The 95,343-nt window shown below is 72.9% G+C and carries 89 protein-coding genes, 1 pseudogene and 1 riboswitch; of the genes and pseudogenes, 54 read left to right on the forward strand and 36 right to left on the reverse strand.

What is annotated here, in order from left to right; genetic code table 11:
- Positions 1-273 precede the first annotated feature (273 nt).
- From FXF60_RS13350 to FXF60_RS13360, 3 genes and pseudogenes are all read right to left on the reverse strand, one after another.
- Positions 274-351, reverse strand: a pseudogene (locus FXF60_RS13350) (antibiotic biosynthesis monooxygenase); the annotation flags it as partial.
- Positions 352-433: 82 nt separating this feature from the next.
- Entirely contained in the window at positions 434-820 is a 387-nt protein-coding gene (locus FXF60_RS13355) for a GlcG/HbpS family heme-binding protein (protein ID WP_229117445.1), read from the reverse strand.
- A 154-nt stretch (positions 821-974) separates the two neighbouring features.
- A complete protein-coding gene (locus FXF60_RS13360) occupies positions 975-1,286 on the reverse strand; it encodes a putative quinol monooxygenase (RefSeq protein WP_151526473.1) in 312 nt (103 codons plus the stop codon).
- Positions 1,287-1,394: 108 nt separating this feature from the next.
- Here FXF60_RS13360 and FXF60_RS13365 point away from each other — a divergent pair, with 108 nt between their 5' ends.
- The 3 genes from FXF60_RS13365 to FXF60_RS13375 all read left to right on the forward strand — a co-directional run bounded on the left by FXF60_RS13365 (position 1,395) and on the right by FXF60_RS13375 (position 4,920).
- A complete protein-coding gene (locus FXF60_RS13365) occupies positions 1,395-2,336 on the forward strand; it encodes a GlxA family transcriptional regulator (protein WP_151526474.1) in 942 nt (313 codons plus the stop codon).
- Between the two features lie 1,047 nt (positions 2,337-3,383).
- A complete protein-coding gene (locus FXF60_RS13370) occupies positions 3,384-3,746 on the forward strand; it encodes a VOC family protein (RefSeq protein ID WP_151526475.1) in 363 nt (120 codons plus the stop codon).
- 4 nt (positions 3,747-3,750) lie between these two features.
- On the forward strand, positions 3,751-4,920 hold the full coding sequence (locus FXF60_RS13375; RefSeq protein WP_151526476.1) for a winged helix DNA-binding domain-containing protein: 1,170 nt from the start codon (positions 3,751-3,753) through the stop codon (positions 4,918-4,920).
- A 39-nt stretch (positions 4,921-4,959) separates the two neighbouring features.
- Here the strand turns inward: FXF60_RS13375 and FXF60_RS13380 are convergent, their stop codons facing one another.
- Complete coding sequence (locus FXF60_RS13380) at positions 4,960-5,334, reverse strand: hypothetical protein (protein ID WP_151526477.1); 375 nt, start codon at positions 5,332-5,334, stop codon at positions 4,960-4,962.
- Positions 5,335-5,399: 65 nt separating this feature from the next.
- Between FXF60_RS13380 and FXF60_RS13385 the strand changes: the two genes are divergently transcribed.
- The 14 genes from FXF60_RS13385 (at position 5,400) to FXF60_RS13445 (ending at position 18,191) form a co-directional block, all read left to right on the forward strand.
- Entirely contained in the window at positions 5,400-6,332 is a 933-nt protein-coding gene (locus FXF60_RS13385; RefSeq protein WP_151526478.1) for an alpha/beta hydrolase, read from the forward strand.
- On the forward strand, positions 6,329-6,718 hold the full coding sequence (locus FXF60_RS13390) for a hypothetical protein (RefSeq protein ID WP_151526479.1): 390 nt from the start codon (positions 6,329-6,331) through the stop codon (positions 6,716-6,718). Before FXF60_RS13385 ends, FXF60_RS13390 begins: the two co-directional genes overlap by 4 nt.
- A gap of 44 nt (positions 6,719-6,762) precedes the next feature.
- Positions 6,763-6,978, forward strand: coding sequence for a hypervirulence associated TUDOR domain-containing protein (locus FXF60_RS13395; RefSeq protein WP_151526480.1), 216 nt, complete (start codon positions 6,763-6,765; stop codon positions 6,976-6,978).
- A gap of 37 nt (positions 6,979-7,015) precedes the next feature.
- Positions 7,016-7,450, forward strand: coding sequence for a hypothetical protein (locus FXF60_RS13400; protein ID WP_151526481.1), 435 nt, complete (start codon positions 7,016-7,018; stop codon positions 7,448-7,450).
- A gap of 156 nt (positions 7,451-7,606) precedes the next feature.
- On the forward strand, positions 7,607-8,770 hold the full coding sequence (locus FXF60_RS13405) for a PIG-L deacetylase family protein (protein ID WP_151526482.1): 1,164 nt from the start codon (positions 7,607-7,609) through the stop codon (positions 8,768-8,770).
- Positions 8,767-9,777 (forward strand): ATP-grasp domain-containing protein, encoded by a 1,011-nt coding sequence (locus tag FXF60_RS13410; RefSeq protein ID WP_151526483.1) that lies wholly within the window; start codon positions 8,767-8,769, stop codon positions 9,775-9,777. The genes FXF60_RS13405 and FXF60_RS13410 overlap by 4 nt, the downstream gene beginning before the upstream one ends.
- Positions 9,774-10,478: a PHP domain-containing protein gene (locus tag FXF60_RS13415; RefSeq protein ID WP_151526484.1), complete on the forward strand. Its 705-nt coding sequence runs from the start codon at positions 9,774-9,776 to the stop codon at positions 10,476-10,478. The genes FXF60_RS13410 and FXF60_RS13415 overlap by 4 nt, the downstream gene beginning before the upstream one ends.
- The gene (locus tag FXF60_RS13420; RefSeq protein ID WP_238335860.1) at positions 10,475-11,950 is read left to right on the forward strand and encodes a glycosyltransferase family 2 protein; all 1,476 of its coding nucleotides are present in this window, start codon (positions 10,475-10,477) and stop codon (positions 11,948-11,950) included. Before FXF60_RS13415 ends, FXF60_RS13420 begins: the two co-directional genes overlap by 4 nt.
- Positions 11,947-12,081, forward strand: a complete 135-nt coding sequence (locus FXF60_RS16950; RefSeq protein ID WP_302849032.1) for a hypothetical protein — start codon at positions 11,947-11,949, stop codon at positions 12,079-12,081. Before FXF60_RS13420 ends, FXF60_RS16950 begins: the two co-directional genes overlap by 4 nt.
- Positions 12,078-13,898: a hypothetical protein gene (locus tag FXF60_RS13425; protein WP_202879639.1), complete on the forward strand. Its 1,821-nt coding sequence runs from the start codon at positions 12,078-12,080 to the stop codon at positions 13,896-13,898. The genes FXF60_RS16950 and FXF60_RS13425 overlap by 4 nt, the downstream gene beginning before the upstream one ends.
- Positions 13,898-14,638: a hypothetical protein gene (locus FXF60_RS13430; protein WP_151526486.1), complete on the forward strand. Its 741-nt coding sequence runs from the start codon at positions 13,898-13,900 to the stop codon at positions 14,636-14,638. Before FXF60_RS13425 ends, FXF60_RS13430 begins: the two co-directional genes overlap by 1 nt.
- A gap of 55 nt (positions 14,639-14,693) precedes the next feature.
- Positions 14,694-16,043 (forward strand): amidohydrolase, encoded by a 1,350-nt coding sequence (locus FXF60_RS13435; protein WP_151526487.1) that lies wholly within the window; start codon positions 14,694-14,696, stop codon positions 16,041-16,043.
- 38 nt (positions 16,044-16,081) lie between these two features.
- Positions 16,082-17,743, forward strand: a complete 1,662-nt coding sequence (locus FXF60_RS13440) for an AbgT family transporter (protein ID WP_151526488.1) — start codon at positions 16,082-16,084, stop codon at positions 17,741-17,743.
- Between the two features lie 28 nt (positions 17,744-17,771).
- Positions 17,772-18,191: a DoxX family protein gene (locus FXF60_RS13445; RefSeq protein WP_151526489.1), complete on the forward strand. Its 420-nt coding sequence runs from the start codon at positions 17,772-17,774 to the stop codon at positions 18,189-18,191.
- 3 nt (positions 18,192-18,194) lie between these two features.
- Here the strand turns inward: FXF60_RS13445 and FXF60_RS13450 are convergent, their stop codons facing one another.
- A complete protein-coding gene (locus tag FXF60_RS13450) occupies positions 18,195-18,884 on the reverse strand; it encodes an RraA family protein (RefSeq protein ID WP_151526490.1) in 690 nt (229 codons plus the stop codon).
- Positions 18,881-20,365 carry an FAD-dependent oxidoreductase gene (locus FXF60_RS13455; RefSeq protein WP_151526491.1) on the reverse strand — a complete coding sequence of 495 codons (1,485 nt, stop codon included), beginning with the start codon at positions 20,363-20,365 and terminating at the stop codon, positions 18,881-18,883. The genes FXF60_RS13450 and FXF60_RS13455 overlap by 4 nt, the downstream gene beginning before the upstream one ends.
- Positions 20,366-20,592: 227 nt before the next feature.
- On the opposite strand from FXF60_RS13455, the gene FXF60_RS13460 reads away from it, so the two are divergent.
- The 20 genes from FXF60_RS13460 (at position 20,593) to FXF60_RS13555 (ending at position 40,939) form a co-directional block, all read left to right on the forward strand.
- Positions 20,593-21,528, forward strand: a complete 936-nt coding sequence (locus FXF60_RS13460; protein WP_151526492.1) for a dihydrodipicolinate synthase family protein — start codon at positions 20,593-20,595, stop codon at positions 21,526-21,528.
- 2 nt (positions 21,529-21,530) lie between these two features.
- Positions 21,531-22,703 (forward strand): enolase C-terminal domain-like protein, encoded by a 1,173-nt coding sequence (locus FXF60_RS13465; RefSeq protein ID WP_151526493.1) that lies wholly within the window; start codon positions 21,531-21,533, stop codon positions 22,701-22,703.
- A 20-nt stretch (positions 22,704-22,723) separates the two neighbouring features.
- Positions 22,724-24,010 (forward strand): hypothetical protein, encoded by a 1,287-nt coding sequence (locus tag FXF60_RS13470; RefSeq protein ID WP_151526494.1) that lies wholly within the window; start codon positions 22,724-22,726, stop codon positions 24,008-24,010.
- 31 nt (positions 24,011-24,041) lie between these two features.
- On the forward strand, positions 24,042-25,061 hold the full coding sequence (locus FXF60_RS13475; protein WP_151526495.1) for a LacI family DNA-binding transcriptional regulator: 1,020 nt from the start codon (positions 24,042-24,044) through the stop codon (positions 25,059-25,061).
- Between the two features lie 247 nt (positions 25,062-25,308).
- Positions 25,309-25,785, forward strand: coding sequence for a hypothetical protein (locus FXF60_RS13480; RefSeq protein WP_202879640.1), 477 nt, complete (start codon positions 25,309-25,311; stop codon positions 25,783-25,785).
- Positions 25,782-26,684: an FAS1-like dehydratase domain-containing protein gene (locus tag FXF60_RS13485; RefSeq protein WP_151526497.1), complete on the forward strand. Its 903-nt coding sequence runs from the start codon at positions 25,782-25,784 to the stop codon at positions 26,682-26,684. Before FXF60_RS13480 ends, FXF60_RS13485 begins: the two co-directional genes overlap by 4 nt.
- Positions 26,681-27,097 (forward strand): MaoC/PaaZ C-terminal domain-containing protein, encoded by a 417-nt coding sequence (locus tag FXF60_RS13490; protein WP_151526498.1) that lies wholly within the window; start codon positions 26,681-26,683, stop codon positions 27,095-27,097. The genes FXF60_RS13485 and FXF60_RS13490 overlap by 4 nt, the downstream gene beginning before the upstream one ends.
- Positions 27,094-28,167 (forward strand): tartrate dehydrogenase, encoded by a 1,074-nt coding sequence (locus tag FXF60_RS13495; protein WP_151526499.1) that lies wholly within the window; start codon positions 27,094-27,096, stop codon positions 28,165-28,167. The genes FXF60_RS13490 and FXF60_RS13495 overlap by 4 nt, the downstream gene beginning before the upstream one ends.
- Positions 28,164-28,946 (forward strand): SDR family NAD(P)-dependent oxidoreductase, encoded by a 783-nt coding sequence (locus FXF60_RS13500; protein WP_151526500.1) that lies wholly within the window; start codon positions 28,164-28,166, stop codon positions 28,944-28,946. Before FXF60_RS13495 ends, FXF60_RS13500 begins: the two co-directional genes overlap by 4 nt.
- 4 nt (positions 28,947-28,950) lie before the next feature.
- Positions 28,951-29,856, forward strand: a complete 906-nt coding sequence (locus FXF60_RS13505; protein ID WP_151526501.1) for an ABC transporter permease — start codon at positions 28,951-28,953, stop codon at positions 29,854-29,856.
- 1 nt (position 29,857) lies between these two features.
- Positions 29,858-31,363, forward strand: coding sequence for an aldehyde dehydrogenase family protein (locus FXF60_RS13510; RefSeq protein WP_151526502.1), 1,506 nt, complete (start codon positions 29,858-29,860; stop codon positions 31,361-31,363).
- Positions 31,360-32,556, forward strand: a complete 1,197-nt coding sequence (locus FXF60_RS13515) for a CaiB/BaiF CoA transferase family protein (RefSeq protein ID WP_151526503.1) — start codon at positions 31,360-31,362, stop codon at positions 32,554-32,556. The genes FXF60_RS13510 and FXF60_RS13515 overlap by 4 nt, the downstream gene beginning before the upstream one ends.
- Positions 32,553-33,587 (forward strand): ABC transporter ATP-binding protein, encoded by a 1,035-nt coding sequence (locus FXF60_RS13520; protein WP_151526504.1) that lies wholly within the window; start codon positions 32,553-32,555, stop codon positions 33,585-33,587. The genes FXF60_RS13515 and FXF60_RS13520 overlap by 4 nt, the downstream gene beginning before the upstream one ends.
- The gene (locus FXF60_RS13525) at positions 33,584-34,423 is read left to right on the forward strand and encodes an ATP-binding cassette domain-containing protein (protein ID WP_151526505.1); all 840 of its coding nucleotides are present in this window, start codon (positions 33,584-33,586) and stop codon (positions 34,421-34,423) included. Before FXF60_RS13520 ends, FXF60_RS13525 begins: the two co-directional genes overlap by 4 nt.
- On the forward strand, positions 34,420-35,241 hold the full coding sequence (locus FXF60_RS13530) for an enoyl-CoA hydratase/isomerase family protein (protein ID WP_151526506.1): 822 nt from the start codon (positions 34,420-34,422) through the stop codon (positions 35,239-35,241). Before FXF60_RS13525 ends, FXF60_RS13530 begins: the two co-directional genes overlap by 4 nt.
- A gap of 25 nt (positions 35,242-35,266) precedes the next feature.
- Complete coding sequence (locus tag FXF60_RS13535) at positions 35,267-36,856, forward strand: ABC transporter substrate-binding protein (protein WP_192796747.1); 1,590 nt, start codon at positions 35,267-35,269, stop codon at positions 36,854-36,856.
- Positions 36,857-36,932: 76 nt separating this feature from the next.
- Positions 36,933-37,730, forward strand: a complete 798-nt coding sequence (locus FXF60_RS13540; protein WP_151526508.1) for an HpcH/HpaI aldolase family protein — start codon at positions 36,933-36,935, stop codon at positions 37,728-37,730.
- Positions 37,731-37,757: 27 nt separating this feature from the next.
- Entirely contained in the window at positions 37,758-38,819 is a 1,062-nt protein-coding gene (locus FXF60_RS13545; RefSeq protein WP_151526509.1) for an ABC transporter permease, read from the forward strand.
- Complete coding sequence (locus tag FXF60_RS13550) at positions 38,816-40,042, forward strand: CaiB/BaiF CoA transferase family protein (protein WP_151526510.1); 1,227 nt, start codon at positions 38,816-38,818, stop codon at positions 40,040-40,042. Before FXF60_RS13545 ends, FXF60_RS13550 begins: the two co-directional genes overlap by 4 nt.
- A gap of 12 nt (positions 40,043-40,054) precedes the next feature.
- Entirely contained in the window at positions 40,055-40,939 is an 885-nt protein-coding gene (locus tag FXF60_RS13555) for an NAD(P)-dependent oxidoreductase (RefSeq protein ID WP_151526511.1), read from the forward strand.
- Between the two features lie 21 nt (positions 40,940-40,960).
- Here the strand turns inward: FXF60_RS13555 and FXF60_RS13560 are convergent, their stop codons facing one another.
- The 8 genes from FXF60_RS13560 to FXF60_RS13595 all read right to left on the reverse strand — a co-directional run bounded on the left by FXF60_RS13560 (position 40,961) and on the right by FXF60_RS13595 (position 47,888).
- Positions 40,961-41,734 carry an SDR family NAD(P)-dependent oxidoreductase gene (locus tag FXF60_RS13560; RefSeq protein ID WP_151526512.1) on the reverse strand — a complete coding sequence of 258 codons (774 nt, stop codon included), beginning with the start codon at positions 41,732-41,734 and terminating at the stop codon, positions 40,961-40,963.
- A gap of 11 nt (positions 41,735-41,745) precedes the next feature.
- Positions 41,746-42,891 carry an acyl-CoA dehydrogenase family protein gene (locus FXF60_RS13565; RefSeq protein WP_151526513.1) on the reverse strand — a complete coding sequence of 382 codons (1,146 nt, stop codon included), beginning with the start codon at positions 42,889-42,891 and terminating at the stop codon, positions 41,746-41,748.
- Positions 42,892-43,063: 172 nt separating this feature from the next.
- Positions 43,064-44,227: an ABC transporter ATP-binding protein gene (locus tag FXF60_RS13570; RefSeq protein WP_238335861.1), complete on the reverse strand. Its 1,164-nt coding sequence runs from the start codon at positions 44,225-44,227 to the stop codon at positions 43,064-43,066.
- Positions 44,224-45,000 (reverse strand): ABC transporter permease, encoded by a 777-nt coding sequence (locus FXF60_RS13575; protein ID WP_192796748.1) that lies wholly within the window; start codon positions 44,998-45,000, stop codon positions 44,224-44,226. Before FXF60_RS13575 ends, FXF60_RS13570 begins: the two co-directional genes overlap by 4 nt.
- A 53-nt stretch (positions 45,001-45,053) precedes the next feature.
- Positions 45,054-45,827 (reverse strand): molybdate ABC transporter substrate-binding protein, encoded by a 774-nt coding sequence (gene modA, locus FXF60_RS13580; protein WP_151526515.1) that lies wholly within the window; start codon positions 45,825-45,827, stop codon positions 45,054-45,056.
- Complete coding sequence (locus FXF60_RS13585) at positions 45,824-46,219, reverse strand: TOBE domain-containing protein (RefSeq protein WP_151526516.1); 396 nt, start codon at positions 46,217-46,219, stop codon at positions 45,824-45,826. Before FXF60_RS13585 ends, modA begins: the two co-directional genes overlap by 4 nt.
- Before the next feature lie 119 nt (positions 46,220-46,338).
- Positions 46,339-47,214 carry an SGNH/GDSL hydrolase family protein gene (locus FXF60_RS13590; RefSeq protein WP_437440872.1) on the reverse strand — a complete coding sequence of 292 codons (876 nt, stop codon included), beginning with the start codon at positions 47,212-47,214 and terminating at the stop codon, positions 46,339-46,341.
- On the reverse strand, positions 47,211-47,888 hold the full coding sequence (locus tag FXF60_RS13595; protein ID WP_151526517.1) for a uracil-DNA glycosylase: 678 nt from the start codon (positions 47,886-47,888) through the stop codon (positions 47,211-47,213). Before FXF60_RS13595 ends, FXF60_RS13590 begins: the two co-directional genes overlap by 4 nt.
- 313 nt (positions 47,889-48,201) lie before the next feature.
- Between FXF60_RS13595 and FXF60_RS13600 the strand changes: the two genes are divergently transcribed.
- Both FXF60_RS13600 and FXF60_RS13605 read left to right on the forward strand, forming a co-directional pair.
- Positions 48,202-48,492 (forward strand): DUF3263 domain-containing protein, encoded by a 291-nt coding sequence (locus FXF60_RS13600; protein ID WP_151526518.1) that lies wholly within the window; start codon positions 48,202-48,204, stop codon positions 48,490-48,492.
- 90 nt (positions 48,493-48,582) lie between these two features.
- Positions 48,583-50,250 (forward strand): formate--tetrahydrofolate ligase, encoded by a 1,668-nt coding sequence (locus FXF60_RS13605; protein ID WP_151526519.1) that lies wholly within the window; start codon positions 48,583-48,585, stop codon positions 50,248-50,250.
- Here FXF60_RS13605 and FXF60_RS13610 read toward each other — a convergent pair.
- Entirely contained in the window at positions 50,247-51,923 is a 1,677-nt protein-coding gene (locus tag FXF60_RS13610) for a sodium:solute symporter family transporter (protein WP_151526520.1), read from the reverse strand. The two genes, FXF60_RS13605 and FXF60_RS13610, sit on opposite strands and share 4 nt — an antisense overlap.
- On the reverse strand, positions 51,920-52,366 hold the full coding sequence (locus tag FXF60_RS13615; protein ID WP_151526521.1) for a universal stress protein: 447 nt from the start codon (positions 52,364-52,366) through the stop codon (positions 51,920-51,922). Before FXF60_RS13615 ends, FXF60_RS13610 begins: the two co-directional genes overlap by 4 nt.
- 137 nt (positions 52,367-52,503) lie before the next feature.
- On the opposite strand from FXF60_RS13615, the gene FXF60_RS13620 reads away from it, so the two are divergent.
- Both FXF60_RS13620 and groL read left to right on the forward strand, forming a co-directional pair.
- Positions 52,504-53,340: an MBL fold metallo-hydrolase gene (locus FXF60_RS13620; protein WP_151526522.1), complete on the forward strand. Its 837-nt coding sequence runs from the start codon at positions 52,504-52,506 to the stop codon at positions 53,338-53,340.
- A gap of 207 nt (positions 53,341-53,547) precedes the next feature.
- The gene (gene groL / locus FXF60_RS13625) at positions 53,548-55,170 is read left to right on the forward strand and encodes a chaperonin GroEL (protein ID WP_151526523.1); all 1,623 of its coding nucleotides are present in this window, start codon (positions 53,548-53,550) and stop codon (positions 55,168-55,170) included.
- Between the two features lie 224 nt (positions 55,171-55,394).
- Here groL and FXF60_RS13630 read toward each other — a convergent pair whose 3' ends face one another.
- Entirely contained in the window at positions 55,395-55,691 is a 297-nt protein-coding gene (locus FXF60_RS13630; RefSeq protein WP_151526524.1) for a WXG100 family type VII secretion target, read from the reverse strand.
- A gap of 105 nt (positions 55,692-55,796) precedes the next feature.
- Between FXF60_RS13630 and FXF60_RS13635 the strand changes: the two genes are divergently transcribed.
- On the forward strand, positions 55,797-56,579 hold the full coding sequence (locus tag FXF60_RS13635; protein WP_151526525.1) for a DUF4031 domain-containing protein: 783 nt from the start codon (positions 55,797-55,799) through the stop codon (positions 56,577-56,579).
- A 17-nt stretch (positions 56,580-56,596) separates the two neighbouring features.
- Here the strand turns inward: FXF60_RS13635 and FXF60_RS13640 are convergent, their stop codons facing one another.
- The 4 genes from FXF60_RS13640 to FXF60_RS16690 all read right to left on the reverse strand — a co-directional run bounded on the left by FXF60_RS13640 (position 56,597) and on the right by FXF60_RS16690 (position 59,148).
- Complete coding sequence (locus FXF60_RS13640) at positions 56,597-57,298, reverse strand: DNA alkylation repair protein (protein ID WP_238335862.1); 702 nt, start codon at positions 57,296-57,298, stop codon at positions 56,597-56,599.
- Positions 57,288-57,962 (reverse strand): HD domain-containing protein, encoded by a 675-nt coding sequence (locus FXF60_RS16870; RefSeq protein WP_238335863.1) that lies wholly within the window; start codon positions 57,960-57,962, stop codon positions 57,288-57,290. The genes FXF60_RS13640 and FXF60_RS16870 overlap by 11 nt, the downstream gene beginning before the upstream one ends.
- Complete coding sequence (locus FXF60_RS13645) at positions 57,959-58,399, reverse strand: hypothetical protein (protein ID WP_151526527.1); 441 nt, start codon at positions 58,397-58,399, stop codon at positions 57,959-57,961. The genes FXF60_RS16870 and FXF60_RS13645 overlap by 4 nt, the downstream gene beginning before the upstream one ends.
- An 80-nt stretch (positions 58,400-58,479) precedes the next feature.
- Positions 58,480-59,148 carry a hypothetical protein gene (locus FXF60_RS16690; RefSeq protein WP_202879641.1) on the reverse strand — a complete coding sequence of 223 codons (669 nt, stop codon included), beginning with the start codon at positions 59,146-59,148 and terminating at the stop codon, positions 58,480-58,482.
- A gap of 129 nt (positions 59,149-59,277) precedes the next feature.
- On the opposite strand from FXF60_RS16690, the gene FXF60_RS13655 reads away from it, so the two are divergent.
- Entirely contained in the window at positions 59,278-60,246 is a 969-nt protein-coding gene (locus FXF60_RS13655) for a glycosyltransferase family 2 protein (RefSeq protein ID WP_151526528.1), read from the forward strand.
- Between the two features lie 122 nt (positions 60,247-60,368).
- On the opposite strand, the gene FXF60_RS13660 is transcribed toward FXF60_RS13655, so the two are convergent.
- The 3 genes from FXF60_RS13660 to FXF60_RS13670 all read right to left on the reverse strand — a co-directional run bounded on the left by FXF60_RS13660 (position 60,369) and on the right by FXF60_RS13670 (position 65,537).
- On the reverse strand, positions 60,369-62,447 hold the full coding sequence (locus FXF60_RS13660; protein WP_151526529.1) for a HelD family protein: 2,079 nt from the start codon (positions 62,445-62,447) through the stop codon (positions 60,369-60,371).
- Positions 62,448-62,523: 76 nt separating this feature from the next.
- Entirely contained in the window at positions 62,524-63,126 is a 603-nt protein-coding gene (locus FXF60_RS13665; RefSeq protein ID WP_151526530.1) for a TetR/AcrR family transcriptional regulator, read from the reverse strand.
- Positions 63,123-65,537: a PEP/pyruvate-binding domain-containing protein gene (locus FXF60_RS13670; RefSeq protein ID WP_202879642.1), complete on the reverse strand. Its 2,415-nt coding sequence runs from the start codon at positions 65,535-65,537 to the stop codon at positions 63,123-63,125. The genes FXF60_RS13665 and FXF60_RS13670 overlap by 4 nt, the downstream gene beginning before the upstream one ends.
- 85 nt (positions 65,538-65,622) lie before the next feature.
- Between FXF60_RS13670 and FXF60_RS13675 the strand changes: the two genes are divergently transcribed.
- On the forward strand, positions 65,623-65,925 hold the full coding sequence (locus FXF60_RS13675) for an MTH1187 family thiamine-binding protein (protein ID WP_151526531.1): 303 nt from the start codon (positions 65,623-65,625) through the stop codon (positions 65,923-65,925).
- Between the two features lie 24 nt (positions 65,926-65,949).
- Here the strand turns inward: FXF60_RS13675 and FXF60_RS13680 are convergent, their stop codons facing one another.
- The 3 genes from FXF60_RS13680 to FXF60_RS13690 form a co-directional block, all read right to left on the reverse strand.
- Positions 65,950-67,221 (reverse strand): NRAMP family divalent metal transporter, encoded by a 1,272-nt coding sequence (locus tag FXF60_RS13680; protein ID WP_151526532.1) that lies wholly within the window; start codon positions 67,219-67,221, stop codon positions 65,950-65,952.
- A 145-nt stretch (positions 67,222-67,366) separates the two neighbouring features.
- Positions 67,367-68,560 (reverse strand): glycosyltransferase family 4 protein, encoded by a 1,194-nt coding sequence (locus FXF60_RS13685; protein WP_151526533.1) that lies wholly within the window; start codon positions 68,558-68,560, stop codon positions 67,367-67,369.
- A gap of 20 nt (positions 68,561-68,580) precedes the next feature.
- Complete coding sequence (locus FXF60_RS13690) at positions 68,581-69,831, reverse strand: NAD-dependent epimerase/dehydratase family protein (RefSeq protein WP_151526534.1); 1,251 nt, start codon at positions 69,829-69,831, stop codon at positions 68,581-68,583.
- Positions 69,832-69,975: 144 nt separating this feature from the next.
- Here FXF60_RS13690 and FXF60_RS13695 point away from each other — a divergent pair, with 144 nt between their 5' ends.
- Positions 69,976-71,679 carry an ABC-F family ATP-binding cassette domain-containing protein gene (locus tag FXF60_RS13695; protein ID WP_151526535.1) on the forward strand — a complete coding sequence of 568 codons (1,704 nt, stop codon included), beginning with the start codon at positions 69,976-69,978 and terminating at the stop codon, positions 71,677-71,679.
- 187 nt (positions 71,680-71,866) lie between these two features.
- On the opposite strand, the gene FXF60_RS13700 is transcribed toward FXF60_RS13695, so the two are convergent.
- Genes FXF60_RS13700 through FXF60_RS13715 form a run of 4 tightly spaced genes read right to left on the reverse strand, consistent with a single transcriptional unit; the run spans position 71,867 to position 77,178 of the window.
- Positions 71,867-73,189 (reverse strand): S1C family serine protease, encoded by a 1,323-nt coding sequence (locus FXF60_RS13700; protein WP_151526536.1) that lies wholly within the window; start codon positions 73,187-73,189, stop codon positions 71,867-71,869.
- 44 nt (positions 73,190-73,233) lie between these two features.
- Positions 73,234-74,724 (reverse strand): sensor histidine kinase, encoded by a 1,491-nt coding sequence (locus tag FXF60_RS13705; protein ID WP_151526537.1) that lies wholly within the window; start codon positions 74,722-74,724, stop codon positions 73,234-73,236.
- Between the two features lie 13 nt (positions 74,725-74,737).
- Entirely contained in the window at positions 74,738-75,445 is a 708-nt protein-coding gene (locus tag FXF60_RS13710) for a response regulator transcription factor (protein ID WP_151526538.1), read from the reverse strand.
- Between the two features lie 53 nt (positions 75,446-75,498).
- Positions 75,499-77,178: a DNA repair helicase XPB gene (locus FXF60_RS13715; protein WP_151526539.1), complete on the reverse strand. Its 1,680-nt coding sequence runs from the start codon at positions 77,176-77,178 to the stop codon at positions 75,499-75,501.
- 129 nt (positions 77,179-77,307) lie between these two features.
- Positions 77,308-77,438, forward strand: a riboswitch (FMN riboswitch).
- A gap of 117 nt (positions 77,439-77,555) precedes the next feature.
- Here FXF60_RS13715 and ribD point away from each other — a divergent pair.
- The 6 genes from ribD (at position 77,556) to FXF60_RS13745 (ending at position 82,924) form a co-directional block, all read left to right on the forward strand.
- Positions 77,556-78,617 carry a bifunctional diaminohydroxyphosphoribosylaminopyrimidine deaminase/5-amino-6-(5-phosphoribosylamino)uracil reductase RibD gene (gene ribD, locus FXF60_RS13720; protein WP_151526540.1) on the forward strand — a complete coding sequence of 354 codons (1,062 nt, stop codon included), beginning with the start codon at positions 77,556-77,558 and terminating at the stop codon, positions 78,615-78,617.
- Entirely contained in the window at positions 78,617-79,216 is a 600-nt protein-coding gene (locus tag FXF60_RS13725; protein ID WP_151526541.1) for a riboflavin synthase, read from the forward strand. Before ribD ends, FXF60_RS13725 begins: the two co-directional genes overlap by 1 nt.
- On the forward strand, positions 79,213-80,532 hold the full coding sequence (gene ribB, locus FXF60_RS13730) for a 3,4-dihydroxy-2-butanone-4-phosphate synthase (protein ID WP_151526542.1): 1,320 nt from the start codon (positions 79,213-79,215) through the stop codon (positions 80,530-80,532). The genes FXF60_RS13725 and ribB overlap by 4 nt, the downstream gene beginning before the upstream one ends.
- Entirely contained in the window at positions 80,529-80,993 is a 465-nt protein-coding gene (gene ribH / locus FXF60_RS13735) for a 6,7-dimethyl-8-ribityllumazine synthase (RefSeq protein ID WP_151526543.1), read from the forward strand. Before ribB ends, ribH begins: the two co-directional genes overlap by 4 nt.
- A 202-nt stretch (positions 80,994-81,195) precedes the next feature.
- Complete coding sequence (locus FXF60_RS13740; protein WP_151526544.1) at positions 81,196-82,134, forward strand: hydroxymethylglutaryl-CoA lyase; 939 nt, start codon at positions 81,196-81,198, stop codon at positions 82,132-82,134.
- Between the two features lie 55 nt (positions 82,135-82,189).
- The gene (locus FXF60_RS13745) at positions 82,190-82,924 is read left to right on the forward strand and encodes a GOLPH3/VPS74 family protein (RefSeq protein ID WP_151526545.1); all 735 of its coding nucleotides are present in this window, start codon (positions 82,190-82,192) and stop codon (positions 82,922-82,924) included.
- Between the two features lie 90 nt (positions 82,925-83,014).
- Here FXF60_RS13745 and FXF60_RS13750 read toward each other — a convergent pair whose 3' ends face one another.
- The gene (locus tag FXF60_RS13750; protein ID WP_151526546.1) at positions 83,015-84,517 is read right to left on the reverse strand and encodes an ABC transporter permease; all 1,503 of its coding nucleotides are present in this window, start codon (positions 84,515-84,517) and stop codon (positions 83,015-83,017) included.
- Positions 84,514-85,401 (reverse strand): ABC transporter ATP-binding protein, encoded by an 888-nt coding sequence (locus FXF60_RS13755; RefSeq protein ID WP_151526547.1) that lies wholly within the window; start codon positions 85,399-85,401, stop codon positions 84,514-84,516. Before FXF60_RS13755 ends, FXF60_RS13750 begins: the two co-directional genes overlap by 4 nt.
- 103 nt (positions 85,402-85,504) lie before the next feature.
- Here FXF60_RS13755 and FXF60_RS13760 point away from each other — a divergent pair, with 103 nt between their 5' ends.
- Positions 85,505-85,969, forward strand: a complete 465-nt coding sequence (locus tag FXF60_RS13760; RefSeq protein WP_202879643.1) for an NUDIX domain-containing protein — start codon at positions 85,505-85,507, stop codon at positions 85,967-85,969.
- 211 nt (positions 85,970-86,180) lie between these two features.
- On the forward strand, positions 86,181-88,163 hold the full coding sequence (locus FXF60_RS13765; RefSeq protein ID WP_151526549.1) for a M13 family metallopeptidase: 1,983 nt from the start codon (positions 86,181-86,183) through the stop codon (positions 88,161-88,163).
- Between the two features lie 193 nt (positions 88,164-88,356).
- On the opposite strand, the gene FXF60_RS16955 is transcribed toward FXF60_RS13765, so the two are convergent.
- The gene (locus tag FXF60_RS16955) at positions 88,357-90,588 is read right to left on the reverse strand and encodes a helicase-associated domain-containing protein (RefSeq protein ID WP_151526550.1); all 2,232 of its coding nucleotides are present in this window, start codon (positions 90,586-90,588) and stop codon (positions 88,357-88,359) included.
- Positions 90,581-92,080, reverse strand: coding sequence for a gluconokinase (locus tag FXF60_RS13775; protein WP_151526551.1), 1,500 nt, complete (start codon positions 92,078-92,080; stop codon positions 90,581-90,583). Before FXF60_RS13775 ends, FXF60_RS16955 begins: the two co-directional genes overlap by 8 nt.
- 77 nt (positions 92,081-92,157) lie before the next feature.
- On the opposite strand from FXF60_RS13775, the gene menD reads away from it, so the two are divergent.
- Complete coding sequence (menD, locus tag FXF60_RS13780) at positions 92,158-93,906, forward strand: 2-succinyl-5-enolpyruvyl-6-hydroxy-3-cyclohexene-1-carboxylic-acid synthase (RefSeq protein WP_151526552.1); 1,749 nt, start codon at positions 92,158-92,160, stop codon at positions 93,904-93,906.
- Between the two features lie 25 nt (positions 93,907-93,931).
- Here menD and FXF60_RS13785 read toward each other — a convergent pair whose 3' ends face one another.
- Positions 93,932-95,248 carry a GNAT family N-acetyltransferase gene (locus FXF60_RS13785; RefSeq protein ID WP_192796749.1) on the reverse strand — a complete coding sequence of 439 codons (1,317 nt, stop codon included), beginning with the start codon at positions 95,246-95,248 and terminating at the stop codon, positions 93,932-93,934.
- Positions 95,249-95,343: the final 95 nt, after the last annotated feature.

Raw genomic sequence — 95,343 nt, forward strand, 5'->3', positions numbered from 1 at the left:
GCAGGTCAGCGGCTCGTTCGCCCAGTGGGCGCATCAAGCGATAGACGCAAAGCCGACGTGATGAGGTCGTCGGTTCGGTTCTGGTGGTCGCACGATGCGCTGGCCTCACGGCTCTGCCCGACACCGACGTCGCTCTCCTCTGCGACGGACCCCTCGCGGCCGGCATCCTGTCCGTGTGTCGATAGGCCTCGCACCGCTCGGCAACGCAGCGTGGCGTTGCGTCGCGACCTGGCTACGGCTCGGAGGGGCGCGATCGTCTCGTGCGTTGGCGGACTACGGGAGCTTGGACGCGAGGACGTCGGCCGCCATGATCTCGGGTGCTGCGCCGAGGAGGTGCTGGTTGGCCGTCAGGTCCGAGCCGTGACCGTCTACGTCGACGACGCACGCATCCAGCCCCGTGCCGGCCGGGGGCCGGGTTCGGTGCGGGTCGGTCTCAGAAGGCGCTGGCGGCGGCTTCGGCGACGGCCTGGTCTTGGACGCCGGTTCCTCCGCTGACGCCGACGGCGCCGACGACCTGGCCGTCGCGCTCGAGCGGGATGCCACCGGCGAAGATCATCACCCGACCGTCGTTGGAGGCGTTGATGCCGTAGAACTGCTCACCGGGTTGGGCGAGGTCGCCGAGGTCTTTGGTGGCTGTGTCGAACGCTCGGGCCGTGAAAGCTTTGTTGATCGAGATGTCGATGCTGCCCAGCCACGCTCCGTCCATCCGTACGTGAGCGACGAGATTGCCGCCGGCATCGACGACGGCGATGTTACTGGGCTGACCCTGCGTGCTGGATTCAGCTTCTGCTGCCGCGATGACACGTTTGGCGTCATCCAACGACAATGTAGGAATAGATGGCATCAATTGCTCCTTCGAATGTGGCGTGCGCTTTGTGGCTCGAGCCGCTCCAGAGCCGCCCGTTGGTTTGCCTGTAGAGTTTGTGACCGACAGCGCTCGTGTTGTGTTCGCGTTGCGGACGTGCGTTGGCGGACTACGGGAGCTTGGACGCGAGGACGTCGGCCGCCATGATCTCGGGTGCTGCGCCGAGGAGGTGCTGGTTGGCCATCAGGGCTGCGACGATGGCGCCGTTGGCGTGGGCGTCGCGAGCGGCCTCGTCGGGGAATGCATCGAAGATCCAGAAGGTGTCGGCGTGGGTCCTGACTGCGAACCAGACAATCGTTCCTACTTCTTCGTTGGCGAGCGCGACAGCGCCGGCGAGCAGATCGGCGAGCGCGTCGTGCTGTCCATCGGCCGCGACGATCTTGGCGACGAAGGCATACGGAAGTGATGCGGGTGTGGACATGAGGGGTTCTCCTAGGTGTCGAGGTTTCTCGGTGAAGCGAGTTCAGCGTATGACGAGCAAGGGCATGTGAGAAGTGGCGTATACGGCAGTATTGCTATTGTTCGCGCCATGCGTATCGGACTGATCGCGATCGACGGCTGCTTCGGTTCGGCTGTCGCGTCGGTCATCGACATCGTGCGGGTGGCCGACGGAGTCCGCGGCGATGTCGACCCGCGGATCGACCCGATCGAACTCGCCATCCTCGGACCGAAACGGAGAGTGACCACGACGGCATCGATGACCCTGTCGGTGGGCCACCCGCTGTCGGAGTCCGCAGAGTTCGACGTGGTCGTCGTCCCTGCGCTTGGAACCCTCACGGCCGCCGCTACCAACGACGCCCTCCAGAGCCGAGATGCTCGTTCGGTCATCGCCTCGCTCGGGCGCCTCGACGACGCGACCACCCGGATCGCCGCGGCGTGCACCGGCGTGTTCGCTGTCGCCGAGACCGGACGGATGCATCATCGGCGGGCGACGACCAGCTGGTTCCTGGGGCCGGAGTTCCTGAAGCGCTATCCGACCGTCGCCCTCGATCTCGACACCATGGTCGTGGTCGACGGGAACCTCGTCACCGCCGGCGCCGCGTTCGCCCACATCGACCTCGCGCTCTCACTCGTGCGATCGATCAGCCCCGACCTGGCCCAACATGTCGCCAAGCTCCTCATCATCGACGAGCGTCCGTCGCAGGCGGCCTTCGTCGCCTACGAACATCTCCGGCACGAGGACCCGATCGTCGTCGAGTTCGAACGCTTCGTGCGCGCCCGCCTGGACGAACCGTTCAACGTCGCCTTCGTCGCGCAGTCGCTCGGCACCAGCCGGCGCACCCTCGAACGACGAGTCCGTGCGGCGCTCAACCTCACTCCGCTCGGCTTCGTCCAACGGCTTCGCATCGAACGAGCTCGGCACCTCTCAGCAACCACGGACCTCACCTCCGCCGACATCGCGCTACGGGTCGGCTACGCGAACGCCGAGACTCTGCGCTCCCTCCTGCGTAGGGAGCGACGCCGTTCCTGACCTATCGCCATGCCTGTAGCCGGTGTCCTAGTGCTCGACTGGAACCACCTCTCAGCACGTCGCGTCGACGCTCCTGCGTCGCCCCTGGACGACCCACTCGACACGCCCGCAGCACAGGCCATGTGACGTGTCCCGGCTTCCCGGACGGTCGGGGTTGGGTGGCTGTGATGTCGCTGCGTTCTCGTCGAGGGGGTCAGCAGACTCGATCAGGGTCGATTGGGATGAGACGCGAAGGCGGTCAGGTCAGGGCGGCCGAAGCCGGCCGGCGGGGTAGCGTCGGACACGTCGAGGTCTTTCGGATGGATGGCGTAGGAACCTCCGTCGTCGGGAGACCTCGACGTCTATCTGCGGACCGACGCGCCCGGCCGACCTACACCCTCATCTGGGAAGAGCCCCATTCCCGCGAATCTCTGGCAAGCCCTGAGTGGTGTCCGTCAGTCCAGGACGGACCCCGTGCTCTGGGTTCACGCGACCGCACCAATGAGCCCATCCTTCGCTTGGTCGGCAGCATTTCACGCCATCTGTTCCATGTCGAAGACGCCGGCATTCAGTGGTTGCTCGTGGTCGATCAGATTTGGCCTGGGAAGTTGTGGGTGGCGGATAAGGGTGTCCACGTCGAAGGAGCATCACATCACCCACGGCGCGGTGCGAGTGGGAACAGGATATGCAGGCGGGCGCGTCGGCTTCGACGTACGAGGTCCCCGGCTCCATGTCGCCCCGAGGAGTCCAAGGAGTTGGTCTGGCTTAGGAGGCTCAACCACCGTTTCACTCACCGCGGTAGGAGGACTGGAGCAGTTGCTGGCGGCCCGTAGCAAGGCAGACCCAGTGGGACGGGCGGTCCAAGTGGGGGAGCACATCCCCGTCGGGGACGTGAGGATGCACGGTCTACGTGGCGGCCGAGCAGCTCGCAGAGGTCTTCGTGTGGCATCCCATGCGTGCTCGTCGCGTTAGGCAGCCGAAGACGTCGTCGAAATCGACGGCCCGCGGCAGGGCCTGTGCTCGGGTGTCAAGGTGCACGACCCGTGCGGTCGGCCGCAGACTGACCTCATGGACATCAACGCGCGCATCGTGGTCTTCGACGCGGCGGACCCGGAGCCCGAAGCCACCTTCTGGGCGGGGCTGCTGGGCGGCACCGTCCACCACGAGGACGACGACTGGTGGTCGGTGAGGGTCGGCGAGGAGGAGCCGGTCTGCGTGCAGCTCGCCCCGGACCACCAGCCGCCGCAGTGGCCGGACGGCATACCGCAGCAGATCCACCTCGACCTGGTCGTGCCCGAGATCGGCGCCGCGCATGCCGAGGCGGTCGGTCTGGGCGCCACGCTCCTGAAGGAGGCGGAGGACCCCACCGCCGACCACGGTTTCCAGGTGTATGCCGACCCCGCCGGGCACCCGTTCTGCCTCTGCTGGTGAGCCGGTGACCCACCTCGGCGGCGAGGAGCGGCGTCGCCGGCTGGCGGTCCGGCACGGCCTCCACCCCCGGCACCGGCACGCGGACCCGCTCGCGAGCGCCCGGACCTTGGCGGCGCTGCACGCGACCGACGCGTCGACCGTCTACCTGACGCTCGCCGCCCGGGTCGACGGGCTGAGCCTGGACGACGTCGACGAGGCGCTCTACGCCGACCGCAGCCTCGTCCGGCAGCTGGCGATGCGCCGCACCCTCTGGGTGATCCCGCGTGACGACCTGCCCGCGGTGCGGGGGAGCGCCGCGGCGCGGGTGGCGGGCCAGGAGGAGAGGCGGCTCGCCGGCGACGTCGAGCGCTCGGGGATCACGAGGGACGGGCAGGCCTGGCTCGAGGAGGTCGCCGGGCGGGTGCGCGAGGTGCTGGCCGGCCAGGACCCGCTCACCTCCACCGAGCTGCGCGACCACGTCCCCGAGCTGGACGCGCGGGTGAGCCAGGGCAGCGGGGCCTGGGTGAGCCAGGCCCCCGCGGCGACCCGGGTGCTCACCTGGCTCGGCGCCCGGGGCGACGTGATGCGGGCGCAGACCCCGTTCACCGGGCGCCCGCGCTGGACCACCCCCGACCGGTGGCTTGGGACGGTGCCGCCGCCCCTGCGTGTCGACGAGGGCTATGCCGTGCTGGTCCGGCACTACCTGCGGGCCTTCGGGCCGGCCACCGAGGACGACGTCGTGTGGTGGCTCGGCGCCACCAAGACCGCCGTCCGTCGTGCCCTGGCCGAGCTCGGGGCGGTGCAGGTCCGCCTCGACGAGGGGGCCGGGTGGGTCCTCCCGGACGACACCGAGCCGACACCGGACCCGGGCCCGTGGGCCGCGCTGCTGCCCACCCTCGACCCCACGATGATGGGGTGGAAAGGACGAGACTTCTACCTCGACCCCTCCATCCGCCCCTACGTCATCGACAGCGCGGGCAACGCCACGACGACGGCCTGGTGGTGCGGGCGGGTCGTCGGCTCCTGGGTGCAGGACGACGACGCCACGGTCCTGGTCCTGCCTCGTGCCGACCTGACCTCCCAGGCGCTCGCGGCCCTGCAGGAGCAGGCGGAGCGCCTGACCGCCTGGCTGGCCGGGGTGGTCGTGCCCAACGTGTATGCCGCGAAGCAGGCGGCGGGACGCGAGCTGGGCTGAGCCAGCAGGTCGCCGCGAGCCCGCCGCCCGCCCGACGGGTCAGGCGCGCCGCACCCGCCCCGCGGAGCCCCGGAGGTCCAGGGCCAGAGCCGCGGTGTTGAGCACGCCCCAGGCGAGGGGGACGCCGACGACCTTGGCCCGGACGGAGGGCGGCACGGTCGACCCGAGGATGGCCGCGTCGCCGAGGTCACCGGTGATGCGCAGCAGGGCCGCGACCGGGGCCCCGCCAGGCACGAAGGCGAGCGCCGAGGTGCTCAGGTCACGCACCGCGTAGGTCCGTGCCAGACGGTCGGTCGCCCGGGCCGCAGGGCCGTGCTCGTCGAGGGCGCTCGCGAGATGACGGGGGCGGGCGGCGGCGAACACCGCGTATCCCGCGGTCGCGGCGGCCATGATCTTCGTCAGCGGAAAGCTCATCGGTTCACGGTAGGCGCGCCGCCGCCGCGGCGCCCGTCCAACCGCGAGCGGCATACCCTGTGGCCATGGACATCCGCGACCTCGGCCCGGAGGACGGGGACGGGTACACCCCGCCGCCGACGCACCTGCCTCCGCTCACCGGCCAGCAGGTCGCGGGCGCCCGGAGCTGGACCGGGCTGAGCTATGCCGTCCTCCACGGCTACCGCTACCTCACCCTCGACCTGCACGTCCCGGAGGGCGTCGACCGACCGCCCTTGGTGGTCTGGATCCACGGAGGTGGGTGGGCCGAGGGGGACCGCCGCTACCTCCCGCTGTGGTGGCCGCAGCAGTCGCTCTTCGAGAAGGTCGTCGCCGCCGGGATGGCCGTGGCGACGATCGACTACCGGCACCTGCGCGAGGCGCCCTTCCCCGCCTGCGTCCACGACGTGCACGCGGCGCTGCGCTACCTCGTCCGGTATGCCGACACCCTCGGCGTCGACGCCTCCCGCCTCGGCGTCTGGGGCGAGTCGGCAGGTGGTCACCTCGCCTGCCTGTCCTCCTTCGCCCCCGCCCGGGCGGCCCGCGGCGAGGTCGTCGACGGCGTCGACCTCCTCGGGTCGGTGGGCGTGGACGGGCCGCAGTCGGTGGGCGTGGACGGGCCGCAGCCGCAGCCGACCTGCCTCGTGTCCTGGTATGCCCCCAACGACCAGTTCCACGACTTCCTCGCCGGCTGGGACGGGCACGGCGCCGACCCCGCGATCGTGCCCGCGCTGCTGCCCGTCTCCCAGGTCAGCACGTGGGCACCACCGACCCTGGTCGTGCACGGCACCCTCGACCAGGTGGTGCCCGTCCGGGACGCGCACCAGATCCACGAGGCCCTGGTCGCCGCCGGCGTCGAGACTGCGCTGACCGTCGTCGACGACGCCGACCACTGCTTCGTGGGTCGCCCGATCGAGCCGATCCTGGACGAGTCAATCGCCTTCCTGGCCCACCACCTCGAGGCCGGAGCGGCCGCATGACCTGGACCCGGCACCGCCCCAAGGCCCTCTCCTGGGCGTTCCTGCTGGCCTTCGTCCTCGTCGTCGGGTTCACCGTGTCCCGCTACCTCGGCGACGTCGCGATCGGCGAGGACGTGCTCGGGCTGACCGTGCGGCTGGCGGTGCTGGCGCTCATCGTGCTCGCCTACCTGCGCACCGGTGGCAGCACCACCGCCTCCCGCGACGGTCTCGTGGTGCACAACGGCATCCGCGCCACCGAGGTGCCCGCCGCGCTGATCAAGAGCGTGGACGAGGACCCGCGCCGCGGCGGGGCGACCGCCATGCTGACCACCGGACAGGGTCTGGAGCTGCCCGGGGTGCCGCGCGCCGACGTGCGTCAGGTGCGACGCGCGCTCAAGGGGCGCTGAGGTCGGGGGAGGAGCAGACTGGTGGTCCGAGGAGAGGAGCTGGCATGGCGATCCGCACGGGGACGACGGTGCGTTGGGCGTGGGGGGACTCCCGCGCGGAGGGCACGGTCACCGAGGTGCACCACGAGCGGGTGACCCGCACCACGCAGGGCCAGCAGATCACCCGCAACGGCAGCGACGACGACCCCGCCTACGTCATCGAGCAGGAGGACGGCACCACCGTCCTCAAGCTGCGGAGCGAGGTGGAGCGCGCCGAGTGAGCGCGGGCACCACGGCACGACGCCGGCGTCGCAGGGCATGAGCCCCGACGTCCCTCCCCGGGAGTGGCTGATGCAGCCGCGGTGGCTCCCGATCCTCCGCGCGGGGATCGGTGTCGCCGTCGTCCTCAGTGCGGTGGTCGCCCTGGTCCTCGCCTGGCCGTGGCGGGTCATCGAGGTGTTCCTGGGGCTGGTCTGGCTCGGCTACGGCGCGTTCCTCGTCTGGGCCAGCCGGCGCGAGCGCAGCGGCACCCGGCTGGAGGACGACGCGGTCGTCATCACCTCCGGCCGGGACGTGCAGCGGCTCACCCGGGCGGACATCCTGGACCTGCGCACCGACCAGCCCGGTGGGCGGGCCTGGCGGGTGCAGGCGGTGCGTCGGGACGGGCGGGTCGTCACGCTGCTCGCCGTCCCGCCGGAGGAACTGGAGCGGCTCCGGCGCTGGCACGTCGGTGCCCGGCCCGACCCCGGCTGAGCCGAGCGCGAGCGACCTCGAGGCACGTGCGGAGCGCTCAGCGGGCCGCCGTCGGTCAAGGCTGAGTAAAGAAATCGCCGAACCGTGCGGTTCGACGACCTGAGGACTTTACGCTGGTCAGGAACCAGATCGAGGCCGCCGAGAGGAAGCCGCAGCGTGGAGCCCTCCACGGATGACCCGTCCGTCCTCCTTCCCCTGGGTGCCTCCACCTGGCACCCCGGCGGCGCCGATCTCCCCGGAGTGGTCCACGCCACCCCCTCGCCCCCCTCGACGGTGCTCCTCATCGGCGACGTGGACCCGGACCAGGTGGGAGGGGCGTTGCGCCGGGCCGGCTGCACCACCGAGTCGGTGGAGCCGTGGGCGGCGGTCGCGACGGCGGCGACGGCGGGAGCCGTGCGGCTGGCGCTGATCGCCGCCGAGGTCATGGCGCACGGTGAGGGGGAGCGGCTCGTCGGCGACCTCCGCTCCGTGGTGCCGGGGTTGAGCGTGATCCTGCTCGCCCCGACCGACCAGCTCGACCCCGCGCTGCTGGTCCGCGCCCTCCGTGTCGGGGTCGCCGACGTGGTGGACCCGGCCGACGTCATCACCCTGTCCTCCTGCGTCGAGCGCTTCCTCCTGGAGTCCCAGAGCGCCGCGGAGCGGGTGCTGGCCGTGGGTGCCCACCCCGACGATGTCGAGATCGGGTGCGCCGGGGCGCTGCTCGACCATCGACGCCGCGGGGACGACATCGTCATCCTCACCCTCAGCCGCGGGGCGGTCGGCGGCAACCAGCAGGCCCGCATGGTCGAGGCGGAGGCCGCAGCGGCCCGGATCGGCGCCCGGCTGCTGCTCGGCGACCTCCCGGACACCCGGATCGATCCGGGGATCGACACCATCAGGCTCATCGAGGCGGTGGTCCGGACGGTGGACCCGACCGTGGTCTACGTCCACTCGCGGCACGACAACCACCAGGACCACCGGGCGGTCAACACCGCCGTCCTCAGCGCCGTGCGCCAGGTGCCGAGGGTGTATGCCTACCAGTCGCCGTCGTCGTCCAACGACTTCTTCCCGACCCGCTACGTCCCGGTCGACGCCGTCATCGCGCAGAAGGTGGAGGTGCTGGCTCTCTTCGAGTCGCAGGGCGAGCGCGCCTACATGGAGCCCGAGGCGGTCGTCGCCTCCGCCCGCTACTGGGCGCGCGGGCTCGCGCCGCGGGCGCGGTATGCCGAGCCGTTCGAGGTGATCCGCAGCTTCACCCCGGCCCGCTCCGAGGGCTCGGGCCACGGCAGCGCCGGAGCCGCCGCCTCCGTGTCGCCGCTGCCCGCCGGGGTGCTCCGATGACGGGCGGTGGAGCGGAACGCCCCGTCGTCCTGGTCACCGGCGCCGGTGGGGCGGCCGCGGTGACGCTGCTGGAGGCGCTGGCCGAGGACTACACCGTCGCGGCGGCGGACCTGGACCCGCTGGCGGTCGGCCTCTACCTCGTCCCGGAGGAGCGGCGGGGTCTGCTCCCCCGCGGGGAGGACGAGTCCTTCGTCGACGAGCTGCTGGACCTGGCCCGCAGGGTCGGTGCCGGGCTGGTGATCCCGACGGTCGACGTGGAGCTGCTGGCCGTGGCGGCTGCCCGTGGCCGGTTCGCCGACCACGGCATCGAGGTGCTGGTCGAGCGGACCGAGACGCTGATGACCTGCCTGGACAAGCACGTGCTCATGCAGCACTGCGCCGACCACGTCCGGGTGCCACGCACCGTGCTGTGGGGCGAGCAGGCCACCGCGGAGCAGGTCCGGGACCTCGGGGAGCCGCTGATCGTCAAGCCCCGGCGTGGCGCCGGCGGCCGCGGCTTCGAGGTGCTGCCGGACGCGCAGGCACTTCGTCGCCTGCCCAGGGACGGGACCGTCATCGCGCAGGAGCTGCTGCCGGGCGAGGAGTTCTCCATCGACGTGCTGGGGCGTCCGGAGGGCGGGGAGCCGGTGGCCGCGGTGCCGCGCCGCCGGGACAAGGTGGACTCGGGCATCGCGGTCGCCGGCCGGACGGTCGCCGACCCCGAGCTCGTCGAGATCGGGCGGGCCGTGGCGCGGGCGATCGGCGTCGTCGGTGTGGTCAACGTGCAGGTGCGACGGGCGGTCGACGGCACCCCGGCCCTGCTCGAGGTCAACCCACGCTTCCCCGGGACCATGTCCCTCACCCGGGCCGCCGGGGTCGACATGCCTCGGCTCGCGGTGGGTGCCGTCCTCGGGCGGACGTTGCCGGAGCGGCTGGACTTCACCGAGGTCGCGGTCGTCCGGCACTGGGCGGACGTCGTCGTCCCCGTGGCCGACTACCCCTTCGCCCCGGAGGCCCGGACCTCGTGATCGATCCCGGTGCCGACTGGCACACCCACTCCTCCACCACCGACGGCCAGGACCCGTTGATCGCCATGGTCATCGCCGGCGCCGCCGCCGGCCTGCACACGCTCGGGCTGTCCGACCACGTCCGTGCCAGCACCACCTGGCTGCCCGACTACGTGCGCGAGGTCCGGACGCTCGCGGGGCGCACGCCGCTGACGCTCCGGTGCGGGGTGGAGGCCAAGATCCTGGACCGGGCCGGCCGCCTGGACCTGCCCGACGACCTGCCCGAGCTGGACTACGTGCTGGTGGCCGACCACCAGTTCCCGGGTGAGGACGGGCCGGTGCACCCCGACCGGGTGCGGGCGCTCCTCGAGGACGGCACCTGGGACGCGGCCGACTGCCTGGACCAGCTGGTCACCGCCACCGCCCTCGCGCTGGCCGCCAGCCCGGTGCCACCGGTGCTGGCGCACCTCTTCAGCCTGCTGCCGAAGTGCGGTCTGGACGAGGAGCAGCTCGACGACCAGCACCTGGACGCCCTGGCGGACGCCTGCCTGGCCACCGGCGGCTGGGTCGAGGTCAACGAGAAGTGGCGCTGCCCCGGCGCCCGCACGCTGCGGCACCTGCACCGCCGGGGCGTCACCCTCAGCGCCGGCAGCGACGCGCACCGCGCCGCCGACGTGGGTCGCTGGGCATACCTCCCGCTCGTCTCCGCGGAGCTCACGTGATCGTGCTGCTGACCGCCCTGGTCCTCCTCGGTGCCCTCCCGATCATCGTCTCGACCATCGGGTTCCTCATGGTCGCGGGTCACCGGTGGCGGACCCACTACGACGCCGTCGACCCCGAGCTGGCGCCCCGCGTCGCGGTGCTGGTGCCGGCGTGGAACGAGGCGCCCGTCCTCGAGCACTCGGTGGACCGGATGATGCAGCTGGACTACCCGGCCGACCGGTTGCGGCTCGTCGTGGTCGACGACGCCAGCACCGACGGCACGCCGCAGCTGCTGGCCGAGGCGGCGCAGCGCCACCCCGGTCGCGTGGTGCCGCTGCGCCGCGAGCAGGGCGGCCAGGGCAAGGCGCACACCCTGAACCACGGCCTGGAGGTGCTCCTGGCCGAGGACTGGGCGGAGGCGGTGCTCATCACCGACGCGGACGTCATCTTCCGCCCCGACGCGATCTCCCGGATGACGCGGCACCTCGCGGACCCCCAGGTCGGTGCGGTCACGGCGTTCATCAGGGAGGCGAGCGAGCCCGCGACCTGGCTCAACCGCTACATCGGCTACGAGTATGCCGGTGCCCAGCTCGCGGCCCGCCGGGCCCAGAACGTCGTCGGTGCCCAGGCCTGCCTCGCCGGCGGCGCCCAGCTGCTGAGCCGCGAGAACCTGCAGGCGCTGGGCGGTCGGATCGACGTCACCACCCTCGCCGAGGACACGGTGACCACGCTCAACACCCAGGTGGCGGGGCGGCGGGTGATCTTCGACCCGCACGCGGAGTGCCTGGCGGAGGAGCCGGCCAGCGTCACCGGGCTGTGGAAGCAGCGGCTGCGGTGGTCCCGCGGCAACCTGCAGGTGACCAGGCGGTTCCACGACGTCTTCTTCCGGCCCCACCGCGAGCACCACCTGGGCAATGTGTGGTTCGGCCTGCAGTGGTACTGCACCATGCTGCTGCCCGCCTTCATGATCCTCGCCTCGCTGGCCCTCGTCGTGATGTGGCTGCTGGACTCCGCCAGCGCCTGGCTGGCCTTCCAGGCCTACTGGGGCATCAGCGCCCTGGCCTTCATCTTCAGCACCACCTTCACCCTGTTGCTCGACGGCAGCATCGCCCGGCGCAGCTGGGTGCAGGCCGTCACCTTCCCCGGACTGATCAGCCTGGGTGTGCTCTGCTGGGTGCTGGCGCCCGGTCCGGTCGAGACCGCCGTCTCGGCCCTGGCCGGCGGGGTGGGTCTCGAGACCGGGCCGGAGACCCGGCGCTGGTTCGAGCTCGCGGTCTATCTGTGGACGTCGCTGAGCATGCTCGCCGCCTGGCTGGTCTACCGGATCGACAAGGCCCGCCCGGGCAGCTGGCCGGTCGCCCCGCTCCTGGTCCTGGTCGGCTACGGACCGCTGCTGTGCGCCATCACCTTCGCCGCCTACGTCGCCCAGGCGCGCGGCGCGGCCACCACCTGGGACAAGACGGAGAAGACGGGCAAGGTGACGCTGTCATGACGGAGCACGGCGACGACGACCGCCAGCTGAGCGCCGACGTGCGCACGGAGAGGTGGGTGCTGTGGAAGGGAGTGCTGGCGATGGTCCTGGTCCTGGTGGTGGCCTACGCACGTCAGCGGTGGTGGGTGTGAGGCGCCGGATGATCGGCGCCCGGCTCGCTCCGGCGCTGCGCACCGCCCTCGTGGCGGGTCTCACCCTGGTCCTCACCGTCCCCCTGGCCGGGGGCCCGGCCCAGGCGCAGGGGTCCTCGCCGCAGGAGACGCCCGCCCACGACGCCGCGGCCTGGGCGTGGGTGCGCGGCCAGCTCGGCTCCGACACGCCGGTCACCACGCCGTCCACGATCACCGCGGACGAGGCATACCCGGACGCGTGGACCGGTCCCGTCTCCGGCACCTTCGAGCTCGACGGTGTGACGCCACCGGGGCAGGTGGCGCAGACCCCCATCGAGGTCGACGAGGCGCCGGACCCCGACGAGCAGGGGGTGCTGCACGGGCAGGTGGGCGTGCCGCCCTCCCCGGGACGGTGGATCGTGGACGTCGTCCGCAGGACGCCCGGCGGGGAGGTCTCCGCCCAGCTGCAGACCCTGGTGGACCCGTCCGGGAGCTTCAGCGTCGACCTCGCTGCGGCAGCGCCGGGGTCCGGGCCGTGGGGGCTGCGGCTGCTGGACGCGCACGCCGGGTATGCCCAGAACGGCGAGACCTGGCCCGCCGCCGCGGTCTACGAGCACCTGGAGGTCCAGCTCTGGGTGGTCACCGACGCCGCCTACCACGTGGGCACCGTCGCGGCCAGGGTCGACGGCACGTTCGCGCTGCCCGACAGCCGGCCCGGGGCCAAGGTCCTCCGGCTCGTCGACGGGCGCAGCGGCGCGGTGCTGGCGGAGGCCGCCCCGGACACCGGGCTGGTGCGGTCGTTCGCGGTCCCGGTCGGTCACCCGTTGCACGGACGCACCTACACCTACGACCAGGCGCTGGCGCTGCTCACGGCGCTCTCGGTCGGCGACGAGCAGACCGCCCGACGGCTGGGTGTCGGCCTGCTGTCGCTGCAGCTCGACGCCGGGGCCCAGCGCGGCGGCCTGGTCAGCTCGTCCGCCACGTTGGCGCCCGGGGCCGCGGTGGAGGAGCTGCGGACCGGCATCCACGGCGTCGGCACCTACGCGCTGCTGCGCTGGCTGGGCGAGCTCGACGCGCAGGACCCGCTCCGGCCCGAGGTCGAGGCGGGGGCGACCTGGGCTGTGGCCTGGCTGATGGACCAGCAGGTGCACCAGGGCGCACTCGCGGGACTGGTGACGGGCGGGCACGGGCAGCACGGCCCGGGAGGCTTCGACCCAGGGGCCGGCCTGACGTGGGCCTCGACCGAGCACAACCTCGACGCCTGGCACGCGCTCGACCTCGCCTCGACGACGCTCGGGGCAGGGTCGGCGACCGCTGCCGGTGCCGCCGCGGACCGGCTGGAGACCGCCGTCATGGACCTGCTCTGGGAGCCCTCGACCGGAGGCTTCCTCCAGGGACGCAGCCCGGAGGGGCCGGACGCCACCCGCGCGCTGGACGTGGACTCGTGGGGGGCGATCTGGCTGCAGGCCACCGGCCGGCAGAGCCAGGCCGCGTCGGCGCTCGCGCGCACGACCGACCTGGCCTCGAGCCACGCCGGGCGGACGGGGTATGCCCCGCACCTGGTGGCAGATCCCCTCGTCTGGACCGAGGGGAGCGCCGGCGTCGCGCTGGCCGAGCTGCGCACGGGTGACCCGCAGGGCGCCGGGAGCACGCTGGCGGGGCTGGGCCCGGCCGCACCCGACGGTGCCCGACCCGGCGCCACGCGGGACGCCCCCGAGGTCTCGATGACGACCGCGCCCGCGGTGGCCGCCGTGACCTGGGTGCTGCTGACCGAGCAGGCGCTGGCCGGGCGACCCCACATCTGGGACACCTCCGCACCGACAGGAGCGAGTGACTGATGCCCTACAGCCAACCGCGGGGATATCGCCTTCCCAGCAGTCTGCGGCTGCCGCTGCTCGCCCGCTGGCTGGAGCAGTACGGCTGGCCCACCTGGCGGACCGAGGTCGTGTCCACCCTCGCCGCGGTCTGCCACGAGCTGCTCGTCACGGGAAGGCCCGACGAGGTCTACGCGCGACTGTCGCACGACCAGGTGTCGCGCGCCGACCTGCCGCTGAGCACCGGCGGACGCGACTCGGTGATCACCCAGGCGGCCGAGTTCATCGACGTGGCGCACGGGCTGATGGCGATGCCGTCCGCCCGTCCCGTCTCCCCGTCGCTGGACCTGCGGTGCCAGGCCCAGTTCATGGACGACCCGGATGACCCCGAGGGCCCGTGGACCTACGTGCTCTTCGGGACCCAGCGCGCCGTCCTGCACCAGGCCTTCCTCGACATGGAGGGTGTCGAGGCCTACCCGGTGGAGGCCGGTGCGAGCCCGGAGGAGGACGCACCCGACCGGGCCGCCGTCTGGGACCGGGTGCTGGCGCCCTATGCCCGGTTCATGCCGCTGTCGGTCTCCGCTCCCGAGCCGCAGGTGCTCTTCGACATCGTGGAGTCGCGACGCCAGGGCCCGGAGCAGGACGAGGTGCTGGCGGCCGAGGGCAAGGTCACGATCAGCGCCGTCGTCGAGGCCTGCGCGCGGCTGGGCACGGGGGAGGCGGACGGCATGCGGGAGCGGCTGCTGGCGCCCGCACCGGGCTAGCGACCCGACCGCCGACCGACTCGACAGCGCTTACATCCCCGGTAGTGTGACGCAGATGCAGCACGAGACCCCGCCGATCTCGACCGCCTTCCTCGATCACCTCGAGGCCCAGACCCGTGCCACCGTCGCCGCCTCGACCCCACCCGAGAGCCCGTTCGCGGGTGCGCCCCAGGGCGCCCTGGACCGGCTCACCGAGGGGGTCGAGCAGAGCCGGGACGACCTCGTCGGCGTGGTCCGGCAGCTGCACGCCGACCCCGAGCTCGCCTACGAGGAGCACCGGTCCGCGGCGCTGCTGGCCGAGCTGATCACCGAGCGCACCGGCATACCCGTCGAGGTGGGGGCGCACGGCGTGGCCACCGCGCTGCGCGCCGAGACCGCCACCCCCGGGTTCGACCCGGAGAGGCACCGGACCGTCGCGGTGCTGAGCGAGTACGACGCGCTGCCCGGCATCGGCCACGCGTGCGGCCACAACGTCATCGCCGCGACCGGGGTCGGGGCCTTCGTCGCGCTCGCCGGCCTGATCGCCGACGGCTCCAGCGAGGTCGAGGGTCGCGTCGTCTTCCTCGGCACGCCCGCCGAGGAGGGGCACACCGGCAAGGAGGTGATGGCTCGCGGCGGCGCCTGGGAGGGGCTGGACGCGGCCGTGATGACGCACCCGTTCGGGTATGACGTGGTCGACACCCTCTTCATCGGCCGTCGGCTGCTCCGCGCCACCTACACCGGTCACCCGGCGCACGCGTCGGCCCAGCCGTTCCAGGGCCGCAACGCCCTCGACGCCGCCGCCCTGGCCTACCAGGGCATCGGCCTGCTGCGCCAGCAGATGCCGCCGTCGGACCGCGTGCACGCCGTCATCACCGAGGGTGGCACCCGTCCCTCGATCATCACCGGCAGCGCGACCATGCAGCTCTACGTCCGCTCCGCCTACCCGGAGACCCTCGTCGACCTCTCCGGTCGGGTGGAGCGCATCATGCAGGGTGCGGCGATGATGACCGACACCTCGGTCGAGCTGGAGTGGGACCACTACCCACCCTCGCTGCCGGTCCGGGGCAACGCCGCGCTCGGCGGCCGCTGGGTGCGCAGCCTGGGGGAGCGGGGCCGCCCGGTGCTGCCCGCGGGCACGGTGCCGGACGTGCTGGCCGGCTCCACCGACTTCGGCAACGTCAGCGTGCGGGTGCCGGGCATCCACCCCATGATCGCGATCGCCGGCCCGGACGCCGCGCTGCACACCGAGGAGTTCGCCGCCGCCGCGGCCACCGAGGCGGCCGAGCGGGCCGCCGTGGACGGGGCGGTCGGCCTGGCGCACACCGCGTGGGACTTCCTCGCCGACGACGAGCTCGCCCGGGCGGCGCGCGAGGAGTTCGAGCAGGCCGGCGGCGCCCTCGACCCGGCCACCTACTTCGACTGACCGGCACCGCCCGCGGACCACGACCGACCGGAGGATCCATGACTGCCACCACCCAGGAACGCCGCGGCATCGGCGACCGGCTGCTCACGACCATCGAGCGCTGGGGCAACAAGCTGCCGGAGCCGTTCACCCTCTTCGTCATCCTGTTCCTCCTCACCGGCGCGATCTCGACCGCGATGGCGCTGGCCGACGTCTCGGTCACGGTGCCGGGCACCGACGAGGGGCCGGTCGAGATCCGCGGGCTCTTCACCGGGGAGGGGATGGCCTGGTTCACCAGCAACATCGGTGCCAACTACGTCGGCTTCCCGCCGCTGCGCACCGTCATCACCATCCTGCTGGCGGTGGGCATCGCGGAGAAGACCGGGATGCTGGCGGCCGTGGTCCGCACCGCCTTCGGGTCCGCGCCACGGTGGATGCTGCCGTATGTCGTGGGTCTGGTCGGCGTGACCGGGTCGGTGATGGCCGACTCCGCCTTCATCGTCATCCCGCCGCTGGCCGCACTGGTCTTCAAGGCCGCCGACCGGCACCCCGTGGCGGGGCTGCTGGGCGGCTTCGCCGCGGTGGGCGCGGGCTACTCCACCGCGCTGGTGCCGACGTCGCTGGACGCCCTCTTCGCCGGCATCACGACCGGGGTGATGGAGTCGCTGCCCGGGATCCAGACCTCGCCGGTCAACCCGATCTCGAACTACTACTTCAACATCGTCGCGGCGATCCTGCTCGGCATGGTCTGCGGCTTCCTCATCGACAAGGTGCTGGAGCCGCGGATGGTGCGCCAGGGCGTGACCACCGAGCAGGTCGGGGCCGCGGACGGCCGCGGTGGCGGGGCCACGAGCGAGGAGCAGGGCGCGGAGAGCCGCCACGCCGAGCGCCAGGAGGCGGTGGAGACCGAGGACCCCGACGACCTCGACCCCACCGACGAGCTGTCGGCGCAGCTCAGCGACGTGGAACGCCGAGGGCTGCGGCGCTCGCTGCTGGCCGCCGGTCTGCTCACCGTCATCATGCTGGTCGCCGTGCTGCTGCCGGCCTCGCCGTGGCGGAACGAGGAGGGTGGCTTCCTGCCGTCCTCGCCGCTGCTGGACTCGATCGTCTTCATCGTCTTCGCCTACTTCGCGACCATGGGCGTGGTCTACGGCGCCGCCGTCGGCACGGTGAAGGGGATGAACGACGTGGTGCGGATGATGGGCTCCGCGCTCAACGACATGATGAGCTTCCTCGTGCTGGCGTTCATCCTGGGACAGTTCATCGCGCTGTTCAGCTGGACCGGGATCGGCTCCTGGATCGCCGTCCGCGGGGCGGCCGGCCTGGAGGCGACCGGGATGACCGGCTTCCCGGCGGTCATCGGCTTCATCCTGCTGGCCTCGTGCCTCAACCTGTTCATCGTCTCCGGGTCCTCGATGTGGACCATCATGGGCGCGGTCTTCGTGCCGATGTTCGCGCTGATCGGGCTGGAGCCCGCGTTCACCCAGGCGGCTTTCCGCGTCGGTGACTCGGCGACCCAGGTGATCACCCCGCTGAACCCCTACATGATCGTCATCCTGGGGTTGCTGCGGCGCTACGAGCCGGACGCCGGGCTGGGCACGGTCATCTCCCGGCTCATCGTCTTCGTCGTGCCGTTCTGGCTGTCCTGGGCCGGGCTGGTGGCGGTGTGGTACTTCCTCGACCTGCCGCTCGGGCCGGGCAACGGGATCTTCCTGCCCTGACCCACGTGCGGCCGTCTACCCTGGGGCGATGGGTCTTGCTGACGTCCTGCGCACGGGCGGGCGACTGCTCCTCGGCGGCACGCTGCTCTTCACCGGTGTCTCCCACCTGACGGTGGCGCGCGAGGAGTTCCAGGCCCAGGTGCCCTCCTGGGTGCCGCTCGACCCGGACCTCGTCGTGGTGCTCTCGGGCGTGGCCGAGCTGGGTCTCGGGGCGGCCCTGGTGGCGCTCCCGCGGTGGAAGGTGCCGGTCGGGTGGGCGACCGGGGCCTTCTTCGTCGCCATCTTCCCGGGCAACATCGCCCAGTATGTCGAGGGCAAGGACGGCTTCGGCCTGGACACCGACCAGGCCCGGCTCACCCGGCTGTTCTTCCAGCCCGTCCTCGTCGCGTGGGCACTGTGGTCCACCGAGGCGTGGAAGACCTGGCGACAAGGCCGCCGCGGGCGGTGAGGGCTAGCGGGTGCCGTAGCCGCGCCGCTGCTTGAGGCCGTCCAGGCTGAAGTCCGCGCTCTCGATGTAGGCCATCTCCGCGGCCTCGGTGCTCCGGACGGCCTCCACCTGCTCGGGCAGCCCTGGCAGGCCCTCCCAGGGGACGACGACGATGCCGTTGGCGTCCCCGTGCAGCAGGTCGCCGGTCCGGATCTGCTGACCGTCGACGACGACCGGTTCACCGACGGACACGATCTCGAAGTTGGCGTGCGAGACCACGGGGTAGCGCATGAAGTAGTGGAAGCCCAGGGCGTGCACCTCGTCGAGGTCCCGGAGGGCCCCGTCGGTGACCATCCCCACCGCCCCGAGACGTCGGGCCAGGCGGACCATGACCTCGCCGGCGTAGGCCACCCGGTGGGGCGAGCCGCTGGCATCGGCGAAGACCAGCACCGTCGGCCCGTCCATGCCGTCGAGCTCCTCCCACATGCGCCACCACTGCTCCCGCTGGGGTGGCGGTCCGGGTGCGTCGCTGACCCTGACGGTCAGCGCACGGCCGGTCATCACGCCCAGGTCCGGGAAGGTGCACTGCACGTTGCCGCCGATGAATCCCTCGGTGCGGTCCCGCACCGAGAGTCTCTCGATGGCGTTGGCCACGGTCGGGCTGTCCACGCCTCTGAGGAACTCCAGCTCCTGCTCGGTCAGCGTGCGGTTCATGCTGCCTCCTCCTCGTCCTGGATGCGGGTGCTGCTCGCGTCGAGCGGTCGCGCCGCCAGCCGCACGCCGAGCACCCGGCCGGAGGTCATCGCCCAGCCGATGTGGTGCCCGTGCCCCTTGAGCAGCATCCCGCCCTGCCCCACGGCGCCGATCGCGAACAGTCCCCGCACCGGTTGCCCGTCGGGTCGCTGCACCTGCAGGGACCCGTCGACCCGGACGGCGCCCTCGGTCACGGTCAGCATGCTGTGCACCGGCCCCATGGCGACGAACGGGGCGCGCAGCTCGGACGTCCCGACCGAGGCGGACAGGGCGCTCGCGTCCAGGCCGAGGCGGGTGGCGAGCTCCTCGACGCCGTCCGCCCTGGTGACCAGATCGGGTCGTCCTCGTCGGTAGTCGGTGAAGTAGGCGAAGGCGATGCCGGGCGCTGTGGAGATGAAGTTCGGCTCGCTGTCGAAGGTCGTGGCGACCGACTCGTCCATGATGATGTAGCCGGTGGATCCCGGACGGGCGGACAGCTCCTTCGCCGGGTCCTGCTCCTGACCGAAGCGCACCCCGTCGCGGTCCACCAGGACGGCACCAGAGCGGAACAGCGCGTCCGTCGGGGACATGTGCGTGACGAGGAGGGACTTGACCACGGGTCGCAGTGCCGAGGCGGGCACGTGACGGACGACGGCGCCCTCGATCGCGCAGAGCCAGCGCCAGGTGGGCAGCCGGTCCAGCCAGCCGCGGCGCGGCGGCGGGCCGAAGCGCAGCTGGGGACCGAACAGGCGGTCCATCGCGACCAGCTCGCCCCCCGCCTGCGCCGCCAGCTGGTGACCGCTCCCGAGGGCCTCGGGGTTGATCGGGAGAGCGGCGGCCGCCGCCTCCGAGAGGTGCTCCTGACGCATCACGCTGTTCCCGCTGAAGTCCCCGGTGGCCAGCACGACCCCGCGGCGGGCCAGGACCGTGGACTCACCCTCGGGTCCGGCGACCACCGCCCCGGACACCGTCCCGTCCTCCAGGACCAGCTCGCGCACCTCGGTGGCGAGCGCCACGTGCACCCCCGCGGCACGGGCTGCCTCGGCGAGACGGGTGATGTAGCTGCGCGAGCTCGGGACCACGTTGTGCATCCGCGCCACACGGTGGGGCGGCTCGATGTTGGGGAGGGTGAACTGCACGCCGTGACGGACCAGCCACTCCAGCGTGGGCCCGGACTCCTCGGCGTAGAGGCGGCGCAGGTCGGGCGCGTCGCCGGACAGGCCGGCGTCCGGGTAGTCCCACATGTCCTCGATCAGCTGCTCGGTGTCGTCCTCGATGCCCGCGCGTCGTTGCAGAGAGGTCCCGGCCGCCGTCATCGACCCGACGGAATACACCGTCGTGCCACCCAGTGCCTGCCCGCGCTCGAGCAGCAGCACCGAGGCCCCGGCCTCCGCAGCGGCGACCGAGCAGGCCAGACCTGCCGCGCCGGCACCGATCACGACGACATCCCAGACCGTGTCCACATTTGCCTCCTAGTGTTCGTATCGTTTTCAGAGTATCGTCTGACGTGAAGCTGCGCCAGACCCCCTGGCGACCGGACGAAGCCGGCAGAGGATCGGCTACACCGGCCGGACGGGGGTCAGGTGAGGTCGTCGTCGGGCATGCCCCGACGTGGCTTCGTGCCCTTCGATATCCAGGTAGGACGCGGCGAACTCGGACGAGGACGCCGGACGACGAGAGGTTCTTCATCATGGTGGTCCCCAACCTTCGCGGCGTGACGCCGGCCATCGTCACGCCGTTCGATCAGAGCGGCGAGGTCGACATGGCCAGCCTCGTCGCATACTGCGCTTGGCTGAAAACGATCCCAGGCGTCACAGGGGTGGTGCTCAACGCGCATGCCGGGGAAGGGACGTCGCTGACCGAGGGCGAGCGGGTCGAGATCATCCGCACGGTCCGGGAGCAGGTGCCCGATCTGCACCTGGTGGCAGGCGTGACCGGCGACGGCACCCGGGTGGTGGCGCAGGAGGCGCAGCGTGCGGCCGATGCCGGCGCGGACTCGCTGCTCGTCTTCCCGGCGCCGTCCAGCCTTCGCTTCGGCTACCAGGACGGCGCGGTCCAGGGTCGCTACGAGGCGGTGGCCCAGGCGGGCCTGCCGCTCATCGCCTTCAACTTCCCCGCCACGACGAAGGCCACCTACCCGCTGGAGCTGCTGCTGGAGCTGTGCGCCCACGACGCGGTCTTCGCCATCAAGGACGGTGCCCGGGACATGATCCGGTGGGACACCGAGACCCCGGTCATCCGCCGTGAGTTCCCCGACATCCAGATGCTGACCTGCCAGGACGAGTTCCTCCTGCACACGATGTGGGAGTCGGACGGCGCGCTCGTGGGCTACGCCGCCCTCATCCCCGAACTCATGGTGGAGCTGCTCCAGGCGGCCCAGGCCCACGACTACGACCGCGCCAAGGCCGTCCACGACAGGATGCTGCCGATCACGAAGGCGGTCTACCACCGCACGTCGCACATCGAGTCCACCACGGCGATGAAGCTCGGCCTGGTGGACCGCGGCCTGATCGCCGACGCCACCGTCAGGGCACCGCTGATGCCCCTCGAGGCCGGTGCCCGTGAGGAGATCCGGGAGGCGCTGGCCTCGGCCGGGGTCCCGCTGGGACAGCCGGTGGGAGCCTGACCATGCGCATCATCGACATCCGGCACGTCACCGAGCCGATCAAGGCCGACATGGCCAACGCCTTCATCAACTTCTCCTCGATGGACGTCAGCGTCCTGGCGATCGTCACCGACGAGGTCCGCGACGGGAAGCCGGTCGTCGGCTACGGGTTCAACAGCAACGGCCGCTACGCGCAGCCAGGGATCCTCGACCACCGGATCATCCCCCGGGTCCTGGGGTCCGATCCGGAGACGCTGGTGGACCCCGCGACGGGCCACCTGGACCCGGCCCGGATCTGGAGCGCCTCGATGCGTGACGAGAAGCCCGGCGGTCACGGGGACCGTGCCGTGGCGGTCGGCATCCTCGACATGGCCGCCTGGGACCTGGCCGCCAAGCTCGCGGGCGTCAGCGTCCAGCGCCTCATCGCCGAACGCTCCCCGGCCGGGCTGGGTGCGCCGTCGGAGAAGGTCTGGGTCTACGCGGCCGGTGGCTACTACTACCCCGACCGGGGGATCGAGGCGCTGCAGCAGGAGATGCTGGGCTACCTGGACCTGGGCTACCGCACGGTCAAGATGAAGATCGGGGGTGCGCCGCTCGAGGAGGACCTGCGCCGGATCGAGGCCGTGCTGCAGGTGCTGCCGGACGGGTGCACGCTGGCGGTCGACGCCAACGGCCGTTTCGACACCGGCACGGCGGTGCGCTACGCCGAGGCGCTGCGCGACCTCCCGCTGCACTGGTACGAGGAGCCCGTGGATCCGCTCGACTACGCCGGTCACCAGAGCGTGGCCGAGGCATACCCGGGCGTGCTGGCCACGGGGGAGAACCTGCTGTCGCGGCAGGAGGCGGTGAACCTGGCCCGGTTCGGCGGGCTGCGCCCGGAGCAGGACGTGCTGCAGATGGACTCCGCCCTCAGCTACGGCTTCACCGAGTACCAGCACACCCTGGCCGAGCTCGGCGAGCTGGGCTGGGCCCCGCAGGCCTTCGTGCCGCACGGCGGGCACCAGTTCAACCTCGCGATCGCGTCAGGCTGCGGCCTACGGGGATCGGAGTCCTACCCGGGCATCTTCGAGCCCTTCGGCGGGTTCGCCGACGGTGACCGGGTGGTCGACGGCTACATCACGCTGCCGGACGCTCCGGGCATCGGGCTCGAGCTGAAGGCCTCGCTGGCGCCGGTGCTGGCCCGGCTGGAGGACTGACCACGTCAGCCCGTGCCGAGGTGGTGGTCGGCCTGGGCCTGGCCCTGGTCATCCTGACCGTCCCCCTCGGCTACCTCGTCACGGGAGCAGGCGTGGTGGCGGGTGTCGGCGCACTCGTCGTGCTGGTGGCGGCGCTGTTCGTCGTCCGACCCGTGACCCGATGGGTCGCCCTGACCCTGGTCGCCGTGGGCGTCCTCGCCCTGGCCTGGGCGATGCTGCTCGGGGCGCGCCCCGGGCCGGCGCAGCTGACCTCGCTCAACCAGGGTGTGGTGGGCATGCTCGCCGCGGTCTCGTTCACCCGGCTGGTCACGGTGCGCCAGCAGGAGAGCCCCGCCCACGAGCGGCACGCGGGGCGGGTCGCGCTGTGGCGCACCTCCGGACTGGTGCACGGACTGGGCTCGGTGATCAACCTCGCCGCCGTGGACATCGTCGGCGGGCACCTGGGGCGGGGTCGGCCCCGGCTCGCCCTGCTGGACGGTCTGCTGCTGTCCCGGTCCTTCTCCGTCGCCGCCTTCTGGTCGCCCTTCTGGGCCTCGTCGGCGACGGCGATCGCCTATGCCCCCCGGGCCGACACCGTCCTGCTCGTGCTCTGCGGCGGCGTGCTCGCGGTCCTCGCCCTGGCGCTCAGCCTGGTCCTGCTGCAGCGCCGCTTCCCGGAGGAGTCGGCGGACTACGAAGGCTACGCGGTCACGCCGAGGATGCTCCTCCTGCCGGTGTCCTTGCTCCTCTGCGTCCTGGTCGGCCACGCCGCCGCCCCCGGCCTGCCGGTGTCCACCGTCGTCCTGCTCTCCGCGCTCCTCGTGAGCGTGGTGCTCGGCGCGCGGATGCTGCGCGGCGACCTCCCCCGCGCCCTCGGCAGGCACGTCGTCCGGGGACTTCCGCGACTGCGTGGCGAGGCCGCGCTCTTCGTGGCGGCCGGGGTCCTCTCGGTGGGCCTGTCCGTCCTGGTGGGTCAGCTGGGGGTGCAGGCCCCGGTCCGCGAGTTCACCGTGCTGGTGGCCTGGGTGTGCGTGCTGGCCATGACAGCCTTGTCGGTGGTCGGCATCCACCCCATCATCAGCATCGCGATGGTGGCGGTCCTGATGGCCCCGACGCAGCCGGACCCGACCCTCTTCGCCCTCTCGGCGACGATCGCCTGGGGCGCATCGGCGTCGGTGGGGCCGGTCTCAGGGCTGAACGTCTACCTGGCCGGCAGGTTCGGCCTGAACGGCTTCCAGGTTGCGCGGTCGAACGCGGGCCACGTGCTCCTCGTGCTGGCCCTGGCCCTCCCGGCGCTGATGCTCTGCGGGGCGTTGGTGAGCCTGTAGTCTTCGCCCACCGGCAGCAGAAGGGGAGCAGATGTCGAACATCCGGGACGTCGCGCTTCGCGCTGGGGTGTCGCCGTCGTCGGTGACGCGGGTGCTCGGGGGCTATCCCAACGTCAGTCCGGAGCTGCGCGAGCGCGTGCTCCGGGCGGTGGACGAGGTCAACTACCAGCCGGACCTGCTCGCCGCCGGTCTGCGACGCGGCTACACCAAGACCGTGGGGATGCTGGTCAACGACGTGCTCAACCCCTTCAACGCCCAGATGATGGACATCTTCGAGAGCGAGCTGCGCCGGGCGGGCTACAACGTCATCCTCACCAACTCCAACGGCTTGAGCGAGGTCGACCTGGAGAACCTGCTGGTGCTCAAGCAGCGCCGGGTCGACGGACTCGTCGCCTCCTTCGCCGACGACCGGAACCCCCTGCTGGCGACGGCGCTGCGCTCGTGGACGGTCCCCGTGGTCCTCTTCGACCGCCAGGTCGACGACATCGACGTCAGCGCCGTGCTGAGCGACCACCGCTACGGCGCCCAGCAGCTGAGCGAGCACCTGGTGGACAAGGGCCACCGGCGGCTGGCCATGATCAGCGGGTCCGAGGCCCTCTACTCCACCCGGGAGCGGATCCTGGGCATGCAGGACGTCGCCCAGGAGCACGGGCTGACGATCCGCCCCGACTTCCTCATCAGCGGTCGCGGGTCCGAGGAGCACGGGAGCGAGGGAGTGGCCCGCCTCCTGGACGACCCGGAGCCCCCCACCGCGATCGTGCTGGCGAACGGCAACACCGCGGCGGTCGTCGGCGCCCTCGCCGAGCTGCGTCGCCGCAAGGTGCGGATCGGTGAGGACATCGCGGTCGCCACCTACTACGACGACCCCGTGGTCGCCCTGTGGTCGCCGTCGCTGACCTCGGTGTGGCGTCACGTGCCTGACATGGCCAGGCGGGCGGCCGACATGATGCTGCACCGGCTGGAGGACGGCCGACGGATGGCCCACACCGTCGTGCTCCCGACGCGCCTGATGGTGCGGGAGTCCACCTCCAAGCAGTTCACCGACGGCTGAGGTCCGAGCGGCCCGATCCTGCCGACACCCCTTGTGCACACGCGGGTGATCACCTACAGTTGCCTCACTTCCTGAAAACGGTTCCGAAAGAAGCAATGATGCTGATGGTCGATCGCCTGGCTGTGACCCGGGCGCCGTCTCTCCCCGGACGTATGCCGTCCGCGGGGCACGGGTGCCGCCTGCAGACTGCTCTTCGTCGGCCCGTTGTTGAAAACGTTTCCTCTCATGCGTCGTCCGGGGGCCGGGAGTGAGCGTCGAGGAGGGCACCGTGTCCTGGGCACGGCTGGACGAGCACGGCGGCGTGCGGACCGGCGAGCTGTCCCGCCCGCGCCGGGTGCGGGCGACCGCCCGTCAGGCGGAGCTGCTGCACGCTGCGGTCGAGCTGGTCCTGGGCCCCGGCGGCGACGGTGCGACGGCCCGGGCGATCACCCTCCAGGACGTCTGCCCCGACCCGCTGGTGCACGCGCTCCGGGCCGGGCTGCCCCGTCCGGCGGCGCTCGACCGGCAGATCGACGGCGGGAGCAGCTGGAGCCAGCTGCTCGAGCTCGAGGAGGGCGAGGAGCTCGTGTCCGTCAGCTCGGTCGCGAGCATCGAGGAGCGCCGGACCAGCCGCGGGGCACGACTCGTCCGGACCATCTTCCTCACCGAGCTGGTGCGACCCGGCACGGGCGAGCGGGTCGGCTGGTGCACCGGGACCAGCCTCGACCTGGAGGTGGCCCGATGACCGCGCCGACGACCGAGGGGGACCGCATGCCGCCCGTCGGCCCGGTCACGGTGGCGGCGTCCTCGCTGCTGCGCTGGGGAGCCGGCGCGGACGACTTCTCCGAGATCCACCACGACGACGCCGCGGCACGTGCGCGCGGCCTGGAGGGCGCCGTCGTGCACGGTCCGCTCCAGGTGGCGGTGCTGGTCGAGCAGCTCCGACGGTGGCTGGGCCGGCCGGCACGGATCACCGACGTGGAGGCCACCTATCTCGCACCCGCGCCGGTCGGCGAACCGCTGGTCTTCGACGGTGAGGTGGTCGAGGTCGTCCCCGGCGAGGCCGGGGACGAGGTCCTGGGCTGCGAGCTCCGGTCGCGCCGCCCCGACGGCCGGACGACGGTGCGCGTCCTGGCGCGGGCGCGGACGGGTCCCGCGGGCCCGGGCTCCGCGCTCCCCGTGGAGCAGCTGCGACGGGCGCTCCGTCTCGGCGAGGTGGCCGGCACCTTCCGCTACCAGGTGCAGGAGAACGACCTCGAGCACTTCGCCCGGGCGCACGAGCGCGAGCCAGACCCCTCGGGCCGGGTCCCGGCCACCTACTTCGGCGCGCTCGACCCCGTGGAGCGGCGGGACCTCCACCTGGACGGGTTCCTGCTCGAGCTGCCGTTCCCCCGCACCGGGGGAGGCAACGCGTTCAACGAGGTGGAGTACGTCCGCCCGCTGCAGGTCGGCGACGAGATCACGGTGACCACCCGCTACACGGAGGTCTATGAGAAGCAGGGCTCCAGCGGCACGTTGCTCTTCCGGGTCCGGGAGAACGAGATGACGGACGCCTCGGGAGCGGTCGTGGCCACCTCCCGCTGCGGGCACGTCCTCGGCTTCGCGGTCCCGGCCTCGGGCACGTCGGAGGTGGCTGGTCGATGAGCGCAGGCTCCCTCCCCGCACCGGGCAGCGCCCTGCCGTCCCGGGTGAGGTTCACCACCCGTACCCAGCTGGTGCGCTACGCCGGTGCCGCGCAGGACCCGTCGCCGATCCACTTCGACGACGCCTATGCGCGCGAGCGCGGATTCCCCTCGGTGATCGTGCACGGCTTCCTCAAGGCCGGACTCCTGGAGGAGCTCGCCCTGACCTGGGCGCCCGCGGGCAGCTGGCTGCAGCAGTTCTCCGTCCGCTACCGCGGCATCGACCTGGTCGGGGCGCCACTGCTGTGCCAAGGCCTGGTGACCGACGTGTCGGACGACGGAGTGGTGGGCCTCGAGCTGTGGATCGAGGACGAAGCAGGACACCGGACGACGGACGCGCGGGCGCAGCTGCGCTGGGAAGGCAGGGCAGCATGAGCCAGGACACCCGGACCTACCGGATCGCCGGTCTTCCCGGCGACGGCATCGGCCACGAGGTGCTCCCCGCCGCCATCCGGGTGCTGGACGCACTCGGGGCCAAGCACGGGATGAGCTTCGTGTGGGAGCTGCAGGAGTGGGGGTGCGAGTACTACCGCCGCACCGGCTCGATGATGCCGGAGGACGCGCTCAGCATCCTCGCGCCGGCGGACGCCATCCTGCTGGGTGCGGTCGGAGCCCCCGGGGTCCCGGACCACGTGTCCCTGTGGGGGATGCTCATCCCGATCCGCCGGGAGTTCGACCAGTACGTCAACCTGCGGCCGGCCCGGCTGCTGCCGCGGGTGCCCAGCCCGCTGGTCCCCGAGCGGGTCACCGGCCTCGACCTCGTCGTCATCCGGGAGAACGTGGAGGGCGAGTACTCCCGGATCGGTGGGCGGTTGTACGGCGGGACCGAGCACGAGATCGCGGTCCAGGAGTCCGTCTTCACCCGGCGAGGGGTCAGCCGGGTCATGGACTACGCCTTCGACCTGGCCGGCCGGAGGCGGGGCTCGCTCGCCTCGGCGACCAAGTCGAACGGGATCGTCTACACGATGCCCTTCTGGGACGAGGTCTTCGCCGACCGCGCGGCCGCCCACCCGGACATCACCACCTCGCAGTACCACATCGACGCCCTGGCGGCGCTCTTCACCTTGGACCCCACGCGTTTCGACGTGGTCGTCGCCTCCAACCTGTTCGGCGACATCCTCACCGACCTCGCCGCCGCCGTGGCCGGATCCATCGGGGTCGCGCCCTCGGCGAACATCAACCCCGAACGCCGCTTCCCCTCGATGTTCGAGCCGGTGCACGGCTCCGCCCCGGACATCGCGGGGCAGGGGATCGCCAACCCGGTGGGCCAGCTGTGGTCGTCGGTGCTCATGCTCGAGCACCTCCAGGAGGCGCAGGCGTCCGACGACCTCATGTCGGCGATCGAGCAGGTGCTGGACGACGGGGTCATGACCCCGGACATCGGTGGGACCGCCTCCACGGAGGACGTCACCACCGCCGTGATCGAGAGGCTGGGAGCACGATGAGATTTTCCTCCGAACCCGTACTGATCACCGGAGGTAGCGGTGGCATGGGCGCGGCGATGGCGCGTCGACTCGCCTCCTCCGGCGCGCGGGTGGTGGTCTGCGACCTGGACCAGGACGCCGTGCAGCGGGTCACCGGGGAGCTCACCGACGCCGGTCACGAGGCGCTGGGAGTGAGCGCCGACACCTGCGACGAGCAGCAGATGCTGGCCGCGGTGGACCAGGCGGAGCAGGCCTTCGGCCCCCTCTACGGCCTGGTGACGGCCGCGGGCATCAGGCAGCCGGCCGCGCCGTTCCACCAGATCGACCTGGACACCTGGGACCGGGTGCACCGGGTCAACGTCATGGGCACCCTGATCGCCATCCGGGCCTGCCGCCCTCACCTGGTGCGCACCCACGGAGCCATCGTCACGGTGGCCTCGGTCACCGCCAACGCCGCCCGGATGAACCAGTCCGCCTACTGCGTGAGCAAGGCGGCGGTGCTGCACCTGACCAGGCAGGTGGCTCTGGAGCTCGCGGCGGACGGGGTGCGCGCCAACGCCCTGTGCCCGGGGGTGACGAGGACCCCGATGATCGAGGAGGCGGTCCGCACCGACGGTCCCCAGGTGCTGGAGGACAAGCTGCGGGGGTCGCTCGAGGCGTTCCGGCCGGGGATCCCGCTCGGCCGGCTGTCGGAGCCCGAGGAGCAGGCGGCCACCGCCGAGTTCCTCCTGTCCCCGGACGCGTCCTTCATCACGGGCGCCGCGATCTACGTCGACGGCGGCGTCTCGATGCTCGGGTGACGACATGACCTCATCGCACTCCTCCGCGCGCAGCCCCGCACGACGCCTGGCGCGCTTCGTGTGGCACCACAAGCTGGTGTCGCTGAGCGCGCTGGTCCTGGTGGTCGCGGTCGGCAGCGCGCTGCTGGTCACCTGGGTCGCGCCCTTCGACCCGTATGCCCAGGACGTCGCGATGCGCAACCGGCCGCCGCTGACGCCGAACCCGGACGGCGGGATCCACCTGCTGGGGACCGACCCGCTGGGCCGGGACGAGCTGTCCCGGGTGATGCTCGGCGGGCAGATCTCGCTGACCGTCGCCGCCGCCAGCGTGGTCGTCTCCGGTCTCTTCGGGACCACCGTGGGCATGATCGCAGGCTACTACCGGAACTGGTTCGACGACGTCGTCGGGCGTCTGGTCGACCTGCAGATGAGCGTGCCCTCGCTGCTGATCGCCCTGCTCGTGCTGTACGTCCTCGGACCCAGCTTCATCAATGTCGTGCTGGTCCTGGCCGTGACCCGATGGATGGTCTACGCCAGGGTGAGTCGGGGACTGGTGCTCGCGCTGCGGGAAGAGCTCTTCGTCGAGGCGGCCCGCTCCCTCGGGGCACCCGGCAGGCGCATCATCGTGCGGCACCTGCTGCCCAACATCCTCGGCCCCATCCTCGTGCTCGCCACCCTGGAGCTGGCGGTGATGATGCTCACCGAGGCCAGCCTGAGCTTCCTCGGCCTCGGGATCCAGCCACCGGAGTCCTCGTGGGGGCTGATGCTCGCCGAGGGACGCGAATACCTCACCAGCGCGTGGTGGCTCGTCGCGGTCCCCGGGGTCGCCATCCTGCTCACCACCCTCAGCGTCAACATCATCGCCACCTGGCTCCGGTCCCGGTCGAGCCAGGCCCAGTTCAGCAAGGTCACCATCGGTGAAGGGATCTGACATGACGACCCAGACCACATCCGTCGGCGCCGCCCCCGGCGAGGCCACCTCGGCCCAGGACCGCCGTGCCGCCACCCGGGCCGGGCTGCCCGGCAACGTGCAGCAGTTCCCCGGCACCGGCCAGGTGGACGTGCTCGACCCCTACACGCAGGAGGTGGTCGCGTCGGTCGCCCGGTGCGGACCGGCAGAGGTGGATGCCGCCTGCCGGACGGCGCAGGGGGCACAGGACCGAGGTCTGCCGCAGTGGGAGCGGGCGCTGGTGCTCGACCGGCTGGCGCTGCTCCTCGGCGAGCACACCGAGCGGCTGGCCGGCATCATCACGCTGGAGAACGGCAAGGCGATCCGGGACGCGCGCACCGAGGTGGCCCGCGCCACCGAGACGGTGCGCTTCGCCGCCGCCCAGGCGCGAACCCTGACCGGGGACGTGGTGGCCGCGGAGGCGACCCCGACCGGCGAGGGCAAGGTGGCGATGGCGCTGCGCCTGCCGGTCGGCGTCGTGGCCGCCATCACCCCCTTCAACTTCCCGCTCAACACGGTGCTCCACAAGGTGGCACCCGCGATCGCCGCCGGCTGCGCCGTCGTGCTCAAGCCGGCCCACCAGACCCCCCTGACGGCGTTGGCGCTGCACGAGCTGCTGCTCGAGGCGGGGCTGCCCGAGGACTGGGTCACCGTGCTCACCGACGACGGGACCTCCGCCGGTCCCGCGCTCGTGGAGCACCCCACCCCGCGCCTGGTCACCTTCACCGGCAGCACCACGGTGGGGTGGGGGATCGCCCGCACCGCCCACCGCAAGCGGGTCGCCCTCGAGCTGGGGTCGAACGCGCCCGCCATCGTGGCCGCGGACGCCGACGTCGCCGAGGCCGCGGCGCGGATCGCGCGGGCCGCCTACGGCACGGCCGGGCAGAGCTGCATCTCGGTGCAGCGGGTGCTCGTGCACCGGAGCCGGCACGAGGAGCTCGTCGCCGAGCTCGGCCGGCGGGCCGACGCCCTGGTCGTCGGCGACCCGTTCGACGACACCACCGACGTCGGTCCGCTGATCCTCCCGGCCGCCACCCAACGGGTGCAGGAGTGGATCGACGAGGCAGCGGGGATGGGTGCCGCCCTGGTCGCCGGCGGTGTCCGCGACGGCGCCTGCCTCCGACCCACCGTGGTCGACCAGGCGCCGACAGGGTCCCAGCTGCGGGACGCCGAGGCGTTCGGGCCGGTGCTGACCGTGGTGCCGTTCGACGAGCCGGAGGAGGCCTTCGCGATCGCCAACGAGACGCCATACGGCCTGCAGGCCGGGATCTTCACCGGCGATCTCGGTCTGGCGCTGCGGGCGATGCGGGAGCTCGACTTCGGCGGGGTCCTCGTCAACGACATCCCCACGACCCGGTTGGACCAGCAGCCGTACGGCGGCGTCGGGGACTCCGGCAACACCCGGGAGGGGCCTGCCAGCGCGGTCGTCGAGATGACCGAGGTCCGTTTCGTGTCGTTCCAGGCACCCCCGTCGGCGGTGGTCCCGTGAGCGGCCCGTTGGACGGAGTGACGGTGCTGGACTTCACCGAGCGGGTGCAGGGACCCTACGCGACCCAGATGCTCGGCGACTTCGGCGCCGAGGTGATCAAGGTCGAGCGGCCGAGCGCGCTGACGCCGGACGGCCGGGCCGACGAGCGTTACCAGACACCGGGTGAGCCGGCCCCCACCTCGCTCTACCGCGCGACCTTCCTGGCCAACAACCGGAACAAGCGCTCCGTGGTGCTGGACCTCAAGTCGGCCGACGGGGTGCGGGCCGCCCAACGGCTGGCCCGGTCCGCCGACGTGCTCTACGAGAACTTCCGCCCCGGGGTCCTGGACCGGTTGGGGTTGGGCTACGACGAGCTGGCCGTCGACAACCCCGGACTCGTCTACGTGTCCGCCTCGGGCTACGGACCCGACGGGCCCTACCGCGACCGCCCCGGGCAGGACGTCCTGGCCCAGGCGCTCAGCGGCCTCGGGCAGGCCAACCGAGCCCCCGACGGGCGACCGCTCCCGGTCGGGCTCTCGATCACGGACGTCCTCGGCGGCCTCAACGGTGCTGCCGCGGCGCTCGCGGCACTGATCCATCGGCAGCGGACCGGCGAGGGCCAGCGGGTGCACGTGGACCTTCTGGGCAGCGCGCTGGCCGCGCTGTCCGAGCACCTCGTGCACCTGCTCAACAGCGACGCACCCGAGCCCGAGCGGCGCACCGCGATGCACGGCCACGGGTACATCCCGCCTCCCTACGGGTTCTACGCGACGGCCGACGGCTACCTCGCCCTGTCCAGCGGGAGGCAGATCCCGCAGATCTGCGAGGTGCTCGGTCTGCCGGACCTCACCGAGGACCCCCGCTTCGCCGACTTCGCCGTGCGCGACGAGCACCGGGAGGAGATGGAGCAGCTGATGGAGAGCCGCCTGCGGACCCGGAGCACCGCGGAGTGGATGGAGCTCATGGTCGCGCGGGACATCTACGCGGCCCCGGTGCTCACCCTCGACGAGGCCGCGAGGGACCCCCAGGTCACCAGCACCGGTCGGATCGTCACGGTCGAGGGCCGGCACGGCCCCGTGCACCTGGTGGCACCGCCGGCCCGGTTCTCCGGGACCCCGTTGGGACCACCCACCAGCCCGCCGGCGCACGGGGAGCACACGGAGCAGGTCCTGTCCGCCCTGGCGGCGGGCAGCACGGGAGGGAGTCGCCGATGAGCACCCAGGCCAGACCGGACACCAGCGCCCCGGCCGACGTGGGCTCGGCCATGCTGTCGGTGCGTGACCTCACCGTCACCTTCCCCTCGGCAGAGGGGCCCATCCGGGCCGTGAACGGCATGTCCTTCGACGTCCGTCCGCGGGAGCGGCTGGGCATCGTCGGCGAGTCGGGCTCGGGCAAGTCGGTCACCGCGCAGGCCCTCCTCGGGCTGACGCCGAGGGAGCACACGACCGGCAGCATCGTCTTCGAGGGCGAGGACCTGCTCACGGCGCCCCAGGACCGGCTGCGCGCGCTCCGTGGATGGGACATCAGCTACGTCTTCCAGGACCCGCTGTCCGCCCTGGACCCGACCCGGACCATCGGGCACCAGGTGGCTCAGCCGCTGCTGCTGCGCAAGGTCCCGAAGAAGGAGGCCCATCGCCGCGCGATCGAGATGCTGGGCGAGGTGGGCATACCCGACCCGGCCCGACGTGCCAGGAACTACCCGCACCAGTTCTCCGGAGGGATGCGCCAACGGGTGATGATCGCGATGGCGCTCATCGGCCAGCCCCGCCTGGTCATCGCGGACGAGCCCACCACCGCGCTGGACGTGCGGGTGCAGGCCAAGATCATCGACCTGCTCTACCGGCTCACCGACGAGCAGGGCGTCGCCGTGGTCTTCATCACGCACGACCTCGGCATCCTCGCCGGTCTCGCCGAGCGGGTCATCGTCATGTATGCCGGCCGGGTCATGGAGGAGTGCAGCACCGACGAGCTCTACTACCGCTCCATCCACCCGTACACCCTGGGGCTGCTCGAGTCCCTCCCTCGGATCACCGGTCCCGTCCCGGAGCGTCTGGTCACCATCGGCGGTGGCCCCCCGGCCCCCTCCCGGCTCCCCACCGGGTGCCCGTTCCACCCTCGGTGCCAGTACGTGCAGCCGGAGTGCCGCACCACCCCGCCCCCGCTGGAGGTGCCGCCCGGTGGCGAGCACCCCAGCGCCTGCCTCCGCGCGGAGTGGCTGGCCGAGCGACCCGGAGAGCTGCGATGACGACCCCGCTGCTGCAGGTGCGAGGGCTGGTGCGGGAGTTCGGGCACGGCCCCGGGCTCGTCCGCGCCGTGGACGACGTCTCCTTCGACGTGATGCCGGGCGAGGCGCTCGGGCTGGTGGGGGAGTCCGGGTCGGGGAAGTCGACGACGGCCCGGTGCGTGCTGCGGCTGATCGAACCGACCGCCGGCGAGGTCCGTCTCGACGGCCAGGACATGCTCGCCCTGAAGGGCCCGGCCCTCCGGCGGCTCCGCTCCACCGCGCAGCTCGTCTTCCAGGACCCGTACTCCTCGCTCAACCCCAGGATGACGGTGGCCGACATCATCGCCGAGGGGATCCGCATCCACCGACCCCGCGAGTCGTCGTCGACGGTGCAGGACGAGGTGGTCGAGCTGCTCGAGCTGGTAGGGCTGCGCCCGGACCACCTGACCCGCAAACCGGCAGCCTTCTCCGGTGGTGAGCGGCAGCGGATCGGGATCGCCCGTGCGCTGGCGCTCAAGCCCAAGCTCTTGGTCTGCGACGAACCCGTCGCCTCCCTGGACGTCTCCATCCAGGCCCAGATCCTGAACCTCTTCGCCGAGCTCATGGACCGCCTCGACCTGACGCTGGTCTACATCGCGCACGACCTGTCGACGGTGCGCCACCTCTGCGGCCGGATCGCCGTCATGCAGGACGGCACGATCCGTGAGATCGGCACGCGGGAGCAGATCTACGAGGACCCGCAGCACGAGTACACCCGGGCGCTGATGGCGGCCGTGCCCGAGCCGGACCCGCGCTCGGAGCGGGCCAAGCTGACCGCCCGCCGCTCCGCCCAGCCGACGGGGGCGAGCCGGCCATGACGACGGACCAGGTGCAGGAGAGCGTGGTCGTCAGCCGGGACGTGGACCGGGTCGGCACCATCACGCTCAACCGGCCCGACGTGCTGAACGCCCTCGACTCGGCCGCTCACCGGGCTCTCGCGCAGGCGGTGCGCGAGCTGGAGGCCGACGACGACGTCGGCGCGATCGTGGTGCGGGGTGCGGGACGGGCCTTCTGCTCCGGCTCCGACCTGCGCGAGATCGGCGAGCTCAGCGGACGTGCCGAGCAGGACTACGTGGAGCTGGACTTCTCGACCAAGAACCTGGTGGCGGGGTGCAGGGTGCCGGTGGTCGCCGCCCTCCACGGCTGGTGCGTCGGTGGGGGGCTGGAGCTGGCCCTGGCGTGCACGATCCGGATCGCCGCGCAGGGCGCGAGCTTCGCCCTCCCGGAGGTGAGCCTGGGCAGCCTGCCCGGCTCCGGGGGACTGCAGCGACTCGCCCCGGTGGTGGGGCTGGGGGTGGCGACGGACTGGATCCTCACCGGTCGGACGGTGGACGCGTCCGAGGCACTCGCCCGCGGCCTGGTGACCCGGGTCGTCGAGGACGAGGAGCTGGACCGCGCGGCACACACGCTGGCCGCCGACCTGGCGACGCGGAACCCGCTGGCGCTCCGGCTGGCCATGGTCGCGCTGCGACCCGAGCCGCCCTCGGAGCGCGGACTGGTCGCCGCCTTCCAGGCGCTCGCCGGGGATGCCACCCACCAGGACCCGCGCTACGCCAGTGCGACGCGACGGTTCCGGGGGGACCAAGAACCCGTGGACGGCAGCAGAGCCGCACCACCGGACGGACGTCAACGATGACGCCCGCAACCGAGAGGAGAAGCAAGTGACACCACTGACGACGAGGCGGCGGGCGCACCTGCCGTCCGGACGATCCGCCGTGGTGGCGGGCCTGGCCGCATCCGCCCTGGTGCTCGGCGCCTGCAGCGGAGGCGACGCCGACGAGCCGGCGGGCGAAGCCGGAGGTGCGGAGGTGACCATCGCGCTCCCGGAGGAGCCACGCACGCTGGCGAGCTGGAACGCCTACTCCAACGATGGACACCCGGTCCTGCGCAACGTGACCGAGGCGCTCCTGAACCGTGATCCGGACTCCAACGAGCTGGTTCCCGAGCTGGCCCTGGAGTGGGAGCAGATCGACGACACCAACTGGCAGTTCACGCTCCGCGAGGGAGTGACCTTCCACGACGGGACCCCCTTCAACGCCGAGGCGGCCGCCACCTCGCTGAACTTCGTGCTGGACCCCGAGAACGCCTTCCCGATGAGGACGTTCCTGGGGCCGGACGTGACCGCCAGCGCCGTGGACGAGTACACGCTGAACGTGGAGACCGCGAGTCCCGACCCGATCCTGCCCACGCGGTTGTACTTCGTCACCATCCCCTCGCCCGAGCAGGTGGACGACAGCGACGCCTACGAGACGAACCCGATCGGCACCGGGCCGTACGCCTTCGAGTCCTGGAACCGCGGCCAGAACATCGTGCTGACCGCCAACGAGGAGTGGTGGGGCGCGGACTCCGACGACGCGATGGGTGAGCAGGACATCGCTCAGGCCACCTACGTGTTCCGTCCGGAGACCGAGGTGCGGGCCGGGATGCTGTCCAGCAACGAGGCCGACCTGGCCCCGCGGATCACGTCGGAGCAGTGCGACGCTGCTCCGGTCTGCGAGTCCACGCCGACGGTGGAGACGGTGGTCCTGCGACTGGACACGCCGAACCCGGTGCTGGCCGACCAGCGGGTCCGTGAGGCGATCGCCCTGGCGATCGACAAGGACCAGATCATGAACGACATCCTCGGCGGCGGTGAGACCGTCGGCCAGATCGTCGGGCCAGGTGCCGTCGGCTACGCCGACCTCGAGCCCTACCCCTACGACCCCGACCGCGCGGCCGAGCTCGTCGCCGAGGCCGAGGCCGACGGGGTGGACGTGACCGCACCGATCACCGTGATCGCCCGTGAGGGCTTCATCCTCCGGGCCAGCGAGGCGGTCCAGGTCATCTCCGCCGAGCTGCAGGAGATCGGGCTGACCGGGGCCACCAGCGAGACGCAGGAGACCGCGGCCTTCGAGGAGCAGTGGACGATCGGCTACGACAACATCCCCGAGGACCGGGCCTGGGCCGGGCTCCAGCAGCACGGCCAGGAGCTGATGGACTACGCCGGCTCCATCGGTGGCTACTACAGCTGCGACGGGCAGACGTCCGCCTACTGCGACCCCACGCTGGAGGACATGTATGCCGAGGCGGTCACGACGAGCGACGACGAGCGCCAAGAGGCCCTCGCCGCCATCGCCGAGTACGTCTACGAGGAGGTCCCGGTGGTGCCGATCGGCCAGCCGAACTTCAACTTCGGCATGACCGAGCGCGTGGACTGGACCCCGAGGATGGACGGTTTCATCCTGCTCAAGGAGATGACCGTCACCGAGTGAGACCCGCGGCCGGGCCGCCCACGACGGCGGCCCGGCCGTGCCGGACCCCTTCCACCACCAGACCAGGAGCGACGACGTGTACAGCAACCCCTTCTTCACCCACTGGGCCCAGGACGCGCAGATGACCGGTGCCTGGTGCACCCTTCCCGACACCGTGGCGGCGGAGGTGCTGGGTCGGCAGGGCTTCGACTACGTCTGCGTCGACCAGCAGCACGGGCTGATCGACGACTCCACCATGGTGCCCATGCTGCAGGCGATCGACGCCTCCGGCGCCGCACCGCTCGTCCGGGTCCGGTGGAACGAGCCGCCCGCGATCATGTCGGCGCTCGACGCCGGGGCGGCCGGCGTGGTGGTGCCGATGATCGAGACGACGGAGGACGCCGCCCGCGCCGTGTCGGCGTGCCGCTTCCCGCCCCAGGGGCAGCGTTCCTACGGTCCGATCCGGGCGCGCGAGGTGATGGGGAGCGGTGAGACCGAGGAGGTCCAGCAGGTGGCCTGCATCGTGATGATCGAGACGGCGGCGGCGCTGGAGAACCTCGACGCCATCCTGGACACCCCCGGCCTGGACGGCGTGTACATCGGGCCCAACGACCTCACCCTGGCGCTCGGTGGCCGACCGAACACGACGACCTCCGAGTTCGTCACGGCCGTGGACCGGATCCAGCAGGCCTGCCGGCAGCGCGGTCTGGCGGTCGGGATGCACACGGGGTCGGGCACGGATGCCCAGCACTACCTCGCGCTCGGGTACGACTTCGTCACCGTCGTCTCGGACGCCGGACTGCTGGCCCGGGCCGCCGCGGCGGAGCTCGAGCTGGCGCGGCAGCCCGCCTCGGACGAGCACGGCTCCCCGGCGGCGCCCAGCCAGACCTACTGAACACCAGCCCCTGCACAGGAGAACGACGTGGTTCTGCGATATGTCGGCAAGCGACTGCTGCACGCGGTGCTGGTCCTGGCCTCGGTCCTGGTGGCGGTGTGGTTCGTCGTCAACGCGATCGGTGACCCGGCCCGGCTGATCCTGCCTCCCTCGGCGTCCCAGCAGCTCTACCTGGACACCCGGGAGAGCATGGGTCTGAACGACCCGATCCTGGTGCAGTTCTGGCGCTCCCTCTCCGGCTGGCTGACCGGCGACTTCGGGGTCTCGGTCTGGCAGAACGTCCCCGCCCTCCCGCTCGTGCTCGAGCGGCTGCCGGCCACCCTGCTGCTCACCGCGGTCACCCTCGGCGTGGCGGTGCCGCTGGCCCTCGCACTGGGGGTCGTCTCGGCCCTGCGCCCGGAGGGTCCGCTGGACCGGACGCTGACCACCATCTCGCTGGCCGGGGTCTCGATCGCCGACTTCTGGCTCGGGCTGATGCTCATCCTGGTGGTCGGCGTGCAGTTCCAGCTCCTGCCGACCTCGGGCTACGGCGGGCTGGAGTATGCGGTGCTCCCGGCCGCAGCACTCGCGCTGCGACCCCTGGGCAGACTGGCCCAGGTGAGTCGCTCGGCGATGGTCGAGGAGATGCAGAAGCCCTACATCACCACCCTGCGGGCCCAGGGGATGCCGGAGCACACGATCGTCCGCAAGCACGCCCTGAAGAACAGCCTCATCCCGATCATCACGGTCGGAGGCGACGAGATCGCCACCTTCCTCAACGGGGCCGTGGTGATCGAGACGATCTTCGCCTGGCCCGGGGTCGGGGGGCTGTTCATCCAGGCGATCGAGCGCCGTGACCTTCCCCTGGTCACCGCGTGCGTGTTCGTCATCGCCTCGATGATCATCGTCGTCAACCTGCTGATCGACCTGACCTACCTGTGGATCGACCCGCGCACCGCCCTCACCGAGACACGGCGTCGACGGGCCCCCTGGTCCAGGTCCTCCCGCAAGGACCGGTCGGCGTCCACGACCAGTCAGCCAGGCCCGGAGTCCTCCGGGTCGACCCCGATGGCGGCAGCCGGCCGCGACAGCACAGGAGGTGCCCGATGACCGGGCCGTTGCACGGAACCAGGATCCTCGACTTCACCGAGCGGATGCAGGGTCCCTACGCGACCCAGATGCTGGCGGACATGGGTGCCGACGTGATCAAGGTGGAGCGCCGCACGTCCTTGACGCCGGACGGTCGCCCGGACGACCGCTACGGCGAGAGGTCGAGCTACGGCTCGAACGCGGAGGACTCGAAGATCTACTCCTCCGGGTTCCTCGCCAACAACCGCAACAAGCGCAGCATCACGGTCGACCTGAAGAACCCGGCCGGCGTCCGGATGATCGAGCGCATGCTGCCCTCGGTCGACGTCGTCTACGAGAACTTCCGGCCGGGCGTGATGGACCGGCTCGGTCTGGGCTACGAACGGTGCGCGGAGCTGCGTCCGGACCTCGTCTACGCCTCGGCCACCGGGTACGGCGACGACGGCCCCTACGCGCGCAAGCCGGGCCAAGACGTCCTGGTGGAGGCGCTCACGGGGTGGGGCAGGGTCAACGGTGACGCCGAGGGACGGCCCGTGCCGGTGGGCACCGCCATCGCCGACACGCTGGGGGCGATGAACGGGGCGTATGCCGTCGTGTGCGCGCTGGTGCACCGGGCGGCGACCGGCGAGGGTCAGAAGGTCGGGGTCAACCTCTTCGACAGCGCGATCGCCGGGCTGGCCGAGTGGGGCTTCCACGCGCTCAACACCCCGCACGGGGAGCCGCAGCGGCGGCCGGCCAGCCACGCCAGCCCGTGGACCCCGCCCCCCTACGGCTTCTACCGCACGGCCGACGGGCACATCGCCCTGTCCAGCGGTCGGCAGATCGGGACGTTGTGCCGGATCATCGGCATCGAGGACCTGTCCGAGGACGAGCGCTTCGGCAGCTACTGGCCCCGGTTCGAGAGCCGGGAGGACTTCACCCGGCGCATCGAGGACGCGCTCACGGCGCGGACCACCGCCGAGTGGGTCGAGCTGATGGAGGCCGAGGACATGTTCGTGGCGCCGGTGAACACGATGGCCCAGGCGTTCACGGACCCGCAGACGCAGCACAACAACATGGTCGTCCAGCTCCAGACTCCCGTCGGGGAGCTGGGCTTCCTGGGCACGCCCTACCACCTGTCCCGGACCCCTGCCTCGGTGCGGACGCCGCCGCCGTTGCACGGGCAGCATACTGAGGAGGTGCTGAGCGAGTTCGCGTTCACGCCGGAGGAGATCTCGGCCCTCCGGGCGGACGAGGCGATCTAGACAGGAGGCAAGATGCGGACGGTGTCCTTCGTCGGGCTGGGGGTGATGGGGCGCCCCATGGCCGTCAACCTCGTGCGCAGCGGCTTCGACGTGCGCGCCTTCACCCGCACCGCCGAGTCACGGGATCGTGCCCGGCAGGACGGGGTGCCGGTCGTCGACGCCCTGACCGAGCTGCACCCCGACCCCGACGTGGTGGTGACGATGCTCCCCGACGGTCCGGACGTCCGCGCCGTCCTGCTCGCGGACGACCTGCCGCTGGGGACCTCCAGCCTGGTCGTCGACATGTCGACGATCGATCCGGCCGTGAGCCGCGAGGTCGCCGCGGAGCTGGGCGCCCGTGGCCACCGGGTCCTGGACGCGCCGGTCAGCGGTGGTGAGCAGGGCGCGATCGACGCCGTGCTGTCGATCATGGTCGGTGGCCGCGAGGAGGACCACGAGGAGGCGCTGCCCGTGCTCGAGGCCCTCGGCAGCACCGTCGTGCGGGTGGGGGAGACGGGGTCCGGGCAGGTCGTCAAGGCGGCCAACCAGCTGATCGTCGCCGGCAACCTGCAGCTGATCGCCGAGGCCCTGGTGTTCCTGGAGGCGCACGGTGTGGAGCTGGGCGCCGCGGTCGACGTCCTGGGCGGCGGCCTCGCCGGCAGCACCGCGCTCCACCGGAAGAGGGACGCCTTCCTGCAGCAGGACTACACGCCGGGCTTCCGGGCGGCGCTGCACGACAAGGATCTGCGGATCGCGCACGCCGCAGCGGGCGAGGCCGGCGTGGTGCTCCCGGTCGGAGGCGTCGTCCAGCAGCTGATGCGATCGCTTGTGACCACCGGTGACGGCGGGTTGGACCACTCTGCGCTGCACCAGGTGGTGCGGCGGTTGTCCGGCCGGGAGCCGCCCCGCGACCGGTGAGGGTGGACCCCGACGCCGAGCTCAGCGAGGAGGCATCCGCAGCGCGCCGTCCAGGCGGATGACCTCACCGTTGAGCATCGGGTTCTCGACGATGTGGGCGACGAGAGCGGCATACTCCTCGGGCCTGCCGAGACGGGAGGGATGCGGGACCATCGCCTCCAGCGCGTCCTTCACCTCCTCGCCGAGGCCGGCCATCATCGGCGTCTCGAAGACGCCCGGGGCGATGGTCATCACCCGGATCCCCTTGTCGGCCAGGTCGCGCGCGGCGGGGAGGGTCAGCCCGGCGACCCCGGCCTTGGAGCTGGCGTAGGCCGCCTGCCCGATCTGTCCCTCGAAGGCGGCGACGCTCGCGGTCATGACGATCACCCCGCGGTCGCCGTGCTCGGCGACGTCCGGCGCGTTGTCCGCCATCGCCTCGGCGGCGAGGCGCAGCACGTTGAAGGTCCCGACCAGGTTGATCTCGACCACGGTCCGGTATGCCTCGAGCTCGTGCACCCCGCGGCGGGACAGGACCCGGCCCGGGGTGGCGACGCCGGCGCAGTTGACGACGACGCGCAGCTCGCCGAGGTCGGTCGCCTTCCGGACCGCTGCGGCGACCTGCTCCTCGTCGCGGACGTCGGCGGGGGCGAAGGCGACCCGCTCGCCGAGGTCGGTCGCCAGCTCCTCGCCGCGACCCCCGGGCAGGTCGACGAGGACGACCCGCGCGCCGGCCTCCAGGAGTCGGCGCGCACTCTGCTCACCCAGGCCGCTCGCGGCGCCGGTGACGAGGGCGACCGTGCTGTCGGTGATCTGCATGTCGATGCCTTTCAGGAGAGCAGGTGTCGGGAGATGACGACCCGCTGGATCTGGTTGGTTCCTTCGAAGATCTGCGTGACCTTGGCCTCGCGCATGAGGCGCTCGACGGGGAAGTCCGTCGTGTAGCCGTAGCCGCCGAGGACCTGGACCGCGTCCGTGGTGACCCGCATGGCGGCGTCGGTGGCGACCAGCTTGGCGATCGAGCACTCCTGGCTGTGCGGCAGCCCGGCGTCCTTGAGCCGGGCGGCGTGCAGGTAGGCCGCCCGGGCGGAACCGACCGCCGCGGCCATGTCGGCGAGGAGGAAGGCCAGCCCCTGGTTGCTCGCGACGGGCCGGCCGAACTGCTCCCGCTCGCCCGCGTAGCCGGTCGCGACCTCCAGCGCTCGCTGCGCCAGACCGGTCGCCGCGGCGGCGATGCCCAGGCGACCGGCGTCCAGGGCGGCCAGCGCGAGCGGCATACCCTGACCCTCCGCGCCGACCCGGTGGGATGCGGGCAGCCGCACACCGTCGAAGATGACCTCGCCGACCGTGTCGCAGTGCAGCCCCATCTTGCGCTCCGGCTCGGCGAAGGTGAGCCCCTCGGTGCCCGCCGGGACGTGGAAGCAGGACAACCCGCGGCCGCCGTCGTCGGAGGTGCGGGCGAAGACGGTGTAGTAGTCGGCGTGCCCCGCGTGGCTGATCCAGGACTTGGTGCCGGTGAGGACGTAGTCGTCCCCGTCGCGCACGGCGCGGGTGCGGATCGACGCGACGTCGGAGCCGGCCTGCGGCTCGGACAGGCCGTAGGCACCCAGCTGGTCGCCGGACAGCATGCCGTGCAGCCACTGCTCCTGCTGCTCGCGGGTGCCGGAGGTCGCCATCGGGAAGGCGGTGAGCGAGTGGACGGAGACGCCGACCGCCACGGACATCCAGCCGCGGGCGATCTCCTCGACCGCCTGGAGGTAGACCTCGTAGGGCTGGCCACCGCCGCCGAACTCCTCGGCATAGGGGAGCGACAGCAGGCCGGAGTGGCCCAGCATGGTGAAGATCTCGCGGGGGAAGCGCGCCTGCGCCTCGGCCTCGTCGACCTGGGGGAGCAGCTGCTCGTCGGCGATCTCGCGGACCAGGGCGATCAGGTCGCGGGCCTCCTCCGTCGGGAGCACGCGGGGCACAGGCAGCATGCGGCGCACGATATCCGTGGACGCCACGTCACCCCCTAACCCGACCGGCCGCACGGTTTGCTGCGACCGACCGCGCGGTTCGCGTCGACCGACCGCGCGGTTCGCGTCGACCGACCGCACGCTGTGCGCGCTGTGCGCATACGGCGCGCGGTCGGCCGAGGTGGAGGGAGGGTCAGGCGGGGTAGGTGTGGATCTCGGTGGCCTTGACCGCCGCCCAGAGCTGCTGGCCCCGGGTGATCCCGAGGGCCGCGACGGCGCCGAGAGTCACCTCGGCGACCAGGTCCACCCCGCCACCGAGGTGGACACGCGCCCGTTGACCGGTGACGGTGACGGAGTCGACACGCAGCTGCCACAGGTTGCGCGCCGAGGTCGTGGGACGTGCGGTGAACAGCGCCACCGCCTCGGGGTTCACCGTCGCCCACACCTGCTCACCCGGGCCGGCGCCGGCAGGGGGTTCGGCGAGCACGAGCGAGGAGCCGGCGAGGCGCACCGTCCAGCCCTCGTCCACGCTGGTGCGCGAACGGTGTGTCACATCCGTCGTCCCGGCGACGGATGTGACACACCGTTCGCGCACCAGGGTCCCGGAGAGCAGGTTGAGGCCGACGAGCGAGGCGACGTATGCCGTGCGCGGCCGCGCGACCACGTCGGCCGGGGTGCCGGTCTGGGTGACCCTCCCGGCCTCGAGGAAGACCAGCTGGTCCGCCAGGGTGAGCGCGTCGAGCGGGTCGTGCGAGGTCAGCACCGTGACGCCGGGGTAGTCGCGCAGCCGCCGCGCCAGATCGGCCCGGGTCCGGGTGCGGGTGTCGGGGTCGAGGGCGGAGAGCGGCTCGTCCAGGAGCAACAGCTCGGGGTCGGTGGCCAGCGCCCGGGCCAGCGCGGCCCGTTGCGCCTGGCCGCTGGAGACCTCTCCCGGACGCCGCCGGGCGAGCTGCTCCAGGCCGACCCGCGCCAGCTCCTCCCGGGCGCGATCCCGGGCGGCGGCGCGCGGCATACCCCTGGAGCGGGGGCCGAAGGCCACGTTGTCGAGCAGGGTGAGGTGCGGGAAGAGCATCGGCTCCGCCAGCACCAGGCCGACCCCGCGGCGCTCCGGGGCCAGGTGCACCCCGTCGCCGGACCAGCGTGCCGGGCCACGGTCGACGTGACCGCGGGTGAGCGGCGTGAGCCCGGCCAGGGCGGTGAGCGCCGTGGTCTTGCCCGAGCCGTTCGGGCCCAGCAGCGCGGTCACGCCGAGCGGGGTCTGCAGCTCGACGTCCAGCACGAAGTCGCCCCGGTCCACGACGAGGTGCGCGTCGAGGGCCGGTGCGAAGGACGACCGGGGCGGGTGCACCGGCGTCACCGGAGCCACCGTGTGCGCAGGACGCCGAGCACCACGACGCTCACCGCGAGCATCACCACCGAGAGGGCGATCGCGGCCTGCGGATCCTGCTCCAGGGCGGCGTAGACCCCCAGCGGAGCGGTCTGGGTGCGGCCGGGGAAGCTCCCGGCGAAGGTGATGGTAGCGCCGAACTCGCCGAGCGCCCGGGCCCAGGCCAACGCCGAGCCAGCGGCGATCCCCGGGAGGACCATGGGGACCACCACGGTGAAGAAGGTGCGCAGCGGACCGGCCCCGAGCGTGGCCGCCACCTGGTCGTAGCGCCGGTCCAGGCCGCGCATCGACCCCTCGACCGCGACGACGTAGAACGGCAGGGCGACGAAGAGCTCGGCCATGACGACCGCGACCGTCGTGAACGGCACGGTGATGCCGAACCACGCCTCCAGCGGCCCGCCGAGCACGCCACGGCGGCCCCAGGCCATGAGCAGCGCCACGCCGCCCACCACCGGCGGGAGCACGAGCGGCACGGTGACGAGGGCGCGCGCCCAGGCGGTCAGCCGGTGGTCGGACCGCGCGAGCTGCCAGGCCAGCGGTGTGCCGAGCAGCCAGACGAGCACCATCGTCGCGCTGGTGGTGACGGCTGACAGGCGGAGCGACTGGCCCACCACCGGCGCGGCCAGGTGCGTGCCCAGGTCCGGCCAGTCGACGCGGAGCAGCAGCGCCGCGAGCGGGAGCAGGATGAAGGTCAGACCGATGCCGGCGGCGACCCGGAGCGACCAGGAGGAGCTGGGGGCCACGCTGCCGGCAGCTCGGGATGCCGCTCGGTGCGGTGCCGCCCGGGAGGTCTGCCTCACGACGCTGCGGGGGCTGCACCGAAACCGGCGTCGGTGAGGATCGTCTGGGCCGCCTCTGAGACGAGGTGGTCGACGAAGTCCTGGGCCAGCTCCTGGTCGGAGACGGCGAGAGCCGGGTAGCGGTTGACGACGTTGCGCTCGGCGGGGATCGGCACACCGGCCACCCGGTCAGGGGCGGCAGCCACGTCGGTGCGGTAGACGAGCCCTGCGTCGACCTCCCCCAGCTCGACCTTGGTCAGGGTGGCGCGCACGTCGGGCTCGTAGGAGGCGATCTGCGGTGTCAGACCCTCCTGCGCGAAGAGCTCCGCGGCGGCGCTGCCGCACGGCACCTGCTCGGCGCACGCCACGACGGTCAGACCGGGGTCGGAGAGGTCGTCGAGCCCGCTGACGCCTCCCGGGTTGTCGACCGGCACGGCGATCTCGAGCTGGTTGGTGGCGAAGAGGGTGACCTCGCCGTGCCGGTGCTCGTCCGCGAGCGGCTCCAGCGAGCCTTCGCCGGCGAGTGCCAGGACGTCGGCACCGGCGCCCTGGTTGACCTGCTGCACCACGGTGGAGCTGGCCGCGAAGCTCATCTCGACGGTCACCCCGGGGTGGTCCCCCTCGAAGCCGTCGGCGATCGGCTCGAAGACGTCGGTGAGGGAGGCGGCCGCCACGACCGTCAGGGTGAGGGCCTCGGCCGGGGCGCCGGAGCTGTCCTGGCCGGCGGCGCAGGCGCCGAGAAGCAGCAGGGCGGCGGCGCCGAGAGCGGCGGCTCGCCGCGCTGCCCTCACGCCGGCACCCCGACGCTGACGTTGGTGGCCTTGACCGACGCGATCGCCACCGAGCCGACCTCCAGGCCCATCTCCCGGACCGCCTCGGTCGACAGCAGCGAGACCAGCCGGAACGGCCCGGCCTGGATGTCCACCTGGGACATCACGGCGTCGCTGACGATGCGGGTCACCACGCCGCGCAGCTGGTTGCGCGGAGAGGAGGCGCCCACCGCTCCGACCTCGGCCGGGTGCGCCTGCTCCTGGGCGAGCGCGGCGACGTCGGACCCCTCGACGACGATCCGTCCGTGCGGGTCCTTGCGGCTCGGCAGCCGCCCGGCCTCGATCGCTCGGCGGACGGTGTCGGTGGAGACGCCGAGCAGCTGGGACGCCTCCGAGACTCGCATCTGCGTCATGAACAGGACTCTAGACGCGCAGATGCGCCCCAGCAAGCCCACCGCCGCCCGCAGACCAACGTCGGGATAGCACAACCCTCATCGGGAAGTTCACCGATGAAGGTTGTGCTATCCCGTGGTCACTCCCGGACGGGGCCGAGCTCGGGCCGCTTGGCTACCACGTGGTCGCCCGAGGAGCGGCCGGTGAGCCGCCGGTGCACCCAGGGCCCGGCATACTCCCTCGCCCAGCGCGCGTGACCGCGCATCGTCTCGACCGTGCCGGCCGGCGCCTGCGGCGGCAGCGGCACCCGCCAGTCCGCCTCGTCCGCGGTGTGCCCGAGCGCGACGTAGGCGGTCAGCGCGATCCGCCGGTGCCCCTCGGGCGTCATGTGGATCCGGTCCTGCGCCCACATGCGCCAGTCCTTGAGGAAGTCGCACGCCCACTGGTTCAGGACGTAGCACCCGTGCCGCTGGGCGATCGACCAGATGTGCGCGATGTATGCCGCTGCGCGCCCCCGCGTGCGGCCGATGATGGGTGCGCCGGTCGGGTCGGTGGGTGTGGCCATGAGCACGTCGGCGCCGGTGGCGCGGATCCTGGCCACCGCCGCGTCCAGCTGGGCGGCGAGGGCGTCGATGTCGGCCTTCGGGCGCAGGATGTCGTTGCCCCCGCCGACGATGCTCACCAGGTCCGGCTGCAGGGCCAGCGCCGCGTCCAGCTGCGGCCCGGCGACGTCGGCCAGCTTGCGGCCCCGCACCGCGAGGTTGGCGTAGGAGAAGTCCTCGGCGTGCGTCGAGAGCAGCGCCGCGAGCCGGTCGGCCCAGCCGACGTAGGCGCCGGGGGTGTGCGGGTCGGGGTCGCTCATGCCCTCGGTGAAGGAGTCGCCGACGGCGACGTAGCGGGTCCAGGCCCGGGCCACCGGTCGGATGCTGCCCGCGCCCCCGTGCACGGTCGGCCCGACGTCGCCGTGCACCAGGCGCAGCGGGTGCTCGTGCGGGGCCGAGGTCCCCTCGGTCACGGCAGCCTCCAGTCGATCGGCTCGCCACCCTGCTGGCGCAGCAGCTCGTCCGCCCGGCTGAACGGGCGGCTGCCGAAGAAGCCGTTGCGGGCGGACAGCGGGGAGGGGTGGGCGCTCTCCACCCGCGGGACGTCGCCGAGCCGCGGCGCGAGGTTGCGGGCGTCCCGGCCCCAGAGGATCGCGACCAGGGGCCCGCCTCGCCGGACGAGGGCGTCGATCGCCAGGTCGGTGACCTGCTCCCACCCCTTGCCGCGGTGGCTGGCCGGTGTGCCGGGGCGGACGGTGAGGACGCGGTTGAGCAGCATCACCCCGGCGTCGGCCCAGGGAGACAGGTCGCCGTTCCTGGGTCGCGGCACGCCCAGGTCGTCGACCAGCTCGGTAAAGATGTTCTGCAGGCTGCGGGGGATGGGCGAGACGTCCGGCGCGACGGAGAAGCTGAGGCCGACCGCGTGCCCGGGCGTGGGATACGGGTCCTGCCCCACGACGAGCACGCGCACGGCGTCCAGCGGACGGGTGAAGACGCGGAGCACGTGCGGTCCGCCAGGCAGGTAGCCGCGCCCGGAGGCCACCTCGCCGCGGAGGAACTCGCCCAGTTCGGCGACCGTCTCCTCCGCGGGGGCGAGAGCCTCGGCCCAGGTGGGATGCACCAGCTCGCGCAGCGGGGTCGGGGTCACCCGCCCAGGGTATGCCGTCGCCCACCGCGCGTCGCCCGTGGTTGCCCTCCGGGGCACTGGGCGTCGCCCGTGGTTGGCTCGCAACCATGCGCGACGCCCGGTGGCCTCGTGGCCAACCACTCGCGACGCCCGGTGGCCTCGTGGCCAACCATGCGCGACGCTCGGTGGCCTTGTGGCCAACCATTCGCGACGCTCGGTGGGAGGAGGGGCGCGGGTGGACGCGCCCGGAGCAAATGACACGGGTGTAAGTCGCGTGCCCTAGACTGGGGACGGACCGGCCAGATCGAGCGTGCGCGACGAGAGGACTTCATCCATGGGCGCTGCCAGCCATGTGCAGCAGGTCGACCCACCCGCCGGGTTGTCCGAGCGGGACCAGGAGATCCTCGACTTCGAGAACCGGCACTGGACCTACGCCGGCTCCAAGGAGCAGGGCATCAAGGACCTCTTCGACCTCAGCTCGACCCGGTACTACCAGCTCCTCAACCAGCTCATCGACAACGAGGCGGCGCTCGCCTACAAGCCGCTGCTCATCAAGCGACTTCGTCGTGACCGCTCGCGCCGGCAGCGGGCGCGCTCGATGCGGCGCCTCGGGATCGAGAGCTGAGCCGAGACACACGCCAGGCCCACTGCCCACCGGGGCGGTGGGCCTTGTAGTTTGTGCTGACGATCATCGGCTGCAAGGAGGCAGGCAGGGATGTTGACCGACGTTCAGATCGCGCAGGGGGCCACGCTGGAGCGGATCTCCGAGGTCGCGCAGCGGCTCGGGCTCACCGAGCAGGAGTACGAGCCCTACGGCCACGACAAGGCGAAGATCTCCCTCGACGTCCTGGACCGGCTCGCGGACCGCCCGGACGGCAAGCTCGTCCTCGTCACCGCCATCAACCCGACCGCGGCCGGGGAGGGCAAGACCACGACCAACGTCGGCCTGTCCATGGCGCTGAACCGGATCGGTGCCCAGGCCATCACGACGCTGCGGGAGCCCTCGCTCGGGCCGTGCTTCGGGATGAAGGGTGGCGCCGCCGGCGGGGGCTACGCCCAGGTGGTGCCGATGGACGACATCAACCTGCACTTCACCGGTGACTTCCACGCCATCACCTCGGCGCACAACCTGCTCGCCGCGCTCCTCGACAACTCGCTGCACCAGGGCAACCCGTTGGGCATCGACGCCAAGCGGGTCACCTGGAAGCGGGTGCTCGACATGAACGACCGGGCCCTGCGCAACATCGTCGTCGGCATGGGCAAGAAGGGCGACGGGGTGGTCCGCGAGTCCGGCTTCGAGATCACCGTCGCCAGCGAGATCATGGCGGCGCTGTGCCTGGCGACCGGCCTGGAGGACCTGAAGGAGCGCTTCGGTCGGATCGTCGTGGGCTACACGCACGACAAGCAGCCGGTGACCGCGGGCCAGCTCGAGGCCGCCGGCGCGATGGCGATGCTGATGAAGGACGCCGTCAAGCCCAACCTGGTCCAGACGCTGGAGAACACCCCGGCGATCATCCACGGCGGGCCGTTCGCCAACATCGCGCACGGCAACAACTCCGTGCTCGCCACCCGCACCGCCCTCAAGCTGGCCGACTACGTCGTCACCGAGGCCGGCTTCGGCGCCGACCTGGGGGCGGAGAAGTTCTTCGACATCGTCTGCCCGGCCGGCGGGCTGCGCCCTGACGCGGCGGTGATCGTCGCGACGGTCCGCGCGCTCAAGCTCAACGGCGGCGCGCAGAAGTCGGAGCTGGGCACCGAGGACGTCGAGGCGCTGCGCACCGGGCTGGCCAACCTGGAGCAGCACCTGGAGAACCTCGCGAAGTTCGGCGTCCCCGTCGTCGTGGCGCTCAACCGCTTCCCGAGCGACACCGCGCATGAGCTGCAGCTCGTGCGGGAGCGCTGCGCCGAGCTCGGGGTGGACGTGGCGCTCTCCGAGGTCTTCACCCGCGGCGGCGAGGGCGGCGAGGAGCTCGCCCGCGCGGTCGTCGAGCTGTGCGAGCGGGGCAGCGACTACGCACCCCTCTACCGCCCGGACACGAGCATCCAGGACAAGATCGAGACGATCGCGACCGAGGTATACCGTGCCGACGGCGTCGACTTCGCGCCCGCGGCTCGCGCGCAGCTCGCCCAGCTCACCGACGAGGGCTACGGCGAGCTGCCGGTGTGCATGGCCAAGACGCAGTACTCCTTCTCCGACGACCCGTCCCTGCTGGGGGCGCCCCGCGGCTTCACCATCACCGTCCGGGAGCTCGTCGTCAACGCCGGGGCGGGCTTCGTCGTCGCGCTGACCGGCGACATCATGCGGATGCCCGGCCTGCCCAAGGTGCCGGCCGCGCTCGGCATGGACATCGCCGAGGACGGCACGATCACCGGCCTGAGCTAGGCCCAGATGACGACGATCACCGCCGTCGTCACGAGCAGCACCACCGAGAGCACCCGGTAGTTCGCCCACACCGCGGTGCCCTGCAGCGCCGCGGACTCCTCGGTCCAGTAGTCCGTCTTCCAGGTGAGCTCGGCCGTCTTGGACTCGTCCGGCGACGGACCCAGCAGGCTGATCACCACGAGCAGCAGCACCGACGTCGCGGTGCTGATGCCGGCGGCGTAGAGGAACTGGATGGAGGGCTCCTCCGGCAGCACCTGGGTGAGGATGAAGGCCACCAGGCCGAGGGGCTGCATGATCACCAGGGTGAGGAAGGCGGCGGTCGCGCTGATCCGCTTCGAGGCGATGCCGACGAGGAAGACCGCGACGACGGGGGGCACCAGGAAGGACAGCACGGACTGCAGGTAGTTGTACAACGTGTCGAACTGGGCGATGAACGGCGCCCACAGGATGGCGACGACGAGCGCGACGACCGTGGCCACCCGGCCGGTGAAGACCAGGCCGCGCTGCGAGGTGTCCGGCCGCAAGGTCTTCACGAAGTCCATCGTCACGATCGTCGATGCGGAGTTGAGGATCGAGTCCACGGTCGAGGTGATCGCGGCGATCACCGCCGCCAGGATGAGTCCGCGCAGACCGACGGGCAGCAGGTCGAAGACCAGGGTCGGGAAGACGGTGTCCGGGTTGTCCAGCTCGGGGTAGAGGGAGATCGCCATCACCCCGGGGAAGATGAACAGGAAGAGGAAGGCCAGCTTGATGAAGCCCGCCAGCAGCGAGCCCCAGCGGCCGTGGTCGAGCGACTTGGCCCCGAGGGTGCGCTGGACCACGAGCTGGTTGGTGGTCCAGTAGTACAGGCCCACGACGAGCACGCCGGTGATCAGGCCCGGCCAGGGCAGGTCGGCGTGGTCCGCGGGCAGGATGAGGCTCATCTTCTCCTCGCCCGCGGCCTGCGCCATCGAGTCCCACGACTCGATGGCGTTGAACGTCGCGATGAGGACGATCACCCCGCCGATCAGGGTGATCGTCGCCTGGATCGAGTCGCTCACCATGACCGCGCCGAGGCCACCGATGACGGTGTAGATCGCGGCCAGGACCGCGAGCACCGCCACCGAGACGATCATCGGGATGTCCGGGTAGAGCACCTTGACGACGACCGCGCCGGCGAAGAGCGCCGCCGCCATGTCGATGAACATGTTGGCGAAGAGGTTGAACCCGGCGAAGGCCATGCGTGCCCGCCGGTCGTAGCGCTGCTCGAGGAACTCCGGGAGGGTGAACACCTTGGACCGGAGGTAGAACGGCAGGATGAAGAAGATGAAGACGACGAGGATCACCGCCGACATCCACTCGTAGGCGAAGATCGAGATGCCCTGCTCGTAGGCGCCGCCGGCCAGACCGACGAAGGTGGCGCCGGACATGTTGGTCGCCACGAGGGAGAGGCCGACGAAGGGCCAGATGAAGTTGCGGCCGCCCAGGAAGTAGTCCTCCGAGGCGTCGCTCTCCCGGCCGCTCGACTCCGCCTCGGCGTGGGCCTTCCTCTGCATCCGGGCACCCACCACGAGCGGGATGATCCGGCTCAGGACGAGGTAGCCGATGATGACCGACAGGTCGAGCGCGCGGACGGTGAAGTCCGGCATACCCTGCCCGGCGTCGGCGAGCGGGAGCATCACGTCGGCGCTCATCGCGTCTCCTCCTCGGTGCGGACGACCAGCACCGCGCACGGTGCGTGCCGGACGATGCCCTCGGCGTCGTTGCCGAGCAGGACGCGGACGAAGGCGTTCTGACCGCGGCTGCCGATGACGATGAGGTCGGCGTCGATCTCGTCCCGCAGCCGGAGGATCTCGTCGGTGGCGCGACCGGTGCGCAGATGGCTGCCGGAGACGGGCACGTGCGCTCCCTCCAGCTGGGCGACGGTGTCGGCCAGCACCGGCCGCGCCTCGCTCTCGACGCGGGCGCGCAGGGCCGGACTGAGCGGGGCCGGGTGGGTCCACGCCGAGACGAGCGCGACGTGGACCACGTGCACCTCGGCCTCGGTGTGCGCGACCAGGTCGATGACGCGCTCACGGGCGCGGGCGGCGCTGGGCGAGCCGTCTGCTGCGAGCAGGATCCGGGTCGGGAAGGTCATGCTGCCCCTCCTGGGCTGGGTCGTGTCGACGCTGACCAGGCCCACCCTGACAACCCTGCGCCCGTCGCGCCTGCTGAACCGACGTGCCGGGCGAAGCCCGACCGGGCACACCCCGGCGCCCCCTAGACTGGTCCCCGATGAGTGAGGCGACCTGGCGCGAAGTGGCTCCCGGGGTCCACGTCCGTCGGCACGAGGAGCTCAAGCTCAACTGCGGCCTGGTCGTGGGGGAGGAGCGGTCCCTGGTCATCGACACCCGGAGCTTCCACGCCCAGGGGGACGAGCTGCTGGACGCGGTGCGACAGCTCACCGACACCGAGCTGGTCGTCGTCAACACGCACGCGCACTACGACCACTGCTTCGGCAACGCCGCCTTCCGCGACTCCCAGATCTATGCCCACTCCGGCGCGGCCGACGGGCTGCGCCGCACCGGCGAGCACCAGCGGCAGCAGGTGGTTGACCACCTGCGGGCGACCGACCGCGAGCAGCTCGCCGAGCAGGTCCGCGAGACCGAGATCGTGCTCCCGTTCTACCTTGTGGAGGAGGACACCGTGCTCGACCTGGGGGGTCGCACCGTCGAGCTGCAGTATGCCGGGCGCGGGCACACCGACCACGACCTCGCCGTCGCGGTGCCGGACGCCGCCGTCGTCTTCACCGGGGACCTGGTCGAGGAGGGCGCCGACCCGGCGATGGAGGACGCCTTCCCGCTGGAGTGGGCGCCGACCCTGCGCTCGCTGCTGGGTCGTGACTCCTCCGGGGCGTCCGACACCTGGGTGCCCGGACACGGCCAGGTGGTGGACCGTTCCTTCGTCGAGGCGCAGGCCGAGCAGCTGGCCTCGATGGCCGAGCGCTTCTCCGAGGTGCTCGGCACCGGGCTCGCCGGGGTGGACTCCCTCGCCAACGCGGGGCGCGGTCTCGGGCTGACCGAGGACACCCTGAGGTTGGCTGCGGTGCGGGCCCTCGAGCTGCGCCACTGAGCCGGCGCCGGGCATACCGGCCGTGTCATTTGCACTCTGGGCCCTCGAGTGCTCATCATGGACCTAGCACTCTCACCACGAGAGTGATAATCCGACCGGCCTGTCGAGGGTCGGGAGACGGGGAGACATGAGCCCCGCGCTCCTGGCTCGTCCGTCGCGGGCGGCACCCGGTCACCCGTCCATCCACACGTGGAGGAAGCAACTCAGATGGCCAAGACCATTGCTTTCGACGAGGAGGCTCGCCGCGGGCTCGAGAAGGGTATGAACACCCTTGCCGACGCCGTGAAGGTGACCCTCGGCCCCAAGGGCCGCAACGTCGTGCTCGAGAAGAAGTGGGGCGCCCCCACGATCACCAACGACGGTGTGAGCATCGCCAAGGAGATCGAGCTCGAGGACCCCTACGAGAAGATCGGCGCCGAGCTGGTCAAGGAGGTCGCCAAGAAGACCGACGACGTCGCGGGAGATGGGACCACCACCGCGACCGTGCTGGCGCAGGCCATGGTGAAGGAGGGCCTGCGCAACGTCGCCGCCGGCGCCAACCCGATGGCCCTCAAGCGGGGCATCGAGGTCGCCGTCAACGCGGTGAACGAGGACCTGCTGGCGATGGCCAAGCCGGTCGAGACCAAGGAGCAGATCGCGCAGTCCGCGAGCATCTCCGCGGCCGACACCGAGATCGGCGGCATGATCGCCGAGGCCATGGACAAGGTCGGCAACGAGGGTGTCATCACCGTCGAGGAGTCCAACACCTTCGGCCTGGAGCTCGAGCTCACCGAGGGTATGCGCTTCGACAAGGGCTACATCAGCCCCTACTTCGTGACCGACACCGAGCGCATGGAGGCCGTCCTGGAGGACGCCTACGTGCTGGTCGTCAACTCCAAGATCTCCTCGGTCAAGGACCTGCTGCCGCTGCTGGAGAAGGTCATGCAGTCCGGCAAGCCGCTGATGATCATCGCCGAGGACGTCGAGGGCGAGGGTCTGGCGACCCTGGTCGTCAACAAGATCCGCGGCAACTTCAAGTCCGTCGCCGTCAAGGCCCCGGGCTTCGGTGACCGGCGCAAGGCCATGCTGGCCGACATCGCCATCCTCACCGGTGGCCAGGTCATCTCCGAGGAGGTCGGCCTCAAGCTGGAGACCGCCGAGCTCGACCTGCTGGGCACCGCCCGCAAGGTCGTGGTGACCAAGGACGAGACCACCATCGTCGAGGGCGGCGGCGACGCCGACCAGATCGCCGGACGGGTCGCGCAGATCCGCGCCGAGATCGACAACTCCGACTCCGACTACGACCGCGAGAAGCTGCAGGAGCGGCTGGCCAAGCTGGCCGGCGGCGTGGCCGTCATCAAGGCGGGCGCGGCGACCGAGGTCGAGCTCAAGGAGCGCAAGCACCGCATCGAGGACGCCGTCCGCAACGCCAAGGCTGCGGTCGAGGAGGGCATCGTCGCCGGCGGTGGCGTCGCCCTCATCCAGGCCTCCAAGGCCTTCGACGGCCTGTCCGTCGAGGGTGACGAGGCCACGGGCGCCAACATCGTCAAGGTGGCCATCGAGGCTCCGCTCAAGCAGATCGCGGTCAACGCGGGTCTCGAGGGCGGCGTCGTGGCGGAGAAGGTGCGCAACCTGACCCCGGGCGAGGGCCTGAACGCCGCGACCGGCGAGTACGGCGACATGCTCGGGTTCGGCGTCGCCGACCCGGTGAAGGTGACCCGCTCTGCGCTGCAGAACGCCGCCTCCATCGCCGCGCTGTTCCTCACCACCGAGGCGGTCATCGCCGACAAGCCGGAGAAGGCTCCGGCCATGCCGGCCGGCGACGGCGGCATGGGTGGCATGGACTTCTGATCGATCCCGTGATCAGAGACTAGGCACGCCCGCGTTGCTCGCGGGCGACCACCGACCGACGGGCGGTCCCTCCACTGCGGAGGGGCCGCCCGTCGGCGTGTGCCGGGGAGCTCGCGACGGTCAGGGTTTGGGAGTCCCTGCGGCCACGACGCCGTCGACGGCGCGCGGCCCCGGCCGTCACTCGGGGTAGGTCGCTCGACCCGGACACCCGGACCCGGCAGCGGTCACTGCGGGGTGAAGCGGGTGCGGTTGGTCTGCTCGACCAGCTCGTAGTCCTGGCCCGCGGTGCGCAGCGTGGTCGAGATCTGCTGCAGCGAGGTGCGCACCCGCTCCTGGGTCGCGCTCCAGTCCTGGGTGACGCTGTGGAAGCTGCCCGCGGCCGAGCCGCGCCAGCAGTCCTGCAGCGCGTTCAGCTTGGCCATCATCGACCGGACCTCCCCCTCGATGGTCGCGGCGATCCGCTCGATGTCGCCGGAGGCGGCGGCGATGCGTGCGGTGTCGACGGCGAAGGTGTTGCTCATGGTGCCCTCCCTCGTGCCGGTGGCCGGGCGGCCACCTCGTGCCCTCGACGCTAGGCGCATCCGCCGACCTCGCGCAGAAGTTGTCCACAGGTAGGGTCTCGGGTCATGACCGTCCTCGTCGATCCGCCCATGTGGCGGGCGCACGGACGGCTCTGGGCCCACCTGGCCAGCGACACCTCCCTGGCCGAGCTGCACGGCTTCGCCGCGCGCGTGGGCATACCCCGGCGGTCGTTCGAGGGGGACCACTACGACATCCCGCAGGAGCGGTATGCCGACGTCGTCGCCGCGGGGGCGCTCGAGGTGAGCGGGGGTGAGCTGGCGCGACGGCTGCGGGCGAGCGGCCTGCGCTTCCGGAAGCGGCGGGGCGAGCGCCCCCTGGCCCGGGCCGTCGACGGGCTGGCCGCCGCGGTGCCGGGGTCGCACGTGCTGGAGGTCGTCGGGTCACCGCACGAGCGGCGCGGCGCCGGCGCGGCGGTCGTGCTCATCCGCTCGACCGAGGGCCACCGCATGGTGCTCGTCCGCAACGCCTCGCGCGCGGGGTGGGGCGCCCCGGGGGGCAAGCGGGAGGTGGACGACGGGTCGGTCCGCGCCGCCGCGGTGCGTGAGGTCGCCGAGGAGATCGGGCTGCGTCTGGAGCCCGGCCTGCTGCGGCCGGTGGGCTACCAGCGGGTCACGATCGCGCCGGGGGAGGGACGGGGCACCTGGGACGACGGGGACAACTACGTGCAGGCCTTCGGGGCTGTGGCGGACCCGGCGCAGCCGCTCACCCCGGACCGGGTGGAGGTGCTCGAGGCCGGGTGGTTCACGCTCGCCGAGGCGAGCCGGCTCGCCGGCGACGCCCCCTGGTGGCCGCTGGTGCAGTGGTGGTGGGACCAGCCGGCGTCGTGACCGACCGGCCACTGCGGTCACAGGTGCTTGGTGGCCTCGCGCACGCTCAGCCCGCTGAGCCGGTCGCGGTGGGCGTCCACGAGCGCGAGGACCCACGCCGGGTCGGTCTTGGCGTGCTCGCGCAGGGCCCACCCGACCGCCTTGCGGATGAAGAACTCCGAGCCGAAGCGCGATCCTTCGAGGTTGGCGGTGACGGTGCGCCCCAGCAGGTCGGTGTCGGTGTCGGCGCGGTGCCGCAGCTGGCTCAGGATCGCGACGCGCCGCAGCCACAGGTCGTCGCCCACGGACCAGTCGTCCATCACCGGCGTCACGGTGGCGCGGTGCCCCAGCAGCACCGGCCCGACGAGCCGCGAGGCGATCTCGTCCACGACGTCCCACCACGCGCCGGTGACGGTGAGGTGCCGGTAGAGGGGGAGCGTGCCGGGGTCCTGCCAGTCGCGCGCGGTGCGGTGCCGGGCCAGCGCGAGCGCGGCATACCACTGCTCCCGGTGCGTGACCCCGTCCCAGAGCTCCCGCACCGTGGCCTCCCAGGTCGCCCGGTCGGGCATCGGGTGCGCGCGCAGAAGCGGGTCGACGACGCGGCGGAGCTCGGGTGAGGTGATCCCGTGGAAGGGCAGCGCCGACTTCATGTATGCCTGCTGCCCGGCCGCGCGCCCGGGGTCGCCGGCCGCGGCGAGCGCGGCGCGCAGCTCGTCGACGAGGGCGACGTCATACCCCACGCAGGTCCTCCAGCTCAGCCCTGAGGTTGGCGCGAGCCTGCCCGCTCCAGCGGGCCTGGGCGTGCTCGGTGCGGTAGAGGCGCTCGCGCTGCGCGAAGGGCGCCATGACCGCCGCCCGGCCGGCGCGGAAGGCCTCGTCCGGGACGTGCGAGTACTCCTCGCGCACCTGCTGCCGGTAGGCGGCATACCGGGCCGGCGGTGCGGACAGGATCCACAGGTCGGCGTCGTGCATCGCCGCCAGCGCGGCGCTCCCGGTGGCGTCGTCGTGACCGTGGTCGACCGTCATCAGCACGCCGGCCTCGACCGCGTCCACGGTGGCCGCGTCGACGCCGAGCCGGTGCAGGTGGTCGCGAGCCATCGTCGCGCTGCGGTGCTCGTTGCTGCCCGGCGCGGCCCGGGGGTCGTAGCCCAGGTCGTGGTACCACGCGACGGTGCGGGCGAGCAGGGCCTCGCCCTCGTCCACCTCGGCACCCACCTGCAGCTCGTCCAGGGCGCGCAGCACCTCGGTCAGGTGCTCGGTGGTGTGGTAGCGGCGGTGCGGCTCGGACCAACCGCGCAGCAGCATCGACCCCTCGGCCAGCCACAGGTCGCGACCGGCCGACGGGGCCAGCGCGGCGGCGTCCTCGAGCCAGCGGTCGAGCAGGGCCTCGGCGGGGTGGGTCACCTGCCCTGCCCCTGCCCGCGCCGCGCCTGCTCCCAGCGCTGCCGCAGCTGCCGGTCGCGCGCCCTGAACCCGGTGCGGACCCGGGTGCCGTCCCGCAGCACGACCCACCAGGCCTTGGCCTGCTTGTCGCCGCGCGCCGTGGTGACGTCCTCCACCTGGGACCAGGGGACCGGCCCGTGCCCCGGCAGCTGCATCCCATAGCCGTCCACCCGGACGGCGGTGTCGGACCGGCGTGAGAGCTGGGTGAGCGTCACGGTGAGCAGCGCGACGGAGTAGACGAGACCGGCTGCGGCGAGGATCCACCACCAGACGGCGTCGCCCTGCGTGTCGACCGCCTGCATCACCGCCACCGTCGTCGCGACGAGGGGAGGCACCAGTTCCAGCCAGCCCCAGCGTCCACCGGGGACCAGCACCTCGCTGCTCGTGAAGTCCTGCACCCGGCCATCGTGGCACGCCCCGGATCCATGCCTCGGGGCCGCCGCGCCACCGCGCGACGGCCCCGGGGGAGGTGCTGGGGTCAGCGCTTGCCGAGCAGCGACTCCGCCAGGTCGGCCAGCGACTCGGCCAGGTCCTCGCGCACGTCGTGGGCGCTCTGCGAGAAGCTCGAGAAGGTGCCCTTGCTCTTCCCGCCGCCGACGGCCCCGGTGAGGCCGTGCCCGACCGAGCTCGCGGCTCCGGTCACGCCGGAGGCGGCGGCCCCGGCCGCGCCGGTCACGCCGTCGGCCACCGCGCCGGCGGCGTTGCTCACGCCGCCGGCCACCGACTTGGCCGCATGCTTGGTGCCGGACAGGAACGACTGGGTCGCCAGCGTCAGCCCGGCGCCGACCAGCCAGATGTCCTTGGCGATCGGGGTGCCCTCCGCGGTCGGGCGGACGCCGTCCTCCTCGGTCATGCCGGGGGTGTTGAGGTAGAGGCCGGTCAGCCCGGCACCGAAGGCCGCGAGGGCGCCGCCGGCCACCGCGGACGGCACGGTCGGCAGCAGCAGCATCGCGCCGAGGCCGATCTCGCCGTAGGCGAGCGCCCTGGTGAAGTCACCGGCCTTCATGTCCTTGAACATGGGATAGACGCTGGAGGCCCAGCCGTGCATCTGCTCGGCCTCCTCCTCGCCGGCCTTGAGCTTGCCGATGCCGGAGTTGAGGATGAAGGCTCCGGTGGCGATCCGCAGCGGTACGTGGGTGGGGTGCATGCTCTCTCCTCGTGGACGGGAAGTCTGCTCGCCCTACGGTATGTCGTCGGCCCGGGCTGTGCGAGGCGGGGCCGGTCACGGGGTCGGGCTAGGATCGGCGGACCGCCCGGCCACGACGAACGAGCACCCATGACCTCACCGCAGCATCCTGGCGCGCCCGCGCTCACCGTGGTCGTGCCGATGTTCGACGAGCAGGACGTGCTGCCCCTCTTCGTGCAGCGGCTGCGGGCGGTGCTGGACGGCGTCGGGCTGGACTACGAGGTGCTGGTCGTGGACGACGGCAGCACCGACGCGACCCCCGTGCTGCTGGCGCGCGAGCGGCATACCTGGCCCCAGCTGCGGGTCGTCCGGCTGCGCGCCAACGCCGGCCACCAGGCGGCGATCTCGGCCGGGCTGGAGCGTGCCCGCGGGGAGCTGGTGGTGACGATCGACGCCGACCTGCAGGACCCGCCCGAGCTCATCGCGGACATGGTCCGGCTGGCGCGGGAGGAGGCGCTGGACGTCGTCTACGCCGTGCGCGACGACCGGTCCGCCGACACCCGGTTCAAGCGGGTGACGGCGGGCGGCTACTACGACACGATGCGCCGCCTCGGTGCGGACCACGGGCCGGCGAACGCGGGGGACTTCCGGCTGATGACGCGCGCCACCGTCGACGCGGTCACCGCGCTGCCGGAGCACCACCGGGTGCTGCGGCTGGTCGTGCCCTCGCTCGGCTTCCCGTCGGGGGTGCTGACCTACCGCCGGGACGAGCGGGCCGCCGGGCGGTCGAAGTATCCGCTGTCCTCGATGGTCCGGCTGGCGCTCGACTCGATCACGGGCGCCAGCATCGCGCCGCTGCGGCTGGCGACCTGGCTCGGCTTCATCGGCGCGGCCGTGGCTCTCGGGCTGCTCGTCTACGCCCTCGTGGGGTATGCCGTGGGCCTGACCGTCCCCGGCTGGACGTCCACCTTCATGGTCGTGACCGCGGTCGGCGGGGTGCAGCTGCTGTGCCTGGGCATCCTGGGGGAGTACGTCGGCCGGACCTACACCATGCAGCTCGGGCGGCCCACCTACTACGTGGCTCACGACAGCCTGACCGGCGAGGACCCGCCCGACTGAGCCGCCCCCTCCTCCCGGGGAGTGTGGTCGGGATAGCACAACCTTCATCGGCGAACTTCCCGATGGAGCTTGTGCTATCCCGACGTTGGTCCCGAGGGGGAGGCTGCTGGGGCGGGGCAGGGTCAGGAGGTGAGGGGGCCGGGCAGCGGGTCGGCGTGCACGACGGTCAGGCCGCTGACCGCGCGGGTCAGCACGACGTAGAGCCGGCGCAGCCCGGTGCGCTCGTCCGGCTCCGCCGCGGCGATGGCCGCGGGCTCCACGACGACCACCTGGTCGAACTCCAGGCCCTTGGCGACGGTGGCCGGGACGAGGAAGACGCGGACCCGCACCGCGAGCTCTGGGTCGTCCTCCGTGTGCTCGCCGTCCAGCACCTCGTGCTCCACGCCCGCCCCGACCAGCGCGGTGCCGACGCGGGGCACCCACGCGTCGGGCACGACCACACCCACCGACCCCTCGTGCCCGGCGGCGGCCCGCGTCGCCTCGACCGCCCCCGCGACGGCGTCGTCGACGGCGACGAGGTCCAGCCGCCCCGGGTTGGAGCGGACCGACTCCGGCGGGGCCAGGTCCGGCGCCATCGACGGCAGCAGCCGGGCGGCGAACTCGATGACCGACGACGGCACCCGGAACCCCCGGACCAGCTCCTCCAGGTGGGTGGAGCCGGAGCCCAGATCCTTGCCGAGGTGGTGCAGCGACTCCTCCCACGAGCTCGTCGACCACGGGGTGGTGCCCTGCGCCAGGTCCCCCAGCACCGTGAGCGACCCGGTCGAGGCGCGCCGCCCCACCGCGCGCAGCTGCATGGCGGACAGGTCCTGCGCCTCGTCCAGCACCACGTGGCCCAGGCTCGGGGTCCGGTCCACCAGGTCGGTCAGCTCGTCCAGCAGCACCAGGTCGGCGGCGCTCCACCGGGCCGCGCCGGCGCTGCGCGGCCGGTCCCACACCATCGCCCGCTGGTCGTCGGCCAGGTGCTCTCCGGTGCTGAGCAGCCGGGCGAGGACGGCGGCCGGCCTCGCCTCGGGCCAGAGGGTCTTCACGTAGGCCCGCACCGGCGCCGAGCGCGCCACCGCGTCCTGCACCCGGTCGTCGGGGGAGTCCCCGGATCGCTCCATCGCCACCATGACCGCGTGCGCGAGCCGCTGGTGCAGCATCGCCCGCGCCGCGGCATACCCCACCCCGCGGGAGCGCAGCTCGGCCACCATGTCCTCCACCTCGTAGGCCGGCACCCGCCACCTGCGTGCCCCGCGGGGCACCACCAGCGCCTCGCCCGGCCTCCCCACCTGTGCCCAGAGGGCGGTGCGCAGGACGTCGGCCATCCGTGCCTCCCCCTTGAGGCCCGCGACGGCCGGCGTGTCCGTGGAGCGCACCCGTGCGCCGGTCGCGTCGGCCACCAGCTCCTCGACGGTGGTATGCCGCACGCTCACCTCCCCGAGCGAGGGCAGCACCGCGCCCACGTGCTCGAGGAAGGCCCGGTTGGGTCCGACGACGAGCACGCCGGAGCGCGCGAGCCGCTGGCGGAAGGCATACAGCAACCAGGCGGCGCGGTGCAGCCCGACGGCCGTCTTGCCGGTGCCGGGCGCGCCCTGGACGCACAGGGTGGTGCTGACGTCGGCGCGGACGATCTCGTCCTGGTCCGGCTGGATGGTGGCGACGATGTCGCGCATCGGCCCGATCCGCGGACGCTCGATCTCCCGCGCGAGCAGGTCGCTCCCGCTGTCGCTCGCGTCCGTGCTGCCGCCCGCCCCCGGCCGGTCGTCCAGCCACTCGTCCTCGAAGGCGGTGATCTCGCCTGCCTCGACCCCGAACCGCCGACGCCGCAGCACCCCCATCGGCTCGGTCCGGCTGGCCCGGTAGAACGGGGTCGACACCCCCGCGCGCCAGTCGATGACGACCGGGTCGCCCTCGGCGTCCGAGACGTGGCGCCGACCGATGTAGAGGTGCTCGGCGGCGTCCGCGGTCCCCGCCCGCTGGTCGATCCGCCCGAAGAACAGCGTGGTGCCGGGGTCGTCCTGCAGCGCCTTGGCCCGCAGCCAGAGGGTATGCGCCAGCGCCTCACCGGCGATGGCGTCACCGCCGTCCGCGGTGAGGGAGAGCGTGTGCTCGCGCATCCGGGTGAGCTCGGTGCGGGCGCGCGCCAGGTGCGCCTGCTCGGCGGTGAGCTCGGCCGTGGGATCCGGGGGGTGGCTGGGGGCAGGGGGAGCGGGCATGAGGGCATACCTCGTCGCGGGGGCGGGAGTGGGAGGGGAAGAGAGCATACTCCTGCGCCGCGGGGACGCGGGGCGCTCAGCCGTCGGCGACGGACAGCAGCGGGAGCACGACCTCGTCGACGATCTCGACGACGACGTGATCGGGAATCGGTGCGCCGTGGGTGATGAAGTGGTGGCGGAGCAGCGCCGGCCCCGCCTCCACCCGGCGGTCCGTGACCCGGAGCGCGTCCACCTCCCCCCGCGCGACCGCACGGTCGACCAGCACCCGCATCGCCCGCATGGTGGAGCCGCCTGGGTGCGAGCGGACGCGGGCGGCACGGGTCGGGTCGAGCAGCGAGTCGGCCAGGACCGCCGACAGCGCGTGGCCCGCCGGCCCGGCGAGCTGGGTGGCGATCCGTCGCATGAGCGTCAGCAGGTCGGTGCGCAGCGTGCCGGTGTCGGGAGGCGAGTCGAGGTCGGGGAAGGCGTGCTGCACGGCGTCCATGAGGAGCGGGGTCTTGCCCGGCCAGCGGCGGTAGAGCGAGGCCTTGCTCGCCTGCGCCCGCTGCGCGACCCGCTCCATCCGCAGCTCGCCGTAGCCCACCTCGGCGAGCTCGGCGAGCGCCGCCTCCAGGATCGCCGCCTCCAGGGCGGCACCCCGGCGCCGGGGCGCCGCGCGGTGGTCCGGCGCGGGGCTCACGGGTCGACCGCCGGGGCCGCCGTGACGGCCCCGGCGTCGCCGTCGACGGTGACCTGCTGCCCGTCGATGAGCTGCCGCGTGCCGACCGCCGTGCCCATGACGGCCGGCACGCCGTACTCCCGCGCCACGATCGCCGCGTGCGAGCCGATCCCGCCGGTGTCCACGACGACGGCGACCGCGCGCTGGAAGAGCGGGGTCCACGAGGGGTTCGTGTAGGGGCAGACGAGCACGTCCCCGGACCGGAGCCGACCGAAGTCGCCCGGGTCGCGGATCACCCGGACCGGGCCGGTGGCGCGACCACTGCTGGCCGGGGTGCCCGACACGAGCGCGCCTGTCGGGGTGTCCCCCGCGGTGCGGAAGGCCGAGGGGGCGATGAGCGGGACCGTCGCCAGCTCGTCCCGGCGCGCGCGGCGGCGGGCGACCGTGGCCCGCAGCCTCTCGGCCTCCGCGCCGGAGACAGTGTCGGCGGCGGGGTCACCGAGCGCGGCGACCTCCTCCCAGCGCAGGTGCCAGATGTCGTCCGGCTGCCGCAGCACGCCCGCCGCGGCGAGCCGGCGGCCGACCTCGAGGACCACGCCACGCAGCACGGGCAGCACCCGGGTGGCCTGGAAGTGGGAGTCCTCGCGCAGGGCGATCCCCGCCCGCGCACCGTGCAGCAGGCGGCGGACGCGGCCCCGGAGCGGGCCGGCGAGCAGCGGGTGGGACAGCAGGTGCCGCTCCGCCGCGGCCGCACCCGCCTCGTCCGTCGTCGGGCCGCCCTGGTCCAGGAGCACGCGCACCAGCGCCAGCACCGTCTCGGGAGCGTCCCGCCAGGTCGGCAGGGACAGGTAGAGCGGGCTCTCGGACTCGCGGTGGCCGAAGCGCGCCAGGAAGGCCTCGAGGCTCGTCCGGAAGGCGGCGAAGCGGTCGTCGGTGAGCGCCGACTGCGGGGCGTCGGACCGCAGCACGGCGACGAGCTCCTCGTCGGTGCGAGCCAGGTCGGCCAGCGCCTGGAGCGCCTCGTTGCAGGCCTGCGTCGCGGTGCGGGTGCCCCGGGTCAGCAGCGGCGACCACCTCCCGAGGGCGAGCGCGACGAGGCGGAGGCCGGCGATGGCGGCGCCGGCCCTGGGCAGGTAGTCCACCCGCAGGTCGGTGACCAGGTCGCCCGCCGCGACGGCGTCCCGCTGGGTGGTGAGCAACCGGCCCCAGGCGAGGGCGGGCAGGTCCAGCCGATCCAGCCTGGCGACCTCGGCGTCGAACCTCACCCACCGCGGGTCCTCCTGCCACCGTGCCGGGTCGTAGCGGCGCAGTCGAGGCAGGTTCCGGGCCGGCGCGGTGAGCAGGTCCGCCGTGGGTCGCGGGTGCGGCGGCACGAACCGCTCGACCACGCCGTCCTGCTCGGGCAGCACCTCGTCGAAGGAGATCTCCAGCCCCGGGATCTCGCGCAGCATGCGGTGCACCATCCGGCCCAGCCCGGGGACGACCCAGGCGCTCACGTCCATCGGGAAGGGCCGGGCCGGGAGCATCTCGAGGATCTGCGGGCCGGTGACCCGTTGGATCCGGGACAGGCGGACCGGCGGTGGGGGGAGCGCCGTCATCGGCCGTGCCTGCAGCAGCGAGGGGCCGTCGCCGGTGGTGGCCCACTCGATGTCCTGCGGACGTCCGAAGTGGTCCGCGACCTGCTGCCCCAGGGCGGCCAGCTCGACGAGGCGGGGATCGGGCAGGGTCCGCTCGGCCTCGCCGCGGGTCCGCTCCCGGACCAGACCGCCGGAGACGACCACGCTCTCCGGGGTGACCTCGCCGGAGACGAGTGCCTCACCGAGGCCGGGGGCGGCGTTGATGACGACCTCGTCGCGCGCGCCGGTGAGCGGGTTCGCGGTGAACATCACGCCGGCGAACTCGGCCGGCACCATCTCCTGGACGACCACGGCGATGCCCACCTCGTCGGCCGGGATCCCCAGCCTGCGGCGGTAGGCGATGGCGCGCTCGGTCCACAGCGAGGCCCAGCAGTCGCTCACCGCGCGCAGCAGCGGCTCCGGCCCGGACACGTCGAGGAAGGTGTCCTGCTGGCCGGCGAAGGCCGCACCCGGCAGGTCCTCGGCGGTGGCGCTGGAGCGGACGGCGACGGGCGGCTCACCCAGCTCGGCGTATGCCCTGAGGATCTCCTCGCGCAGGTCGTCCGGGACGTCGGCGCTCGCCAGCCGCTGCCGGACCGCGCCGCCGTCACCGAGGTCCTCACCCACCGGCAGGTCCGCGCGCCCCGCGACCTCGGCATACCCCTCCGTGGTGACGACGAACCCGCCCGGCACCGGCAGGCCGGCGCGGATCAGCTCGCCGAGGTTCGCGCCCTTGCCGCCGGCCAGCGCGAGGTCGTCGGCCCCGACCTCCGCCAGCGGCAGGACCCGGCGCCGATCGACAGGTGTCTGGCTCACGTCCATCACCTCCACGTCTAGTGAACGAAGCGTACTCTATCTGACGACCCAGCAGCCGTCGAGGGAGCAGCGTTAGCGTGGGTCCATGCTGTTCGCCTTCTCCGTCGCCCCGACCACCGCAGACGAGACCGGCTCGGTGAGTGCCGCCGTCGCCGACGCCCTCCGCGTCGTGCGTGACTCCGGGCTGCCCTACGAGCTGACCTCGATGTTCACCACCATCGAGGGGGAGTGGGACGAGGTCATGCCGGTGATCAAGGCCGCCTGCGACGCGGTGGCCGAGCACTCACCGCGCGTCTCGCTGGTGGTCAAGGCCGACCTGCGCCCGGGGCACACCGGTCAGCTCACCGCCAAGGTGGACCGGGTCAACGCCCAGCTGTCCGCGGACTGACCGGCGCCGCCGCGTGCCGGACGGTCAGGCCAGCAGGCCGGTCTGCGAGGCCAGGAAGAGCAGCGCGAACCCGACGAGGAAGACCAGACCGACGTAGGACAGCACCCGCATGCTGCTCGACAGCTGACGCTCGCTGCGGATGATGGAGAAGTTCAGCCAGGCGAAGACCGGTGCCGTGAGGAAGGCGCTGATCATCGCGAACCGGAGCATGTCGGCCAGCGACGCGCTCATCCACACCACGATCGCCAGCGCGACGATCGAGATCCCGGTGATCCACAGGTCCTTCGAGCGGCTGCTCATCTCCGGGCTCCCGCGCAGCAACCGCACCGACTCGGCGCAGGCACGCGCATACCCGTCGACGACGGAGATCACCGTGCCGAACATGCAGGCGAAGGCGATCAGCGCCATCAGCGGCACCGCCCACTCGCCGATCGCCGCGCCGTACATGCTCATCAGCTGGGGGATGTAGGCGCCGCCGGCCATCTGCAGCTCCTGGCCGCTGCCGTACTGCACGAACACGCCCAGCCCGATGAAGAAGACGGCCAGCACGGTGGACACGACATAGCCGGTGTTGAAGTCGAAGAGGACGTCGCGGACCGCGAGCCGCCGGCCCTGGCCCTTGGCCTTGACCCACAGCGAGTTGAGCGCGCTGATCTCGATCGGCGCCGGCATCCAGCCGATCACCGCGACCAGGAAGGGCAGCGTCGCGAGCGTCCACGGCGAGGGGTCCTCGAAGGCTGGCTGGCGCACGGCGCCCTGGCCCGCCGCCATGGCCACGGCGACGACGGTGGAGACGGCGAGCACGGCCATGATGATCTTGGTGACGCCGTCCAGGGCCTTGTAGTGGCCGCCGACGAGCAGCAGCAGCGTCACGGCGAGCAGGCCGGTCGCGAGCACCGGCACCCCGAGCCCCCAGGACGCCGGGAGCAGGTAGGCCAGGATCACCGTGCAGAGCAGCGCCACCCCGGCGGTCGAGATGACCGAGGACACGGCGGCGAGCACGAAGAACACCCAGAGGTATGCCGTGCCCCGCCTGGCGTAGCCCTCGACCAGGCTGCGGCCGGTCTCGGCGGCATACTGCGGCCCGAACCGGAAGAAGGGGTACTTCAGCACGTTGGCCAGCACGATCAGCCAGACCAGCTGCCAGCCGAAGAGTGCGCCCGCCTGGGTGGAGGAGATGAGGTGGGAGGCGCCGATCGCGGCGGACGCCGCCAGCAGGCCTGGCCCCATCGCCCCCCACCGGCTGCGCCAGGTCGAGCGCTCGTGCACGGTCGTGGTATCCCCGTCGATCACCATGAGCCGCACGCTAGCACCGCGGTGGGTGGGTGCTGCCCCGGCGACACGTGGCCACCGCGGTGGGTGGGTGCTGCCCTGGCGACAGGTGGCCACCGCGGTGGGTGCGTGCTGCCCCGGCGACAGGTAGCCACCGCGGTGGGCTCCGTCAGCGGGGGCCCAGGTCGCGGTGCTGGCGTGCCCGCAATGGCTTCACCACCGGACGGCGACCGGTATGCCGCTCCACCGCCAGCTCGTAGGAGCTCACCAGCGACTCGGTCGAGGCGCGCCACGAGTGGGTCTGCGCGTCGGCACGGGCGGCCGCGCCCATCCGGTCCTTCAGTCCCGGCTCGAGCAGGATCCGCCGCAACCGATCGGCATACCCGGCCGTGTCCCCGGGCTCGACCAGGAAGCCGGTCACACCGTCCTCGATGACGAAGGGAATGCCGCCGGCGCGCGCGCCCACCACCGGCACGCCGCTGGCCATCGACTCCAGCGCGACCAGCCCGAGCGTCTCGGTGGTCGAGGGGAAGGCGAAGGCGTCCGCGCTCGCGTAGGCCGCCGCGAGCTCCTCACCGGCCAGGTAGCCGGTGAAGACGGTCGGGGTGCCGGCGAACATCGCCTCCAGCTCCTGCCGGGCCGGGCCGGACCCGACGAAGGCGAGCCGGACCCCGTCGGCCGCCAGCGCCCGGATCGGCTCCAGCAGCTGGTCCAGGTCCTTCTCCCGGGACAGCCGGCCCACGTAGAGCACGACCGGCGAGTCGGGGTGGCCGTCGGTGAGCCGGTCGCGCATCTGCGCGGACCGCCGGGAGGGGTGGTAGCCGACGGTGTCGACCGCCTTCGGCCACAGGTCGACCTCGCGGATCCCCACCTCCCGCGCCCGGGCGACCATCTGCGCCGAGGTGCACAGGTTGACCTCGGCGAGGTTGTGCATACCGGTGATCCACGCCTGGCTCGGGGCGCGCAGCAGGGACAGCCCGTTGCCGAGGCGGGTGGTGTACGAGGGGACGTCGGTGTGGAAGCTCGCCAGCAGCGGCAGGTTGCGGCGCCGCGCCGAGATCACGCCGTAGGCCGCGAGCCACACCGGGTTGACCGCGTGCACGATCTCGGGGTGGAAGGCCTGCATCTCCCGGGCGATCCGCGCGGTCGGGAGCCCTACCTGGATCTCGGGGTACCACGGCTGGAAGGACACCGACCGGACCTTCACCACCCGGTGCGGCCCGTAGCTGGTCGGCGGCTCGCCCGGCGCGAAGATCAGCGCCTCGTGGCCGAGGTCGGTCAGCTGGTCCAGGGTGCGGGTGATGCGGGTGACGACCCCGTCGACCTTGGGCAGGAAGACCTCGGTGAAGAGCGCGATGCGCATGGGGTATGCCGCCGCCCGGGTCAGGCGGAGTGCTCCACGATGCCCCCGGTCGGCTCGGTGGTGGGTGCGGTGCGGCCCGCGCGCGAGGCCGGGACGCCGGCCTGCTGGGCCGCGGTCCAGGTCGAAGTGCACGGGATCTTGTCCAGGTCGGCCCGGTCGGCATACCGCCGGGCGACGTCCTCGACCTCCATCAGCAGCCCTTCCTCGAGCAGCGTGGGCTCCAGGCCCAGGTCGATGAAGGTCTCGTTGTGCACGTGCAGCTCGTTCTCCGCCGCCTCGTGCCGCGGGTTGGGCACGAGCTCGACCTCGGCGTCGCTGATCCGGCCGACCAGCTCGGCGAGGTCGCGCACCCGGTGGGTCTGGGTCATCTGGTTGAAGATCTTGACCCGGTCGCCGCGCGCCGGGGGGTTGGCCAGCGCGATCTCGACGCAGCGCACCATGTCCTGGATGTGGATGAACGCGCGGGTCTGGCCGCCGGTGCCGTGCACGGTGAGCGGGTAGCCGACCGCGGCCTGCATGAGGAAGCGGTTGAGCACGGTGCCGTAGTCGCCGTCGTAGTCGAACCGGTTGATCAGCCGCTCGTCGCGCAACGTCTGGTCGGTGTGCGTGCCCCAGATGATGCCCTGGTGCAGGTCGGTGATCCGCAGCGCGTCGTTCTTGGCGTAGTAGGCGAACAGCTGCTGGTCCAGGCACTTGGTCATGTGGTAGACCGACCCGGGGTTGGTGGGGTAGAGGATCTGCTGCTCCACGCGGGACCCGTCGTCCCCGACGATCTCCACGTCGAGGTAGCCCTCCGGGATCGACATCCCGGCCGTGCCGTAGCCGTAGACGCCCATCGTGCCCAGGTGCACCAGGTGCGCGTCCAGGCCGGTCTCGACGAGGGCGCACAGCAGGTTGTGGGTCGTGCCGGTGTTGTTGTCGACGGTGTAGCGCTTGTGCCGCGGGGACTTCATCGAGTAGGGCGCGGAGCGCTGCTCGGCGAAGTGGACCACCGCGTCCGGGCGCTCGGTGCGCAGCAGGTCGACCAGACCCTCGTAGTCCGTGGCCAGGTCCAGCTCCACGAACCGCATCGGTGCCCCGCCCACGGACTCCCAGGCGGCCAGCCGCTCCTCCATTGAGGCGATCGGCGTCAGCGACGAGGCCCCGAGCTCCTCGTCGATCCGCCGTCGCGACAAGTTGTCGACGATGAGGACCTGGTGGCCGAGGTCGGCGAGGTGTAGCGACGCGGGCCAGCCGCAGAAGCCGTCACCGCCGAGCACAGCGATCTTCACGGGTGCTCCTTGGAGTCGGGATGGGCCCCGCACCGGGGCGCACGGGGGTCAACGTATCAATGCTGGCCGGATGCACCCTCCTCGCCGAGCCCGGTGCCCGGAAAACGGCTGGGACCAGACCCCCCGACCAGGGAGGATGGCCCCATGGGCCATGTCGACGTCTCCGGTGTGGGCTTCACCCTGCCCGACGGCCGCCCGCTGCTGCGCGACATCGGCCTGCGCATCGGCGACGGCGCCCGGGTCGCCCTGGTGGGCCCGAACGGCAGCGGCAAGACGACGCTGCTGCGGATCGTCGCCGACGAGCTCCGGCCGCACGAGGGGTCGGTGTCCCGGGGCGGCGGGCTCGGGGTGATGCCGCAGTTCATCGGCACCATGGGTCGCGACGTCGAGGACGGTATGCCCGCCCCCACCGTGCGCGACCTGCTCGTCTCGGTCGCGCCGGCACGCATCCGGGTGGCCGCGGCGGCCGTGGACGCGGCCGAGCTGGCGATCATGGAGGTGGACGACGAGCCGGCGCAGCTCGGCTACGCCCAGGCGCTGGCCGACTGGGCCGACGTCGGGGGCTACGAGCAGGAGACGCTCTGGGACGTCTGCACGGTCGCGGCCCTCGGCATACCTTTCGAGCAGGCGCAGTGGCGCGGCACCGACACGCTGTCCGGCGGCGAGCAGAAGCGGCTGGCGCTGGAGGCGCTGCTGCGCGGACCGGACGAGGTGCTGCTGCTGGACGAGCCGGACAACTACCTCGACGTCCCGGCCAAGCGCTGGTTGGAGGACCAGCTCCGGGCCAGCACCAAGACCATCCTGCTGATCAGCCACGACCGCGAGCTGCTGGCGCGGGCGGCCACCCGGGTCGCGACGCTGGAGCCGGGCGCGGCGGGCAGCACGCTGTGGGTCCACCCGGGCAGCTTCGCCACCTGGCACGAGGCGCGCACCGAGCGCAACGCCCGGCTCGAGGAGGCGCGCCGCCGCTGGGACGAGGAGCACGGCAAGCTGCGCGACCTGATGCTGCGCTACAAGGCCAAGGCCGCCTACAACGCGGACATGGCCAGCCAGTACCAGGCGGCACAGACCCGGCTGCGCCGGTTCGAGGAGGCCGGGCCGCCCGAGGCGGTGGCCCTCGAGCAGCGGGTGCGGATGCGGCTGCGCGGCGGACGGACGGCGAAGCGGGCGGTGATCTGCGAGGGCCTGGAGCTCACCGGTCTGATGCGACCCTTCGACCTCGAGGTCTGGTACGGCGACCGGGTCGCGGTGCTGGGGTCCAACGGCTCGGGCAAGTCGCACTTCCTGCGCCTGCTGGCCGCCGGTGGCAGCGACCCGGAGCCGGAGCACCGGCCGGTCGGCGACGTCGTCCCGGCGCCGGTGCGGCATGCCGGGGTGGGGCGGCTGGGAGCCAGGGTGCGTCCCGGGTGGTTCGCGCAGACCCACGACCACCCGAGCCTGAGAGGCCGCACGCTGCTGGAGATCCTGCACCGTGGCGACGAGCACCGGCGCGGGATGCCGCGCGAGGAGGCCGCGCGGGTGCTGGACCGCTACGAGCTGGCCCGGGCGGGGGAGCAGCGGTTCGAGTCGCTGTCCGGTGGGCAGCAGGCGAGGGTGCAGATCCTGCTGCTGGAGCTCTCCGGCGCGACGCTGCTGCTGCTCGACGAGCCCACGGACAACCTCGACCTGCACTCCGCGGAGGCGCTGCAGGCCGGGCTGGACGCCTTCGAGGGGACGGTGCTCGCGGTCACCCACGACCGCTGGTTCGCAGGGTCGTTCGACCGGTTCCTCGTCTTCGGTGCCGACGGTCAGGTGCGCGAGAGCGACGGGCCGGTCTGGGACGAGGGCCGGGTGGCGCGGGCCCGCTGAGCGGTGGCCCCGGAGCCGAGCGCACTCCCAGCCGGTTCGTCAACTGTGCGCCGGAAAGTCAACCAACAGCCTGCTCGAGGAGGCTGCCAGTTGACGTTCCGGCTCCCAGACGAGGACCCGGGTGAGAGCCCGGTCCCAGGGGCGCCCACCGAGGAGCGCGGGTGCTTCCGGTGGGGTATGCCCGTGCCTACGGCTGCTCGTCCGGCCGGGTGGCCAGGGTGACGGTGACCTCGGCGCGCTCGCCGTCGCGGATGTAGGCGACGTCCGCCTCGTCGCCGGCACCACGCTCGCGGACCTGCCCGACCAGGGCGGTGGCGCCGGAGACGGGCTCGTCGTCGATGCCGACGATCAGGTCGCCGCTCTCCAGCCCCACCTCGGCGGCGGGGGAGTCGGGCTCGACCTGGGTGACGACGGCACCGGACACGGTCGCGCCGTCGGCCTCGGCCTGGGCGTCGTCGAGCCCGACGCCGAGGAAGGCGTGGGTCGCGGTGCCGGTCTCGATCAGCTGGTCGGCGATGAGCTGCACCTTGCCCGACGGGATGGCGAAGCCGATGCCGATGGAGCCGCTCTGGCCGCCCATGGCCGACCCCAGGGAGGCGATCGAGGAGTTGATGCCCACCAGCTCGCCGGCCGCGTTGACCAGCGCGCCGCCGGAGTTGCCCGGGTTGATCGCCGCGGACGTCTGGATGGCGTTGGTGAAGACCGCGGAGTTGGGGTCCGCCGGGTCGCTCGACCCCTGGGTGGTCACCGGGCGGTCCAGCGCGCTGACGATGCCGGTCGTGACCGTCCCGGACAGCCCGAGCGGGTTGCCGATCGCCATGACCGGGTCGCCGACGCCCAGCGCGGAGTCGTCGCCGATCGCGATCGGCGTCAGGCCGTCGGGGACGGAGTCCAGCTGGAGCACGGCCAGGTCGCTGGAGGGGTCGGTGCCCACGACCTCGGCGGGGTAGGACTGGCCGCCGGGCAGCGTGACCTGCACCTCCTGGGCGCCCTCCACGACGTGCGCGTTGGTGACGACGTGGCCCTGGTCGTCCCAGACCACGCCCGACCCGGAGCCCTGCCCGGACATGCCGGCCACGGCGATGGACACGGTGCTCGGGGTGACCGCCTCGGCGATCGAGCCCCAGTCCTGCTCGCCGGTCAGCGAGACGGTGGTGCCCTCCGCCTCGCCGGAGGCCTCCTCGGTGTCCGCCGGAGGGGCGCTGCTCCCGGCGGCCTGCCCGGCGCGGTCGTCGGAGAGCTGGATCGCGGCATACGTGCCGCCGGAGGCGAGCAGCGCGGCGAGCACGCTCGCCACCGCGATGTCGCCGAAGCGGCGGCGCTCACGGCGGGGCGACGACGGGGCGGGAGCCGGCGTGGCGGCAGGGGAGCCGTGCGCCTGCTGCTCCGTCCCGGGGCGCGCGGGAGGCACGGGCGCGGTGGCGTCCGGGTGGATAGGGCCGGTGGCGTCGGGGCCGGGGCCCTGGTGGTCGTGCGGGTAGCCCTGCGGGTCCTGCTGTGGCGTCGTCATGTCTCGATCACACCACGCTCACGTCGGCACAGCCTGGGCGCAGGCTATGAATCGGCTGGACGCCGATCCGCGGGCAGCTCGACCCTGAAGGTCGCCCCGCCGCCGGGGGTGGGGGTATGCCGGACCGAGCCGTGGTGCCGGCCGACGATCGCGGCGACGATCGCCAGCCCGAGCCCGGTGCCGCCGGAGGCGCGGCTGCGCGACTTGTCCGCACGATAGAAGCGCTCGAAGACGCGGTCGCCGGTGTCCTCCGCGAGTCCCTGCCCGTGGTCGCGGACCTCCACGACGACGGTGCCGTCGGCGCGCCCGACGGCGACCTCGACCGGCGTCCCCGCAGGCGTGTGCGCCAGGGCGTTGGCGACCAGGTTGGTGAGCACCTGACGCAGCGCACCGTCCTCGCCGGTGACGACCGGAGCCGCCTGGGGATCGGTGCCGGGCAGCGGCACGAGGCGCACCGTGCGCTCGGGTGCCCGCACCCGGGCGTCCTGCACCACGTCCGAGGCGAGGACGGTCAGGTCCACCCGGGTCGGCGCCATCTGCGGCTGGGAGTCCCACCGGGTCAGGGTGAGCAGGTCTTCGACGAGGCGGGTCATCCGGGTCGCCTCGTCCTCGATCCGGCGCATCGCCCCGGCGACGTCCTCGGGACCGGACATGGCCCCGAACCGGTGCAGCTCGGCATACCCCTTGACCGTGGCGAGCGGGGTCCGCAGCTCGTGCGAGGCGTCCGCCACGAAGTCGCGCATCCGCTGCTCCGACGCCTCGCGGACGGCGAACGAGTGCTCGATGTGCGCGAGCATCGCGTTGAGCGACTCGGAGAGCGAGCCGACCTCGTCCCGGGCACCGGGCGGGGGGATGCGCCGGGTGAGGTCGCCGGCCGCGATCGCCGCCGCGGTGTCCTCCATCCGGCTCAGCGGGCGGAAGGCGCGGCGCACGGCGAACCAGCCGAGCACGCCGACGACGACCATCGTGGTCAGGCCGATGACGAAGGTGAGGAAGGCGAGCTGGCGGGCCGTGCTGTCGACCTCGTCCAGCGGCAGCGCGACCGCGATCGTGCCGGAGAACAGGCCCTGCTCGTTCTTCATCGGCAGCGCCAGCACCCGCCAGTCCCCGCCGCCGTGCGCGCTGTCTGTGGTGAAGGGTCCGCCGAGCCGCTCGTCGTCGATCGGGACGCGGGTGAGGTCCGGGGTGTCCTTCATGCCGCGGGAGGCGAGCGGGACCGTGCTGGCCGACGGGTCCACCGGGGTGAAGAGGATGTAGTAGGAGTTCGGTGGCAGCCACAGCTCGGCGCTGGTGTCCTCCTGCCCCGTCGCCTCCTCCAGCAGCTGCGCGGAGACCCGCTCGGCGAGCGGGTTGATGTAGGTCTCCAGGTCGGCGTCCACCCGGTCGACGAGGTAGCCGCGCAGCATGGTGATGGTCACCGAGGTGGTGAGCAGGTATGCCGCGAGCACCAGCAGCACCAGCACGGTCACCAGGCGTCGGGTCAGCGACAGCCCGTGGAGCTTGGCGTAGGCGGCGCGGCGCAGCTGCTGCAGCACGGAGGGGTATGCCTCAGCGCGGCTCGCGCAGCACGTAGCCCACGCCGCGCTTGGTGTGGATCAGCGGCTCGCCGATGACGTCGATCTTGCGCCGCAGGTAGGAGATGTAGGACTCCACGATGTTCATCTCGCCGCGGAAGTCGTAGTCCCACACGTGGTCCAGGATCTGGCTCTTGGACAGCACCCGCCCCGGGTTGAGCATGAGGTAGCGCAGCAGCTTGAACTCGGTGGGGGAGACCTCGATGACCTTCCCCGCGCGGCGCACCTCGTGGCTGTCCTCGTCCAGCTCCAGGTCGGCCACCCGGAGGGCGTGGTCGTCGCCGTCCTCGGCCACCCGGGTGCGGCGCAGCACGGCGCGGATCCGGGCGACCACCTCCTCCAGGCTGAACGGCTTGGTGACGTAGTCGTCACCTCCGACGGTCAGCCCCTTGATCTTGTCGTCCAGCGAGTCCTTGGCGGTGAGGAAGACGATCGGCAGGTCCAGCCCCCGCTCGCGCAGCGTGCGGGTCACGGTGAAGCCGTCCATGTCCGGCAGCATGATGTCGAGCACCGCGAGGTCGAAGTCGTGCTCGCCGGAGAGCTGCAGCGCGCTGCGGCCGTCGCCGGCGGCGTGCACCGCGAACCCGGCGAACTTCAGGCTCGTGGTGAGCAGCTCCCGGATGTTGGTCTCGTCCTCGACCACCAGCAGGGTGGCCTCCGGCTCGCTGTCGGTGGTGGTCATACACCCATCGTGGCGACGCAGGCTGAGGGTTTCCTGGGAATCGGCTGCGTGGGTCAGGCCGATCCGGACGTCACGGCGTCCAGATCGTCCGCGTCGACGATGCGGTAGGCATACCCCTGCTCGGCGAGGAACCGCTGCCGGTGGGCGGCGAACTCGGCGTCCACCGTGTCCCGCGTCACCAGCGTGTAGAAGTGCGCCGTCCGCCCGTCGCCCTTGGGCCGCAGCACCCGACCCAGCCGCTGCGCCTCCTCCTGCCGGGACCCGAAGGTGCCGGACACCTGGATGGCGACGCTGGCCTCGGGCAGGTCGATGGAGAAGTTCGCGACCTTGCTGACGACGAGCAGGCTGATCTCGCCCTCGCGGAACGCGCGGAACAGCTCCTGCCGGCGCGCCACCGTCGTCTCCCCGGTGATGAGCGGCGCGTCCAGCCGGTCGGCCAGCTGCTCGAGCTGGTCGAGGTACTGCCCGATGACCAGCGTGGGCTGGCCGCGGTGGTGCGCCACCAGCCGGTCGACCACGGCGTCCTTGGCCGGTGCGCACGCCGCGAACCGGTAGCGCTCGTCCGGCTCGGCGACGGCATACGCCATCCGCATCGCCTCCGGCATGCTCACCCGGACCTCGACGCAGTCCGCGGGCGCGATGTAGCCCTGCGTCTCGATGTCCTTCCACGGCGCGTCGAACCGCTTGGGGCCGATGAGCGAGAAGACGTCGGACTCGCGGCCGTCCTCGCGCACGAGCGTGGCGGTCAGGCCGAGGCGGCGACGCGCCTGCAGGTCGGCGGTCATCCGGAAGATGGGGGCCGGCAGCAGGTGCACCTCGTCGTAGACGATGAGGCCCCAGTCGCGGGCGTCGAGCAGGTCCAGGTGCGGGAAGACGCCCTTCCGCCTGAGCGTGAGGACCTGGTAGGTCGCGATGGTGACCGGGCGGATCTCCTTGCGGGAGCCGGAGTACTCCCCGATCTCGTCCTCGGTGAGCGAGGTGCGTCGCAGCAGCTCCTCGCGCCACTGCCGGGCGCTCACCGTGTTGGTGACGAGGATCAGGGTGGTGGTCGACGAGCGCGCCATCGCCCCCGCCCCGACCAGCGTCTTGCCCGCTCCGCAGGGGAGGACGACGACGCCGGAGCCGCCGTCCCAGAAGCCGTCGACGGCCTGCTGCTGGTAGGGCCGCAGGGACCAGTCGGCGGTGTCCAGGTCGATGGGGTGCGCCTCGCCGTCGACGTAGCCGGCGAGGTCCTCGGCGGGCCAGCCGACCTTGAGCAGCTCCTGCTTGAGGTGGCCGCGCTCGGAGGCGTGCACCCGCACCGTGTCGTCGTCCACGCGGTCGCCGACCAGGGGCTTGATCTTCTTGTGCCGCAGCACCTCTGCCAGCACGGCGCGGTCGGTGGTGCGCAGGATCAGCACCGGCTCCTCGCCGCCTTCCCCGGAGCCGACGACCTCCTTGGTGAGCGTGAGCCGGCCGTAGCGGGCCATCGTCTCGGCGACGTCGACCAGCAGCGACTGGGGCACGGGGAAGCGGCTGTGCTCGATCAGCGCGTGCACGACCTGCTCGGCGTCGTGCCCGGCGGCGCGGGCGTTCCACAGGCCGAGCGGGGTCACGCGGTAGGTGTGCACGTGCTCGGGTGCCCGCTCGAGCTCGGCGAAGGGCGCGATGTCGCGCCGCGCCGCCTCGGCGCCGTCGTGGTCGACCTCGAGCAGCAGGGTCTTGTCGGACTGGACGATCAGGGGGCCGTTCATCGTGGGCATAACGGTATGCCGCCCGTCCCGCATTCCGTCCCTCACCCACCGGGCGTCGCTCGTGGTTGCCCTGCCGCCCACCGGAGACGTCCGGTGCGGATCCGGCGCGCTAGACTGGCGGTGAACGACATACGCGCTCCGGGGTCGGTGAAACTCCGAGCCGGCGGTGACAGTCCGCGACCCGACCGCAGCCAGCGGCCGGTTGACCTGGTGGAACTCCAGGACCGACGGTGAAAGTCCGGAAGGGAGGCAGCGCGTGGGTCGGCGGCTCGACCGCCCACCCACCCGTCGCGGGCCACCGCGACGCGTGGCGGCGTGATCCGTCGTCCTACCTCACCTCCCTGCGTCCCCGGGCATCGACCTGGAGAGGACGTCCGGTGACCGGCCCCCCACTCGTCGGCGTCGACCTCGACGCCGCGCTCGACCGCGCCGTCGCCCTGGCGGGACGGGGCCCGGCACGCGACCGCAACCCCCGCGTGGGCTGCCTGCTGCTCGCGCCTGACGGCAGCATCGTCGCGGAGGGCCACCACGGCGGTGTCGGCACCCCGCACGCCGAGGCCACGGCGCTCGCCGCCGCCGGGCCGTCCGCACGGGGCACGACCGCGGTCGTCACGCTTGAGCCCTGCTCCCACCACGGGCGCACGCCGCCGTGCGCCGAGGCGCTGGTCGCGGCCGGTGTCGCGCAGGTCGTGTATGCCGTCGCCGACCCCACGCACGCGGGCGGCGGCGCGGCCCTGCTCGAGGCGGCGGGGGTGGGGGTGCGCGAGCACCGGCACACCGCGTCGGAGCGGCTGGTCGCCGACTGGGCGCGCGCCGCCGCCCTGGGGCGCCCGCACGTGACCTGGAAGGTGGCCAGCACCCTCGACGGACGGGTCGCGGCGGCCGACGGCACCAGCCGCTGGATCACCTCGCCGCAGGCGCGCGCCGAGGCGCACCGGGTCCGGACGCAGGTCGCCGCGGTCGTGGTGGGGACTGGGACCGCGCTGGCCGACGACCCCTCGCTCACCGCACGTGACCACCGCGACCGGCTGCTGCCGGACCAGCCGCTCCGGGTCGTGGTGGGTCACCGGGACCTGCCGGCCTCGAGCCGGCTCGCCGGCCCGGACGCAGGAGACGCCACGACCACCGAGGGGGAGGTGCTGCACCTGCGCACCCACGACCCGGTGCAGGTGCTCGCCGCGCTGCGCGAGCGGGGGGTGCACAGCGTCCTGCTCGAGGGCGGACCGACCCTCGCCGCAGCGTTCTGGCGGGCCGGTCTGGTCGACGAGCTGCTCGTCCACCTCGCCCCCGCCCTCCTCGGCGCCGGTCCCGGCGCCGTCCCCGACCTGGGCATCGGCACGATCGCCGACGCGGCCCGGCTGGAGCTGGTCGAGGTCGACCGGCTCGGCCCCGACCTGCAGCTGCGGCTGCGCCCCATCCCTCCTGAGGAGCTGCACTGATGTTCACCGGCATCGTCGAGGAGCTCGGCACGCTCGTCTCGCGCGCCGACGGGCCTGACGCGAGCGTCGTCGAGGTCCGCGGGCCGCTCGTGGTCGCGGACGCCACCCACGGCGCGTCCATCGCCGTCAACGGGGTCTGCCTGACCGTGACCGCGAGCACCGACGACGGCTTCGTCGCCGACGTCATGGCCGAGACCCTGGCCGTCACCACCCTGGGCGGGCTCGCCCCCGGCGACCCGGTCAACCTGGAGCGCTCGCTGCCGGTGGGTGGGCGGCTCGGCGGCCACATCGTGCAGGGACATGTCGACGGCACCACCACCGTCCGCTCGCGCACCCCGGGGGAGCGCTGGGAGGTGGTGCGGCTCGCGCTGCCCCCACAGCTGGCGAGGTATGTCGCGCACAAGGGCTCGATCGCCCTGGACGGGGTCTCGCTCACGGTGTCGGCGGTCGGACCGGACTGGTTCGAGGTCTCGCTCATCCCGACCACCCTGGAGCTGACCACCCTGGGCCACCGCGCGCCCGGGCAGGCGCTCAACGTCGAGGTCGACGTGCTGGCGAAGTATGCCGAGCGTCTCCTGGACCCGGAGCTGGCCCGATGAGCGCGACGGGCCTGGGCCGGGCGCTGGCGGCCCTGCGCGAGGGGCGGCCGGTGCTGGTCCTGGACGACGAGGACCGCGAGAACGAGGGCGACGTCGTGCTGGCCGCCGAGACGCTCACCCCCGCCTGGACCGGCTGGGCAATCCGGCACACCTCGGGCTTCCTCTGCGCGCCCGTGCCGCCGGAGGTGGCCGACCGGCTCGACCTGCCGGCCATGGTGGCCGACGACGCCAACGAGGACGAGCTGCGGACGGCATACACCATCACCGTGGACGCCGCCGACGGCGTCACGACGGGGATCAGCGCGGCCGACCGCTGCCGCACAGCGCAGGTGCTCGCCGACCCCGCGAGCGGGCCGGCCGACCTGCGCCGTCCGGGTCATCTCATCCCGCTGCGGTCGCGGGCCGGCGGGGTGCTCGCCCGGCCGGGGCACACGGAGGCCACGGTCGACCTGTGCCGGCTCGCCGGCCTGGCCCCGGTCGGCGTGATCGGCGAGCTGGTGGACGACGAGGGGGAGATGCTGCGCGGCCCGCAGGTGCACGCGCTCGCGGCCGAGCACGACCTGCCGGTCATCACCATCGCCGCGCTGGTCGCGCACCGGCAGCGCCACGACCGGGTGCAGCGGGTCGCGAGCTCCACCCTGCCGACCGAGCACGGGGACCTGGTGGTGCACGGCTACCGCGACCTGGTGACCGGTGCCGAGCACCTCGCCCTGCTGGGGGGCCCGGACCCCGGGCCGACCCCGCTGGTCCGGGTGCACTCCGAGTGCCTCACCGGTGAGGCGCTGGGGTCGCGACGGTGCGACTGCGGCCCGCAGCTGCAGGACGCGCTGGCCCGGATCGCGGTCGAGGGCGGCGCGGTGGTCTACCTGCGCGGGCACGAGGGACGCGGCGTGGGGCTGCTGGACAAGCTCCGGGCGTATGCCGTGCAGGACGACGGGCTGGACACGGTCGCCGCGCAGGAGGCGCTGGGTCTGCCGGTGGACGCCCGGGACTACGCGGTCGCCGCGGCGATCCTGGAGGACCTGGGCCTGGCCGCCCGGCCGCTGCGCGTCCTCACCCACAACCCGGACAAGGTCGCGGCCCTCACCGGCCTCGGCCTGGTCGTGGCGGAGACGCTGCCGTCCGGGCGACCGGCGCCGGCCGAGGCGCAGGCATACCTGCGGACCAAGGTCGAGCGGCTCGGTCACTCCCCGCACCTGCCCGCCACATCCCCTTCTGGACATGCCTTTCTGGGGGACGGGTCCCAGAAAGCCATGTCCAGACATGCGGTGAAGGGCACGCCGGACCCCACCCACGAGACGAGGAGCACAGCATGAGCAAGGCCGGAGCGCCCACCCTGACCGTCGACGGGCGAGGGCTGCGGGTCGCCGTCGTCGCCGCGTCGTGGCACACGACCGTCATGGACGGCCTGCTGGACGGGTCGCGGCGGGCCCTCGCCGAGGCCGGCGTGGAGGACGTGCGCGAGGTGCGCGTGCCGGGCAGCTTCGAGCTCCCGGTCGCCGCCGCCCGGCTCGCGCGGGAGCAGGGCGTGGACGCCGTGGTCGCCCTCGGGGTGGTCGTCCGGGGCGGCACACCGCACTTCGACTACGTCTGCCAGGCCGCGACCTCGGGGCTCACGCAGGTGTCGGTCGAGACTGGCGTGCCGGTCGGTTTCGGCGTGCTCACCTGCGACGACGAGGCGCAGGCGCTGGACCGGGCGGGGCTGCCCGACTCGAGCGAGGACAAGGGGCACGAGGCCGCGACCGCGGCGGTCGCCACGGCGCTGGCGCTGCGCTGACCCACCGGGCGTCGCGTGTGGTTGATCTCGGCGCCACCGGGCGTCGAGTGTGGTTGGCCTGGGTCCCACCGGGCTTCGAGTGTGGTTGGCCTCGGCCTCACCGGGCGTCGCGTGTGGTTGGTTTCTGACCCACCGGGCGTCGCGTGTGGTTGATCGGCGTCGGGTATGCCGCTGCCGTCGGGGCATCTGAGAGGCTGGCGGGATGAGCCGAGCCCTGCCGATGACCGAGCCGCTGCCCGGACAGCCTGAGCGGGTCACGATCTACGAGGTCGGCCCGCGCGACGGCCTGCAGAACGAGAAGGCGGTCGTGCCCGTCGAGGTCAAGGCGGAGTTCGTCCGGCGGTTGCTGGCGGCAGGTCTCCAGACGGTCGAGCTCACCAGCTTCGTGCCGCAGAGGTGGGTGCCCCAGCTCGGCGATGCCGAGGAGCTGCTGGACCTGCTGGGGGATGACGGCCTGGGCCAGCAGCGCCCGGTGCTCGTGCCCAACGAGCGTGGGCTGGACCGCGCGCTGGAGCGCGGGGTCACCTCGATCGCGATCTTCGGCAGCGCCACCGAGACCTTCGCGGAGCGCAACCTCAACCGCTCGGTCGAGGAGTCGGTCCAGATGTTCGCCCCCGTCGTCAAGCGTTCCCTCGACGCCGGGGCGTGGGTCCGGGCCTACGTCTCGATGTGCTTCGGCGACCCGTGGGAGGGGCCGGTGCCGATCCCGCAGGTCGTCGACGTGTGCTCGCGGCTGATGGACCTGGGCTGCGACCAGCTCTCGATCGGCGACACCATCGGGGTGGGGACGCCGGGGCACGTCAACCGGCTGATGGACGCCCTGGACGAGGCAGGCATCGGGGCGGAGCAGACCGCGGTGCACTTCCACGACACCTACGGCCAGGCCCTGGCCAACACCATGACGGCCATCGGCCGGGGGGTCCGGGTCGTGGACGCCTCGACCGGCGGGCTGGGCGGATGCCCCTATGCCAAGTCGGCCACCGGCAACCTCGCGACCGAGGACCTGGTCTGGGCGCTCGACGGCCTCGGCATCGAGCACGGTGCCGACCTGGACCGGCTGGTCGGGACGAGCACGTGGATGGCTGAGCAGCTCGGTCGGCCCGCGCCCTCGCGGGTGGTCCGGGCCCTGGCGGGGAGCTGAGCCTCGGGCCGGCTGGTCGGACCCGCGGCCTGAGCCCGCGCCCTACGATGGGCCGATGCTGCTGGCGGAGGAACTCGTCCTGCTGCTGCTCGACGACAGGAGGGGCACCTGGCTGGTCCGCAGGCCCGCGGTCCGCGGGGCGGTGCGGGTGGCTCTCGTGGTCGAGCTGCTGGCCCGGCGCCGACTCTCGCTGCACGACGACGGGGTGCTGGTCGCGGGGCTGAGCGGCACCACCGGCGGCGACCGGATCCTCGAGCAGGTCGCGCAGCAGGTCGTCGGTCAGCGACCCGCCGAGCTCAGGCGCCCCCGCCGCGGCGAGGTCGAGGAGCTCCTCGCCCGGCTGCGCGACGCGGGTGTCCTGCGGCGGGCCTGGCTGAACCGCACCCGGCACCTCCCGCGCGACGGGCACCCCGAGGCCCGCGTCCAGGCGCGGCTGCGGGAGGCGCTCGGCGTGGACCTGCGGCCGGACCGGCATACCGCGCTGCTCGTGGCCCTCGTCTTCGAGCTCGGGCTGCTGCGCACCCTCTTGCCGGACGAGGACGGGCTGACCCTCGATCACCGTGCCGCGATCATCGTCGAGGCGCTGCGCACCGACCTGCACTACTTCCCGACCACACTCGAGGAGGAGGCGCGGGAGCGGCTCGAGGGCCGGGACGTCGCCGAGGGCGTGGGGGACGCCATCACCGGGGTGGGCGACGCGCTGGAGTTCCTCGAGGTCGTGGTGGGGGCGACCAAGCTGCTCAGCCTCCCGGTGCGTGCCCTGGTCCGGGTGCTCGGGGAGCTGCCCTGAGAGGTATGCCTGTGCACACGCTCGTGACCCGGGCGTGGCTGGGGCGACGCTCGTGTCCCGAGACAGTGCACGGGCATACCTCGCGCGCGCTCAGAGGCCCGTGATGTCCCGCCGCCGGTAGCCCACCGCACCCGCGGCGACCAGCAGGACCGCCACCGCCAGGGTCACCAGCACCGCAGTCCAGTCCATGCCCTCCACCGGCAGCTGGGGGAGCGCGGCCCACGGGGTCAGCCGGGTCAGCCACTCCGGCAGGTCCAGCGCGGTGCCGACCCACGCCATGAACAGGCTCCACCCCACGACCACCCAGGCCACCCAGCCCAGCCGTGGAGCCCAGCCGTGCACCAGCACGGCGATCCCGAGCGCGACCAGACCACCGGGGGCCAGGGCCAGCGCAGCACCGGCGGTCTCGGCGACGATCGACCAGTCGCCCACCGAGCGCGACTGGTTGAGCGCGAGGACGGCGCCCACCACCGCGAGCAGCAGCACGGGCACGAGCGCGGCGATGGCCAGGTGGCTGCCCAGGAGCCGTCGCCGCGACAGGGCCGTGGACAGGACCAGCTCGGCGTGCCCCCGCTCCTCCTGCTCGCGCAGCCGCCCGAAGAGGCTGACGGCGAGCACCGCCATGACGACCGACACGATGGACAGCATCGCCACGAAGAACGCCTCGACCAGCCGCTCGGCGCCGCCTCCCATCCGCTCGAAGATGATCCGCAGCTGGGGCACCTCCTCCAGCATCTCGCCGAAGCTGGTCGACAGCGACCCCATGGCCAGTGCGAACAGCAGCATCCCGATGCTCCAGCCCACGACCTGGCCACGGTGCAGCCGCCACGCCAGCCCCGAGGCGTCGCGCAGGCGCTCCGGCGCGGTGGCGCGCCCGCGACGGGCGGCCCACAACCCGGCCCCGTGGTCCCGGCCGGCCTCCAGCGCGACGGCACCGACCACGAGCAGCAGGGTCGCGGCCGCGGGCAGTGCGAGCACCCACCAGCGCTCGTCGGCATACGGGCGGGCCAGCGCCATCCACTGCACCGGCGACGCCCAGGCCAGGCGAGCCGTGGCGCCCTCGCCGGAACCGTCGGCGACCGCGCGGAGGGTGTATGCCGCGGCCAGGGTCCACAGGCCGAGCGCGTTCGCGGTCCGCGCCGAGGCGGTGAGCTGGGCGGCCACGGCGCCGATGCCGAGGAAGGTCGCGCCGACCAGCGCCAGCCCGCCACCGAAGGCCACCGACCCGGCCGCCGGCGCCCCGACCACGATCATCGCCACGGCCACCAGCACCCCGAGGGCCGCGCAGGCGGCGAGCCCGACGACCAGCCCCGCGACGAGCGGCACGTGCCGTGCCACCGCGCCGGAGCGCAGCAGCTCGATCCGACCGTCCTCCTCCTGCGCGCGGGTGGACCGGACGATGCCGAGGACACCCATGATGCCGGTCATCGTGGTGATGAGCAGGTCGGCGTTCGCCGGGTCGATGATCTGCTCGTAGGCGGCGGCCGTCGCCGGGACGACAAGGGTCAGGGCCAGCACCCAGGCGAGGTAGAACCAGCGGCTGCGCCGGGCCGCGAGCCGGACCAGCTCGCCCAGCCCGGTCGCGCCGTTCATGCCGACTCGTCGTAGTGCCGCAGGAAGAGCTCCTCCAGGGTCGGTGGGGTGGAGGTGATCGCGCGGATGCCGAGGGCCGAGAGGCGGGACATGACCGGTCCCAGCTCGGTGTCGTCGACCTGGCAGGTCAGGCGGTGGCCCTCGATCTGCGCGTCGTGGACGCCGGGAGCGCTCGCCAGCGCCTCCGGCACCGGCGCGGCGAGCTCGGCCACGACCGAGGTGCGGGTGAGGTGGCGCAGCTCGGCCAGCGTGCCGGACTCCACGATCTGCCCGGCGCGGATGATCGACACGCGGTCGCACAGGTGCTCGACCTCGGACAGGATGTGGCTCGACAGCAGCACCGTCCGCCCACGGTCCCGCTCGCCGGAGATGACGGCGCGGAACTGCGCCTCCATGAGCGGGTCCAGCCCGCTGGTGGGCTCGTCCAGCAGCAGCAGCTCGACGTCGGAGGCGAGCGCCGCGACGAGGGCCACCTTCTGCCGGTTGCCCTTGGAGTAGGTCGTGCCCTTCTTCGTCGGGTCGAGGTCGAAGCGCTCCAGCAGCTGCGCCCTGCGGGTCGTGTCGATGCCTCCGCGCAGGCGCCCCAGCAGGTCGATCACCTCGCCCCCGGTGAGGCCCGGCCAGAGCGCCACGTCACCGGGTACGTAGGCGAGCCGGCGGTGCAAGGTCGGCGCCTCGCCCCACGGGTCGCCGCCGAGCATCCGGACGGTCCCGGAGTCGGCGCGCAGCAGCCCGAGCAGCAGCCTGATCGTGGTCGACTTGCCGGACCCGTTGGGCCCCAGGAAGCCGTGCACCTCGCCGTGCGCGACCGACATCGTGAGCTGGTCCAGCGCCGTGGTGGCGCCGAACCGCTTGGTGACCTCGACGAGCTCGATGGCGTCCACAGCAGGGAGGCTACTCGCGTCCGATGCGGCTCGTGCCGGTCGCGACCGGTGGGGCGGGCGGGTGAGGCCGCGGGCCGGTCGGGCGCCGACTACATTTGGTGAGGTGAGCGAGGTCACAGAGGGCGGCGCGAGCGCCAGCGACTACCTGCCGCCCGCGGACATCCGGGTGCTCAGCCTGGCGCTGATCCGGCACCCGTCGACCGCCGCGCTCTTCGTGACGGAGTATGTCGACCCCGCCCGGGACGAGACGCTGCACCGGCCGGCGGGTGGTGGCATCGAGTTCGGTGAGACCTCCGAGCAGGCGCTGCGGCGCGAGTTCCGCGAGGAGTTCGACACCGAGCTCGAGGTGGGGGAGCGGCTCGGGGTGCTGGAGAACATCTTCGTCTTCAACGGCCGACCCGGCCACGAGTACATCGTCGTCCACGAGGCCAGCTTCCTCGACCCGGTGATGCTCGGCCACGGTCCCTTCCCGGTGCTCGACGCCCCGACCGACGTCGGGCTGTGGCGCCCCGCGACCGGCGCCGACCTGCCCCGGCTCGTCCCGGACTCCCTCGCCGACCTGCTCTGAGGCATACCGGCGACGATCCGTCCCGCGACACGCCCGGCCCGGACCGGCTCATCCACGCACGTGCACGCCTGGGCCGTTCTGGCCGGGCGCGTCGTCGGCCCGGGCATGCACGAGATCGCTGCCGCCGGGTATGCCGAGGGCCCCCCGCACCTGACGTGGCGGCAAGGCTGCTGGCTGAGAGCGGCGGGACGGCACGGCATACCGTGGCCCCATGAAGTCAGGGATCGACCGTTCCATCATGAACACCGACGTCCGGCCGCAGGACGACCTCTTCGCGCACGTCAACGGCGGCTGGCTCGCGACCGCGCAGATCCCGGAGGACCGCTCGCGCTACGGCTCGTTCGACATCCTGCGGGAGAACGCCGAGGCCGCCGTGCGCGAGCTGATCGAGAGCGCCGCCGAGCGCCAGCCGACGCTGGACAGCGCTGCCGGCAAGGTGGGTGCGCTCTACGCCAGCTTCATGGACACCGAGCAGGTGCAGCAGGTCGGCCTGAGCCCGCTGGTCGAGCCGCTCACCGAGGTCGCCCGCGCCAGCGACCCCTCGGCCATCGCCGCGCTCTCCGCGCGACTGCAGCGCGAGGGGGTCGACGGCCTGGCCCACGTCTTCGTCACCGCCGACGCCGGCAACCCGGAGAGCTACATCGCCTACCTGCACCAGGGCGGCATCGGGCTGCCCGACGAGGCCTACTACACCGACGACGAGCACGCCGCCGTCCGTGACGCCTACCGCGCCTACCTGGGCACCCTGCTGGACCTCGCTGGCCCCGCGCTGACCGAGGCCGGCCTCGACGCGGCCCTCGGCGGCGACGTCGTGACGCGCGTGTATGCCCTGGAGGAGCGGATCGCGGCCGCCCACTGGGACCGGGTCGCGGCCCGGGACGCGGTGAAGAGCTACACCCGGTTGAGCCGGGCCGAGCTGGCCGAGGCCACCCCGGGGTGGGACTGGGACGCCTGGGTCGACGGGATCGGTGCCCCGGCCGGCGCGATGGACGCGGTCGTCGCCCGGCAGCCCGACGTGCTCGCGGCGGTCGGCCAGGCGCTGCAGGAGGTGCCGGTCGCCGACTGGCAGGCCTGGCTCGCGGTGCGCGTCGTCGACTCGCTCGCGCCCTACCTCACCGACGAGCTGGTCGAGGCGCACTTCGACTTCCACGGCCGCACCCTGTCGGGCACGCCGGCCAACAAGGAGCGCTGGAAGCGGGGCGTGGGCCTGGTGGAGGCGCTGCTCGGGGAGGCCGCCGGAGAGCTCTACGTCGAGGCGCACTTCCCGCCCGCCGCCCGCGAGCGGATGGCCGAGCTGGTGGCGAACGTCACCGAGGCCTTCCGGCAGCGCATCGGTGAGCTGGAGTGGATGGGGGCGGAGACCCGGGAGCGGGCCCTGGACAAGCTCGCGGCCTTTCGGCCCAAGATCGGCCACCCGGCGACCTTCCGCGACTACACGGCATACCAGCTCGACGCCGGCGACCTGGTCGGCAACGTGCGCCGGGGCGCGGCCTTCGAGACCGATCGCGAGCTGGCCAAGGTCGGTGGGCCGATCGACGAGGACGAGTGGCTGATGACCCCGCAGACGGTCAACGCCTACTACCACCCCATGCTCAACGAGATCGTCTTCCCCGCGGCCATCCTGCAGCCGCCGTTCTTCGACGTGGACGCCGACGACGCGGCCAACTACGGCGGCATCGGCGCGGTCATCGCGCACGAGATCGGGCACGGCTTCGACGACCAGGGGAGCAGGTATGCCGGTGACGGCTCGCTCACCGACTGGTGGACCGAGAGCGACCGGGAGGCCTTCGACGCCCGCAGCCAGCAGCTCATCGACCAGTTCGGGACGCTGTCCCCGCGGGACATTGCGGGGGAGAGCTCCACGGTCAACGGCGGCCTCACCGTCGGGGAGAACATCGGCGACCTGTGTGGCCTGGAGCTGGCGCACCTCGCCTACCAGATCGCCACCGACGGCGCGGCCCCCGAGGTGGACGGCTGGAGCGGCGACCAGCGGTTCTTCCTCGGGTGGGGCTCGGTGTGGCGGACCGTGGCCCGCGAGGAGGAGGCCCGGCGGCTGCTGTCCATCGACCCGCACGCGCCCGCCGACCTGCGGGCCAACACGGTCCGCAACGTCGACGCCTTCCACGAGGCCTTCGGCACCCAGGAGGGCGACGACCTCTGGCTCGAGCCGCAGGACCGGGTCCGCATCTTCTAAGGGCGGCTCCGACCCGTTGACCGCGACCGGCTGACCGGTTCCGCCGCATCATCTGACCCCGTCCACCGCTTTTCGACTACGGCTTTGCTCGCCATGGCGAGCAAAGCAGTAGTCGAATTCCGGCAGGGAGGGGTCACGGGGAGGGCAAGCTGGGCCAGACGCCATCGCCGGGCGGGCGGGGCCGCGTCCGGGGTCAGTCCGCCGGGCGCACCCGGGTGATCCGGTGCAGCGAGAAGGTGCGGCTGACGTCCGCGTCGCCGACGCTCGCACGGACCCGGCCACCCTCCACCGCGACCGGTCGCACCAGCAAGGTGCTCACCCCGCCGGCGTCGTCGGCATACCCGATCCACAGCGCCTGGGCGTCGGCCGCGGCCTCCCGCACGGCGGCGGCCACCACCACCGGGTCGGTGATCCCCTCACCGCCGGCCGTGGCGCTCGACTCGCCGCGGCGCATCACCCCGACCACCTGTCGGGCCACCACCTCGTCCACGCCGCTCACCCGCACCGCCGGGGCCGCGGGACGGGGCGCCCGGTGCCGGCTCGCCGGGGCCAGCTCCAGACCGCCGTCCCCGCCGTCGGCGACCGGGCCGTACTGCTCCTCGCGGAGCAGGTCGAGCACCGTCGGCGCCGGGACCGGGGAGACGAGCACCGTCGAGGCGATGCGGCGCCACTGCAGCATGCCGAGGGCCCGGTCGCGCTCGATCCGGTCCAGCAGGGCCGCGTCGTCGCAGCGCAGGTAGGCGGCGCACGCCCCGACCCGCGCCGCCCCGTGCCTGCGGGCGACGTCGCGCACGAGGTAGTCCAGCGGTTGCGGGATCCCGGTCCGCGAGACCCGCCCCAACTCCTCCAGCACCCGGTCCGCGGTCCAGCCGAGGTCCAGGGCGCGCCGCACGCTCTCCTCGCTGAACCGGTGCACCGTCGCGCCACCACGGGACTCCACGTCGCTCACCAGGCGCAGCAGCGAGCGCGCCGCCCCGTCCAGCCTCCCCGGGGCGATCGCGGTCAGGTCCGCCTGCAGCAGCACATGGTCCACGGCGGGAGCCACGAGCGGAGCCATGAGGTCCGCGGCGTCCGGGGTGCCCTCGACGACCGCACGCCCGGGGCCGGACAGGGCACCGCGGCCGGTGACGCCGGCCCACTCAGCCTCGCGCAGCACGGTTGCCGACGAGGCGCCAGCGCCCTCGCCCTGCCGTGCGGACCGCAGCGGGTGCCGCCACCGCAGCAGCTCCCCGAGCGACTCGTCGGTGCCGACCGCCCCCGCCGGGAGGGTGGCCAGGGCGCGCAGCGTGTCGTGCCGCCGCTGCCGCCCGAGGGGGTGCGACGTCGCCGTCGACAGCACGTTGACCCTGCCGCCCTCGGCCGTCCCCACCAGCTCGGGCGCCGCGGAGGTCGACCACCAGGCCGCCGCGAGCGCGGCCCAGCGGGCTCCCGCCTCGTCCTCCAGCCAGTCGTCGGCGGCCACGGTGGGCGCCCAGACGGTGGGCTGCTCGCTGCGGCGGCCGCCGTCGTCGACGGCCAGCAGGCCCGCGCTGTGCGCGACCTCCAGCAGCCACGCGGTCTCCTCGGTGCTGGTCTCCAGGTGGCTCGCGAGCCGGGTCAGGTCCCGCACCGCCACGCCACCCGAGCGCAGCACGCGGGGTGGCTGGGTGCCCCACTCGTCGAGGATCTCGGTGACCAGGACGATCAGCTCGCCCGCCCGACCGCCGGCCGCGGCGTCCACGACGTCGGGGTCCAGCCGCGCGTGCTCCACCGCCGGGGGAGCGGTCGCGGTATGCCGGTGCAGCCGGCCCCCGCGCAGCGCCAGGGCCACCTCCCGCGGCAGCACGACGTGCCCCTCGTCCTCGCGCTCCAGCAGGCCGGCCTCGACCAGCTCGGTCGCCGCTCGCGCGACCGGGGAGGCCGCACCGCCCGCCGGAGCGAGGGCCACGGCCCCGCGCGCCGGCCCCCAGGTCAGCGCGTCGAGCAGCCCGCGATGCCGTCGCCCGAGCCCGTCGAGGGCCGTCCGCAGGTCGCGGCCGACCGGCACGCGCTCCCCGACCGGGCCGAGGCCCGCGGGGACGCCCACGACGTCCGCGACCGCCCGCCCCGGGCGCATACCCTCCGGCGAGCGCCAGCACAGGGCGAGGTGACGCAGGTGCCCGGTCAGCCCGTCGGCGGTCCGCTCGTCCGTGCCGAGCAGCGCGGCCACGTCCGCAGCGGCGGCGGGGGACGCGACCAGCAGCGCCTCCAACGCCTGCAGGTGCGCCAGGTCGAGCCCGTCCAGGGCACGCTGCACGCTGGCCCGGGTCGTGGCGCGGGCGGCCAGGGCGGTGACGTCCGCCGGCGCGGGACGGGCGAGGTCGGGGCGGTCCTGGAGCAGGGCCGCGAGCTCGTCGTCGCTGCGCGAGCGCAGGTCGTCCGCGAGCGACCGCGCGCCCTCACTCAAAGAGGGCCTCGTAGACCTGCTGGAAGCGGCCGAAGCGCTCCGTGTAGTAGGGCCGCCGGGCGTAGTCGGGCGTGAGGGTCGTCCCGCGCTCCGGCTTGGCGCGGCGCACGTCCGGCGCCAGGCTCTCCAGGGCCAGCAGGGCCGTGCCGTGCAGCGTGGACCGACGGAGGGTGACCGGCGTGACCGGGGTGCGCATCGCGTCCGCCATGATCTGCATCAGCTCGGGCCGGTCCGCGGCGACCCCGCCGCCGGCGTAGAGCTTCTCCGGCTGGGGCGCGACCTCGCGCAGCTGGCTGCCGATCCGGGCGTAGGACAGGGCGATGCCCTCGAGCACGCCGCGGTAGACCTCGGCCGGCGCGGACGCGGCGGTGACCCCCACCATGACCGCGCGGGCGTCCGAGGCCCACCCGGTGCTGCGCTCGCCGGTGAAGAAGGGCAGCACCAGCGGCGTGGTCTCGTGCGGCTCGGCGGTGAGCGCCTCCGACAGCGCCTCGGGGCCGACCTGGTCCACGGCCAGGGTGACGTCGGCCCAGGCCAGCGCCCGGCCCACGTCGTTCAGGGCGCCACCGATGAGCGCCCGGTCGTGCGAGACGCGGTAGCACCACAGGCCCGGGGGCAGCGTCTCGGGCATCTCGCGCACCAGCACCCGCACCGCGCCGGAGGTGGCGCAGGAGGCGCCGATGGCGGTCTCGTCGTGCGCCCCGAGGCCCACGTTGGCGGCGAGCCCGTCGGTGATCGGGGCATACCACTGCGCCTGGGCCAGCGCCGGCCACTCGTCCGCGATCCGCGCCGCGTGCTCCTGCGCCACCTCGACCGGTTGGTCGAGGTGGTGGATCGGCGGCAGCTGGTCCAGGTCGATGCCGCTGATCTCGGCCAGCTCGGGATACCAGTCCGCGGTGTGCCGGTCCACCAGCCCGGTCCACGACGCGGTCGAGGTGCCGGTCGCGACGGTGCCGGTGAGGTCCCGCATGAGGTAGTCGCCGAGGGAGAGGAAGGTGGCGGCCCGCTTCATCACGTCGGGGCGCTCGTCGGCGAGCCAGCGGAGCCGCGCCGGCCAGTAGCTCGAGTGGACCCGGGTGCCGGTGCGCTGCTGCAGGTTCTCCTCGGACAGCTCATCCCGCAGCTCGAGGACCTGTCGCCCGCAGCGGGCGTCGGCATACGTGAAGCACGGCGTCAGCGCCGCGCCCTCGGCGTCCACCACGACCAGGGACGAGGCGAAGGTGTCCAGCGCCACCCCGGCGATCTCCTCGCTCTTCAGCGAGGACAGCAGCTCGGCGATGATGCTGCGCACCTCGTCGACGAGCTGGTCCGGGTCGATCTCGGACGTGCCGTCGGCGGCGACGGTGAAGGTGTGCGGCACCTTGGCGCGTTTGCCCACGGGCCGGCCGTGCGCGTCGTAGATCATCCCCCGGCTGGCGGTGGAGCCCACGTCGACCGCAAGGACCAACGGTGCGATGGCGTCCTTGCGCTCGATGTCGAAGTTCGAGGCCATGAGCCCCAACTCTAGGCCGGATCGGGCCGAACCGAGGCATCGGTCCGCGGCGGCCCGGCTCGTGGCACGATCGGCACGTGCATCCCTCGACCGCGCTCGCCACCGTCCTGGTCGACGAGCTGGTGCGAGCAGGGGTGCGGGACGCAGTCCTGGCGCCCGGCTCGCGCTCGGCCCCGTTGGCGTATGCGCTGCAGGCCGCCGACCGGGCGGGCCGGCTGCGGCTGCACGTGCGCGTGGACGAGCGGTCGGCGGGGTTCCTCGCCCTCGGGCTGGCCCGGGGGAGCGGCCGACCGGTCCCCGTCGTCACCACCTCGGGCACCGCTGTCGCGAACCTCCACCCGGCCGTCCTCGAGGCGCACCACAGCGGCATACCCCTCGTGGTGCTGTCCGCCGACCGCCCGGCGGAGCTGCGCGGCACCGGCGCCAACCAGACCACCGTCCAGCCCGGGATCTTCGCGGGCGCGGTGCGCTGGGAGGGCGACCTGCCCGCGCCCGAGTCCGTCTCCGACGCCGCGGCGGCGCACTGGCGGTCGAGCGTATGCCGGGCGCTAGGCGCCGCGACCGGGGGCGCCGATCCGTGCGCCGGGGGCCCGGTGCAGCTCAACGTCGCCTTCCGTGACCCGCTCGCCCCCGACCTGCGCAGCGACGTCGCCGCGCCGCAGGGGCGACCCGGCGGGGCGCCGTGGACGGTGGTGGCACCGCCGGCGCCGGCGGGTGCGGAGCCGGTGGCCGCGGGGGAGCGGACCGTGGTGCTGCTGGGAGACCTGCCCGACCCGGAGCACACCCGGCGTGCCCTGCGCTGGGCGGATGCGGCGGGGTGGCCGGTGCTGGCCGAACCCTTCGGCGTGCTGCCGTCCGGGCCGGGCGTGGTCCCGCACGGGGTGCTGGTCGCGGGTCGGGTGGCCAGCGGCGGGGCGGACGAGCTGCTGCCCGACCGGGTCCTCACGGTGGGACGGCTGACGCTCTTCCGCGAGCTCGGTGCCCTGGGGCGGCTGCCGGGGGTGGCGGTCGAGCACGTCACCGGACGGCCGACGTGGACCGACCCGGCGCACGTGGTGAGCCGGGTGCATCCGCTGGGGACCCTGGAGCTGCCGCCGGCGAGGCATCCGAGTGCGCAGGAGTGGACGAGGGCGTGGGTCGAGGCCGGTCAGCGGCTCTCGGCGACGGTGCGGGAGGCGATCTCGACCGGCCCGGTGACCGGTCCGGGCGCGGCGCGCGTCGTCGTCGGCTCGCTCGGGGCGGACGACCTGCTCGTCCTGGGGTCGTCCAACCCGCCGCGGGACCTGGCGCTCGCCCTGGACGGCACCCAGCAGGCGGTCCGGGTGATCGCCAACCGCGGGCTGGCGGGCATCGACGGCATGGTCTCGACCGCGGTCGGTGCCGCGCTCGCGACCGGTGCGCCGACGACCGCCCTCATCGGCGACCTCACCCTCCTGCACGACGCGGGCGGGCTGGTCATCGGACCGGGGGAGCCGCGGCCGGACCTGACGATCGTGGTCGTCAACGACGACGGGGGAGGCATCTTCTCCACGCTGGAGTACGGCGACCCGGCCCGGTCGGGCACCCCGGAGACGGCGGCCGCGACCGAGCGGGTCTTCGGGACCCCGCACGGCACCGACCTGGCGGCCCTGTGCGCCGCGCACGGGGTGGCCCACCGGCGTGCCGACTCGGCCGACGCCCTGCGCGAGGCGCTGGGCGAGCCGCCCGACGGCATACGCGTGGTCGAGGTGCCGGTCGACCGGGCCGGCCACCGTCGCCTGCGCGACGCCCTCGCCTCCCTGGGCGGGGACGCTGCGTCACATCCGTCGTCCGAGCAACCGATGTGACCCACCGTTCCTGCACCAGGGTGGCTCAGAAGCCGATCGCCGGCACCGGCTCCCGGTCCGCCCGCATGGCGCGCGACAGCGCGCGCACGGCGCCCGGTGCCCGCTCGGTCACGCCGAGGGTGCTCACCTGGGAGAGCAGCGTCCGCCCGCTGAGGTATGCCGCGCCCAGGGCAGCGACTGGCGTCACCACGTCCGGCTCGGCCCCGGTGCCGCTGACCTCGGCGCGACCGTCGCCGTCGATCTGCAGCCGCCACCGCCCGCTGTTCCACGGGCATACCTCGTCGGTCACCTCGAGCACGAGGTCCACCGGGGCGCCGCAGGCGTAGCCGCGCTCGGCCAGGGCGCGCGGCACGTCGACCAGCCGGATCCACAGGGCGTCGAAGAGCTGCATCCCGCCGCCGCGAGGGCCTCCGCTCCACCACGCCACCGGGTCGTCCACCGGGCGCGACCAGAAGGTGGTCCTGGCGGTCAGGTCGAGGTCGACCAGGCGCCGCGCCAGCGCCAGCAGCGTCGCGTCGTCCCGTGCCCCCAGCTCGGCGACGCTGACCTCACCGGCCGGCGACCCGGCCTCCCACCTGCTCTCCCGGCGGAAGACGGCATACCCGCTGACCTGACCGTCCCGTCGCGCCAGCAGCAGCCGCTGCGGCTCCTTGCTGCCCCGTGCCTTCGGGTGGTCGGTGAACGCGAACCAGCGCTGCGCCAGGGCCTCCGGCCGCGTCACCGTCCCCAGGGTGGTCCCGGCGCAGGCGAGGTGGGCCTCGTGGAGCACGGCGAGCGCCGGCTCGCCGTCCAGGGTCACCACGTGGGTCGTGACCGCGTCCGCCTCGGCCGCGAGCGCCGCCGGGGCCTTCAGCTCGGTGCCCCGGCCCAGCGTGAGCTTCGCCTCGACGCTGGCGCAGCCGTAGCCGAAGCGGCCGTAGATCGCGGACTCGGAGGCGTGCAGGCCGGCCACCGCGCACTCGCCCCGGTCATGCACCCGGTGCAGGTGGTCGGTCATCATCGCCCGCAGCACGCCCCGACGCCGGGCGTCCGGGTGCACGCTGACGAAGGTCAGCCCGTCCATCGGCACCCGCTGCAGCTCACCCGCCGGACCCGGCGCGGTCAGCCCCATGTCGAAGGCGCTGTAGAAGGCCATGAGGGGGGTGGCGGCACCCTCGGCCTCCCCCGGCAGCGGGCCACCCGCGCGGACGGCGCCGCGTGCGTGGCGCAGGTCGACCTCGTCGTCCAGGTCCTGCAGGGACTTGCCGGGGGTCACGCTGAACCACACGGTCTCGGTCAGGTCCCGGACCCGCGCCAGGTCCTCGGAGGTCAGGTCGATGAAGGTCACGTCGGTGGTGGACACCGGGACAGTCTTCACCATCTAGATACCCCAGGCGGCTAAGAAGTCAAGCGGCGGGTGCTTGGCGGTGGGCCCAGGCGGTGTGTTCGTCGTAGGTG

The sequence above is a fragment of the Serinicoccus kebangsaanensis genome (assembly GCF_008919445.1).
GTDB lineage: Bacteria > Actinomycetota > Actinomycetes > Actinomycetales > Dermatophilaceae > Ornithinicoccus > Ornithinicoccus kebangsaanensis.

Coding starts and splice junctions, on each gene's coding strand:
- FXF60_RS13360 (WP_151526473.1), bottom strand. CDS start 1,286: ATGTCCACACCCGCATCACTTCCGTATGCCTTCGTCGCCAAGATCGTC.
- FXF60_RS13365 (WP_151526474.1), top strand. CDS start 1,395: ATGCGTATCGGACTGATCGCGATCGACGGCTGCTTCGGTTCGGCTGTC.
- FXF60_RS13370 (WP_151526475.1), top strand. CDS start 3,384: ATGGACATCAACGCGCGCATCGTGGTCTTCGACGCGGCGGACCCGGAG.
- FXF60_RS13380 (WP_151526477.1), bottom strand. CDS start 5,334: ATGAGCTTTCCGCTGACGAAGATCATGGCCGCCGCGACCGCGGGATAC.
- FXF60_RS13385 (WP_151526478.1), top strand. CDS start 5,400: ATGGACATCCGCGACCTCGGCCCGGAGGACGGGGACGGGTACACCCCG.
- FXF60_RS13390 (WP_151526479.1), top strand. CDS start 6,329: ATGACCTGGACCCGGCACCGCCCCAAGGCCCTCTCCTGGGCGTTCCTG.
- FXF60_RS13395 (WP_151526480.1), top strand. CDS start 6,763: ATGGCGATCCGCACGGGGACGACGGTGCGTTGGGCGTGGGGGGACTCC.
- FXF60_RS13400 (WP_151526481.1), top strand. CDS start 7,016: ATGAGCCCCGACGTCCCTCCCCGGGAGTGGCTGATGCAGCCGCGGTGG.
- FXF60_RS13410 (WP_151526483.1), top strand. CDS start 8,767: ATGACGGGCGGTGGAGCGGAACGCCCCGTCGTCCTGGTCACCGGCGCC.
- FXF60_RS16950 (WP_302849032.1), top strand. CDS start 11,947: ATGACGGAGCACGGCGACGACGACCGCCAGCTGAGCGCCGACGTGCGC.
- FXF60_RS13430 (WP_151526486.1), top strand. CDS start 13,898: ATGCCCTACAGCCAACCGCGGGGATATCGCCTTCCCAGCAGTCTGCGG.
- FXF60_RS13435 (WP_151526487.1), top strand. CDS start 14,694: ATGCAGCACGAGACCCCGCCGATCTCGACCGCCTTCCTCGATCACCTC.
- FXF60_RS13440 (WP_151526488.1), top strand. CDS start 16,082: ATGACTGCCACCACCCAGGAACGCCGCGGCATCGGCGACCGGCTGCTC.
- FXF60_RS13445 (WP_151526489.1), top strand. CDS start 17,772: ATGGGTCTTGCTGACGTCCTGCGCACGGGCGGGCGACTGCTCCTCGGC.
- FXF60_RS13450 (WP_151526490.1), bottom strand. CDS start 18,884: ATGAACCGCACGCTGACCGAGCAGGAGCTGGAGTTCCTCAGAGGCGTG.
- FXF60_RS13460 (WP_151526492.1), top strand. CDS start 20,593: ATGGTGGTCCCCAACCTTCGCGGCGTGACGCCGGCCATCGTCACGCCG.
- FXF60_RS13465 (WP_151526493.1), top strand. CDS start 21,531: ATGCGCATCATCGACATCCGGCACGTCACCGAGCCGATCAAGGCCGAC.
- FXF60_RS13475 (WP_151526495.1), top strand. CDS start 24,042: ATGTCGAACATCCGGGACGTCGCGCTTCGCGCTGGGGTGTCGCCGTCG.
- FXF60_RS13485 (WP_151526497.1), top strand. CDS start 25,782: ATGACCGCGCCGACGACCGAGGGGGACCGCATGCCGCCCGTCGGCCCG.
- FXF60_RS13490 (WP_151526498.1), top strand. CDS start 26,681: ATGAGCGCAGGCTCCCTCCCCGCACCGGGCAGCGCCCTGCCGTCCCGG.
- FXF60_RS13495 (WP_151526499.1), top strand. CDS start 27,094: ATGAGCCAGGACACCCGGACCTACCGGATCGCCGGTCTTCCCGGCGAC.
- FXF60_RS13500 (WP_151526500.1), top strand. CDS start 28,164: ATGAGATTTTCCTCCGAACCCGTACTGATCACCGGAGGTAGCGGTGGC.
- FXF60_RS13505 (WP_151526501.1), top strand. CDS start 28,951: ATGACCTCATCGCACTCCTCCGCGCGCAGCCCCGCACGACGCCTGGCG.
- FXF60_RS13510 (WP_151526502.1), top strand. CDS start 29,858: ATGACGACCCAGACCACATCCGTCGGCGCCGCCCCCGGCGAGGCCACC.
- FXF60_RS13520 (WP_151526504.1), top strand. CDS start 32,553: ATGAGCACCCAGGCCAGACCGGACACCAGCGCCCCGGCCGACGTGGGC.
- FXF60_RS13525 (WP_151526505.1), top strand. CDS start 33,584: ATGACGACCCCGCTGCTGCAGGTGCGAGGGCTGGTGCGGGAGTTCGGG.
- FXF60_RS13530 (WP_151526506.1), top strand. CDS start 34,420: ATGACGACGGACCAGGTGCAGGAGAGCGTGGTCGTCAGCCGGGACGTG.
- FXF60_RS13550 (WP_151526510.1), top strand. CDS start 38,816: ATGACCGGGCCGTTGCACGGAACCAGGATCCTCGACTTCACCGAGCGG.
- FXF60_RS13555 (WP_151526511.1), top strand. CDS start 40,055: ATGCGGACGGTGTCCTTCGTCGGGCTGGGGGTGATGGGGCGCCCCATG.
- FXF60_RS13560 (WP_151526512.1), bottom strand. CDS start 41,734: ATGCAGATCACCGACAGCACGGTCGCCCTCGTCACCGGCGCCGCGAGC.
- FXF60_RS13565 (WP_151526513.1), bottom strand. CDS start 42,891: ATGCTGCCTGTGCCCCGCGTGCTCCCGACGGAGGAGGCCCGCGACCTG.
- FXF60_RS13585 (WP_151526516.1), bottom strand. CDS start 46,219: ATGACGCAGATGCGAGTCTCGGAGGCGTCCCAGCTGCTCGGCGTCTCC.
- FXF60_RS13600 (WP_151526518.1), top strand. CDS start 48,202: ATGGGCGCTGCCAGCCATGTGCAGCAGGTCGACCCACCCGCCGGGTTG.
- FXF60_RS13605 (WP_151526519.1), top strand. CDS start 48,583: ATGTTGACCGACGTTCAGATCGCGCAGGGGGCCACGCTGGAGCGGATC.
- FXF60_RS13610 (WP_151526520.1), bottom strand. CDS start 51,923: ATGAGCGCCGACGTGATGCTCCCGCTCGCCGACGCCGGGCAGGGTATG.
- FXF60_RS13615 (WP_151526521.1), bottom strand. CDS start 52,366: ATGACCTTCCCGACCCGGATCCTGCTCGCAGCAGACGGCTCGCCCAGC.
- FXF60_RS13620 (WP_151526522.1), top strand. CDS start 52,504: ATGAGTGAGGCGACCTGGCGCGAAGTGGCTCCCGGGGTCCACGTCCGT.
- groL (WP_151526523.1), top strand. CDS start 53,548: ATGGCCAAGACCATTGCTTTCGACGAGGAGGCTCGCCGCGGGCTCGAG.
- FXF60_RS13630 (WP_151526524.1), bottom strand. CDS start 55,691: ATGAGCAACACCTTCGCCGTCGACACCGCACGCATCGCCGCCGCCTCC.
- FXF60_RS13635 (WP_151526525.1), top strand. CDS start 55,797: ATGACCGTCCTCGTCGATCCGCCCATGTGGCGGGCGCACGGACGGCTC.
- FXF60_RS16690 (WP_202879641.1), bottom strand. CDS start 59,148: ATGCACCCCACCCACGTACCGCTGCGGATCGCCACCGGAGCCTTCATC.
- FXF60_RS13655 (WP_151526528.1), top strand. CDS start 59,278: ATGACCTCACCGCAGCATCCTGGCGCGCCCGCGCTCACCGTGGTCGTG.
- FXF60_RS13660 (WP_151526529.1), bottom strand. CDS start 62,447: ATGCCCGCTCCCCCTGCCCCCAGCCACCCCCCGGATCCCACGGCCGAG.
- FXF60_RS13675 (WP_151526531.1), top strand. CDS start 65,623: ATGCTGTTCGCCTTCTCCGTCGCCCCGACCACCGCAGACGAGACCGGC.
- FXF60_RS13680 (WP_151526532.1), bottom strand. CDS start 67,221: ATGGTGATCGACGGGGATACCACGACCGTGCACGAGCGCTCGACCTGG.
- FXF60_RS13685 (WP_151526533.1), bottom strand. CDS start 68,560: ATGCGCATCGCGCTCTTCACCGAGGTCTTCCTGCCCAAGGTCGACGGG.
- FXF60_RS13695 (WP_151526535.1), top strand. CDS start 69,976: ATGGGCCATGTCGACGTCTCCGGTGTGGGCTTCACCCTGCCCGACGGC.
- FXF60_RS13700 (WP_151526536.1), bottom strand. CDS start 73,189: ATGACGACGCCACAGCAGGACCCGCAGGGCTACCCGCACGACCACCAG.
- FXF60_RS13710 (WP_151526538.1), bottom strand. CDS start 75,445: ATGACCACCACCGACAGCGAGCCGGAGGCCACCCTGCTGGTGGTCGAG.
- FXF60_RS13715 (WP_151526539.1), bottom strand. CDS start 77,178: ATGAACGGCCCCCTGATCGTCCAGTCCGACAAGACCCTGCTGCTCGAG.
- FXF60_RS13725 (WP_151526541.1), top strand. CDS start 78,617: ATGTTCACCGGCATCGTCGAGGAGCTCGGCACGCTCGTCTCGCGCGCC.
- ribB (WP_151526542.1), top strand. CDS start 79,213: ATGAGCGCGACGGGCCTGGGCCGGGCGCTGGCGGCCCTGCGCGAGGGG.
- ribH (WP_151526543.1), top strand. CDS start 80,529: ATGAGCAAGGCCGGAGCGCCCACCCTGACCGTCGACGGGCGAGGGCTG.
- FXF60_RS13740 (WP_151526544.1), top strand. CDS start 81,196: ATGAGCCGAGCCCTGCCGATGACCGAGCCGCTGCCCGGACAGCCTGAG.
- FXF60_RS13745 (WP_151526545.1), top strand. CDS start 82,190: ATGCTGCTGGCGGAGGAACTCGTCCTGCTGCTGCTCGACGACAGGAGG.
- FXF60_RS13750 (WP_151526546.1), bottom strand. CDS start 84,517: ATGAACGGCGCGACCGGGCTGGGCGAGCTGGTCCGGCTCGCGGCCCGG.
- FXF60_RS13765 (WP_151526549.1), top strand. CDS start 86,181: ATGAAGTCAGGGATCGACCGTTCCATCATGAACACCGACGTCCGGCCG.
- FXF60_RS13775 (WP_151526551.1), bottom strand. CDS start 92,080: ATGGCCTCGAACTTCGACATCGAGCGCAAGGACGCCATCGCACCGTTG.